Here is a 96,677-nt window from a genome sequence, read left to right on the forward strand (position 1 = left end):
TCTGGAAGCCCAGATTGAAAGGTTCGTCGATTACTATAATCACCACCGCTATCACGAGAGCCTTGGGAACGTAACCCCGGCTGATGCCTATTGGGGACGCCATAAGCAGGTCCTGGAGCACAGGCAGGTGATTAAACGGAAAACTCTTCAAAACCGTCGCTTGTGCTACCACGCGCAAGCCGCTTAAAATCAAAACGTAAACCGGGCCAAACACCCCGCTACTCAGAAGCTAATTCTGTCTAACTTCACTCGACGACGGACAAGGCCTACACCTCAGACAAGCGCGCAGAGCAAGACGAGATCCGGGGCAAGAAAAGTAGACAACGAAAGACTCCAGGGTCTTGGGAATGGATTGATAAGTTCAGGGAGTATGCGAACCCATACGCGGGGGCGCTGGCTCTTTTCATGTTCACCACAGGCTCAAGAATTACTCAGGCAGTTGAAATGGTGCCGGATGATCTGGACTTAATGAGCCATAGAGTATTTTTGCCATCAGCCAAAGGACATGATGCGCAGTGGGTAAACATCACGACAGAGATGGTTGTTACACTCGCCAATCTACCACCAAGAAACGGGAGAGTATTCGGCTACGCCAGCCATCACAGCGTTTACAAGCACTGGCAGACAGTCTGCAAGGAAGCTGGAATTAAGTACATCGCACCACATGCTGCCGGTCACCATGGCTTTGGAACTGAGACAGTAGTGAGGCAGGGTATCAACGTAGTTGACGCGGCTGAGGCAAGGCGCTGGTCAAGTTCCAGAGTGCTACTCGACAGCTATGCACACTCTGAAGATGGTTCAAGAAAAGTTCTCGATGCGTTCTCTCGTGACAATGCAACCAAATCCGCAAAAGCAAAACAACAGCAACGCAGAATATTACATAACTAATTGAAATTATTGACAAATAAAATCCAAATCTCACCCCCAATTTCCCATCAATACGAATTTCTGGATGCACACTTTACAAAATTCTAAAACAGGCGTAGATTTTCAATCAAACGATTGATTGAAAAAATAGGTGTCGTCATGACAAACTCCCCCACCCCAAATGAACTGCGTGAAGTTCTGGCATCTGACACCCCATCGGCCAAAACAAAACGCGACCTTATTGAATCTGCTCTCTACCACTTTGGTCATGAGGGATATGCCGGCACATCCACGCGCTCTATCGCGCAAACAGCAAAGGCCAACATTGCCTCCATTGCCTATCACTTCGATGGCAAGGCCGGGTTGAAGCGGGCATGCATCAACTTCATTGCCATGTCGATTGGCGATGTGATGTCTGTTGTGCTGAACCGAAAGCTCTCTGACATCGAGCATCTGTCACCTGAAGACGCGCGCACTAAGATTCTGGAGATGATCGACCGCATGATCACCTTCACCCAAACAAACAAGCGCGCTGAACTGGTGATTGGCTTTATGCTCAAGGAGGTGTTGCACTCACCAGAGGAAGTGGACACGCTTTACCACTTGATCTTTGAGCCGCTGATGGACCGTGTCACCGTGCTCTTCAGCCGCGCAACTGGCCAGCCTGTCGCCTCTGATGAACTGAAGCTCGCAATCTTCGCCATGATCGGCCAGCTGCTTTACATCCGTCTGGCCCGTCCGCTGGTGCTCAAGCGCATGGGCTGGCAAGCCGTCGGCCCGGATGAGCTGGCACAGATCAAATCCATCCTCCATCGCTCAATCAACGCCTTGCTGGATGATCTGTCGAAAGGCTCGAACCATGCTTAATGTCTGCGCCCTTCCTGTTGTGGCAAGTTGGCTTGCCTTTTGCGCGCCGGAACCAAACCTGACCGCTGGTTATGTTGAAGGCGAGTACCTCAAGCTGGCGCCAGTGGAGCTCTCCGAAATTACTGATGTGCAGGTCGAAGAAGGAGAACGGGTCAAGAAAGGCCAGCTCATTGCCATATTGGAATCCTCCGATGCCAATATGAAGCTGGCTGAAGCCAAGGCTCAACTGCAACAGACACTTGCCTCACTCAATGACCTTAAGCTTGGCAAGCGCCCTGAGGAGATCGACGTTTTAAACGCCACCCTGCGCTCAGCACAGGCACAGGCCAAACATTCGCAAAACGTCTACGACAGATATCAGGGTCTACTCGGGCGTAAAGTCATCTCTCAGGCACAGTTTGATGAAGCAGAGACCGCCCTGCTCGTTGCGCAAGCCCGCATAACAGAGCTGCAAGCCCAGCTCTCCGTTGCCAAACTGCCAGCACGTGAAGATCAGATCGCTGCCGCCGAGAGCCAATATGAGATGGCAAAGGCGAAAGTTGATCTGGCCGAGTGGTTGCTGGAGAAGCGAAAGATCTATGCACCTGAAGATGCCAAGGTCACAGACGTGTTCCTACACTCTGGTGAAATGGCAGGCCCAACAGCGCCAGTTGCCAGCCTGTTGCCCGTCAATTCCATCAAGCTTCATTTCTTCGTGCCCGAAGAGCAATACACCCAGCTGGAAGTTGGTACCCGGTTCAACGCCAGATGCTCCGGCTGCGCCACCCTGCAAGCCTTGCATATCACCCACATTGCAGAAGGCCCGGAATTCACCCCACCAGTCATCTACTCTTTAGAGACACGCGAGAAACTGGTTTATGAGGTGCAGGCAAAGCCAATCACGAAGCATTCTCCGTTGAGACCCGGTCAGATTTTTGACGTTGATCTGGACAGCTTGCAATGAACGCAATTGAAGTCAAAGGCCTGACCAAACGCTTTGGCGACAAGCTGGTCGTCAACAATGTCTCGCTCAAAGTCAAACCGGGTGAGATTGTCGGCTTCCTTGGTCCCAATGGTTCGGGCAAAACCACCAGCATCCGGATGATGTGTGGGCTCCTGAAGCCAGACGAAGGCAACGGACAGGTGCTTGGGTATGATCTGATCAAGGACCGTCTGCTGATCAAAAGCCAGGTCGGCTACATGACGCAGAAGTTCTCGTTCTACGAAGATCTGACCATCGAGGAAAACCTGAGCTTTGTCGCGCGGCTTTACAACCTCAAACCAGTGAAGCAGCACACAACCGCAACACTGGAAAAGCTCGGCCTGCTCTCCCGCCGCAACCAGTTGGCAGGCGAACTCTCTGGCGGATGGAAACAGCGCCTCGCTCTGGCGGCCTGTACAATGCACAAACCGAAGCTCCTGCTGTTGGATGAACCCACCGCAGGTGTAGACCCAAAGGCCCGTCGCGATTTTTGGGAGGAGATCCACCGCCTTGCAGCTGATGGCATGACTGTTCTTGTCTCCACCCACTACATGGACGAGGCCGAGCGCTGCCATCGCATCACCTACATCTCATATGGCGAACTTTTAGCCGACGGCTCCCTGCATGATGTCATCGCAGATGCAGGACTGTACACATACACACTCACCGGCCCCAACCTTGAACGTTTCATTCCTCGGCTTCAGGAAAACAAAGGCGTGCAGCAGGTCGCACCGTTCGGCAACTCATTGCACGTGACAGGAACAGACCTTCAGGTATTGAAACGCGCGCTCAAACCACTGGAGCAACACGAAGACATCCAGATCGAACAATCAGAAACCAATCTGGAGGATGTCTTCATCAAGTTCATGAGTGACAGCACGGACAATATTCAATGAGCAGAGTATTCTCCCTTCAGCGGCTCTTTGCCATGCTCATCAAAGAGTTCATCCAGATGCGCCGCGACCGTATCACCTTTGCCATGATGCTCGGCATTCCCCTGCTTCAGCTCGTGCTGTTTGGATACGCCATCAACAATGACCCGCGCGGCCTCCCCACGGCTCTGGTCTCAATGGCAAATGATCCATACTCCCGTGCCGCCGTCACAGCCCTTGAAAACTCTCAGTACTTCAAGTTCACTGATGTGAATGTCTCACCGTCAGAAGCCCGCAGCCTGCTCCGGCGTGGTAAAGTCACGTTTGTGGTGACGTTCCCAAGCAACTTCGCCAAGCAGGCAGAAGCGGGGACACCCAACGCGCTGATTGAAGCAGACGCCACAGACCCGGCAGCATCCGGCGCTGCGGTCGCTTCTGCCCCGGCAATCATCGAAAAAGCGGTTGCATCCATCAAACAGAAGAATCCAAGTCTGAAGCAGGATCTTTTGAAGTCCAGCACCATCATTCATCGCAAATACAATCCGGAAGGCATCACTCAGTACAACATCGTCCCCGGCCTGCTGGGCGTCATTCTTCAACTGACACTGGTGATGATGACAAGCATCGCACTGACGCGAGAAACAGAACGTGGCACCATGGAAAACCTTCTGGCCATGCCCGCATCTCCTTTTGAGATCATGTGCGGCAAAGTCCTGCCCTATCTGGGCGTGGGGGCGGTTCAGGTCGCCGTAGTGTTGAGTGCAGGCCGCCTGCTCTTCAACATCCCGTTTGAAGGCGGGTTGCTGTTGCTTATCGGCGCCATACTGGTTTTTGTGCTGACATTGGTTCTGCTGGGCTACTTCATCTCAACAATCGCCCGCACGCAAATGCAGGCCATGCAGATGACGTTCTTCTTCTTCCTGCCGTCCTTGCTGCTCTCCGGCTTCATGTTCCCCTACGCGGGCATGCCGGAATGGGCGCAAATGCTGGGCGAGACCTTCCCGCTCACTCACTTTCTGCGCGTTGTTCGCGCGATCTTGCTGAAAGGCGCGGAATGGAGCGAGGTATCTGCAAGCGTTTACACCCTCTTCCTGTTCGTCGGCCTGCTCCTGATGTTGGCTCTCAAGAGGTTCAAGAGGACACTGGACTAACAACTGCCCGCAAGAAAAGAGGCACTGTTTTGCAGCGCCTCAATCAGATCAACTAGCTGGCCTCAAAAGCCTCAGCACTTTGAGAGGCGCCCGCCTCTTCAGTTCCACTTGAGACCAGATTGGCCATCAGGCGAAAAGCCCCCGGCACCAGCTTTTCCATCTGGTGATGCAGGATAAGCGAGGTGTGAATGTGCTGCCCCTGCCCAAAGTCACCCGCAAGCAAAATGCCTTGGTGAGGTGCTTCATCAGGGTCCGCCATCTCCAGCAGCGGCTCATAGGCAGCATTCCAGCTCTTCGCAAAATAGAGCCCACGCTCCTTGTGCCAGTTCGCCCAATCGCTCTTGCCAATCTCGTTAGGCTGGTTGAGCAAGGCATGCTGCGGGTTCAGATAACGCACCTCGGCATTTTCATCCGTCACCCGCCAACGCAGGCTCGGTGATCCAATTTCAAGCGGTTGAAGGGGAAGTTTCTCTGCATCCCAGCGATCCCATGGACGGTGATAGAGCGTGATCAGGCGCCCACCAGCTTTCACCCACGCATGAATATCCGCAATCAAATCATGCAGGTCCTGTCGGCTACGGAACGCAAAGATGCCGACGACGAGGCAATCCAGCCCTTGCAGCCGCTTGGCACTCAACTCACCAACAGGCAAATCGACCAGTTCAACGCCAATGTCACCAAGCCATTTGGCGACGCGATCATTACCGCTCCCAACATAGCCAACGCGCCTCGCATCAAGGCGAGCATCAACCACGCAGACCCGAACCGTTGCCGGAGTAACTCGAACGCGCTGACTCACATGCGGATAAGACACAACATGGACTGTGTAAGCCTGCTCGCCCCCTTGCAGGATCGGCAGCTCATAAAGCCCATTGGCGACATCATCCGGCAGAGCAATCTGGAAAACACCATCGTCAAACTGTGCCGTCCATCCTTCTGGCACATCAAGGCTCAAGCCCTCGGCATTCCCCCCCACCGGAATGCTCAAGGACCGGTTTTCCAGCGTGTTGTTGAGCACGAAGCCCGTGTCATCCAATGTAACCACATGAGAAGGAAGCACAATTGGCTCCGCCTCAAACGGCAGCCGCGTTTCAACCGCCACACCATGAGAAGTAAACTGAAGCTTTGCACAGGGCGCCTGAACCGCATCAGGGCGGTAAACAGCAGGATACGGATCACTGGTGTCAGCCTCACCCCCAACTTGGACGCAGCCGTCTTGCTGCACCCAGCCCTTCGGCAAATCCAGCTCAAAGCTCACGGCTTCACGATTGCATTCAAACGCAACCTCAGCGCTCTCACCACGCTTCAACTGGTCTTGAGACAACCGCACAGAGGCAACAATGCCCTCTGCCAGCTCAAGCACCTTCGCAAGCTGCAGCTCCTTGCGCTCCAAACGGTGCAGAACTTCATCACGGGCTGTCTCAGGGCAATCATCCATCGCCTTCCGCAACAACTTCAGAGCCTGCGCTGCAGCCGCCCCAATCATCGCACGGTTCGGGAAGGCCTCAATCGCATCCAGGCAATGATCATGCGCCTTGTCCAGCAATGCTGAAAGTGCTGGCGCTCCTGCAAACGCAGCAAGCTCGGAAAGGTCTTTCGGAAGATTATCAGATAAAGACAGCTCGTCTGTTCCAACCGTGCTTTCCGCCAGATGCAGCGGCCAGACATTGCTTTTGTCGTAAGCCTGCCAGCGCCCCATACCTTGTGTTTTATGGAATGCACGAGACTGTTCCCCAATCTGCGCCCAGCTCCAGCCGGTGACTTCCTCTTCACCGTTGCCATCAAACTCCAGCGTCGCAGGTGGTGGTGGAACCTCATCATCATACGCCCCGCCCGCACCAGACCATGCTGGCAGGTAGAGCTTCTTGACGGTCCAGCACGGCAGATCAACATCAGGAAACTCAGGATCAGCCGCCGCTTTCATCACCTCAAACGCAGCCTGCGTCATGGCGCGGTGGTGACCATGCTGGCCGGGAATATTCAAAAAAGTCGGGCTGATGATGTCTGGCCGCTCTTGCCGGATGATTTCAACAAACCGCTTCAGCGTGCGTTGATGCCCCCACTTGCTAAGTGTCTCAACACCGCTCTTTGAAAACCCGAAGTCAAAAACACTGTCCTCAGCATTTTCCGAGAGCCAGTACATGCGCATGTTCAACACATCACAGGCTTTTTCCATTTCAGCGGAGCGCAATACACCAAGGTTCTCGGTCGCCTCGGTGCCAATATCATTTTGCCCGCCCTCACCGCGATTGGCGCAGGCATAAGACAAGGCAATGCCATCGCGAAGACCGATCGCTGCCAGCATCTCAGAAATCTCATCATCCGGATGAGCTCCCGTATTCATAAAGGAAACCGTTGACTTGAGTGGCTGCAGCGCCCGCCAAAGGTTCACCATCCGCACACTTTGCTTGTGCTCGGCAATACGTTCTTGTTCTGAAAGTGGCATCGTGTCCCCTCAGGCTACCTTCGAAATACTTGGAATATAGGTGTCGTGTATAATCAGCGCCGCTGCTCCAAGAGCCGCAGTCATCCAACCAGACGCTCCACGCACCACACGCGGCAACGTCCGGTCAGCACGAACGGAAACCGTCGCATCAATCAGGTTCAGTTTAGCAATCAGCCGTTCCAGCAACTCCGGCGGCATGGCGCCACCCAGAATAACGGCCTCCGGATCAAACAGGTTCTCAAGCGTTCCAATGGCCTGCGCCAATGGGTCAGCCGCTTCACAGATCCACTCATCCAGATCAGGATCATTCACGGCCAGCAGATCAGAAAGGTCCTTCTGGCTCTCGGCCGACTTGCCGCGCTTTTGCAAAAACTCACTGGCCGCCATACGGCTGGTGTAGGTTTCAAGGCACCCACGATTGCCGCAGGAGCAAAGCCGCCCGCCCCGCTCCACAACAACGTGCCCCAGCTCACCCGCGTTGCCAAACGCACCGCGCAGGATCTCGCCATTGGAGATCACCCCAAGCCCCAGACCTGTACCAAAATAAACAAAACAGAAGGATTGCAGATCCGTAGCAGAGCCAGTTGTCTGCTCTGCAATCGCCGCCGCCGTCGCATCATTTTCCACGCGCACAGGCACCTGAAGCACATCTTCAAACAGCACCTGCGGGTCTTTATCGTCCCAGCCAACCAGCTCGGCCTTCCCCGCTCCGGTCAATCCCACACGGCCAAACGGACCTGGCATAACGATTCCCGCACCCAAAACAGGCGGTGCGTTCTTGCCAATGGATGAAAGAGCCTCATCGCAGGCCGCCTTAACGGTTGGCAAAACCACAGCGGGCTCACTGCTCTCGATATGTATGCGCTTGGTGTAAAGCGTATCGCCAAGAAAATTCACCAGCGCGCATAAGATCGCGTTAGGGCGAACTTCCACCCCCAGCGCAACAGCACCCGCCGGATTTAAAGTGTACTGCACCGCAGGCAAACCACGCCCTTTTGTTTGCCGCTCACCTGCAAGAATCAGAGCCTCGCTCTCCAATTCAGCTATGATGTTACTCATTGCCTGTGTGGACAAACCGGTCAGGCGCGCAAGTTCTGCTCGCCCCAGTTTGCCATGAGAACGTAAGTGCCCGAGAACGACTTTCCTATTGTGAAGTCGAGTTCTTTCGGCGTTGGAGCCAATGATTTTAAGTGGTGTTTTTCGATGCATATCTATCCATTAAATCAAAACACTTGAATGCTCAACTCAATTGAATTAAATCTGTTCAGCATTGTGAAATATTAAGAGAAGAACATTTCTTTTCGCAATTTATCAAAAGAAGCCGGGGCGAGGAATAGAGGGCAGCTCCGACTTTAGGACTTAGGAGAGGGTCTTATGAAGCAGTTGAAAAAGTGGATGCTGGGGGCAACCACCGCGGCTTGCGCAATGTATGCAGCAGGTAGCGCACAAGCAGTTGAAATTGAGTACTGGCAATATTTCTTTGAGCCACGTGTGAAAGCAATGGAAACCCTGATCGAGAACTTCGAGAAGGCAAATCCGGACATCACCGTGAAAATGACCCACTTCCCGTATGCGGATTACCGTACGAAAGTGGCAGCAGCGATCCCTGCGGGTCAGGGCCCGGATGTGGTGCAGCTGTTTTACGGCTGGTTGAACGACTACGTGAACGCACAACTCATTCAGCCACTTCCAAACGATGTTTTCCCGCCAGCTGAAATTGAGGCTGAGTTCTTCCCAATGGTTCAGGCCATGAAGCGCGGCGATCAGTACATGGCCCTGCCAACCGCAGTGCGATCACTGGCTCTGTTCTACAACAAGCGTCTGTTCGACAAAGCTGGCATCGACGGCCCGCCAAAGACACTGGACGAACTGGTTGAAACCGCAAAGAAACTCACCCAGAAAGACGGCGCAGGCAACCTGTCCACCGTGGGCATCACCACAGGCATGAACGCACAGGACCACCACTGGTTCCGCGAAGTGCTTATCCGCCAGTTCGGCGGCGATCCATACATGGATAACTACAAGAAAGTGAACTACGACACAGATGCCGGTAAAGCCGCTCTGAAGTACTACTCCGATCTTGAGTTCACCCACAAAGTGACCGCAGCAGGCTTCATGGATGAGCCACAGGCCGCCTTTAAAGCAGGCCGGGCAGGCATGCACATCGACGGCTCCTTCCGCATCGGCGCACTCAACAAGGTCCGCGGCCTCAAGTGGGGCGTTGCAGAGCTGCCAGCCGCAGCTGATGGCACCCATTCCAACTACTCGTCTTATTGGGTGAACGGCATCACGTCCAAAGCCACCGATGAGAAGTACGATGCAGCCGTCAAGTTCATGAAGTACGTCACCTCCGATGAGGCCATGCAAGTCTGGCTCGACACCGTTGGCGAACTTCCTGCAAAACCATCTGCAGCGATGACAGAAGCCAATGCCAACCACGAAGTCTACGGCCCATTCATCAAAGGCCTCGGCTATGCGAAGACAACAATCTTCGCCAACGAAAGTGGTCAACGTCAGGCTCTGATGGACATGGTTGGACGCATGCGTCTTCAAGATCAGTCTGTAGATGACTCTCTTGCTCAGGCAGCAGGCGAAGAGCAGAAGATCCTCGACGACTACTACAACTAAGCATCACGCGACAGTCTATCAAAACGTATGTGTGTGGGGGCTCCACCTTGCCCCCACACCATCAAGACAGCATGTAGGGCAAAGGCTCCTTTAGCAGAGCCATAAAACACCTTAAAACAAATAGTTAAAGCAGTCTCATGACTCATACTCTGAGAAAACTGCTGCAATTCCGGCTATAACCAGGGGGCGGTTTTGGGGATTTATAAGAGGCTCTCGATCTCGCAAAAGCAGATCGTCTGGGCGTGGGGGCTACTTGCCATCCCAATCGTTTTTTATGTAGTCGTGCGCTTCTATCCAACAGCGAACGCTATTCTGCTCTCTTTTCAGGAATGGAACCTGCTCGGCTCCCGCAATTGGACCGGGTTCGACAATTATGTAAAGCTGTTCAGTGATCCCACATTCTGGAAAGTGTTCGGCAACACCTTCCTCTATTTGATTTTGGGAACACCAAGCTCCCTGCTCCTTGCCTTCGTAATCGCGTTCCATCTCGACAAACTACGCTTCATGCATGGCACGATCCGGGCATTGTACTTCCTGCCATTCATGACCAGCGCGGTCGCAATGGCGTGGGTCTGGCGCTGGTTCTATCAGCCGGTTCCAATCGGCGTCTTCAACAACACGCTGGCCACCTTCGGTATCCCGCAAATCCCGTTCCTGAACTCAACCACCTTTGCACTGCCATCCATTCTGGCACCGGCCATCTGGGCAGGACTGGGCTTTCAGGTCATCATCTTCATGGCTGGTCTGCGCGCTATTCCGCAAACCTATTATGAGGCCGCCCGCATTGATGGCATCTCTGCGTGGGAAACGCTGACCGAGATCACCATTCCGCTTCTCAAGCCAACCATCGTCTTTCTGGTTGTCTTCTCCTCCATTGGCTTCCTGCGCATCTTCGATCAGGTCTTCAACATGACCACGAATGATCCCGGCGGCCCGCTCAACTCCACCAAGCCGTTGGTTCTGATGATCTATGACACGGCCTTCAACTCTTTTGACATGGGGTACGCGGCGGCACAAACAGTTGTTCTGTTCACCGTTTTGCTTGTCGTCAGCCTGCTGCAATTGCGCGTCATGAGGGATAAGTAATATGGCTTTCTCAGATACTCTGGACACAAGCAAAAAGGCCACGGCCCTGCGCAATTCTGCCCGCAGAAAACGCAGTCAGGCGCAGTTCATCCGTTGGCTCCTGCTGTTTGCAGGTGGCATCGCTATGATCATGCCAATCGTCTTCATGCTGTCCACCTCCTTCAAATACCCGTTTGAGGTCTACAACCTGAACCTCATCCCGGAAGAACCAACCATCGAGAACTACACCTACGTTCTTGAAGACGGGCGCTTCTTCGGCTGGTTCACTAACTCTTTGTTCATCGCAACCATCACAACCATCTGTAACGTGCTGTTTGACAGCCTCGTCGGTTACGTCCTATGCAAGTACACCTTCCCGGGCCGTTACATCATCTTCATCGCCATCCTGTCGACCCTGATGATCCCAACCGAAATGCTGGTTATTCCGTGGTACCTGATGAGCTCTGCGTTCGGTTGGCTCGACACCTATTGGGGCATCATGTTCCCGGGTCTCATGACAGCCTTTGGCACCTTCCTCATGAAGCAGTTCTTTGAAACTGTACCAGACGACTTCCTCGAAGCCGCGCGCATTGATGGCCTGAACGAACTGCAGATCTGGTGGACCGTGGCCATGCCGCTGGTGCGCCCTGCTCTGGCAGCGCTGGCAATCTTCGTCTTCCTTGGCAACTGGACAGCCTTTATCTGGCCGCTCATCGTCACCAACAGTCAGGAAATGTACACCCTGCCCGTTGGCCTCACCACCTTCTCCGTAGAAGCGCAGGTGGAGTGGGAACTGATCATGACAGGTGCAGCAATTTCAACCATCCCGACCCTGATCGTATTCCTGGTGTTCCAGCGCTACATCATTCGCGGCGTAGTAATGGCAGGGCTTAAAGGATGATCGACAGTTCCAAATTCCCCCATCCTGTCTACAAAGACACAGTGCTTGCACCGCTTTTTGAAGGCGTAAAAGCACACCATGTCGCCTCAATCACCCAGATCAATCAGGCCCATCTGGTGATGCTGTGCGAGACTGGCATTGTCTCAGTTGAAACCGGCAAGCAAATCGCCAAGGCACTCCTTGATATCGAGAAGGATCTGGCAGACGCTGATCCGGAATACACGGGCGAATACGAGGACTACTTCTTCCTCGTTGAAGCCGAGCTGAAAAAGCGGCTCGGCCCAGACATCGCTGGCATGCTGCACACAGCGCGCTCGCGCAATGACATGGACCACACCGTCTTCAAGCTGGCGCTGGCAAAACGCTGTGATGCTCTCACCCAGCAAGCTCTGCATCTGTGTGATGTGCTCATCAAAAAAGCCGAGATCGAAAAAGAAACGCTGATTGTTGCCTACACCCACGGGCAACCGGCACAACCATCCACCTTTGGCCATTACCTGTCCGCCGCACTGGAAGTTCTGTTGCGTGATCTGGAACGGATGAATCTGGCAAGAGCTGGCATTGACCACTGCCCGATGGGGGCTGCAGCCATCACCACCTCTGGCTTTCCGATCAATCGGGAGCATATGGCGCAGCTGCTTGGCTTCAGCGAACCGCTGCTCAACTCCTATGGCTGTATTGCCTCCGTAGATTACGTGACTGGCCTCTACTCGGCCATGAAGCTCATGTTCCTGCATCTGGGCCGCGTCATTCAGGACATGCAGTTCTGGAGCGCGTTCGAAGTTGGACAGCTCTACGTGCCAAACAGCCTGGTGCAGATCTCTTCCATCATGCCGCAAAAACGCAATCCGGTGCCAATCGAACACCTGCGCCATCTGGCATCCATCACCGTTGGCCGCTGCGATGCAATCGTCGGCACCATGCACAACACCCCGTTCACCGATATGAACGACAGTGAGGGTGAAGTGCAGCAGGCAGGGTATGCAGCCTTTGAAAGCGGCAGCCGCGTGCTGGATCTTTTTGCAGCACTCATCGCCGCAAGCTCAATCAACGAAGCGCGCGTCGCAAAGAACACGGACGCCTCCTGCATCACCATCACAGAGCTGGCAGATACGCTGGTGCGTGAAGAAGGTCTCTCCTTCCGTCAGGCCCATGAGATTGCAGCAGACACAGCCAAAGCAGTGATCGCAGAGCAAAGACCACTCCGTGACGGCTTTGACCCATTTGGCAAGGCCTTTGAGGCACACGCCCAAAAGGTATCCAGCATGAGCGAAGACCAGTTCATCCATGCTGTCAGTGCCGAAAATTTCGTTGCTATTCGCACCCGTCCCGGCGGGCCAGCTCCAAGTGCCTTGGACGCTGCTTTGGAAACTTACAAACAGTCCGCCAAAGCCTTGAGAGCCAAAAACAAATCATTTGCAGATCAAAGCGTGCAAGCCACTTTAGTGCGCAGCGCTGCTTTTGCAAAACTAGTGCAGGAGTGATCGATTGACCACCGTATCCCTAAACAATCTCGTTAAGTCCTACGGGGACACTCAGGTCCTGCATGGCATCAATTTGGACATCCAGTCCGGTGAGTTCGTTGTTCTGGTTGGCCCGTCCGGCTGTGGCAAGTCCACCACCCTGCGCATGATCGCAGGATTGGAGGAAATTTCTGCAGGCGACATCCGCATCGGCGGTGATGTGGTCAACGACATGGAGCCCAAAGAGCGCAACATCGCTATGGTCTTCCAGAACTATGCGATCTACCCTCATATGACGGTGCGCAAAAACATCGGCTTTGGACTGCGCACCTCCAAGCTCTCCAAGGATGAGAAAGACGCGCGCATCGATGAAGTCTCCGGTATTCTGGAACTGACAGACCTGCTCGACAGAAAGCCGAACCAGCTTTCCGGCGGTCAGCGCCAGCGCGTCGCCATTGGCCGCGCCATGGTGCGTGATCCAGCTGCCTTCCTGTTTGACGAACCTCTGTCCAATCTGGACGCGCAGCTGCGCACTCAGATGCGACTGGAGATCAAAAAACTCCACCAGCGCGTTGGCAACACCATCATCTTCGTAACCCACGATCAGGTCGAGGCCATGACAATGGCGGACCGTATCGTGATCATGAAAGACGGTCACATCCAGCAGGTCGGCACACCATTCGAAGTGTTCTACGAGCCAGCAAACATCTTTGTGGCTCAATTCATCGGCGCCCCTTCCATGAACATGCTGAATGGCATTGTGAAGGGAGAAACGATCGCTCTGGACAATGGTACCTCAGTTCCAGTGCCAACCACCAAGCTCAATGAAAATCAGAAGGTCGCCGTTGGTCTGCGCCCGGATGCCCTGCTGGTTCAGGAAGGCGAAGGCCTCTTTTCCGGCGAAGTGTCCGTGATCGAACCACTCGGCACAGACACTCTCGCCTACGTGAAAGTGGGCGAAAAGGAAGTCATCGCTAAAGCCTCTGGCAGAACACCGCCTGCCATTGGCGACACAGTCAACCTGCATGCAGCACCTGAAGCCATTCACTTGTTTGATGCGCACACCGGGGAGGCTATCCGGTGATCTCAAAACAAACCGATGGGGCAATCGTCTGTGCGGGACGAGTTTATTGCGACCTCATCTTTACTGGGCTCACCGAACTACCAAGACTAGGCGAAGAAACCTACGCCGAAGAACTGGCAGTTGAACCTGGAGGCGGCGGTTTCATCACCGCTGCCAACCTTTCCGCATTGGGCCACAAAACGACCCTTCTGGCATCCATGCCCGGCGGCCCGTTTGGCTCTGCGATTTTAGACAAGATGCAGCGCAGCGGCGTTGACCTGAGCCTGTCGCCCTTCAATACCGCAAACGGTGCTCAGGTAACAGCCGTCATCGGCTGTCAGGAAGACCGCGCCTTCCTGACAAAGCGCAATGGCACCGCAGTCCCAAGAGACATGCTGGAGGCGTTCAGCACGTCAAAAGCCAGACACCTGCACATCGGTGAACTGGCAACACTGCAGGAACTTCCGGAACTGCTGGAGATCGCCAAGGCCGCAGGCATGACGGTTTCTCTGGATTGTTCTTGGGATCAGAACTGCCTCCTCAATGGAGAGGTTCAGGACCTCATCGCACAGGTGGACCTGTTCCTGCCCAACGAGATGGAAGCTGAGCATCTTGGCTACCTGAAAGAGACAGCCAACTGCCCGACACTCACAGTTGTGAAAAAAGGCAAGGCAGGTGCAACCGCCATCACTAAGGACGGCGAGATCACCGTAGCCGCAGACCCCGTCCCTGTTGTCGACACAACTGGCGCCGGAGATGCCTTCAACGCTGGCTTCCTGAGCTCATGGCTCCGCGGAGCAGACATCGAGACTTGCCTGCAAGATGGCAACAAGTGCGGTGCAGCAGCCGTTATGCGCGTCGGCGGCGCACCTTAAATCAAACAAAAAGGGCACACACGCTGTGGCCCTTATCCCCCTTAGCTCCCCCTTTTATCCCCGCTTTCACCTTCCCTCAGCATCACTTGCAGTCGCAGCACATATGTTCTGTCCCATCTGAAGCAAGCAGCCAGAGCGACTGAAGATGGAGTACCGCTAAAAGGGTACTTCTGCTGGACACTCATGGACAACTTCGAATGGACAGAAGGGTATTTCCCGAGCTTTGGCCTGATCCACGTTGATTTTAAAACCCATAAACGCACCATCAAGCAAAGCGGCAGGCTTTACTCCATGGTCGCCAGCCAACTGCAGAGTGAGATGCAAGAAGCCTCAGAGTAATCTGTCCTTCAACTCAAACCAGGTGTAACTGAGAGCAAGAAGGTGGCGCCGCATAGTCCGGAAAGGAAACTCTGTCGGCGCTACCTTCATAAAGTTCGGACATGGCAGTTTTATCGCCTCCCCCAATATCTCAGCTGCCACCAACTGCCCGGCATAAGTGGCCATAGCAACGCCATTGCCATGATAGCCAAAAGCGGCGTAAAGCCCCTGCGCATTGGGAACCGCACCTGCAAATGGCACGAGCTTATGGGTCAAACAAGCAAGGCCAGACCAGAAATCTGGCGTTTCAACTTTCGCCCATTCAGGAAACATCCGCTCAAAGTCACGCCGTGTAGCTGCGCGCATACGCTCTCGCGCATGTGGCGTAGCACTTACGCTTCCCCGCATACCAAAGAGCATTCGCCTGTCCAGGAGCAGACGGAAGTAATGCAGCAAAGTCCGGGTATCATAGGCCATCTGACTAGAAAACCACCCCTGACGCTTCAGCTCTTCATCAGAAAGAACGCGCGACATCAAAATGTTAGATTGCACCGGAAGATATTTTCCAGCCATCCACTCCGGCATATTTTCAGAGGAATAGCCATTGGTCGCCAGAAGCACTTTTTGCGCACGCAACTGGCCCGCTCTTGCCTTTAGAACATACTGCGCATCAGCAGCAGGAGTAATGCCAAGCACAGTGGTCTGTTCATAAAACCGACCGCCTTGCGCCTTCACAACCTCAGCAAGACCACGCGCATATTTGTAAGGATGCAGCGCAAACCCGATTGGAATTGTCAGCCCAGATGAAAGGCCTGAGGCCGTCATCCCAAGCTCTGCAAGTTCATCTTTGTCATGAAAGCTGCAGCTGATCCCATAGCGCTTTTGTATGTCCGCAGCCGTATCTTTCAGCTGATCAACACGCTGAGCTTTGTGTGCAAGAACCGTTTCGCCTTTGGAAACAACATCGGCATCAATCGAGTTCTGTTCCAACAGCTCTGCAACCAGATCAATGGCTGCACGCTCTGCATAAAAGTACCGCCGTCCATCCGCTTCCCCATAGCGATCAATCAAGTCAGCATCATCTGCAATCGTCCCGCCCAGACAGCAGAAACCACCATTGCGACCAGAAGCCCCCCATCCAATATGTTGAGCATCCAGCACCGCAACATCGACACCCTGCTGCGCAAGTTTCAACGCTGCAGACAGCCCTGTGTATCCACCTCCAACAACAGCAACTTCACAGGACTGTTCATCGGAAAGCGGCGCACCAAGCGCCTGAGGAGAGAGCGAACGATGCCAGAAATTCCCGGCAACCGGTTGCTCTCCATATGCATCCTCTTGAAATATGCGGTGCAAACTCAATCGAGCCTGAGCCTCCTCAAAACTTATTTGATGCTTTGGGCAGTAACATCAGCAGCCGTCAGATCCAACGCACGATGCACTTTCTGAATCAACTCATCCACCTCACTGCGCGAAATCACAAGTGGCGGCGAGATGATCATACTGTCGCCAACATGGCGCATCACCAAGCCACTCTCAAAGCAATGATCTCGGCAGATCGTCCCAACAGTGCCTTTTTCAGCTTCAAACCGAGCACGACGCGCCTTATCCGGTGAAAGTTCCAAAGCACCAACCAGGCCACAAATACGCGCCTCGCCGACCAGCGGATGCTCGCCGAGAGCTTTCCACTTTTCAGCCAGATACGGCCCTGTATCATTCGCAACCTTTTCAGGCAGTCGCTCATTTTCAATGATATCAAGGTTCGCAAGTGCTGCTGCGCAAGCTGCAGGATGCGCAGAGTAAGTAAATCCGTGATAGAACTCGCCGCCATGCTCAATAAAGCCCTTGGCAACCTTCTCACTCACCACAACCGCACCAATCGGCAGATAACCAGAGGAAAGCCCCTTGGCAATCGGCATCAGATCCGGCTTGAAGTTGAAAGTCTGTGAGCCAAACCAGTTCCCCGTACGCCCAAACCCGCAAATCACCTCATCAGCAATCAGCAGGATGTTGCGTTCACGGCAGATACGCTGAATCTCTGGCCAATAGGTCTCCGGCGGAATAACAACACCGCCTGCCCCCTGAATAGGCTCCCCGATAAAGGCCGCCACATTGTCTTCGCCAAGACGATCAATCTCAGCCTCAAGCTCACGGGCACGCATCAGGCCAAACTCGGCAGGGTCCATGTCCCCGCCTTCACCATACCAGTAAGGCTGGTTGATGTGAGTGATGTCAGGAATAGGCAACCCACCTTGCGCGTGCATCGCACTCATACCGCCCAAGCTCGCACCGGCCATGGTAGAACCGTGATACGCATTATGACGGGAGATGATCGTCTTCTTGGTCGGTTTGCCTTCACTGGCCCAGTAATGGCGCACCATACGAACAACGGTGTCATTGGCTTCAGAGCCTGAGCCCGCAAAGAATACATGGTCCAGATGATCCGGCGCCAGATTAGAGATCCTTTCGGCAAGGGCAATCGCAGGCGGATGTGAACTCTGGAAAAACGTATTGTAATAAGGCAGTTGTTGCATCTGCCGGTGAACCGCCTCGATAATTTCTTTGCGGCCATACCCCACATTCACGCACCAAAGCCCTGCCATTCCATCCAGGATCTTGTTGCCCTCAGAATCCCAAAGATAAACACCATCAGCCCGCGTAATCACACGCGTCCCCTTGGCGTTGAGGGACTTAGTATCTGTAAACGGATGCAGATGGTGGGCAGCATCCTTTTCTTGCAGAACACGAGTGGGCGGAAGATTAGCAATATAGTCCATGGGGTCAGTCCTTCCGAAAAGAGGCACGCCCTGCAAACCGGGCAATAGAAGTAAACTCCCCATTATTTTGTGATCACAAATGCAGGAGAGTCAATCTTTACTTCAATAAAGACGCTACCTGCCTATGTCTCCAGTCTAACCCATCAAAGCCTGCGGCTCTATGAACTCGGCCAGAGAAAACAGCAGATCATCAAACCTTCTCAGCAAGACTGAGAGACTCTCTGATAAACCCCATGCCCTGTGCAATATCCTCTTCCAAGGCAACCTTTAAAGCAGTCTGATCATGCATTTTCAGTGCTTCCAATGCCTGTTTATGCTGGTCATCCAGATTCGCGGTACCAGATCGCCCATAGACCAGGCGCATAAATGGACCAAACTGAACCCATAGATTTTTGACAAGTTTGATAAGAATTTCAGATCGGCTTTTTGAGTAAAGATAAAAGTGAAACTCGTAGTTTCCGCGCATGTACCCTTCCACATCGCCAGTTTCCAGAGCGACATCAATCTGATCATCAATGCCTTGGAGAACCTGAATATCTTCTTCTTTCAAATTCACCAGAGCTTTTGATGCCAGTTCAACTTCCAACAACCGCCGAGCTGACCAGATTTCATCGATTATATCTTCGCAAACATCTGGGATAGAAACACGCCTATTGCCGTGTAATTCCAACGCGTTTTCTGCAATGAGACGTCGCACAGCCTCACGAACAGGCATCGCACTCACACCCAGTTCCTCAGCTAGCCCGCGCAGGGTCACAGCCTTGCCCGGCAGAAAGCCACCAAACAGGATCCGCTCTCTCAATTGCCGGTAAACCTGCTCATGAACAGGGATCCCCACATCAGGAACAACAGCGCTTTGTAAAGTCATCTTACTCATGAATGAACTATAGAAGCACCCGAACCAGCTGCAAAGATAATTTGATCACAAACTATTGCCTAGCTGAGAATTCTGTGGTCATCTTTCAAAACAGACACACAATTAAGAACAACGGAGACGGCCGGATCCAGACACGCCTGCACCAACGCTGTGCAAAAATTTGAGGGGGGAAGATGAAATGAGTTCAAACTTCAAGTCCAGACTGACGGGCACAATGGCGACCGCAATAATGGTTGCATGTGCAGCCAGTGCAGCGCACGCAGAAGGCACCATCAACGTTTACAATTGGTCTGATTACATCGACGAAAGCGTTCTGAAAGATTTCGAAGCTGAAACCGGTATCAAGGTCAATTACGACGTTTTCGATTCAAACGAGGTTTTGGAAACCAAACTGCTCGCAGGCACCACAGGGTACGATATAGTCGTTCCAACCGGCAGCTTCCTCTCCCGTCAAATTCAAGCCGGCGTCTTCCAAAAGCTGGACAAAGACGCCCTCCCAAACCTGAAGAACATGTGGTCGCTCGTCTCCGAAAGAACCTCCATCTATGACCCGGGCAATGCGTATTCCATCAACTACATGTGGGGCACCACTGGCATCGGCTACAATGTAGAAGCCGCAACTAAACGTCTGGACGGCAAACCGGTCGACAGTTGGGAAATCATCTTCAATCCGGAAATACTCGCCAAGTTTCAGGATTGCGGCATTCATATGCTGGACGCGCCAACAGAGCTCATCCCCGCAGCGCTTAACCACCTCGGGCTAGACCCTGACAGCCACAACAAGGCTGATATTGAAAAAGCTGCTGCACTCCTCAAAACCATCCGTCCATACGTCCAGAAATTTCACAGTTCCGAATACATCAACGCCCTCGCAAACGGCGATATCTGCTTAGCTATCGGTTGGTCTGGTGACGTCTTTCAGGCCCGCGACAGAGCAGCAGAAGCCGACAACGGCGTCACCATCAACTACATCATTCCAAAGGAAGGTGCGTTGATGTGGTTTGATCAAATGGCAATCCCGACAGATGCAACCAACTCTAAGGAAGCGCATATGTTCCTCGATTACATCATGCGCCCGGATGTCATCGCAAAAGCTTCCAACTACGTGGTCTATGCCAACGGCAACAAAGCCTCTCACGAACATCTGGATCAGGAGGTTCTGGAAGATTCCGCTGTGTATCCAGATGAAGCAACCATGGAAAAACTTTACGTCACAACGCCTTACGCACCTAAAATTCAGCGTATTGTGACCCGTGCCTGGACCGCAGTGAAGTCGGGCCAGTAATCATCGGCAGCAGTGGGCAACTCAAGTTGTCCGCGCGCCTTCCATGTTTCTTTGGAAGCAGGACAACAACAGAGGGTGGAGCGGGCCACGATGGAAACTCTGGTAAACACTCAGCCAGTCTGCAAATTCGCACCTTGGGAGGATCCAACTCAGGAACCTTTGGTGCGCTTTGAAAACGTCACGAAGAAGTTTGGCGACTTCACTGCCATTGAGGACTTAACGCTCAACATCTATGAGCGCGAGTTCTTCGCCCTTCTCGGCCCGTCCGGCTGCGGTAAGACAACTATGATGCGCATGCTGGCAGGGTTTGAATATCCCACCGCTGGCAACATCATGCTCGGTCAGAACAATCTGCAAAAGGCACCGCCACACAAACGGCCCGTCAACATGATGTTCCAGTCCTACGCCCTCTTCCCGCATATGACAGTGGAACAGAACATCGGTTTCGGCCTCAAACAGGAAAAGACTGCAAAGGTCGAGATCAAGCGACGTGTTGAAGAAATGCTATCTCTGGTTCAGCTGGAACCATTTGCCAAGCGCAAACCACACCAGCTTTCTGGCGGTCAAAAGCAGCGCGTTGCTCTTGCTCGTTCCCTCGCCAAGAAACCCAAGCTCCTGTTACTGGATGAACCGCTCGGGGCATTAGACAGGAAACTACGCGAGCAAACTCAGTTTGAGTTGATGAACATTCAGGAGCAGCTTGGCCTCACCTTCGTCATCGTCACACACGATCAGGAAGAGGCCATGACAGTCGCAAGCCGCATCGCCGTGATGGACCACGGCAAAATCGTTCAGGTCGCGACACCAGCTGAAATCTACGAGTATCCCAATTCCCGCTATTCTGCTGATTTCCTTGGCGATGTTAACATCATTGAAGGCCAGATAGATGTCACCACTGGCGAAACTGCAAGCCTGGCGTGGGCTGAAGGTGAAACACCTTTGGCACTCTCAACCAAACTTCGCCCTCAAGTAGGAACAACCGTCTGGCTCGCAGTTCGCCCTGAAAAACTCCGCATCTCTAAAGACAAGCCAGCAAACGCTGACAACTGCATTAAGGGCGAAGTCTGGGACATCGGCTACACTGGCAACATCTCAACCTACCACGTCAAAGCCTCAAATGGCTCCATTTTGAAAGCACAGGTCTCCAACAGAGAACATCTCGCCGACCGCCCAATCACATGGGAGGACACCGTCTATGTCTATTGGGAGAAAGGCGCTGGCGTCTTTCTGGAAACGTGAGGTGAGCGATGGCAGTTGCAGATATCACCTCCCCCTCAGAAGAAATACAGGAGACATCCAGTCCGAGTTCAGGCTGGGGACGCAGACTGCTCATAGCGATCCCGTATATCTGGTTGTTGATCTTCTTCCTCGCACCTTTCGTCATTGTACTGAAGATCTCCTTGTCCGATGTCGTACTGGCCCGCCCGCCATACTTTCCAAACTTCGACATATCAGAGGGCTGGCAAGGTCTGCTCGCCATGCTTCAGGCGTTTGACCTGGAAAACTATGTCTGGCTAACGGAAGATACACTCTACCTGAACTCATACCTGAGCAGTCTCAGAATCGCATTCATCTCAACGCTGCTCACTTTGGCAATTGGATACCCCATCGCCTATGCCATGGCCAAAGCCCCGAAAGAGTGGCGTGCAACCCTCCTGATGCTGGTGATCCTGCCCTTCTGGACCAGCTTCCTCATCCGCGTTTATGCATGGATCGGCATTCTCAAAAAAGAAGGCTTCCTCAACTACTTCCTGCTCTGGACAGGCATCATTGACGAACCCTTAATGACCCTCAACACCGACACTGCCATCTACATTGGCATCGTTTATTCCTACCTGCCTTTCATGGTCTTGCCACTCTATGCAGTTCTGGAAAAACTCGATATCTCACTGCTCGAAGCTGCAACAGATTTGGGGTGTTCGCCTCTCAAAGCCTTTTGGGTCATTACTCTACCCCTGTCATTATCAGGAGTTTGGGCAGGCTGTTTCCTCGTCTTTATCCCTGCTGTCGGTGAGTTTGTCATTCCAGACATTCTGGGTGGGTCCAGTACTATTATGATCGGCAAAACGCTCTGGGTGGAGTTCTTCTCCAACAGAGACTGGCCAGTCGCATCCGCCGTCGCAATTCTGCTGCTGCTTATGTTGATCCTACCCATCATCCTGTTCCAGAAACAGCAGGAAAAACAAGCGGAGGCCAGCCAATGACCCGCTTCAACTGGTTCAACACAACAACGCTCACACTCGGCTTTGCATTCCTCTACCTGCCGATCATCCTGCTGATGATCTACTCTTTCAACGAATCCAGATTGGTCACCGTTTGGGCTGGCTTCTCCACCAAGTGGTATCAATCAGTCTTCTTCAATGAAAGTTTCATCAATGCCGCATGGGTCACACTCCGTGTTGGCTTCATCTCTGCATCTGTCGCGACTGTGCTCGGCACCATGGCCGCACTTGTTCTCAATCGCGCCGGACCATTCCACGGCAAAACGCTCTTCACAGGTATGATCTACGCGCCAATGGTCATGCCAGAGGTCATCACGGGCCTGTCATTGCTCCTGCTGTTCGTCTCACTGGATTTCACCCGAGGCTTCTGGACAGTCACACTGGCACATATAACCTTCTCCATGTGCTACGCCGCCGTTGTCGTCTCGGCCAGACTGGTGACATTCGAACGTAGTCTGGAAGAAGCTGCCCTTGATCTGGGATGTACCCGTTTTTCCGCCTTCATGCAGGTAACACTGCCCATCATCTTTCCGGCAATTCTAGCAGCATGGTTGCTGGCCTTCACGCTTTCTCTGGATGATCTGGTCATCGCCTCCTTTGCTTCAGGTCCAGGCGCAACCACCTTGCCGATGAAGATCTATTCGCAGGTGCGCATTGGCGTTTCACCTGAAATCAATGCCCTGTCATCCATTCTCATTGCTGTTGTTGCTGTTGGTGTGGTCACCGCTTCGCTGGTCACAAAACAAGCACAGGTCAAGCGCATGAAAGAAGAACGGCTGGCGATAAGCTCAATTTGATCGAGGAAGTACACGTGTCTGATACAAAACACCCATCCTCGCTGGATGAATACTCAAAAGGCGATCTGGCCTACACCCGCTCCACCCCTTATGGGACCATAGCCGAATCCAGCTATGCCGGAGCGCTCAGTTTCATGCGACGCAGATTCACCAAGGACCTTAAGGGGATAGATGTCGCTGTCTGTGGCATCCCCTTTGACACGTCCGTCAGCAACAGGCCGGGGTGTCGCTTCGGCCCAAGAGCAATCAGGCAAGCTTCCTCCATATTGGCCTGGGATCACGCATGGGGCTGGTCCTTTGACCCGTTCGACCGCCTTGCTGTTGTCGACTACGGCGATTTCATCTTCGATCCCGGCTACCCCATGAGCGTACCGGAAGAACTGGAACAGCAGGCCTCAGCCATTCTGGACGCAGGTACGGCAACACTCATGCTGGGTGGAGATCATTTCTGCACCTATCCCATGCTCAAAGCGCACGCAAAAAAACACGGACCACTCTCCCTCATCCAGTTTGATGCACACAGCGACACATGGACTGACAACTCCAGCCGTATTGACCATGGCACCATGTTCTACAGAGCGGTAAAAGATGGTCTCATCAACCCGCAGACATCGATACAAGTTGGTATCAGAACCAACAATGAGAACACACAGGGCCTGACCACAATTACGGCGGACTGGGTCCGTAATAACGGCGCACAGGCCACGATTGAACGCATCCATAAGGTGACAGGCAAAAGTGCCAGCTACATCAGCTTCGACATCGATTGCCTCGATCCAGCCTTTGCACCAGGAACAGGAACACCGGTTGTTGGCGGTCTGAACACCGGAGAGACACGAGAGATCCTGCGTGGGCTTGCTGGAATAAACCTAAAAGGCATGGACCTTGTAGAAGTCGCACCAGTCTACGACCATGCAGAGATCACAGCACTGGCCGGTGCTACTTTAGCCTTGGATTTACTTTGCATCTATGCCAGCCAGTTCAATCAGAACACTCGATAAAACAACACATCAGATCACGACCAGAAGAGTTCGCATGCCAACCCTGACAGCAGTACAGCCGCAATTGGAACAGTTTCGACTTGAAGCAGATGCCTTTTTGAAACAACATCCCGACCTCGAAAAGATCGAGGTCCTTTATGCTGGCTTTTGTGGCCCGCTCAGAGGCAAATGGTTGCCAGCAGAAATGCTGCACAAACTGGCCGAAGGCGGTGTTCGGTTGCCCTTGTCCACCGTCGCACTGGACGTGTGGGGCGTTGATGTGCCGGCAACAGGCCTTGCCATTGAGCGCGGAGACCCGGATGGCATATGCATCCCAGCTCCAGGAACGCTGAAGCGCGTGCCATGGGCCAAAGTGCCGACCGCGCAAGTGCTCGTCACTCTTTTCGAGATTAAGGACCAGAAACCAACCCCACTGGATCCAAGATATGTTCTTGAAACCGTTGAGAAGAAATTCCAGAACAAGGGCCTGACACCTGTTGTCGCCACGGAGCTGGAGTTCTACTTCGTCGATATGGAATCCGGTCCAACTGGCTTACCACTCCCTCCCTACATTCCCGGCACCAACCAGCGTCTCGAAGCCTCACAGATCTATGATCTGGACATCATGGCTCAATTCGAACCGATCCTCATGGAGATCAACCAAGCCTGTAAAATTCAGGATATCCCTGCAGACACCACCACCTCCGAGTTTGGTCACGGGCAGTTTGAGATCAACCTGCTTCACGTGCCAAGTGCAGTGGAAGCTGCGGATCACTGCCTGCTGTTCAAGCGCGTTGTCCGCCATATTGCCCGCAAGCACGGCATGGATGTCACGTTCATGTCAAAACCCTACGCAGAAGAGACTGGCAGCGGCTTCCATGTCCACACCAGCCTGCTGGATACTGAAGGCACCAACATCTTCAGCGGCAGCACAGAGGAAGCAAACCCGGCCTTGCACAACGCCGTAGGGGGCCTGCTGGACACTATGCTGGACATGCAAATCCTGTTTGCTCCACACGCCAACTCCTACCGCCGCTTGCAGCCGGGTTCTTATGCCCCAATCACCTGTTGCTGGGGGTATGACCACCGCGCTGCAGCTATCCGCGTGCCAGCCACACATGGCAAAGGCGCTAGGCTGGAGCACCGAGTCTCTGGCGCTGATGCCAACCCATATCTGGTTGTCTCAGCGATCCTTGAAGGCATTCATCACGGTCTTGAAAACCGAAGCGATCCCGGTACTCCAATCACCCTGGAAGCGGACCTCACCCAATATGATCACCTGACAGGAAACTGGGAGACAGCAATCCAAACATGGGCGCAAAGCAAAACGGCTGAGCAGATGAGCACAGCAGAGTTTCATCGCATGTACTGCATCAGCCGGAAAGCTGAGTACGACGTGTTTGCAACCACCGTTACTGGATTTGAGTGCCAGACCTACGCCAGGAAGGTCTGACATTTCGTCAAGACTAGGAAGGCTCCTTGATGTTGCGCTCCATCAGCAATTGATAGGCTTTGGGTGACAACCGGTTAAGCCACCACGCCAAACTGGCAACGCGGCCAACCGGTTTCATCTCTGTCTTGCGCACATACGCCTTGTAGATGATGTCCGCCGCCCGCTCCGCGCTCATATAATCAACGCCATCTGTTGACGAGCCCGGACGCGCCAGACCGTTCTCTTGCGTCTCCGACCGTCCAACATTGGTTGCCACAAACGAAGGCGCTGCAATCAATGTATGAACGCCATAAGACTTCTCTTCAGACCGCAACGACCCAAAAAAACCCTCCAGCGCATGCTTGCTGGCCGCATAAGCTGTCCGTTTAATCAGTGGCGAGAAGCCGGCAACAGACGAGATCGCCAGATGGCATCCACTGGAGGCCCGCACCGCTTTCAAAAATGCCCGCGCCGTATGCACCGCTCCGAAGTAATTCACATCCAGCACTTTGCGATGCGCTGTCAGGTCCATGTCCGCAAACAATCCGATATGCGTAATACCTGCATTATAAACCACCAGATCAATGCTGTTGTGCCGAGTTAAAACCTGCTGAGCAACCTGCTCAACCGCACCCCCATCCGTTAAATCGCAGGCATAAATGCTCTGTCGCTCATTTTGTGGCAGCTCCTCCAGTACCGGACCGGGCAAATCCAGAAGAACCGTATGCCAGCTCTCGCGCTGCAACCGAGTTGCAAGTGCCTGCCCTAAGCCACCAGCACCGCCTGTAATAACCGCTGTTTTCATCAAAGCCCCACAGATGCTCGCCAGTGTTCAAACACTTCTGCACTTGTCTTTTCCGGAGTATAGCCAAACACTGATTTCAACCGCTCATTGGCCAGCACAGGCCGGTATTGCAAAAACCGAACCTGCTCCGGTCCATACCGGGAAAGCCGCAGCGGCTTCGCCACACCTAAAACGAATTTCAACAACCAGGACGGCAACTTGAGAACAGGCTTATTGAGTATTTGCCCCAACCGCTGCATCGACAACGCTCCATCACCCGCCACGTTGTAAATCCCCTCAGGAGCCTCTGTCACGGCAAGGAACAGAATGCGCGCAAGATCTTCTGTCCAGATAAACACGAACGCACTGTCCGATCCCGCGACCCCAAGCAGCCTCGGCTTATGGAACAACGCGGTAATCTGATTGTTCATGCCCGTTCCAAGAACCGTCCCAACCCGCAACACAACCTGCTCCAGTTGCGGTGCCTCCGCACGTGCATGAGCCAAAGCAGCTTCAACCAGACGCTTATGGTAGGAGTACGCGAACTCTTCGTTGCCGCGAATATGATCATCCTCATGCAATGGAACAGGATTGTCTGCATGATACCCATAAGCTGCCCCGGATGAGGTGACGACAAGACGCTTCACACCTGCTTTGATCGCAGCATCAATCACCGACTGAGTGCCAACAACATCAACCAGATACTCAATATCCCGTGTAGAACCCACAGAGGGTGTGACGATGGAAGCCAGATGCACAATCACATCAGGCCGCTCTTCCTCAATCAGCGCTGACACCCTGTCTGTAGTCACATCCAGCGTTTTGAACCGGGCATTTGCTGGGAGGCCACTCGGCTCACGAATATCAGTCGCAACAACCTCCTGCTCCGTGCCCGCCAATTGCCTCAGAAATGCTTGTCCGACACCTCCGGCAGCACCGGTAATAAGAAGCTTGGTCATGACGTCGCCTCCGCGGGAAGCTTGACTGCTTTGCGCGCCATAAAACTGGCAAGCACCAGTCCGCTGATCGCATGCCAAATCCCCCAGGCAGCCGCCACAACAGACATGCCGCCAAGCCCACCAAAAAAGCCGAAGATCAACACCAGCCCCAGACCGGAATTTTGGATGCCAGTTTCAATCGTAATGGCCCGCCGGTCATAAGCAGACACACCAGCAACGCTCGCCAGAGTATATCCCGCCGCTAAAGCCAGCCCATTATGGACAATTACGAGAGAGGCAACAGCACCCACATAGGCAAGAAAAAACGACCAGTTGGCAAACAGCGCGATGAAGATGAAGCCGATGAAAATCCCCATGGACGCCATGCGCAGTGGCTGCCGGATTTTGGCAGCCAGCTGTGGTTTGATGCGGTTGAGCATGATGCCAAGGAACAATGGCAACACCAACATAAAGCAAACAGTAATTGCAACTGACAGCTTATCGATATGCGTCTCTTGCAATATCGCGCGCGTGGGGCCGTAAAGACTACCCCAAAATGCGATATTAAAGGGTGTCGCAACAATTGCTCCCACCGTAGCAAAAGCCGTCATGGAAACCGACAGCGCTGCATTACCTCCTGCACGATGAGTGATGAAGTTTGAGATGTTCCCACCCGGACACGCCGCCACCAGAATAAGCCCCAAAGCAATCGAAGGCCGGGGCTGAACGATCAGAACAAGCAGAAATGTGAGGCTCGGCAAAACCAGAAATTGAGAGCACAGCCCAATCACCACAGGCTTTGGCGAGAGCGTCAGTCGTTTAAAATCCGCAGGACACAGGTCCAGCGCGATTGAGAACATCACAACAGCCAGAATACCATTGAGCAGGGTCAGCGAACCGGAACTGAAGTTGAGAACAACAAGGTCAATGTCACTCATGCCATCTCCCTCTTCAACGCTTGTGTGCGCTTGTTCAGTGCGGAGCGATAACTCTGTTTGTCCACGTAGTAAGCCATCCGCGCCAGCTTGAGGTAGTTCATCCCCCCAGTCTCACGCTCAAATCCCTTGGCTTTCTCAGCTTTGATTACCTCAGCTGTCGTACTTCCATCCCTGAGGCCTCTCAGATAACGTGCAACCAGTTCCGCCTGATCGTGACGCCCCTGCCAACCAAGACCGGTTGCCTCAATCATACCCATCACAAACAGATCGTTTCGATTTGGATGCATACAGTTCAAAAACAAATGTGGAGCATCGCCCTGCCAGTTCAAAAGCGCTTTGTCGATAAAGGGGTAATGCAGTTTATAGCCAGTCGCCGTAACAATGAGATCATACTCAGCCTCTTCTCCATCACGAAATCGGACTGTATTTCCATCCAGTTCCTTGATGTCAGCACGAATATCAATATCCCCGTGGCCTGCATGATAAAGGATAAGCGAGTTCACCACGGGATGGCTCTCATAAAGCTCATAATCTGGTTTGGGAAACCCATAGGCCTGCGGATCACCAACAAACCATTTCAGCAATATCTGATCCACTCGCCGCTTCAACCAGAGCGGCAACTTCACCGCCCCACCCAGCGTGTCTGCCGGTTTCCCAAAAACATACTTGGGAACAAAGTAATAGCCACGACGCATGGATATATCGCACTGGACACCATGATGGATCGCATCCACCGCTATGTCACAACCTGAATTGCCCGCCCCAACAATCAGCACCCGCTTGCCAGCAAACTGCTGTGCACTCTTGTATTGGCACGAATGAATGAGATCGCCAGAAAACTCTCCAGCAAACTTTGGCATATTGGGTTCAGAAAGCGTGCCATTGGCGATCAGCACCCCGGCAAATTCAGCTGAATGATCTCCGTCCTGATCTCTCCAGCTGACCGTCCACCCCTCACCATCACCTCCCAACGGCGCGATGCGGGTCACTTCTGCTCCAAAATGATAGTGCCGCTTCAAATCAAACTTTTCGGCAAACTCCTGAAAATAAGTCTTTAGTTCGCGGTGACCGGGATACTCAGCAATGTGATCATCCATCGGAAAATCTGTAAACTCAGTCATTTTCTTGGATGAAATCAGATGCGCAGACTCGTACATGGTCGACTTCGGCCCATCAATGTCCCACAGCCCACCGACATCGCTGTGCAGCTCAAAACCCTGAAAATCTATTCCCTGCTCAATAAGTGTCTTGGCCGTGGCGAGCCCCATCGGCCCTGCCCCAATTAAGGCATAGCTCTCCTTTGAAATATTCACTGTTCGTCCCCCCTCAGAACTACAATTAGATTGAACAGTCGTACAAAATAAGGCAAGCTCTTTTTATGATTAAGAAGATTTCGCAGGAAAAACAAAGACAAAGAGCTCCTTCAAAAAGCTCTTTGGAGACGCGCCAGAAGATTCTCGACGCCGCAGAACACCTGTTTGCCTTTCGCAGTTATGACGCTGCGTCCATCAGGGACATTGCCCAAAAAGCAGGGGTAAAACTGGGCCTCGTAAACCACCACTTCGGCACGAAGGAAGACCTGTTCTTTAAAACAGTCGAACGCCGCGCCGAAGAACTCGCCCGTCTCCGCCTTGATGCACTGGAACAGCTAAAGGCTTCAGAAGAAGTCATGATACTGAAAGGCATTCTGGAGAGTTTCTTCTACCCTTATCTGGACAAGGCAGAAAACAGCGGTCCCGGCTGGCTCGCCTACGCACGTCTGGTTGACATGGTCTCTGCAGAAGAACGCTGGAGCGCAATCTCACAAGCTTGTTTTGACCCAACAGCAAAAGTATTTCTTTCAGAAATCGCCAAGCTCTATCCCACTGCCAACCTTAGAAAAGTCTCCGCAACTTTCGTCTTTTCCATCTCTTCACAAATCGCTCTTTGCACCTCAGCCTGGCGTGTTGATGCAATGGCAGAAGAAGATCACACCTCCGGCATTGCTGAAATGAAAACATTGCTCGTAGCCTATGCCACAGCCGGCATCCATAGCGCCCTGTCTGGACCTTAATGGAATCCGTTCAAGGCTCCTTCAAAGCAGATCAATCAGCCTGTGCAACTCGGGCCTTCAGTTCTTTCTTGTCTTCAGCTGAAAGATCCCGCCAGTCACAATCCTGCAGGCACGCCTCCATCGCATAAAGCGCGAGGATGGAGACACCCCGACCAAACCGAAATTTCAGCCGTTGATAAGCTTGCACAGCTCCAAGCTCATGCAGATCATCTTCACTGCAAACATCAACCTCAGACAGCATATATTCGGTCTTCGGGCCCAGGTTTCTCAATTGACTGATCGACTTGCTCAAAATGCACCATTCCAGACGTTTAACTCGGGCTTCACCTGCTCAAAGCACTGCATCTAAGCATAATTCGGAGATCGCCGTTCCAGAAACGCATTAATCCCTTCCTGCGCTTCATCATGTCCCAGCGCCTCTGCCATTGTATCCAGCTCCAGATCCATCTGCTCCTCAAAGCTGTTGTGATCAGCAGCAGATACCAACCGCTTGATCGCCCCCTGTACCCTTGTTGGACCTTGCGCTATACGATCCGCGATCAGATGCGCTTCTGCCAAAGCAGGCTTATCGCTAAGCACATTGACCACCCCTAACTGATAGAGCCGTTCAGCCGAAACAGGTTGTCCCAGCAAACACATCTCCAAGACCAGCTGACGGGGAATAAGCCGGGACAATGAAGCGGTAGCCCCGCCATCCGGCACCAGTCCAACCTTAACATAAGCCAGCGTAAACTGAGACTGCCGCTCTGCCACCAGGAAGTCACAAGCCAGAGCCAAAGACACACCGGCCCCGGCAGCCCCTCCATCAACCGCCGCAATCACCGGTTTTGCGCAGTCCTTTACTTTTCGAACCAGATTATGGAGTTTTTCAATATTATTTTTTCGTTCAGAAACCGTCATCTCGCGGCGCTTAACCAACGTGTTCAGATCGCCGCCCGCACAGAAATAACCGCCTTCTCCCATCAGGATAACGCTACGGATCTCTGTGTTCTGATTGGCGAGATCCAACGCCTGCGAAAGCCCGTCGTAGTATTCCGGCGAAAGCGCATTGCGACGAGAAGAGTTACAGTTCATGACGATCAGACGATCCGCCTTGCGCTCAACGCTGACAAGAGAAGCACGCTTCATGACATTGCCTCTCGCGCAGATTCCCTCTGCATAGCTCCAACAAAGCGCTCCAGATGGTAGTCGACATCGCCAAGTTGATGATCGATCATCATCAAACGCTTGGCATAATGTCCCAGAGCATACTCCTCGGTCATGCCAATACCGCCATGCAACTGAATGGTTTCTTCGCAAACCAGTTGCGCCACACGGCCAATCAAATTCTTAGCTGCACTCACATGCTTATCTCGCTGGAAAGGTTCAGCAGAGAGGTGCCCCGCTACATTGATCAGTGCAGAGCGAGCCTGTTCGATCTCAATCAGGACCGTCGACATCCGGTGCTGAAGTGCCAGGAACTTGCCCAGCGCACGGCCAAACTGCGTCCGCACGCGCAGATACTCAACCGTCAAATCCTTCGCCGCTTCCATCGCCCCAACGGCCTCGGCACACAGCGCAGTCACACCTGCAGCGCGTGCTGCCTCCAGACCAGAAAGGACAGCCTCCGAAGCCCCCAAACACGCTGAAGCAGGCAAGGCTACATTCACCAGAGCAATATCGCTGGCGTGGTAGCCGTCCAGATTGGGATAGGAGTACCGCTCCACGCCCGAAGCATCGGCATCTATCATGAACAGTTGCAGCCCGTCGGCACCACGAGCGCTCACAATCAGCTTGTCCGCACTTGGTCCGCCAATCACCACCGACTTTGTACCGTTGAGCCGATAGCCATCCTCTACCCGCTCTGCAGTTGTCTCTACAACATCCAGATCATAACGCGACTGAGGCTCTTCCAATGCGGGAACGATCTTGAGCTTCCCGTCAATCACATCCCCGATCAGCGCCTTCTGCTCCTCAGTCCCAAGCTCGCTCAACAACCGCCCAGCCATAACGCCAGAGGCCATCAAAGGCTCCACGCAGGCAAACCGGCCCAACTCCTCAAACACGACCGCAATATCAAAACCGCTGCCTCCAAAGCCCCCATGCTCTTCTGCAAACAGCACCCTAATCACACCCAGCTCAGCAAAATCATTCCAGATTTCCTCCGAAAAACCCTGCGCGTGCCCAACAGAGTTAGCTCGTTGCGAGGCATCGTAGTTATCTGAAAGGTAGCGATGCAGAGTGTCCTGAAGCATCCGTCGTTCGTCACTATGATTGAAATCCATGGAACGCTCCTAAAGGCCGAGAATAGCTTTACTGATGATGTTGCGCTGGATCTCGTTAGACCCGCCAAAGATGGAAAGTTTGCGGTTGTTGAAGTAGCTCGGGCTCGCAGCAGCAGCATAATCCGGTCCAACACCCTGAGCATTCGCACCGCTGTCCAACGCCTCAGACACAAACGGCATGGCATAGCGCCCAACCGCTCGCCGCGTCAGATCATTGATCGCCTGCCGGATCTCCGTCCCCTTAATCTTCAGCATGGAACTTTCCGCTCCCGGAGCCTGCCCCGCAGCCGCTTTGGCAATCATGCGCAGGTTCGTTGTTGCCATAGCCATCAGATCAATCTCAATCTGCGCAACCCTTGCAGCAAAATAAGGATTGTCCAGCAAAGGTTTGCCGCCAGACATCTGCTTGGCACAAACATCCTTCAAATGAACAAGAGCTGCCGTCGAAAAGCCCACACCTGCAATGTTGGTACGCTCATGGGTCAACAGATACTTGGCGTAGGTCCAGCCCTTGTTCTCTTCCCCAACAAGGTTGGCGACCGACACCCGCACATCCTCAAAAAACACCTCATTCACTTCCTGCCCACCATCAATCAACGTAATGGGCCGAACTGTGACACCCGGTGTCTTCATATCAATCAGCAAAAACGAAATGCCTTCCTGCGCCTTGACCTCCGGATCCGTACGCACAAGGCAGAAGATCCAATCCGCATGCTGACCCAGTGTAGTCCAGGTTTTCTGGCCGTTGACAACATAGTGCTCACCATCACGCACAGCACGAGTTTTCAGGGAAGCAAGATCGGACCCCGCCTGCGGTTCGGAATACCCCTGACACCACCAGTCTGTACCATCCAGAATACGTGGCAAAAAGTGATCCTTTTGCACCTTGCTTCCAAACTTCAAAAGCACGGGTGCCAACATGAAAAGCCCGAAAGGCATCGTACGCGGCGCATGGGCAAGGCAAAGCTCTTCCTCAAAGATATGCCGATAAACTGCATTCCAGCCAGTTCCGCCATACTCTTCCGGCCAGTTGATCGCCAGCCACCCTTGCCTGTTCAGCGTGGCATGCCACTCCTCATGGTCCGCCTTGGAAAGCCGCTTTCCCAATCTGACTTTTTCTGAGAGCGTCTGCGAAAGATTCTCTTTCAAAAACGACCGCACCTCGTCGCGAAACGCCAACTCATCAGCTGAATAGTTCAAGTCCATATGCCGCCCTCCCTGCTTCATTGGACATAACTGTCGGGAGGACATGGAACGCATGCCCCCACCTCATCTCCATCATGAGATCAGAGTATCGCGCACCCAAATTATTTCAATATGTAATTTATAATTCCATTATGCAGAATTTATAGTAAGCAACTACCTCGTCCCAAGCCATTTCCTCGTGCTGCAAGTTCTTGAAATACGTTAGCCGCGGTTGATCAGAACCGAGGGCAAGCCCAGCGCGCGTTCCAGCTCTTTCACTCGGTCCCGCAGTTTAGGCCCAACCTCATTCTGCATGCGCTCATAGCTCAGCATGTCTGGCGTCGCCCCACAGCTGATCGCAACCGGCTCACCAAAATCATGAGAACGAAACCCTGTCGAAACAGCATTGATGTTTTCCGCATAACGCTTGTCTTCATCAACAATGACAAAACCTTGCGCCAACAACTGCGAGTAACCCGCATTTCTCGCAGCCTGCAAAGCCTCCGCACCGATGCTGTCATCCCGCCCGTGCACACGCTCACAAACCTGAGCAAACTCATGGTCTGTTACGCTTGCCAGATAAGCATGACCAGAGGACGAGCCTGTGATCGGAATGCGATGTCCCACTTCCAACCAGATGGCAGGTGCTCCCTGTGGTCGCCACGTCTTAGTCAGCAACATCTTGTTTTCATCAAGCACTGCCAGCAAAGCCAATGTACCTGTCTCATCAGCAAGCTGCTGCATCATCGGGTTCGCCGCTTCAATGAAGGAAACAGAGGCACTGGCAATATTGCCCAGCGCCAGAGCAGCAGGGCCAAACCGATACCGGTCATGACGACGCGCATGGCTGAGATAGCCAAGCTGCTGAAGAGTGAAAGTTAAGCGGGAAACCGTGGACTTGGGAATGCCGGTACGCTGAGAGATTTCCTGGTTGCCCAGCCCGTCATCAGAAGCCCGGAATGCCCGTAAAACCTGCAGCCCTCGCGCCAGCGTTGTCGCAAACCGCCGGTCTTTTTCTTCATGTCCGCTCAACGCTAAAACCCCACCCCAATCATTTACATCCCTTGCCTAACACACATCATCCACCTCAAAGAACACCAGCACGGCATCCAGCAGCAATTCTCCAAGACAAATGCCGCTCAGACCTCCAGCCATTCTCTTCGGATGTCATCGCGCTCACGGAAGTCCTCCGGTGTCCCATGATAAACAATCTCCCCATGCCCCATCACATAAACCTGCTGGGCGATCTTCAGAGCAATGGAAAGTTTCTGTTCCACCAGCAAGATGGAAACACCGGCTCGCGCAATCTCCGCAATCAGTTCCCCAACCTGCGTCACAATCTTAGGTGCAAGCCCTTCGGTCGGTTCATCAATGATGATCAGATCAGGATCTCCCATCAGCGTCCGACAAATAGTGAGCATCTGCTTTTCCCCGCCAGAAAGCACACCAGCTGCCGTATCAGCGCGAGATTTGAGATTGGGGAACATGTCAAGCATTTGCTCAATGCTCCACCTACCCGGTTTCCGCATGTCCTTGATACCAAGCAGAAGATTGTCCCGCACACTCATCAGAGGGAAGACATCCCGGTTCTCCGGCACATACCCAAGCCCCTTACACGCAATGCTATGGCTCGGCAGACCAGAGATAGTCTCACCCTTGAACCAGATATCTCCCTTTGGTGCCACCTCACCCATAATCGCCTTGGCCGTGGTGGACCGCCCGACACCGTTGCGCCCTAACAGCGCCGTCACACTGCCCTTGGGCACATCCATGTTCACACCGCGCAGCACATGACTTTTGCCATAAAACGCATGCAGATCTCGGACCTTCAGCATTTCACCTCCAGCAGTTCCACTCATGCACTCATCTCCGCAAAATCTGTCTCATCCCCAAGATAAGCCTCTCGCACCCGTGCATTGCCGCGAATTTCCTCTGGCGTCCCTGTTGCAATGATCTCGCCATAAACAAGCACTGAAATTCGGTCAGAAAGCCCAAACACAACCCCCATGTCATGCTCTACGATCAAGAGCGTCTTGCCTTCCGTTGCCATCTCGATGAGTTTGATCGCCCTGTCAGTTTCAGAGTGACTCATGCCAGCCGTCGGCTCATCCAGCAAAATCACATCTGCCCCACCTGCAATGGTGATAGCAATCTCCAGCGTGCGTTGATCCGCATAGGTCAGCAGCACAGCAGGCACATCGGCTTTATCCGTCAGCCCCACCTTCTCCAACACCTCGGCAGTCTTGCGCTGCACCTCCTTCAGGTTACCAATGTTCCGCCAGAAACTGTGCCCATACCCAAGCGACCACAACACCCCGCAACGTACATTCTCACGCACTGACATATTGGCGAAGATGTTGGAGACTTGAAAACTACGCGACAATCCAAGCCGGTTAATCTGGTGAGGTTTCAGGCCCGAGATCTGCCGCCCAGCCAAACTTATTGTTCCCGAACTTGGCGGAAACAGACCGGAGATAAGATTGAACAGCGTGGACTTGCCAGCTCCGTTGGGACCAATAATCGCATGTCGTTCACCTCGGGCAATGTCCAGCGAAACCCCTTCAATGATCTTCGCCGGACCAAAGTTTTTGCGCAGGTCCGTCAGCTGTAAAGCAGGAGCACTCATGAGCCCATACCTCCCTGTTTGGAGAGCACTTTGAGCGAGCCCATGCCAACACCTGCAAGCACCAAACCAACTGTCCATGGCATCATCTGGTCAGGAGCAAGATGGAAACCAAACGGTTCAAAAGCCTCTCCAAACCCATTGGAATGCCGAACAGCCAACTCAACCAGCACAATGACACCAGCTGCAGACAGCAGGGCCGAAATAGCAAACGCCCCAGCTCGCACAAGCCCCTTGCCGCTCAGTGATTGCCTTAAGGCAGTCGTCCCGCTCAAAAGCAAACCAGCAAGCCCGCCCGGCGCAAACAAGATCATCCCGATAAACAAAAGACCCAGATAAAGCAGCCATGCTTCCGAATAATCTGAGAGATTGGACTGCATGTAAGTCAACACCACAGCCCCAAGAATAGGGCCTGCAAAGTAGCGAGCACCACCAATGAACGCCATTAACAACACCAGACCCGACGGGATCACGCTCAGGCTTTCTGGCGTAAAGATCTCATAGCTCACCGCAGACATTCCGCCTGCCAATCCGGCGAAACCGCCAGCAGCAATAAACACCAGATAGCGCACACGGTTTGGGTTGTAGCCCACAAACTGCACACGCTCCGGATTATCCCGCACCGCTTGCGCCAACTTGCCAAGTGGCGTGCGGGTGAACGCATACATCAGCGCAACCCCAAGAAAGGTCCAGAACGCGATAAACCAGTACACTTCGCCCAAAGGCCCAAGAGACAACCCGAACAGCTCAACACCATTCATGCGATCGCCAGTGATGCCTTCCTCGCCACCGAAGACGCTGATGAACATGAAACCGGCAGCAGCAACAAGCTCGGCAATGCCAAGCGAAATCATGGCAAACGGCACACCCGCCCTCCGGCAGGACGGCCAACCAATCACAGCTCCCGCCAGCGCTCCTCCAGCAAAGCCCACCAAAGGCAAGGCAAACATGGGAAAGGCAGCCCATATACCACCATCATAACTGGCATTCTCAATCGCATTCATCCCATGCATGGCTGCATACCCACCAAGGCCAAAATAGACAGCATGACCAAAGGAAAGCATGCCCGCCTGCCCTAGCAACATGTTGTAGGACAGAGCAAAAACCATATTGATGCCGATAGCATTGAACAGCGACAGCCATGTTCTGGATGGCTCAAACAGTGGAATACTTAGCAGGATTAAGGCAAGCAGCAAAAGCGGCAGAACCCGTGTTGCAAACTTGTAGCGTGCACTCGGTGCCAGATCAGGCACCCGGTCAAGACTGTAGTCGGTCAAAACTCACGCTCCCCCATCAGGCCACGCGGACGCAGCATCAACATCAGCACCAGAAGAAGGAACGGCAACATGGGAGCCAAGGACGCAATCGTAATGCGCCCGATATCGCCATCTGCGCTCAATCCGGCAAACGAAAAGATCTCTGCAAAGTTGCTATCAATTGAAATGGCAAAGGTCTGAAGAAAGCCAATCAGCAAACTGGCAATAAACGCCCCTTCCAAACTGCCCATACCGCCAACCACAACAACCACAAAAACAATCGGTCCGATTGAAAACGCCATGGACGGCTCGGTTACCAGATAGTTGCCGCCAATCACCCCGGCCAAACCCGCCAGCGCACAGCCTGCCGCAAACACCAGCATAAAGATCCGCGGCACGTTATGTCCCAGGTGAGACACCATATGCGGATGTGTCAGCGACGCCTGAATGATCAGCCCGACCCGCGTTCGCTTCAACAGGTACCAAAGCCCCGCCAGCATCGCGATGGACACAGCCAACATGAAAATGCGATATGCCGGATACTGAGAACCGAACAGTTCAAAGAGCGAATAATTGAGCTCCGGCGGAATCTCATAGGCAACTGCAAACTTGCCCCAGATGATCTTCACCAGCTCCTCAATCACATAAGCCAGCCCGAATGTGAAAAGCAGCTCAGCCACATGCCCCCTGGCATGCACTTTGCGCAGGCCCCACTTTTCAACGCAGGCTCCAGCTGCTCCAACGCAAATCGGCGCCAGAAATAACGCAAACCAGAAGCCGGTGTGCTGGCCAAGGGTAAATGCAAAATAGGCACCCAGCATGTAAAAGCTGGCATGAGCCATATTGAGAACGCCCATCATACTGAAAATCAACGTCAATCCGCTGGACAGCATGAACAGCAACAAGCCATAGATCAGCCCGTTAAGCAGAGCAAAAACAACCGTCTCCATAACATCCCTCAAGAGAAAAGAGCACGCTCAAGCCCAATTGCCCGAGCATGCCATTGTTCAAGTAAGATCGTTAGGAAGGACGACGCATCCTGCACGTCGTCGGAGTTTCAGTCGCCACTGCCGGAATGGTGATATCTGTCTTAAACCCGTAACCGGTATTCTCAACATCACGGGCAACACCCTCAGAAAACGTAGAGATATAAAGCGGCTGCATCAGCTGGTGGTCATCCGCCCGCATAGTCACCTCTCCATACGGCGTCTCATAAGTCATCCCTTCCAGCTCAGCTGCAACCTTGGGCACATCCACTGACCCAACCGCATCAACGGCCTTGTCAAGCATGTTCATCAAGGTGAAAACCCGCTCATAATAGTAATCAAGACTATTGGTTTTCTCAAAATCATCCACCCGTGCCATCTGCTTTTCAGAGGCCTCGATGTTCTCGTGGAACTCGGTGATCTGCTTCACCAACCCAACAGCGCTCTGCCCCATCGCGGTCGGAGCCCCAAGGCCGCCGCCATAGAACGTCAGATACGGCACTGTATGACCGGACGCATTAGCCGCTTTCACCAGCAGCGTCATGTCTGTTCCCCAGTTTCCCGTAAACACGACATCTGCCTTCGCGCTCATCATTTTCTGCACGTAGGGTGTGAAATCCTTAACCTTGCCAATAGGATGAAGCTCTGCACCAACAATCTTGATGTCCGGACGTTTCTCCTCAATCATGGATTTTGCAGCTGCTGTAAACGCTCGCCCGTAAGAGTAATCCTGCGCCAGAATGTAAGCAGACTTGATGTCTTTCTGATCCCGCAGCCAATCAGTCAGACCCGCCATTTTCATGTCAACATGCGCATCAAACCGGAAATGCCAGTAGTTGCATTTCTTGTTGGTCAATGCCGGATCAACCGCCGCATAGTTGAGGAAAAGGACCTCTTCTCCCGGATTACGCTTATTGTGCTTGGCTATCGCATCGGTCAAAGCATTTGCAACGCTCGACCCGTTCCCCTGCGCGATAAAGCGGACGCCCTGATCAATCGCTTTCTGCAACTGAACAAGGCTCTCTTTCGGATTGATTTTATTATCAAAAGCAACCACTTCCACCTGCATACCGCCCATACCACCAGCAGCATTGATTTCATCAGCCGCATAGCGGAAGTGCTTCACCCCAGCATCACCCGTACTCCCAAACGGACCTGATAGCGGATCAATATATCCGATCTTGATAACTTCAGCTTCCGCAGAGAGAACACCGCCGGAAAGCAGAAGTGCAGCCAGACTAGATTTCAATAAAATACCTTTAGACAAAACAACCCCTCCCCAAAAATATTTTTCATTATAATTTTATTAAGGCAATGAGATATTCATCAGACTATATTGTCAAGCAATAAGTAAAAACCAATTCCGCATAGTGACTTAAGCAATTTTACAGCTCAAAGCAGAGCCGAGTCATCTGTTTGAAAACTTCATCATAAGCCACTGCCAATAAACATTGCATGCAGCCTGCAAATTTCTTCTTCAAATGATTGTAGCTTGTATCAAACAGCACAACACACTCTCGAGACCGGCCCTACAGAATATCCCAGATAAATCAGTAGCGTTAGGGACAGCTGAATGGGCAACTTCAAAATCATTCACGACTTGATGGTTGAAGTCGGACCGCTTCTGGAAGCCTTGGAGATATCAGAGTACGCAGAAGCCAAAACCTGGACTGTTCTACTGGAAGATTTCCTGATCATCCTGGAAAGTGATGAAGACAATAATATCCTTCATATCTCCACCATTTTAGGGAGCCCTGCGCCAGAAGCCCGAAGGGATACTTATCTTAACACCCTACGCTACTCAGGGGAACAACAGGTGGAAAACAATTACCGTGTTGGCCTTGTTGAGAAGGACGGTGATCTCGCATTGATCAAAACCGAGTGCACCAACAATCTGGATAGAAACAAACTCTACACCACGCTCAAAGACTTCTTGAGTGAAGCTGGCAAACTCAATCTCATGATTGAAACCACACCCGGACCGCAGATCTCCCTGACCGAAAACGCAGGCGAAATCATTTTACCCGCCTGATAAGCGTTTACGAGCAAGGATAACTCCAAATCTTCTTTTAAATTTTTACTCAAGTGTTTGCTGCGGCACACCTGTGGCTTTTTCCAATTGTTAGAAGCGAAAGGTGAATTGGCCTGAAAGCAAGAGCAGGCTGAAATCAGGAGCAGGACGTGCAAAAAATCTTTCAAATGTTGTCAGGGAGAAATGATGTTCTCCTGGCATTTCTTTTGATCGCAATCGTATTCATGATGATCCTTCCGTTGCCGACGGTTCTCGTGGATACGCTCATTGCAATCAACCTGAGCCTTGCGGCGATCCTGCTGATGGCCGCGCTCTACCTGAAAGATGTTGTAGCCCTCTCAGCCTTTCCGTCTATCTTGCTTCTGACGACTCTCTTTCGCTTGTCTTTGTCCATCACGACGACCCGTCTGATCCTGCTTAAAGCCGATGCCGGTGAAATCATCGACACCTTCGGCAACTTTGTGGTTCAGGGCAATCTGGTCGTCGGTATCGTTATCTTCCTGATCCTGACCATCGTAAACTTTCTGGTGATCACCAAGGGATCTGAACGCGTGGCTGAAGTCTCTGCCCGTTTCTCCCTTGATGCGATGCCCGGCAAGCAGATGTCGATCGATTCCGACATGCGTGCTGGCCAGATCGAACTGGATGAAGCCAAGCGCCGCCGCACCAAGCTGGAAAAAGAAAGCCAGCTTTACGGTTCCATGGACGGCGCCATGAAGTTCGTAAAGGGCGATGCAATTGCAGGCCTGATCATCACCGCGGTTAACATCATTGGCGGCGTCATCATCGGCACCTCCCAGCATGGCATGAGCGCTGTTGATGCTTTGGATCGTTACACCATTTTGACCATTGGTGATGGTCTGGTTGCTCAGATCCCGGCTCTGTTCATCTCCATCACAGCTGGTTTCATGGTCACCCGTGTAAGCACAGAAGATTCCAGCGACCTTGGATCTGACATTGCCAAACAGTTGAACAGTGAACCAAGGGCCCTCATGATTGCAGCGACAATCATGGTCGGCTTCGCGCTTATTCCTGGCTTCCCAACTTTCATCTTCTTGCTCCTTGCAGCAATCTTTGGTTCTGTCTCTTTCTTCTCCATGCGAAAGACAAAGTCTCAGTCCGCGAGAAAGGACTCGCAGCAGCTCTCAGCCTTTGCGCCCGCCATAGCGCCTGAAGGCGAAGCTATGATGATGCCCGACGAGGACATGGCGACCGAGGTGGAAGCCGCCCAGGATCTGGCCATTACAATCACGGTTCCACTCATTGTCGATATCTCGTCCTCAGTCAGGTCCACACTCAACCCGAAGAAGCTCGACAGAGAAGTCGCAAAGGTGCGCAAAGCGCTCTATTTCGATCTCGGCGTCCCCTTCCCCGGCATCAAACTGCGCCTCAACGAAAGCCTGCCGGAAGGCGAGTACCGTATCCTCGTCAACGAAGTCCCTGTTGCCCGTGGCGCAGCACGTTCCGGCTATTTCATTGCCCGCGAAACACCACCAAACCTCGCAATGTTCAACATTCCTTACGAGGAAGGCGACAGTTTCCTGCCAAACACCCCGTCCTTCTGGGTGAACAACCGGCACTTTGAGCAAGCCACCCGCGCTGGTATTCAAACCCTGACACTGACCGGCATGCTCAGTCTGCATTTGGCTCATGTGCTTAAACAGCACGCCGCAGAGTTCCTCGGCATTCAGGAATGCATGTTCCTGCTCAAGCACATGGAAGGCGACTTTGACGAGCTGGTCCGCGAAGTAAACCGCGCCGTCCCTCTCATCTCATTAGCCGATGTGCTCAAGCGTCTGGTCCGTGAGGACATCTCCATCCGTGATATGCGCACGATCCTGCAGGCTATCGTGGAATGGGGTCAGAAGGAAAAAGATCCGCTTATGTTGACGGAGCATATCCGCATGGCATTGAGCCGCTACATCACGCACAAATACTCTGCAGGTCAGCACATCATTCCGGCATACCTCATCGATAAGGACATCGAAGATGAAGTGCGCGGTGCCATCAGGCAGACCAGCGGTGCCTCCTATCTGGCGCTTTCGCCGGATACACACCGCCAGCTCATCACAGTTATGCGCAGCGCCATTGGCGATAATCTGGCACACAACGGCATCGCTCCGGTCATTCTGGTCCCAATGGATATCCGCCGTTTCTTCAGAAAAGTAATCGAGCGCGACTATGCCGATCTGGCTGTGCTGTCCTTCCAGGAACTGGCGCCAAACGCCAACATCCAGCCATTAGAGAAAATCAGTTTACGCGGCAAGGTTGGCACCCTACCAGCCTGATCCCCGAATACCGCGTAAAATCTGCCCTTTGCCCGGGCAGTAAGGTGGAACCCGAATAACCATAATCAGAAGCCCCAACTTCGGGTCATCGGGTTCCACCTGTTCTTAAAATGTTGGGAAGAAATCATCATCCTCGTTGATCTCAGCACCGTACTCCCCATCATCAAACTGAAAATCCTTATAACCATCCTTTTCGGTCGCTCCAGCTTTTAGTCCCTCCTCCAGAACCTTAAAGGCATCGGCAACCTGATTTGCAGGATTTTTCCAGAATACGATCTGACCAAAAATCATTGCTTCTGAGTAGGTCCCTAAAGACGTAAGCACTTTTGCTGCATCATCTTTGTTGAATGGATTTCCGTCTGGTTTAATCAGTGCAAGGTGCACGCCTTTTACCTTGGTGCCGTCTCGCACGGTAACACCGATGCAAGAACTGAAGCCGGTGAATTTGATTTCCCCTTCCCCGCATCCAACTTCTCGCTCAGCTATAGCCATGATATCCGCAGCCTCTTTCAAACTTCCATCTTCCGGCAGTATCAGATCTGGTTTGGAGACATCACCATGAACGGCAGGAACGTCTTCAGGCTTAGACGGCTCCTGAACTTCTGCTTCCACTTTTTCTTGAGCAGCTGTTTTCTCAGGCTCCGTGACGTCATCTTTAACCTGCTCATGGACGTCATCTGTCCCTTTTTCCTCGGCCTTTTCCTCGCTCTTAACGTGGTCCTGACCGACAGCTTCCACTTGGTCCTGAGAACCGACTTTCAGCTCCGGCTGGTCATCTCCCTCAGGCTGATCACCAGTCCCATCCGGCTCCTCATCAATAACCTGAGCAGGGGTTTCCGGGTTAACACCAATGTGTTTCAAAACATCAGTCGCCCATTTTTCATGCTCAACACCCATGCTCGTTCTCCGAAAAGTTGCTCAAGCAATTCTCGCGGGCACACTTTAAATTCGCATGAAGGTGGAGCATCCATTTTTGTACTAATCCAACCCAAGTCTCAGCATCCCCACACACAAGCACCAAAAGCACCGCATGACCTCTCATGCAGTGGTGAAGCTAAAATCCCGAGAAACGGGAGAGGCAAGGCGAGCAGGCAATACCTGCGCTACGTGTTAAATTAGTTTCTTCGGCATTGGCTGCTCGCCTCACCCGGGCGTTTTTGTATGAAACAAGGTCTCCACCGAAAGGCATTGGGAGCAGATGCCTACCCTTCAACGTGAGGCCTTACAAAACACAAGGCTTTGCTTCGAATCTCACAGTCAGGGCAGTTGCTGTAAAGGACACTTTGACTTGTCCCTGACAGCAGCAGCTGCCAGTGTAGACGCCCATCGGGTGACCAGCTTCCGCTTGGTCCCTGCACTAAAGACTTTCAAGGGGTGTTTCAACGGACCCGCCGGAGGATGCGTTATGTCTTCCGGTAGCCCCGCCCAGCCCACGTCACACTGACGGTCGCTCCGCCAGCTGCCCGTGTACGTGGACACGAGATAATCTTAGGGCTGGCGGAACCAAGGGGAATAAGTTTTTTTGATGCAAACGCGATAAACTAAGGCATCAACCGCTCAAGAAACGGAGCAACAACCGGGCCCCAGATTTTAGGACCCTCATCCCTCAGGAAGAGATCATGACCGTTCTCGCCCTCAAGCGGCAAAATGGCAAGCTCTTGCTTTGCATCACTTTCTGATGTGTAGGCCTCAAAAAATGACCTGGCCAACATCGGGCTATAGTACTCTTCGTTCTCCGCATAAACCCAGAGTGTTGGTAGCGTTGTCCCAGCCCCAAACATCCTGAAACCTTGTTCTGCCTGTTCTAAATCCCGCGCACTATAATCATCTATTGCCACTGCCCCCGGTGCGAAAGCGATGACACCGCGAACACCATTTGGAGCCTTCCGAGACGTGGCTAATACGCTGTTCCCACCTGCAGAAAATCCGAGAAGGACAACATGATCAGCAACCACAAACGGCTGATCCTGAAAGTAACGCACTGAACTATTGATATCATGAACGCGCTCCTCAAGGACCTTTATGAAACCGTCTGAATCCCCATCCTCAACAACAGAACGCTGCCCCTCGGAACGTCCGTAGCCTCTGCGAATAACAACAGCAACAGCGTATCCTCGCGCAAGAAACCACCTGATTGCAGCGTCAGGACGGAAATCATAAGGACCATCACGAGGAGCATTCCGAGCCGCCCCATGAGTAAAGACCGCCAGCGGAAAAGGCCCTTCCCCATCAGGTTGGAAGGTGGTCGCATCCAAAGTGATCGTCCTACTGCCGTCTTCCAACTCAACTGGAACCCGCCAAATCTGCATATTCAGTTCACCAAGTGGCTCACTGATGGGACCACCCTTTTGATGAGGCGATTGCGCCAAAGAGGCTTGCGCGAAAAACAAGAAAACCAAAACGAACAAACTGGTGATGAAACCCGAGACCACGTCCCGCTTATTGAGCCTATAAAACATCTTGCCCTCATTTGAATTACAATTGCATTACAATACAATTACAAATGAAGCACGATTCCCACACAACTGCAAGCTGGATTATTGAAGACATAAAAACGAGGAAATGTAGGACTTGGGGCGCTTCTCGGAACATTGATGAAACGACAGCGTATCTCCGAAAAGTGGAAACCGGTTTTCGGATAAAGATACGCAAAAACAAAGACTAAAACAGTTCATGTGTTTCAGCTTAAATGCGAACTGCTTTAGTTCAGCGGCTCATCGCCGTTCTTCTTCTCGTGTTCCAGATCAATCACACCGCGTTCAAGCGGGCCGTTGTAAAGGATGTCTTTGTTTTTATCGATCCAGACGAGAATTTCGGCAACAGCCGCAAACATGTCTTGCGGAACGAGCTCTTCAATCTCCACTTCCGCATGCAGCATACGAGCAAGCTTTACATTGGCAAAAATTGGCACGCCTGCCGCCTCAGCTTCTGTACGCATCTTAAGCGCAGTCAGATCAAGCCCTTTTGCCACCACCAATGGTACAGCAACCTCGTCGGGGCGATAGGATATGGCAACCGCGTAGTGCGTCGGATTAACCACAACAGCACTGGCTTTACGGGTGTTCTCAAGATTGTCGCTCATGAGAATTTCCTGAGAAATCCGCTTACGTTGCCCTTTAATTTCAGGACTGCCCTCGGACTCTTTATGTTCCCGTTTCACCTCTTCCTTCGTCATCTTCAGGCTCTTGATGTGAGTGTGCTTCTGGAACATGAAATCAAGGATCGCCACGCCAACAAAGGCCAGAAACGATATCCCGAGGATCAGTTTCATAATCGCACCACTGATATTAGCGATGCAGGGAATGCCGCAGGAGAGCGAGTTGATGTAAGCACCAATCGCGTACTTCACGGTGAAGTAGAGCATGGTGCTGAGCAGGGCGATCTTCAGGATGGATTTGAGAACCTGCACCACCTGCTTCATGGAAAAGATGCGCTTAAACCCTTCGCCTGGACTGATCTTGCTCAGCTTGGGCATGATACTGTCAACGGCCCAGAGAAAGCCAAACTGTACAAAATTCCCAAAGATCCCTGCCGCAATAGCAACACCAATCAGCGGCAGCACAATGTCCATGAAGGTCGAAAAAACACCAAATACCCCCTCTCCGGCGGAAGAAGAAAAGTCTCGCCGTGCCGCCAGACTGGCCATGTCATCCATCAGGCCAACCAACTTGGAGAAATTTCGGTCCCACGCAAACCAGAGATAAGCAATCACCGCGAACAGCGAGATGGTGGTTGTGACCTCAGTACTCTTGGCCACCTGCCCTTTTTCACGAGATTCACGTTCTCGTTTGGGGGTGGGAAGTTCGGTTTTTTCACCAGAAGTCTCCCCACTCATGGACGGACCTCAAGCTTTTGATCCTGATAGATGTCCTTGCCTTTTTCAAAGATCCCGAAGATCTCATCCGTAAACAGCTTCAGCTCAATCTGGTGCTCGGCAGCTTCTGGCAGCAGGAATGACAGATAGAACGTCAGCAGAATGACGGCCACACCACTCTTGATCGGCATAGCAAGAATGAACACCTGAATTTGCGGATCAAACCGGCTGATAATCGCCAGCGCAAATTCTGCGAGGAACATCAGGATCACCAATGGTGCAGCCATGACAAACATCAGGCGCATCGCATTGTCGAAGATCGACAGGATCAACTCCGGAAAATCCTCTGACAGAACCGGAATAAACTCTGTCACCGGAAAGATCATGTAGGAGTTATAAACCAGTGTCAGGATGAAGAAGAACCCTGGCGTCAGGAAGAGATAGAGAATGAACGCACGGGAGAACAAATCCCCGACGGGCGAGCTCTCGTTCCCCAGCATCGGATCAATACTGGAGGCAACCGCAGCACCGCGCTGGTTGTCAATCAACGTCCCGGCGGACTGCACAGCCCAAAGCAGACAAGAGATCGTATAGCCAATCAGAAACCCGATGGCATACTCCTTGAAGAAGTAGACAACAAACATCGATCCGGTTGGCGAAAACCCGTCCACGTACTGCAGGTTATAAGGGTACAGCGGGATCGCAATCACCATCACAACCACATTACGCGCCATGCGCGACATCAACGTGGCATTGAAGATCTGTGATGTTGCAAACACCGCAAAAATGCGCGGAAACGTCAGCAACAAAACAAGAAATGCATCACGATGGACTGTGGTGATCTCCGCAAGCAGGTTCATTGGCGTTACCTGACCAATGTCGGGAAATCATCAAACAAAGCCTGCGTAAAGCCAATGGTCTCCGAGCCAAGAAAGCTGGACATCATGAACAGCGTCAGCGCCACGGCGATCAGCTTGACCCCAAACTGGATTGTCTGCTCCTGCATCTGCGTCAAAGCCTGCAACAGCGACACAGCAAGGCCGACAAGCGAGGCAACAATGATTGGCGGCAAAGACAGCATCATCACAAGGATCATCGCCTCGGAAATGCGGTAGACGGCGTCTTCAGGGGACATAAGCTACTCCTCTCACATTTCCGGCTAAACGTAGGTCTTGATGAGACCGAGGATCAGACGCGACCACCCATCCACCGCCACAAACAAGAACAGTTTAAACGGCAGGGAAATCGTCAGCGGCGACACCATCATCATGCCCATGGCAAGCAGGATGTTGGAAACAACAAGGTCAATAGCAAGGAACGGCAGATACAGCAGGAACCCGATCTCAAAGGCCTCACGCAACTGCGAAACGGTATAGGCCGGCAGCAGAATTGCGATGCTGTCCTCTGTCATACTTGCGGAAATATCAGCAGGCCACAACTGACGGGACGCTTCAAGGAAGAACGCCTTTTCCTTGCTGTCCGCATGTTTGGCCAGAAAATCTTCAAGCGGCCCCTTGGCAGCAACAAAGGTACTCTTCATCTCCTCCACCGTGGTGATGGAGAGGTTTCCTTGCTCTACAATCTCAAATGTCTGCAAAAAAACCGGCAGCATGATGTAGCCGGACAAAATGATAGCCAGCGCATTCAACGCCATATTAGGCGGAATTTGCTGCACGCCAAGCGCGTTTCGCACCAGCAGCAGCACCACCGAAAGCTTGATAAAGGATGTGGCGACAATGGCCAGAAACGGAACAAGGGCCACAACCACAAGCACTAATATGAGCGAGAATGGATCAGACGTCATCAGCAAATCTCAGATTGGGCACCTTTGGGCACCTCTGGTTATGTTAGGCTTTGGCGTGACCGAAAGCAGTTTTAAAGGCCGGTGCCCTGGTCCGTTTTGGAAATGCGCAGTGCGACCCGCTCATCAATCTGCACCAGATGCCCCTTGGCAATGCGCTTGCCCGCAGCTCGCACATAAACCGGTGTCTCTTCATTGAGTGCAGGCACATCAATGTTCACCAGCGATCCCGCCGCCCAGCTTTCCAGCTCGGCAATAGAGATCTCGCGCTCATCAACTTCAAACCGCACCGGCACTGTCATCTGCGACAGATCAATGGAGCCGATTTCCTCAGCACCACTCGCCTGCTCTGCATTCGCTTCTTCGGTTAGCTCACTCATACCGTTCACACTCTCAATTCGTTCGCAGCCCCATCCCTGCTCAACCAGCACCAGATGATGGCGGCTCAGCGGCCCGTCCACAGTGATCCGTTGCCCTAGCGCGGGCGCATCCAACACCACCAGATCCCCAATGCACAGACTGGAAACCTCAGCGGTTGGCAACGGCGCTTCACACAGCGTCAGGCAGATGGAGGTATTCAACTGTTCACGCACGGCACGCCATGCAGGCTGCGCGGTCAGTGGCAAATCTCCAAGAAAACCGGAGAGCGCGTCAGGCCGCACGCCAACTTTGGCCAGCACAGGAGCACCGCCAATTTCGCCATACCGGACAGCAAACCAGCTCAGTTGCTCCAGGTCACGCGCTGGCAACAAGACAGATACAGCCTGCAACGGCAGCTCACTCTGGATCTTCGCAAAATCAGCAGGCAATTCATTGCGCAAGTTAGAAACAATGCCTTCAACCAGAGCATTGCGAAGTCCGTCTTCCAGCTCAAGAACATCCGCATAAGCGAGCGGCACATTCAGCTGTGCAGCAAACGGAAAGTCCTCAAGCACCAGCAGAGCCGTCGCACCAGAAACACTGCGCAGAATACAGCCCTGCGCAAAAGCGGAAGGCGCTTCACTCACCTGAAAATTCAGCGTGTGCGTGCTCTCAACCGTAATGTCCTGCTCCGCGTAGCTCAAAGCTGCGTTCCAGTAGGCCAACGGGTCTGTTTTGGATTGATAATTCAAGGATGTCATGAGCTCGTGCTGTTCCCCGCAAAGATGGAGGACAGACCTCCCATTGAAGACGAACCAGCATCAACACTTTCAATCTCCTGCTGTTCTAGTCGATCAAGAATGCGGATTTTCCGGTCAGGAAACCGCTGCTGCAAAGTGCTCATGAGCCCCTGCGCTGCGGCCTGCACTTCACCAGCAACCCGATCACCACTCACGCGCTCCAGCACAACAGCCAGACCGCCTTGTGTTGTCATAACTTTCAGTCCGGCAAGGCCAAACCGGTTGGCATCAAGGGTCAGGCTCAAGACGCGCCCATCACTTTTGTCTGCCATGGCCTCTGTGCGCATGGCCTGTTCAATCTGGTTTGCAATCGCGCTCATCGCCTTATCGACACGTGCTTCAGTACTCGCCTGACGCACGGAGCTGAACAGCTCGGACGGATTGGAAACGGAAATACTGCGGGCTTCAGCGGGATCAGACGCGGCCAGCAACCGGGCATGGCTCAAGTCAAGCGGGTCAGTCTGTCCCTGCTCGGAACCTTCGCCCTCCTCCAGAAAAGCACCCTTTCCATGAACCGGAACAGACTTGCCTTCAGCGCTGCGCAACTGTTCCTGAAACAAGCTGACATCCTGCCGGTTCAACCCCTCGGAAAATTTGTTGCCCTGCTGCTTGCCAGACGTTTTGCCATGCTCACGAGGTTGCTTACCACGTATATTTTCAAGATTTTGCTGCTGCTCAAGTGGCTGCGAACCCTGAGAAACTTTCATAATTCCACTTGCCTTCGCCCGGAAAACTGCTCCTCGATCTCCTGCTCCTCCGCAGCCTCCATTAAGGCATTGGTCTCAACCCGAAGATCATCCGCAACCTTTCCATACTTATCTTTGATGCGAAGTGCTTTTTGATACTCAAGGCGGGCAGCATCCGCATTTTTAAGCGCACGATCATAAACATAGGCCGCGCGTTCCGCTGCGTCCTCCAGCTTTTTGACCGCACTTTCAAGGATCTGTGCCTGCTCTTTCACTTTATCGAGATCATCCGTTGAAATGACCTTCTTAATGATCTCCAGATAAAGCGCATCCTGCTTGGCTGGCAGCGCGGCACGTTCATCTGCCGCAACTTGCCGCTTGTGCTCCAGCTGCTCTTTGGCACGCCGAACTTTCTCCAGCTCAGCGTTGAGCGTCCGTTGAGCTTTCTGCTCCTTAAGTGTTTTGACGAGATGAAGTTTTTTGATTTGGTTGATCACGCAACAGTGCTCTTCAATTTGCTCAAGGCCTCATCAAAGCCATTGAACTCATCAGTACGCTGCTGCAGAAATTCTTTGATCGGCTTGTTCTTAGCAATCGCCAGATCAGCCTCAGCATCAGCCCCCTTCTGGTACTCACCAATCTGCACCAGAAGCTCAACCTCTTCATATTTCGCCAGCAACGAGTTCACCTTGCCAGACATCTCTCGATGTTCAGGCGTGGTAACCGCTGTCATCACGCGGCTCTTGGAATTCAGAATATCAATAGCAGGATAATGGTTGCCCGCTGCCAGCTTTCGCGACAGCACAATATGCCCATCCAGAATGGAGCGGGTCTCATCCGAAACCGGCTCGTTCATATCATCGCCCTCCATCAGCACCGTATAGAACGCAGTGATCGAGCCCTTATCATTCATCCCTGCACGCTCCATCAGGCGCGGCAGCGTGGCAAAAACAGAAGGCGGGAAACCACGACGGGTCGGCGGCTCACCAACAGCAAGACCAATCTCACGCTGTGCACGCGCAAAACGGGTCACGGAATCCATCAGCAACAGCACGCGCTTCCCCTGATCGCGGAAGTACTCTGCAATCGAGGTTGCAACAAACGCCGCTTTCGAACGTTCCAGGGAACTCTTGTCAGAAGTGGCAACAACCACAACGGATTTCTTCATCCCCTCAGGCCCAAGATCATGCTCGATGAACTCGCGTACCTCTCGGCCACGTTCACCAATCAGCGCCAGCACGGTCACATCAACAGCAGCGCCCTTCACCAGCATCGCCATCAACGTAGACTTACCACCACCAGCAGAAGCGAAAATGCCCATGCGCTGGCCTTCGCCGGTGGTCAGCATGCCATCAATGGCACGCACCCCCATTGGCAGAGGCTTGTCAATAATCCGGCGCTGCATAGGATCCGGCGGTTCCTGATTGACCGGATAATGCGTTGCAGGCGTAAACTCCCGGTCCAGCCCATCAATAAAGTTGCCCATGCCATCCAGAACCCGGCCAAGCAACCCGTCACCCACAGGAACAGATTGCACATGCCCGGTCGGACGAACTTCGGTGTCCGGCCCTACGCCATAAAGCTCGCCAATGGGAGACAGCAGTGCTTCATCATCATGAAACCCAACCACTTCTGCCATGAGTTTGCGACCTGTTGAGCGCGTGTAAAGCTCGGCAATTTCGCCAATCTCCACCTTTGGCACCACGGCATGGATGAGTGTACCCACCACTTTGCGGACACGGCCCGTCAGCGGATAAGGATCAACATCAGTTGCAGCTTTGACAAGGGCACGACCAAGCCCTGACACTCCAGACCCAATTTGATTACGACGATCTTCAACGTGTTCGGCAGGTTCAATGAGAGATGTCATGACACCTCCAAAGACCGCTTGGAAGGTGCCTGAGCAGACGAAGTACGACGCAGGATCTCTTCAATTTCTTCCAACCGAACCTGCAAGTTGCCATCAACGCGGCCAACAGGTGCGTCCAGTACAATGTGAGCCCCCTGCAAGTCACCATCCTCGACAATCTCAAGAAACTCGACCTGCTTGAAACCATCAGTGATCGCACCACTCATGGCCATCGCTTGGGAATACATTTCCGGAGCAACATGCAACCGCACACGCTTTTCAGCGCGTAGTGATTTCAGCATACTGCGAGCCATCAGGCGAACGCGCTCAGCATCATCAAACTCATCCAGCAAACGACGCAACAGCGTGATGGTCACCGTGACAACATCATGCTCCACGTCACGCAAGCGCGTGTCGAGCAGTTCTTGCTCACCAAGGATGCGTTCACAGGCTTCAGATTGCGCTTTACGCACACCATCTTCATAGCCCTGCTTTTGCTGTTCTTCATAAACGCGCGTCGCATCCTGCAGAATTTCCTCTGCCTTGCGCTGCGCATTTGCAATGATCTGGTCAGCCGTTTCAACGGAAGCAAATTCAGCTTCCTTAATGATGTGCGTGCCTGGCGTCAGGTTTGCGCCCAGCTCTTTCAGTCTATAAATGCTCGCCATTGTGGCAATCTCCGACGCAAATACTGGACAAAATGCTCTTGCTGCTCTGCTCGCATCACCTGCAAACGAGCGCTAAGTTTTTCGTTGAGTTCATTGGAAAAGCGAAGACGAACAAGCGGCTCAAGTTTCGCATCAACAGCACTGACGAAAGCCAAAATGCCCTCGGCACCAACAAGTGTCAGCGCCTGCAAAGCCTCTTCATCACTTCCACTGCATAGATGATGGAATGCTTCATCATTCTCGCTTTCATAGCCAAGTGAGCTGAAGAAGAACGCCACATCGCGAATGGCAATATCAAAGACCTCTTCACCAAACAGGGCTTCCATACGCTGGCAATCATTCTTCAGCACAAGGCGCCCGATCATCTCATGAAGTCTGGCAATCGCAATGATGCGCATGACGCCGCCAAAATCTTCAGCACCCAAACTGCACAACATCAACGCGAGCCGGGCCAGTTCTGAGACTGCCAGAGTTGGCGTGACCGCCACATCAACAGCAAGCGCAGTAAGCCCAAGCTTATGCGAGACATGCGTGTTCAAAGGCCTCTGAAAATCTTCCTGCCCAGCCAGACCACGCAGCACGTTCAACTCAAGGCCAGCAGCGGTCAGGTGGTCATCATGCGCAAAGGAAAGAGGGTTCAGTAAAGACGCAGCAAGTCTGGCCTGAAGCGGCCAGACCGCGGAGTGATGTGGAGTGCCTGTCATCATGCCAGTCCCCTGCTACTAAGCAAGTTCTTCAGGCAGAAGCTCGTCGTCGTCTCCACCCTTGGCTTTTTTTCCGCCGGAGCTGATCTGCTTGAACAGCAAATAGCCAACGCCACCAATCAACAGCAGCAGCACGACGCCCACAGCGCCAAGGATCTGCCAGAACATACCGGCGTCATCACGCGCAATGCGCAAGCCCGGGAACACGGCCTCATACTCTTGCGCTGAGCGCTGTGAGATTGGCTTCAGCTCACGTGCTGGAACAAGCGCAACAGAAACGCTGGCATATTCAACACCCTCAATCGCATTACTGACCAAGCGCTTGATCTGAGGGATCAGAAATTCAATATCAAACTCTGGGCGATGCTTGATGAAGATCGCGGCAGAAGAAGGCTTCACCTCTTCGCCAAGATCCGCTTTTTCCGGCAAAACGATGTGAACGCGGGCAGAAACAATACCATCGATTTCGGTAATGGTCTCAGCCACTTCCTCACTCAACGCGTAGATAAAGCGAATACGCTCCTCAAATGGTGAGGAGATAATGCCGGATTTCTGGAAGACCTGACCGAGCGTGTCACGCGTACGTTTCGGCAAACCATTCGCATTCAAAATTGTGACGGCACGCTGAATATCGTCGTCATCCACCTGCAAGGTGACAAGACCATCGCCCAGACCAACTTTCTGAGCAGACACACCATTTTCCAGCAGCAGGCTGAGCATGGTGTTTGCCTCCTGCTCAGAAAGGTTGGTGTAAAGATCTGTGTTGCAGGCGGCCAAACCAATCACCATGCCCACAATTGTAATAAAACGCCGAATATTCATTTAGACTTTCACTATACCTACTGAATGCGCAGTCTTAATCAACGCATCAAAGCGTCCAAACCTTGCGTGGTTTTGCCTGCAATCTTCGAGCTCACATCAACCAGCAAAGAGTAGTTCGCCACTTCGATCTGCATGTTGATCAGTTTGTCAAAATGACTAAGTTGGCCACCTTCAGAAATTGCATTGATGTTGGAACTGGTCTCAGAAAAAACACCCCTGACCTTGGCCAACCCGTCAATAACGAAGTTGCTGCCCGTCGGATTGACGGAAGCGATTTGTGTGGGTGCTGATACCGCTGCCACATTCTGGGCAGCATTAACTTGCTCCACTCCGCCAATGACCACATTGCCATTCACGATTTGCCCGGTCACTGGCGGCTGTACACCTCCAGCTGCGCTAAGCGCTGTTTGGAACTGATCCTCGAGCCCGGTAACATCGCCTGTAGAACCACCGGCTGATGGAGCTCCGCCCTGCAGCGCCTGCTGCAGTTGGGAGGTGAGTGCGCTGTCCAATACTGTTGCCATGAATGCTCCTCACGTACTGCTGAAACTAAGGTAACCTGAGCTAAACGTCCTTAACGGGACATCATCGCGCTCACTGGATTAGCAAGGTCATCTCTGGAAGACAAAGCCTGCGCAGCAATCTCGGCACACGGCGTACCAGCTGCCATCTCACAAACTTCACTCAGGATTTCGCAGGCCGTATCAACCTCACCCTTACGAAGTAGCGCCAGTCCGCGATACGTCTGGATGGTATCTGTCGGCGGCGCATTCTCCAGACAGAGCAAGGCCTCATCCACATTGCCGCGCGTCATCGCAGCAAGGCTCCGCCCCAGAGGTCCAGCCTCCTGGTCCGGACGCATCACCTGAAACGCTTTGAAAATGGAGTCAGCATGCTCTGCAAGACCATAAGAGACAGCAATAAAGCCGAGCTCCGCGATCACCTTTACGGTTTCGCTATCAAAATCTTCTGCGTTCATTACACCCTCATTCCAAAGCCTGCATGCGACCCGCTACCTTCAAAGAGCAAGCCGCATACGTATTCTTGTTGTCAGTCGATCGAATAGATTTCGCTACTCAAACCTAACGACCTTCCCAGCGAGTCCCCTGATGAGGTGGAACTGGTGGAGGAGTGTTACCGCCCTTCAAATTGCTCGGTTTAGGCAATGGGACTGGCTTTCCATCCGTCGTAAAGTTTTCGTAAATCGCCTGATCATCACCAAGAAGCACATCAGAATAGTCACTGCTGTTCTCTACAGCACTCTCTACCCCTGAATTTACGTAGAGTGGCTCATTGTTCACAGCGCCGACCATCTCCCCCCACTGAGAATTCACCTGAGACTGATCGATAGTCGCGTAAGTCTCATCAAGCAGGAAGCTGCCCGACTCTTCCAACGGTCCGCCATTAAAGTTCAGCTTGTTGTAAGGGTTCTCATTATCGATGACCTGACGGTCGATGTCAGCCAACACGCGAGCAGATTCCTTAAGCTGATTAGCGGTAAAACGCTCAACAACTGGTGCCCCCTCTTTCGTGCCAGCACCCTTATTGATTGCAGTATAGAGCTGATTGCCAAGAGCTTGTTTTCGCTGCCCTACTTCGTAACGAGGACCGGTCTGCACTTCAGCATATAGCTCTTCTTCAACCACCCCATCAGCGCCAGACAGACTGCCGCCCACACCCGACACATCGGCATAAGGAGCTCCATAGAACGAATTCGGCAAAACAAGCGAACCAACAGTATCAATAAAATGACCAGACCCACTGTTCACGGAGATCTGTTCATAGGCACTCGCATCCGACAAAGCCTCGCTAACCAGCGTATTGATCGTCGTGCTCAATTCTTTCAGAGCACTAAAACGCACGTCATTGCTGTGATATGTCGGATTGCTTTGAACCTTGTCAAAGGCCGCGGTCAGAATATCACCTGTCTTCGCCTGATGGTTTTGAAGCCCACCTTTTTCCAAACCCGCAGAGATCTCATTCTTTGCCAACTGTGTAAAGACATGCCAGTTGTTCAGCTTTTTGTCGTGGGTTTGCAAAGCATTCCCAAACAGTTTGCCACCAGTCAGTTTGGCCAAACTCGCCTTGGAAACCTTACTACTTCCATCCTTTGTGTCTGCGCTGTAGATGGTGTCACCATCTTTGATATCACCGCCAGTAACGCGAACCTGCGCATTCTCTTTAACGAACTCCTTGTTCGCCGGGTGATCGATCTGCGCCAAAACATCAGATAATTGGCTACTACTGGAAAAGTTAACTCCGGTCATTATTGCCTCCGCATTCCATAAGCCTCTAACGGCTCGTTACCTGTAAATTCTTGAGTTTAGAATGCACTTTTGAGACACGCAGCTGAGTGCCGTTGGTCACAGCCAACGGTATTTCCTGCAGAAAAAGCACTAAAACACGACTTGGTTATTCCTCGTTATCTCAATAACTTAGCGTTAAGTGCCAAACAGCACAAAGGCCGATCCATTCGGAACCAGCCTCTCAGAACTAGACAGCATGTAAGGAGCAGGAGTTAAGCAACTACCATCTGGCGGGCAATTGCTCTCTTCTCAAGCTCTTCCCAGACCCGTATTTGCTCATTAAAGTTGCGCATCTGATCGTTAGAGGCCGAAATACTCTCCCTATCTGCAGATCCAAACGCTTTGATCATGATTTCAGCCAGAACCTCATCAGAGATTTCTTCCTGAATGCAGCCACTTGTCCGCACGAGATACGCCAGATCAAGCTCGATCTTCTCCTCCGCTTCATCAAATATTTTCGCTGCAATGGAAAAGACCGGAGCCGATGGAAGTACGTCCATAAAGATCCTATTAATGCGCGTGAGTTCACCAAAACTCAAAGCAGCTTCTGAAAGGCCCTCTATCACCAAACGCCTGCTGAATGATCGCCATCATATACTCAAACACATCGCAATCATGCGCTTTGATCTGGTTTTCAATCAGGACTTCAAAGTCATACCAGGTCCCGGCATCTTCAACATCATGCACTTGCTGCTCAAATGCCTCTGCTTTTGCAGTCAAAACCTGCCTCTGATGCCAAGCTTTCCTACCACCTTCCAGAGAGGCTGAGAGAGACTGAAAGCACGCGGCTTCACCAGCTTGGTTTGAAAGACGAGTTCATCTTCAGTTCGCCCCCGCACCTTTTTCAGCGGAGGAATAACAAGATCAGACTTTCGGATTTTCAGATCATGTTCACTACTGAGAAGCGCATTCAGCAGGTCGTTAAGTGTTGGCCTTGAAGGAAGAACAAGGTCAATCATAAAGCATCATTCCAGGTTTGTTGTTATTGTGTTGGTGCAGTTGAAGCACTGCGAACCGTGCGAATTGCATGTGAGTTTTTCGTCTGGTAATCCCGATCAAAGGACAGCACTTTAATCCGGCGCTCTGCGACTTTGGCTTCCTGCACTTCGCGTTCAACGGCATCATCTTCAGCACCAGCAAACACATCCTCAACACGAATTTCGTGTCCGCCTTCATCCGCAATGTCACTTTCTTCACCAACCGGTGTAATCTTGGCGGCCTTCGTCTTCAGCTTGTCGCGGCTATAGGCTTTCTCGCGCACAGCTTCATCCTCATCAGGTCCACCCGTCTCCACTTCCCCCTTCTCATCAAGCAACTCACGCGATTGCTGGAGGGATAGTTCAGTGGCTGAAGCCTCATTCATGCTGTTGAAGCTGGACTCAAACGCAGGCTGATCATCATGCGGCACCTCTGCAGGCGGCTGAACATCTTCCGTTGGACAAACACCTTCTCCGTGATGAGGAAAGTCGCCATGCGGGCCGTCGTTACTATTCGTCGGCGATGAAGGCTGTTGCTCCAGATAATCGTCCAGATTACGCCGCCCTAAACCGGCATAAGAAAACCGGAAGTCATCATCACTGACATATCGCATCTGATTAACCGCCAGTTGAAAGCCCAAAGACGACATCAGCAACGCGCTGGAAACACCAACAGCCGCCTTTGGTTCTTCCTTGAAGTTCTCGGGCAGAACAGTCACAGCGCCCTGGTTCTTCAAATAGGAACTCAGCGTCTTGAGGGAGGAGAACTTCAGCCCCTTTGGGTTATTCTTCTCTTCCTCATAAACAAACTGGGAAATATAGCTGACGGCCTCGTCAAACAGGTCCTGACGTTGATCCGCGGAATCTTCATAGAGGCTCTGCGCTGCCTCATTCCACAACAACTGATAAAACACATTCCAGTTGGAGACCTTTTGCTCTGGCCGGTCTGCTTTATTCTGAAGAAAGCGAGTATGGCGCGTCACAGCGCGGCACAGTCCAAGCACTTTATCACTTAGCCCGTCCTCGTTTTCACGAGAGACTGTGGCCTTGTAAAGCACCTCACCATTTTTGCTCGCGCTTCGGGTCAGGCTCACGCGGGCATCTTGAACCGACTTGCCCGAAATAGCAGCCTCAAGGCGTGCGACTACATTGGTGTAACGATCATTTTGAGAAAAGAGGATTTCAGTCATTGTGGCCCGCCAGATACCGACAGCCGCCAAACCACCCTCCTCAGGATCAGTCACAGAATACTGTCTTAAATTTTTGGAGAAAGAAACGTTTAAGCCCCATGGAAGGAGCTAGGATTTTTAGAGGCTTATCAGGGAAGCTGGTTCAAACAGGTCATGTGCATCATCGTCATCTGCACTTTCAGCCAACCCGCCCATTTCGCGAACAATCTTCAGCCAGCCAGCAGAAACATCAGCGAATGCCAACACAAATTTGGCAAGTTTTTCAGCATCCCAGGCAACAGCACGAAGGTCGTTATGCATGACCAGCGCATCGTTTTCGATCAGCACCAAACGCATACCGCCAGACTGAAAACTTTGCGTGTTATAAACGAGAACCAGCTCCAGGATTCGGTCTCTCTGCACCGCCGTCAGCTCACACAAACGAGCCGAAACACAGATACGATCGCTGTCTGTAACCAACTTGAACTTCAAAGAAAATGCATCCAGATCGACAACACGAATAGATGGATCCTGTTCATCTTCTTGTGGTTTCACGCCTAATATCTGGCATGCATCATTGAGCAATTTATCGAGCATTGGGGTACTCCGCTTCCTTACTTTCTTGCAGACAACACTGCCAGAAAACAAAGAAACCCAAAGTGCTAAACGATACAGTTTGAATAAGATGCAATCTCAATCTGCATTATTTTTCATTTATTATTCAAAAGCCCAGCAGATATAAGAAGAATGAATTTCTCTCACCACCCTACAACTTTAAAAAGCCCCCCCCAGAACACCAAAGCGTTCCAGGGGATATATCTGTCAGTTCAAAGCAGTTTAGAAAGAAGACAGCTCACGGCGCAGTTTTTGCGTAATGTTCTGCAGTTCAGACTGCTTGCGAACAACACGCGGTGTAATCATCACCAACAGCTCAGTCCGCTTTGTGTCATTCGTGGTGTTGTCCTTAAAGAGTTCACCAAACACTGGGATCTTGCGAAGGATCGGCACACCAGACTCACCCTTTTCTTTGCGCTCCTGAATAAGGCCACCCAGCAAAATGGTCCGTCCGGATTCAACAACGATATCCGAGTTGATGGTTCTCGTTGCAATGGTCGGTGTCAGCGATGATTCAGTCTTGTTTTGCACCACATTACTCACCTCCTGCTGGATCTGCAGCAGAACGGAGTTGTTGGAACGAATATTCGGCTCAACCTGCAAAACAATACCGGTATCTTTGACATCCACTTCGTTGGTCACAGTCACGTTACCATCATTGCTGGAAGACTGACTGCGAGACGCAAACGGCACCTGATCACCAATCACAAGACGCGCTTTACGACCGTCCAGAACGGTAAGATAAGGGGACGAAATCACCTTCACCTTGGTGATGTTCTGAAGTGCCTTCAACACCACATCAACGCCAACAGTATTGAGGGAGAGCGCACCACCAGTGGCCTTAGAAGGACGAGAGGCACCTTCAGCAACAGCCCCAACACCACCCGCAAAGTTACCTTTACTCAGGTACCACTGAACACCATAGGAAAGGTTGTCATTGATGCTCACTTCAGCGATCGTCGCCTCAATCACCACCTGCGAAAGTGGCAGATCCAACGCCTGCACCACGTCGCGGATATGCTTGAACTCTTTATAGGTTGAGTTCACCAGCAGCGCATTGTTCCGAGTATCAGCAACAATGCCGACTTTCTTGGGAACAGCAACTTTGGCACCACGCGTCTCGGCAATATCGTCAAACAACTTGTTCGCGTTGTTAAATCGGTTATTGATTGAATCTCCACCTGGATTTACGGAAACTCCAGTAGCAGAAACCGGGAACTTGCGCGCAGAAGAGCCATTGTTTTGAGAAGCCTGCTTCTGTTCATTAACTGGCGGAGCAACAGAGCCACTCCCCCCTGCACCCTCGAGGATTTGCGTGAGCTGCGTTGCAATTTCATTTGCAGGCAAATACTTCAGCGAGATGATCCGCACCTTAGGCGTATCAAGAAGATTATAATCCACTTCCTTCGTAATCCGGCGCACACGCTGCAACATCTCGTGGCTCTGCACAGCCACAAGCAAAGACTGCTGTGTTTCAAGCGGAATAACGGTCAGGGGCGAATTAACCTGATTGGGATAGAGCTGCTGGAACAGTGTTGTGATCTGCTTGGCAACCTGACTTGCTGAACTTTGCTGCAAGCGCAACACAGACACAATCGTCTTGTCATTGTCGCGATTGTAAAGGCTGTTCACCAACTCTTCAGCCGCACCAATATCTTCTGGTCGCGCCCGGACCGCAATCTTGTTCGATCCCTCAACTGCAACAGCAGAAGCACCAGCTGGCAGGATAGCCTGCAAAACCTTCGCCGCATCATTGGGGGAAGCTGAGCGAACAGGCAGAATCCGAAGCTTCAGATCGCCCGCAGACCCAACACCAGAAAACTGCTCGATCGCCTGAATGGTTTCAGGACGGCCAATGTGGAAGATCTGGTCAATGAGCTTCAGAATATAACCATTGCGACCCAAAAGCACACGAACCAATGACAGCATCTGGTCTTTGGCAATTGGTTTTTCCGTCTGGAACGTGACAGCACCTTCCAACGGCTCGTCAATCACATAGTTGACCTGTAAAATCCCACCCAGCGTTTGCTGAATGAAATACTCCAAAGTTTCACCACGGAAGTTCAAGCGCACCACATCAGAGGTTGCCTTGGCATCACTGGCTTGCGCAACGCTGATTTCCTGGCGGTTGGTTCTGTTCAGTCGTGTGTCCGCCAGCAGAACCTTTGCTTCTTCATCATTGAAGTAGAAGGCCGCGCCAGGTCTGCCTTTTTCCGCATTTTCACTGTTCACCCAACGGGTGTTGATTGCACGACCCAATACGCCACGCGTATTGGATGCCAATCTTGGTTGACCTGAAAGGGCAAGATGATTTTCGCGCTGGTTTTCTTCTGAAAAGAACCGCTGAAGCTGGTCAGACAATCCCGCTGGCGGGGCTGTATTATCCCATTCCTGATCAGCTGGCTGGGTTGTAGTACACCCCAACAGGATCAAAGAAATAGAAAGCACCCCTGCTGTCTTGCGCAGCATTGAACTTAGTTTAGCACCAATCATTTCAAACCTATGCGTTCAGCACAAGCGCCCAACACGATCCCCAGAGCTAAACGAACCCGGGGCTATCGCACTTGTGCTGCCCGAACTATATTCGATTACGTTAAACGCGGCCGTTATCTAAAAGCAGCTGAAGTCTGCCGGTCGTATCCGAAGTGTCCTGACCAGTAACGGACTGCTCCGCCACAGAAAGCGATTTGGAGATAGAGCTGGACACATAACCAACCAAGCGTAGGGCGTACTCAGCTTCGAGAAGCGTCATCAAAGCCTTCTCATCCTTCACACGATCCTCAGCAAACACACGCACTTCCTCGCGCAGTTCTTCAATAATGGTGTGACGCTCATCAAACTCAGGCTTGGTCCCGTTCAGCTTGCTGGCAGCATCCGTCAGAGCACCTTCCAGCGTAGACTGACCGTGTTCGTCCATCTCACCAGTCTTCGGAGCACCAGCCATTTCCTCAAGCACAGTACGCAGCAAAGATTGCACCGCATCACTTTCACTCAGGTCTGCAAGCTTGGTGTCCAGCTGCTGGACGGTATCAGCAAGCGCAGTCTCCACCTCACCGATGGAGCTATTGATCTGGGCAATCTCACCATTCAGGCGGGCAACTTCTTTAGGATCCTGAAGGAGCTCGCTATCTGGGTCATCCGGATCACTTGGAACAGTTGCTGGAAGATTTGCCAGCTCATCTTGCTTGGACGCAAGGCTGGTCTGCAGATCAGACAACTGGTCTTCCTGTTCCTGCTGCTGCAAGTCCAAAGCCTCAATGTCAGCTGCAATATCTTCTTGCAAAGCAAGCGCCTGTAGCAGCTCAGAGCGTGCAGAACGCACCTTCTCAGATTGCCCGATAAGATTTTGCTCTTTCAGCGAGGTCTGGATTTCCTCAAACCGGGCAACAACCTGCCCGACCAGCACTTCCAGATTTCCGCTGTCTGGCGGTGGCTGCAGACCGAACGCTGCCGACACCCCGACTGAGAGGAGCTGACTGGCAGACGGAATAGACTCAACACTCTTGTTCGCGGCCGGGCGAACAATCTGTGCACTGTTATCAATGGCATTGGATACAGATGAAGAACCAATTGGCGAAACTGCAGTCATCTCAGACTCCTTGAATTATCTCTCCCTATATCTCGCAGATAACCCAGAGGTCGTGTTGTGCCTTAAAACACAGAACCCGCCCTCTTATGGACATTATTGGGACAATTACGGAGTGAAAAAAACGTTACTTACATATGTGTGCTGAACGTACAACACCTGCAGCATCCTTCTGATCAAACACGAAGAATGAGATCAGCACCCAAGCAAGCTGCAGGATTGACACCTAAAGACCGCCTTAGGAGGAATTGTCGTCACCAGAGCCAGCAGTCTTCTTCGCAAGGGCCGCCTTGAGGGCAGACAGAACGCCATCTGTGAGAAGCATGAAAGCATAAGCGTAGCCAGGCCGCCGCTTATCCTCATTCAACCGAGGAAGCTGCGTATAAAGACGTTGCAGCAAATGATACCGATTCTCGATTTTCGCAATCAACTCATGCAAATCGACAGGCGAGTAAGAGACCACCTCAAAGGTTGTTAGCCCGATGCGGTTCTCGTCAGAAAACGTCAGGCTCGGCTTCTCATATGCAAACCAGCGAGACAGATCAAACTGCGCACTGTATTTGAGATACAGATGATCATCTTCCTTCAAGCGATTGACCGTCCGGGTCGCCCGTTGTTCAGACTCAAACCTATGGTCTTGAGAGAGCACTCTGGTCCGCGCCAGTTCGTTCCCATACTGCAACGCAACCTGGCGATCCACTGACATCCTACCGGCACCAAGCGGTTTGACACTCTCTATCTTTCGTGCAGATGTCAGCAAGCCAGCCGTAAACGACAGCTCCCGATACAAAATCCCTATATCACCGGAAATTTTGGCGATTTTCTCCGCCTGCGTTGGACCGGCAAGCTCAACAACTCCGTTCTCATCCTCACCCAGATCATAGGGCAGATGTAGATAACCAGAAGTCGCAATCATGACACATCACTGTCTCGTGCAGCAGATTTTTTCTGCGCCTCCAATGCGAACGCAAGCCGCTTGGAATACTCGATGAGTTCAGGAACAGGCCGCACCTTCATCAGTTGATAAAAGCGCACCAGTTCCACAGTCGCCTCATCCAGCTCTCGTGACCACAAACAATGCTCAGCAAGCCTGAGGGCAACTGCCGGATGTGCCTCATCAAGCAGCTTTGCTTTGCGGAGCGATCTCTTGACATCCTCCCCGCCAAGTGGCCAGTCTGCATAGCTCAACGCCAACCCAAGCCAATACTCAACATTGTTTGGATTAAGCAGACAGAGAACCTCAAACTGCTCCTTTGCAGATGCTTTTTGCTGCAAGTGCAGAGCCTGATAGGCAAACTGATAAAGAACCTTCTCCAGCTTGCCATCAGCCTTCAAAACGCCAGAGAGCCCCTGCCGGGATTTAATAGCCTCCAGAACGCCCTGAGCACTTACATCACCGCCGCCGAGGGCTTGAAAAACAGCATCAAGATTGACATCTGTCTCCACTGACTGATCTGCAGAGGCGGCAAAAGCCGGAGTATTTTCTGTAACAGGTGCGAGTGGCATCGTTTATCCCCGGCCTCAAAACTCGATAAGTGCAGTAAGTTGAACTCAGGCGTTGCTCAGCCCGGTCAATAGCTTTTGAGCCGCTTGATGGACCTCAGCATCCTTGCGGTCCTTGGCATATTTCAAAGTATCTTCAAGGTCTTCCTTAGCCTCAGTGATGTGGCCCAAAGCAAGACAAGCAACGCCAGAGAAGTAGTATGGACGCGGGTTGGTCGGGTCGAGCACCATTGCAGCAGAGGCTGCCTGCATAGCAAGTGTGTACTGCTGCAACTGCACTGCACAGTTCGCCAACCCAAGCTGAACATCCACATTGATCGGCTCAAGCAGAACAAGCCCAGTGTAGATCTCCAGCGCCTTCTCAGTCCGCCCTGTATCCATCAAGCCTTTGGCCATCACCAGACCCGGATTGATGTCATCTTTCGTAAGCCCCAGACTACGGCCAATTGCACCTTTTGCGATTGCCTTGATGTCTTGTTCTGGAGAGTTGCCCAGTTCTGAAACGAGCTCAGTCATATCGTGCCTCTTTGCGGCTTAAGAATATAAGAATGTTTGAGGGCGGCAGCGCGGCATTAAAGGTGAAACACCATGGCGCCATCCAGCTCATCAGAAAGAGAGGTTTGCGCAGCACCCAGCAACGGATTGCCCTGAAAACCACTTGGGTCCGCTGACACCAGCGGCTGATAAAGGCTAACAACAGACAAGAGCTCCTCAACCAGTCCGGTCAGCTTCTCCAGCGCTGTGTACCCACGAAAGCTCACCGAAAGCACAAGCTCTTCTGCGCCATCATGAGCCTTGCGTAAAACCGCCAGTGTTCTGAACTGCGACAGGCAGGCCAGATTTAAATGCAGGATATCTTCAATCTGTTCGCCTCGGGTTCCCACCGTTTCACTCAGTGAGCCAATAACCGTCGTAACTTCAATACCGCCACCATCAAGGGCATCGGAAAACACGAGTTGGACACCGTCAACATTCATCGAAGCGGTGTTCTGCTCGGAAAAAATCGGAGCACCTAATCCCAGCTTTCGCCAGAGTTTATCCAAGCACCCTGAAAAGTTTAAGGAGAACAAGAGAAATCCTCTCTGAGATGCGCAAGAACAGCAATCAATCGCCAAACGCGAAAAACAGGAGTGCGTTGAGGGTAATAAACGCACGCCTGCTTTTGTGGCTTAACCGCGAGTAATCGCAGCCGCCCGTTCGTTTTGGATTTCGCGAGACTCTTTCTGGAACTGAATGATCGCACGGATGATATCGTCCAGAGCTTTCTGGATGGATTCAGCCTGATCATTTTCCTTACGAACCTCTTCAGCAGCTGCTGCCAGCTCCTGAGAAATCGCTTCATCTTCTTTTGCATTTGCCTGAGTGAACGCACTCGCAGCCTGAGAGGTCGTGTTACCCAAAGTGTTGGCAACACCACCAATCGTCGCGATGGACTGCGCACGAGATCCGGATGCACTTGCGACAGCATCAAAACCTTTCGCTTGCGCGCGGTAGTCACCAGCACGCTGCGAATAGAAGTCATTCAACTTACCGCCCTTGCCAGACGCAACATCAGCCGCCCTCGCATCCATCTTGCCAGCCTGTGAGTTGGCATTTGCGGAGTTCTTCGCCGCACCCAGGCCTTTTGCAGCAGTACCAATTGCAACTGCGGACGTCACAATGGAGACAGCAGAAGAAACAACAGTCACAACAAGACTGATAATCGCACCTGTACGGGTCTCTTCAGCAGCATCGCGGCTCTTCCCAGCCTGAGCGTGCATCAGAGTCTTCACAGTCTCACGTGCGATCAAACGGGACTCGAGCTCGTTATTGCGCTGATTGACTGCTGACTTATAAAGAGCCTGCGCAATCAGACGAGACAGGTTGCCTGTGGTGTCGACTTCGTCGACAGAACCGATTGCAACAGCTGCCTCTTCCAGACGACCCAGCGCCTCATCCGTTATCGCCTTGTCAAAATCCACGCTTGCAGAAAACTGCGGCAAAGACACGAGTGACAGGAATGTTCCGTGATGTTCTGGTGGCAACGTTGCCAGACGCGCTTCTACGCTTTGCTGGAATTCTGTTGCCCGCCCTTCAGAAACGGCAAGTTTGCCGTCCTGAAAGAAACTGGGCGGCAGATAATCACGATTGTAATTGGCACCTAAGGTTGCTGACATAAATACCTCCTTTTAACCTGCAAACTTTGTTCTACTCAGCGTATCAGCACGCTCATTCATGGAACTCACGGTTCCGTCCAATGCATCTGCGAACTGTTCGCCTGCCTTGGTCAGAATGGAGAGTAGCTGATCAATGATCTGACTGAGCAACTGGATAAACGCATCAAGATCTCCAGCATCTGCCTGCAATTCTTTGGACTGCGCTATATCCTGACTTGCGGTATAAGAAACAACACCAGCCACTACCGAACCTACACTAGTACCAACCTGGATAATCGCAGAGGTAATAGAAGAAAGTGACTGTATCAACGCAGCAATACCGCTTGCCTGACCACCAGGTACGAAGAAACTTGCAATACCAATAACGATACCAACAACAGCAGCAACCACCTTAAAGGCAATATCCAATTTACTAATAGTTTCTTCAGAAGCACCAGCAGCCGTTGCGATGTGCGCAGCAATACTTTGGCCGGTCGCAGCTTGCACCGTCGCATCAACAGCCATAATAACCTGTATCACCCCGGCAGCAATCATTAGCCCGCCAAGAGCCTGCAAACCAGGAACCGCAGAGAGTATAGATCCTACCACAAGAGTAAGAACGGCGGCAAGCCACTGGAAAGCTAGAGCTATTTTCTGCCAGATACTAAGGCTCTTCTGTTTTTCTTCAGCCTCTTCCTGCTTACGAACGGCTTCTTCCTGCTTAATCGCCTTATCCTGCAAAGCACCCTTTTGCTTTGCCTGTGTTAGGTTCACCTTATTTTTCTCAACCGCTTCCTGAGTACCTTGCATTTTGTCCAAAACGGACGCAACAAGCACTTCAATATCCTGAAAGCTGGAAGTGGTCAGCGGAGTATCCGGGCCGACTTTGGAAAGGCTACCTGAAAGACGTGTAATGTGCTGCGCAAACGCAATCGTTGCAATCAATGGCGTACCACCAACAGATGCCAGAGTGCCTGAACCAACCGAATTCACACCCTTCACATCACCAGCTTTGCCAGTCATTTCAGAGGTCGTATCAAAAATATCACCCAGACTGTTGCTATTCAGGCCAAGGCCCAGACCTTTAGGAAGATCCATATCTATTCTCCATGCTCAAAAAATTGGGATCAAAGCTATTGTCAGACCAGTTTCTGGCGTGCACTTTTCATCATGGTTTGCGCATACTTCTTGTCGTCATAATTTTTAACGGGGTCATCAAACATGCGCAGCGCGGCTTCAAACGCGTCACCAGCTTCCTGGTATTCCTTTGCAGCCAGCAGACATTCACCAAGACGCAAATACCCCTGCGGGTTGGTCGCATCCATACTGATGAAATGCAGATAGAGCTTCACTGCCATGCGAACGTCACCCTGAATCTGATAGGTCATCGCGAGGCCATAGGTGTACTGCTCTTCCATCGGAGCAATCTGCACCAACATGATAAAGAGCGACTTCGCCTTCTCGACCTGACCGACAGAAATGTTCCGGCGAGCCATTTCATAGACGGCTGCGAGCTCTTCCTTTGACAAACCCAGCATCTCAGATATGGAGACACCCTGCTTCAACAACTGGTAGAATGTTTCATCTTTGAAACCCAGTGAATCAACGTGCTCCATTAGAGGCTCAGCGATCTCTTTAATCGTCTCAGCAAAGAGCTCTGGTGTTTGTTTAGGCATATCGAGAAGTGACATGGCGCTCTTTCTTTATCTCTGACTAATTCAGCATTTAAAAAAATAATAAAGCGCAATCAGAAGGTGTTCTGTGCCAAACAGAACACAAGAATAGGCAATACGCATTGTGCAGTGATTTTTTATGCATCACTAACATGTGAGCACAACCAACAGATCGATCTGCCACCAACAAAAGGCAGTTCAGTCTGCATAAGAGGAAGAAGAAAACCTTCCCCTTCGATCACAATCTGGAGTTATTGGGAGAGTTTTTGCCGGCGATTACCAAGATAGATATCAATCGCATCCTTAGCCTTATCGGCATCATGGAGCGTATAAAGGCAACGCGCACGAATGTAATGGCGCATGGACTGCTCATCACTGCGCGTATATTTGCCAAACTGCTCAAGTGGATCCAGCAGATCCAGCTCTCGCAGACTTTCGAGTGCCACGTCAAAACGGTTGAGAAGGAAAAGCAGAACCGTGCGGGCCAGAAGCACGTCTTTAGAATGATCCTCCATCACCATCATACCCTGCACCATAGTGAGCGCTTCTGCATACTTGCAGTTTTGCGTCATGATGTAGACACTGAGAAGAAGAAAGTCCCGCTGCCGACTGTTAAGCGCTGTCATCAAATTTACCCTTGCAACAACATGGCAAGTGCGGCCTGCAGGTCTTCATCAAGCAAAACATCACCCATCAACAGATCTGCAACACCTTTTAGAACACGCTGCCGCTCACCCTGCTCTCGTAAAGCTGCCGCAGCGAACAAACGCTGAAGTTCCTTGCGCATTTCGCTCAGCTCAGTCGGCAAAAGAATATCTGTTTCAGATAAATCCGGCAACAAGAGAGAAGGCAGACGCTCATCCAGCGTCGGACGGTGCAAAACTTCATTTAAGGGCCGTACTTCTGGCAAAAACACAGGAGCAAGCTTTTTGCCCTCTGGCAATTGAATCTGGTCTTCAACCTTCCAGTTGGAAACCTCATTCACGCCAATTATAATTGATGCAACCCGCATTCCGAAACCCATACCCAGTCAAAACAAAATGCATCCTTGACTTACATGCCAAGGCCGCCATCACAAAAAGCAGTTTTATGAGAAACCACGCGCAATCTGAATGTTCAGATCAAAACTACGACGCACAGTACCAGTCGCCTGTTCGTACGAACGGTTCTGTTCACGGTTGTCCTGATTGATATCGTTGGTCAGCAACTGAGGATTCAGCAGTGTCACCGCATCACTCAACTGCGTTGAGAAGCGCTCCCATTGTGTACGTTTGAACTTATTCAGACTTCCGCTACCGCTTGGACCATTACTCAAGATATCATGACTTGGCCGCGTAATACTGAATTCCTTCTCAACAGGATGAGGACGAGCCGCAGCCCAATCGTCAAACATTAAGACTACCGCTGTAGAGTAACTGCTAGATAAGCCAAGGCTTTGTTGTAGATCCTTAGTTTCTTGGTCAGCATCTTTGCCCGTTTTCTCAAACTTCTTGAGTGTCTCATTCACAATTCGCTGCATCTCCGCATAAGCCTGAGACAGCTGGTTCAACTGAGTTAACTGCTCAGTTCTCATCGTAATGATTGCCTGCTGTTTTAAGCTAGCCTGATTCTGAATAAGCGCCACCAGCGTCGGCAAATCCAATCGAGAGATTGTGCCATCTGAATTTGTAATTCCACCCGCCGACAACATCTGTTGCTCTGCTTGTTTTAGCGCCAGGATACGCTGCTCCTGCTTGATAAAGACAGCATACCCACGCTTAATCGATTTGTTATTGTCTGGGGTCACAAAGTCATCTGCCAATTTCAGCGTACCATGTCGATTTGGTGTTTTCACATCAAAGTAGGCATGAGCTCGCTCAAAACGCTTCACTATTTCCTGCATTTCGGTGGCCAAATCCGAACGAGAATAAATTCCGGCGTTAGGAACATTGTCTCTCAGCATTATCAACTGATCTTCATAGACCTTTCGATCAGCTTTGAATTTCCTTACATCTTCATCGTCAGCTCTATTTTCCAGTGTCTTGCTTTTTATATCATTGATCTCTTTAGAGATCTGGATCGTGATCTCAGCACGGCTGGCCGCCAGATCTGTTCCATTTTGTGGCAACAAATCTAACAGCGGCGCAATCTTGTTCAAAAAGACGGGATTGCCTGCCAACCGCTCCTGTTCTGTTTTTGAGAGCTGGAATATACGCGACTTTGTCAGCTCGTTTACAATAGTCACACTGCGCTTATCATCAGAGCGAATAACACCAACCTGATTGGATCCCGAACCAATAACAGTCCGGCCTGCCTGAATATCTGCATCTGAAAAGTTATCACGCAAATAACGCAGCTGAACAGCCGGATGCCAGGACACAAATTGCTGCGGTGATGGACTGCTATAATTCGCTGGCAGATCCTCATCAGCAACAGTATCAGCCGGATCCACCAAAACACTCGCTACATAAGCGTTGTACTTACTCGGGTCCGTCGCATAGTCCCGCGTCCCCGGAATAAACAATAACGGATTCTCAAAATCAGGATCTGCTTCCGGTAAGTTGGATAAGAAACTATCCCAAACACTGGTCTGCGTTTCTGCAGCCTGCAGCGCAGGGCCTTGCCCCGCCGCCCTTTCCTGAGCACCATCACCAGCACCACCGGAGGTGGCTTTAGCCGTGTCGTCATCTTTTGGAGGAGCAAGAGTATCTGGGTCCACAGTGGTAGATGAGCCGGAGCCAACACCATTAATCATTTTCATCTCCTCACATCACAAAACAAGGCGAGTACGACCCGCATTCTTTTGGGGCTTCGCAAACTGAGACCGCTCAGCACCGCTATTGTTTTCGTTGTCTTTCAATCGCTTCGTGAAATGCTCAGCAATCGCGTCATACCCCTGCAAAAAGCCATCAAAGCTCTTCGAAGCAAGCAGTCCGTTAATCAAACTCAGCGCGACCGGATCTTTCTGAACGGCAGGAAGATCAACCAGCTCCTGCAAGCTCGCAACCATCTGATAAGACACATCTTGCCATTCATTTTCTGAAGGCCAGCTCTTCTCAGCATTACAAAGGCTTAATGCATCATCCAAATAGGCACTCAACGCACCTGCATCACCACTTACAGTGAACTGGGGAAGCAACTCTTCCTTGCTGGATCCGGTCTTCGCCATACAACATTCCCATCAAAACACTATACGCCCTCTATAAACGGGTAGACCGGGGCACCGCTGTTTCGAACGACACACCTTCAAAATCGAAATTTAGCAATGACAGAATTAGCAAAATGGGTGAGCCCACTTGTGTCGCCCGACACAAAGCAATTTCACTAAAAGAAGTATGAAAATGACATATTCTTATTCGTAGTATCAGCGGAGGACTTTTCAATGAGCTTAGAGGTCTTAAGATCAACGATTGCCACTCACAACGCTGAGTCGCCGGTTGGCGCTCCACTGGTTGCAGAAGCCACAGGACAGCGCCGCGCTGAGCGCGTCATGCAGCTCAATACTCCATCTAAACTGAAGGACGCTGCTGAAGAGATTGGCCAGGCTGTATCCTCACGCCTCGACAAAAGATCACTGGAAAGCCGTTCAATAAGGCAAGGGCAAGGCGCTAACATAGAAGCAATCACGCGGATTGCCGACTATTACGACAAGCTGCCTGACATGCCCTCTCAGGATAAACTGCAAGGTTTAGTTCAACGGCTACAGGATTATCAGCACAATCAGAGCACCAATGGTGAAGGTTCTGGACAACTCAGCCCTCAGGACGTGTTCGCTTTTCTGCAGCAGTTTGATGGTGACGTAACTCACCAGTATGCCGCCTTGCAGATCGCCATTGAGCATTTTGAGACCACAGGAGCAAATGATGCTCTTCTGGGCGCTCTGCTCAATGCCCGCGAGTACATGGAAAGCGGTGAGACTGGTCGAGACGTGCGCGCAGGCTTTGCAGTCGCGGAACTTGCCCACGACAAAGCCGAGGATTTGGGAACCGATCCTGCAGTCATCCGTGAGCACTACCGCGACATGCTGCGCAGTGAAGCAAACTTCGGAATCATCTTCGATAAGTTCAATGATTTGATCGCACGCACGCATTCAATGCATCACGACGTAAACGGCAATGAAAGCTCGCCCCTCACCTCTTTTGATGATGTTGTGGATCTGTTTACAACCGCGGCAAGTCAGGGTCTGGAAATTGCTGACACACATGATGAACCTGCTCATCTGGAAGCGGTCCTGACCGAGCTGGGCAAATTGAAGAGCCTGCGAACCGTCTATGAGGGCGTGCATGTCGCGACCAAACTGACGGGGCGCAGCTTCTCAGAGTTCACACGTGTAGTAGAAGAGCTCGGCACAGAGAAGCTGGTAAGCTCACTGTTCCATTATCTGGGCAAAGCAGTGACATCACCTACTGACGCACAAAGCCTTGTTGCGCCACTCGCCCCTGCTGGGGCCAGCGCATCGTTGAACTACACTAACAACCTGCTTGCATTGCACCGTGAGGTTCCTGACACCATCCTCACCAATGAGAACATCCGCAATCAACAACTCGAGACATTACTGGTGCTGTCAGAGCAGCTGACAATTCTGGAAGAAGAGCAATATCAAACAGCAACCGACGCTACGCCGGTTGATAACTTCGCCCAGGTCAGCGCCGCGTCAGCTACTGTTCACTGACCCGTCATCGCTATTACAATAGCTGCTGCAACATGAAACCAAGGAAGAACAAAGGAGAGGATTGAATGCAGTTTTCAAGTGCCATCCAGTCAAGCCTGGAAGCGTTCGCAAACAATATGAAGATCCCCTTTTCTCCGCAGATGGATGGAAGTCTGTCTTACCTCCTTTCACAATCAGGTGAACTGACGTTTACCCCTGTCGAAGGTGGCAACAGCATCGTTGTCAGCCTTGGTCGAACCACAACAGGTGACCAAAATTCAGCAAATGAAGCTCTTTTGAGTCGAGCTGGCTTCAAACCTGAAATTGGAACCAATCTGCATACAGGGAAATCTAAAGATGGAACGTTACATCTGGCGGTTTTTTACGAATCAGGACAACTTAGCCCTGCAAAACTCGAGCAAACGGTCGATTATCTAATAGGTGAATTGAGTTCACTATAAAAACTACAATCAGTGCATGCAGGTATACACCAGTTTCAATCTTATAATGTCTCACACTTGTTCACATTACGGAGGGAAATCGTGACTTTTTCGCACTTAAAATCACAATCCCGAGGGATACAGTCAATATCCATTAAAATATAAGTTAGATGATGACAGCCAGACTTGACTCGCTTATTAGCTGTCTTAATTATAGTTTTGTCCGTGTTCTGAAGCACAATTCTTCGCAATTGTGTACGAGTGAGATTGGGGTGGAATATTGGTAGGGTATAATAAAAAAAAGACGAAGTATATTTGCTCTGCGGAGACCAGTATATCTTCATCCTCTAAAATAGCTGCACTTATTTAAGTAAGAGGACACGGTACATTTCTATGGAAAAGGCAGTATATGATGCAAGCCTGGGTAGAGGCGCATCAAGAGCTCATAATACTGGCACCTCATCCTCAGGTGAAAGCAGCTGGAAAGAAAACGCAGCATTGTTTCAAGAGCTGAATGATGAATTATGTGCATCTTTAGAGCAATCAGCAATTCGCCAAACCTATTCAAATGGCGAAAACATCTATCTTCAGGAAGATGATGCTGAATTTCTTTACATCATTGAGAGCGGACATGTTCGCTTAAGTCACTTGCGCGAAGATGGATCTACCTTCCTTTATGCCATCATCACAGCAGGCCAAAGCTTCGGCGAATTAGGTGTCTTTCAGCGATCTGTTCATGCAGATACAGCTTGTGCGTTAGGAAACGTAGTCGTTCACAAAATCAGACGCTCTGCATTTCATGTCATCAACGAGCAGAGTGCCGAGATCTGTCGCGCGCTGGCTGTAGTTGTAGCGAAACACTATCGCTCCTACATCGAATCGACACGCTGCTTGTCACTGCCAAGCCTCTCAGCTCGCCTGGCACATTCGTTGTTAAGCTTGCTTGAGTCGATCGGCACACCTGCGGGCGATAACCCAAAGGACAAGTCAGTGATCTCTGGCGCAATCGTTACCCAGAGTGACCTGGGTGCAATGGCGCGCGGAACACGCAGCAATATCAACCGCCGCCTGAAAGAGTGGGAGCGCGCTGGCATCATAAAAATTAAGGATCGTTCTATCACTGTGCTGAATAGGACAATGCTGGAGCGGAACTTGCTCAATAATGAATCAAACTTTTAAGAAGCTGGTAAGCGTTGCAACAAAGGACTAACGCGTGCAAGACGAAACCCCCAATAACGAGATGTATGTCACCGATCTGGAAGAGACTTTAAAAAGTCAGCAAGGTTCAGAACATGCCCAAAAACTCGAAAAGAAATTGGACGCTCTTTCCTCTTGGATACGTGAAAAGTCCAATGAGCCTCAAACTGAGGTTGACTACCAACGTATTCAAACAGTGATAAACGGCATCACAGCAGCACAGGACGTCCTGCGCAAATTTCCAGTCCAGAATTAGAGCCGCGTAAAAGCAGGAGTTTCAAATGGTCAGTTTTGTCACAGGTATAGATACCCCGTATACTTCAACCGTTGAGAAAGCATTAGAAAACAAAGCTGGTATGAACGCGCTCGACATCAGCGTGCGCTTTCAGTCAGAGATGGACAAGATCAATGCCAAGATCATTCAAGCTCAAGACTCTAACTTAGCAGAAACAGAGAAGATGTTCACGCTGCAGCTGCTCGTGAACACCTACACCACCATGGGTCAGACACGAACCAGCATGGTGAAGGCGCACGCCGATATGGTCAAAGCCTGCGCACGTAACATTGCCTAAATCATTTTAAAAGGCTCTCTTCCGGTGGCCAAAGCGAGTGTGGAAGAGAGCCTTTGTATATTCAGGTCCATGAGACAGGTTCGGTCTTCCCGAACGTTGACATTCCATGGCATTTTCCAGTTCGCTTTTGGCAAATAGTCAATCTGGCGAACTCCAGCGCTTGTTTAGGTGGGACGGCGAATGGGTAAACTCATCCTCAAAATTCTTGTAGGCCAACAGGCTGGCGCGGAAGTCATGCTCGAGCCGGGTGAGTATACACTTGGTTCGGACAGAAACGACGATTTGCAACTGGCAGATCTGAGCGTTGCCGCAAGCCATATGCAGCTACGCCTGCAAGACAACAAAATCGAAATCTCTGCAAAGGCAGGAGATGTCCGGACAGAAAACGGTGTCTCTCTAAGTAGTGGCAATGACGAATGGGTCGAGATTGAGCCTCTTGATGTCATCAGCATTGGTGTCATCAAAATTGCACTTGGCGCCAAAAACGCTCAATGGGCAACACTAAGCAAAGCATTGAATGCTCCCCATGAAGATGACGAGCAAACAGCAGAGAACTCTGCAGCAAACTCAATCCTTGGCGAGAATGCAAAGCACGTTGACGCGATATTTGCTCCAATTGCAAAACACCGCAAACGCATAGCTTTTGCAACAGTTGCAAGCGCCGTCGTTCTTGGTGGTTTTTACCTCGTTGGTTCGGGCAAAATATCTCCTCGCACAGCAAGTGCCCTCCCTAATGGCGGCATTGATGCAGTGCGTATCGCTCTGGCAGATCTCCCCTTTGCAGAAAGACTGAGCCTGCGTCAGGACGTGGATGATCAGATCTATCTGACAGGCTATGTCAGCGAACCTGTTCAGCGCCGGGCAATCACAGAGGCAGTAGAACGCACTGAAGTACCTGTCCGCTTGCGCGTGCGCGTCATCGAAACACTGAAAAAAGATATTGCCGGGTATCTGCAATCTCGTGGATCCAACGTAAGCTTCGCACTTGCAGATGACGGAGAGTTAACCCTGAGCGGTTCTGTTCTCGATAAAACAAGTGCTGACCAGCTAATCGCGGACCTACGCGGGTTGAATGGCATCTCCGGCGTAACATCAAACATCAAAACTGCAGATGATTATCTTCTGGATGTGCGCAAGCTGGCCAAGCGTGCTTTGATTGATGACACCATCATCTTCCGTCTCGATGATGAAACTCTTGAAGTCAGCGGTATCATAGCAAGCCAGGATATTGATCGCTGGTCTGGCTTCTTACGCTCATACTCCAGGCAGTACGCTACGTTTATTCCACTGCGTTCTCTCGTCAAGTTGGTACAAGAAAACGGGCAGGTCGTAGATCTCAAAGCCAACTTTGATAGTGGTATTGAGCCTCTGCTTGCTGCTGTTGATCCACTCACGAATGAACCGGTAGAAGAACGCCAAACCAAAGTATTGGAACTGGCGCGGGCAATCAAACAGCAAGACGGTTTTGTACCTAGCCAACCAAATCAAAAATCTTCCAGCCGCCTCGCCAAGAGCAATGCGGCAGGACAACGCAAAACGGGCCCTGAAGCACCTGCAACGCCGCTTCAAAAAGCAACTGAACGTTTGCTAAGCAGCATCGGCATTGCATCCGCTCAAGCATCAACGTCACCAACCAGTCAGCCGACAGTGTTAGAAGAAACAGATGCAGGCCAGCAGACGACAAACGGAAAGTTGGAAGCTAAAAGCGAAAAGCAACAGGGCGTAATCTCTCAAAGTAAAGCAGATGTCCGGTTCCAAAACGTCGCTCTGGACGATCCTGAGCTTAACGAAGCAGCTGAAGTCGTGTTCCTTGCTTGGATGGAATCCGCTAAGGCCAAAGGCGTGATACCTGAAGAGCTAAAAAAGAACTTCCTGCCCTTGCTTGTAACGCCGCCCTCTGAGGGACCTCTCTGCTCTGAAAATCTTTCAGTACCAGTCTCACAGATCCCTGTGACTGTACTGTGGCTCGATATCCTGAGCAGCAGCGAAAGCCTCGCTCTCACAACGTTTCCTGAGGAACGCCAGCGCTACATTCTGGAAGCTGCAGTCAATCCAGCTGCAACACGCGACTGCCTGATCAGATCAGAAAAAAGCAACAACATTGATTTGATCCCCTACTCCAACTTCATCAGAGAGAGCTTGCGAAACCCTGGTTTCATCCGCTTCCTGACGCGGGACCTCTCATCTCCGTCTCTGACTGTCACCGGAGCGAGCCTGATCGGCGAGCGTTATGTTTTGAACAGCGAAAACAAACGCTACAAAATCGGCCAGTCCATCGACCAAAGCAGCCGCCTCCTTGCCGTTGGCGAGCTGGGTGCTTTGATCCGCGAGTATGAAGGATATTCTGTTGCGTTATATGGCGATCAGACAGCCTGGGTCGTCCGCGAAGCAAACGCGAGGCAGTAAACCATCCCTCAACAAACAGTAGAGTATTTACTGTACAAACATAAAAAAAAGCCGGATCTCATATGAGACCTGGCTTTTTCTTAGGCCACAACGTCTACTTGACTATAAGAGCCATCATCATCCAGCACCACCTTAACTAAGTGGTTCAATCTGGAAACCCGCAGCTTGAGGGAAGATCGATGTGTTCCCGCGGCGGTCCGCTCTTGATTCTGCTGGTGGAGTGATGTTGAACATCGCCAGCAGGTTACCGGTGGTACCTTGCAGCTGATAGGTAGAGAACTTCAGAATATATTCTGCAGAGATCAGATCAATGCGGCTGTTAAACAACGCGTTTTCAGCGTTCAATACATCCAGCAATGAGCGCTGACCAATGTTGTATTCCTGACGGTAGCCGCTCACAACACGCTGGTTGGCAGAAACTATCTGACGCAGAGCGGAGATGCGCTCGCGTGTTGTTTGCACAGACGCCCATGCCTGCTCAACAGCTTCATCAGTTTCGCGGCGCATACGATCAACACGTGCCTGTGCTTCTGCATGCTGCTCAACCGCACGACCACGCATCGCACTGTCATAGCCGCCATTATAAAGGCTCCATTTCAGGCGAACCATGATGCGGTAGTCATCGCTACGACCTTCATAACCATTCAGGTCATCTCCGAAATTGGCAGACCCATTCAGAGTAACCCGTGGCATAAAGGAGGAGTTGCTCTGCTCAACAGCAAAACCAGCAGCATCCGTATCAGCCTCTGCAGACAAGATCAGTGGATTGCTCTGACGAGACATTGCCAGCGCAGAAGACAAGCTCTTTGCAGCAGCTGAGTTTGCAGCAGAAACAGCACCCAGATTGCTTGGAGCAACACCAACGACGCGGCGATACTTCGCCATTGCATCCAGCAATGACTTACGCACGCTTGCTGTAATCATGCGAGTGGCGGCAACGCGTTCTTGCACCTGAGCAAGATCAGCGGCACCAGTTTCACCGCCATCGTAACGTTCTTTTACTTCACGTGCGAGACGCTGGTGAAGTGCAGTGTTCTCTTTGGATTTGTTCAGAATCTTCTGATGACGCACAACATCGACATAGGCTTCAACAGCATCAAGTGCAATCGCTTCAGAGCGTTCCAGAACACGCAGAGCAGCACCATCAACACGGGCGCTCTGGCGATAGATCTCATTCACTGAGCCAAAGCCGTCAAACAACAGCTGCTCTGCTTCAACACTCACCTGCTTGGCTCCACGCCATTGCTCAGTGGTGTTGGATTGTGCCCTGCGCAAGCGCTCCGCACCAAAAGAAGCATTCACACTCAACTTCGGCATGAACGCACTTTGAGAAGCACGCAATTCCTGATCACGTACCCTTCTGTTTGCAGCGGACTCTACAATGTCTGGATTAGTGAGAACGGCGGTTTCAACTGTATCACGTAAAGACGCAGAATGAGCAGACGTCACCCCCAACGCGCACATGAACAGTGCAACAGAAGTACCTCGAAAATGCATTGCCTACACCCCAATGACTTTTCCACTTTGGCGACACTTCTGTAGCGGCCAAAGACAGCATCTCACTCACAAAACGAGGATTATTGGCTGAACTGGAAAGTAAATATTATTATGTAAATTAAACTAGAATATTTCATCTAGTACCTTTCCAGACAAAGTAAGTCACACCCTCAAAACGTGTAGTTGAACTTGTAGAAATCGCTTTTGAACAGACAATAAACTTTTATTGCAGCCACTTAAGACAGTTAAGGATTAGTTTAAATTTCAGTTGTTAGGACTGGTTCTATATTAGTCCACGTCTATCCCCCCTCAATTTTCATAAAGTCTCCCTCACAAAAAAAGAGGCAGATGCCTCAACATCCGCCTCTTTAAAATCTGCATCATTTGCAAAGCGCTTAGTTCAGCAGCAGGTTTGGAATGTACAGGGCCAGCTGCGGAATGAACGTGGTCAGCACCAGTGTTGGCAACCATGCAAAGAAGATGAACATCAACGTCGGCTTCAGCATCTTGTCAACTGAGGTATCCGTCACCTTGGATCCCAGATACAGCAGCGGAGCAGTCGGCGGCGTAATGTTCGCCATGCCCAGATTCACACCCAAAACAGCCGCAAAATGGATCGGGTCCATACCAACGCCCTGCACGATTGGAAGCAGCAGCGGAGTTGAGAGCAGGATACCAGAGATATCATCCATCAACATACCGATGATGATCATCACCAGATTCACCATCAGCAAGATCATGATTGGATCTTCAGAGACGGAGTAAACAAACTCCTCTGCAATCGCTGGGATGTCTTCAAAGATCAGGAAGCGACTGACGATCAACACCATGAAGATCATCGCCATAACAACACCAATGGTGATGCCTGAGTTCAAAATGGTTTCACGGAACGTTTTCCAGGTCAGACCACGGTAAACGTAGATCGCAACAGGGATCGCATAAACAACAGCAACACCTGCAGCTTCTGTTGGTGTCATGATGCCACCATAGATCCCACCGAGGATGATAACGGGCATCATCAATGCAGGAAACGCCTTCAGGCCTCGACGCTTAAATTCGTAATTGAAGTCATCTGGACGCTTTTCCAGATTGATGTCTTTATGCTTGCGCAGCATCACCTGGTTTACAATGATCAAAAGCGTAATGAGGATCAAACCAGGAATGACGGTGGAGAGGAATGCGCGTAACACGGACTGCTGTGCGACCCAGGCATACAAGATGTGTGAAGCACTTGGTGGGATCAACAATCCAAGGGGTGCAGCGCTGACGATCAGCGCAGCAGACTGTCCTTCAGGATAGTTAGCTTTGCGCAGATGCGGCATCATGATGCCACCAATGCAAGTCAGTGTCGCGTTTGCACTTCCGGAAATTGAACCGAATACACCGGACGCAAGCACTGTCGCAGCAGACAAACCACCTTTGATGTGCCCGACAAACAGCTCTGCCATGCTGACAAGAGGCGCAGCAATACGTCCCTTTTCCATAATGCCACCAGCAATGATGAACAACGGAATAGCCAGCAGAACCACATTGTTCATTTTCCAATGGCCGGTTGGTAGATAACCGGCAACATCATGGCCGCCCATATAGGCAAGGAAAATAAGAATTGCGCCAAATGCTAGGTGTACGCTTACACCAAGCAGCAAAAGGCCGCATAGAATGGCAATTGACCCAACAATAATCATTGCGCTGCCCCTTGAGCTTTTATTGGTTCTTCTTCAGGGTGTACGTTTTCCGCAATTTCGCGGGGTTCCCGTTCCGGCCATTTGGGACCGTTTCGCAGCAGCAGATAAAAATGCAGCACGGCGAACATGGTCATGAACAGGAAGCCCAGGAAAATAGCTAATCGAGGCGCAAAGAATGGAATCTTCAGCGCAACGGTCGTCTGCCACATTGGGTAGGAGGCAAGTTCTTCCTCAAGCATGAGCCAGCCCCAATACGTGACCGCACTCAAAACGCCAATTTCAATGATTTCTACAGTCACCTCACGCCACCATATGACGCGCGGGTTTTTGATCAGAAAGCCAAGCACGTCTGCGTTGACATGCTCTTTGCGTGCTGAGGCGACAGCAGCAGCCATGAAGAACATCCAGAAGCTGACAGTCATCAGCCATTCTTCATAGGCAAAAAGGTTGCCACCAAAACCATAACGGACAATCACAACCATAAAAAATGTGAGCGCCATGATTACACCGCCGGCTGTAATCATGAAGTTCATCAGTTTAATGACGCCGTTCAGCGGTTTAGCCACTGGCCTTGGAAGTTCGCTCGTCAGAATACTCATCTGATATTTGCCCTTCGTTTCTTGAAACCAAATAAGTCATAGAAAAGGCCGGCGCAGGGTATGCGCCGGCCTTGAAGAGAAGGGCTTATTGGAAGTCTTTCTTCAGACGGTCAATGGTGTCCTGACCAACAACTTCAGCCATTGCAGGCCAAACTTTTTCACGTACACGCTCAGCAAGAACTTTTTCCTGCTCAGGGGTGAAGCTCAGGACTTCGTAACCGGACTCTACGAGTTTCTGCTTGAAGTTCGCATCGTTCTCTTTGTTGAACTGGAAGTACTGCTTGGAAGCTTTATCAAACGCAGCTTTCACAACAGCTTTCTGCTCATCATTCATCTTGTTCCAGGTTTTCAGAGAACCATAGAAAGAGTTGATTTCAGAGATCGCGTTGTACTCTACGAAGTACTTACCAACATTGGACTTTGCGAAGATGGTGTAAGCAGCCTGCTTGGTGCAGCACAAGGTGCCGTCAACAATACCGGACTGCATTGCAGGGAACATATCACCCCAAGCCATCGTGGTGGTGTTGTAGCCCAGAGTTTCTGCCATGTCTTTAACAACAGCAGAAGACCAGACACGGATGTTCATGCCTTTGTCGCCAAAGCCTGCATAGTCTTCAGGCTTTTTATTCGCAACAACACCAACAAAACCTTCAGGGTTGTGGTTGAACAGCTTCAGACCGAGGTTCTCAAGACGCTCGTTGATGATCTTGTTGTACTCAGAATCTGGGTTCAACATCACGTTTTCCAGATCATCCCAGCTGGTGAACAGGTATGGCATGGACATGATGTCGAGCACTGGATCTTTGTGGGAGTAGATGAACGCCATCACAAAGTCCACGTTACCGCGGATGGTGTCTTCAACCAGAGACTCACCGGAACCGAGCTGGCTTGCAGGGAAGACAGAAACTTTCAGGCCAACATCAGCAGCCTCAATTTCCTTTTCGATCTGCTTCAGCATTTTGGTGCCTTCGTGATCGACAGGTACCGTACCAGCGATTTTCAGACGCAGATCAGCAGCGTATACGGAGGACGCCAGTGTCAAAGCAATTGCACTTGCTGCACCTACGCTCAATACGCGACGGAAACCCTTTGATACAGTTTTAAGGCTAGGTTTGTTCATTCTTGTCTCCCTAATAACCATCCAGATACGCATCTATTGCTTATCATTGGCTCCCGGATGGCCGATTATGCCTCTCGCAACACATGTGACTTGCGTCAAATCGTGTCACTCAAGATTTTTAGATTGCTACAGCTCAGGGGCCGCGATCAGAAACATCTTTCATTGCTCTTGATGAGTGATGTCCCTGTAAGTGCTTATCCCCTTGTGCCGAATAGATGCGAAGAACTGGCAATAAAGCGCAGTGCGTTTCACATGCATACTTTTACTAACTCGGGAAACATACTAGATATAATTCAAATGATCCATATTTTTTTCACTATTGACCATTTGTCACCTTATGAACTAGTCATATCTACTGAATTTGAAGAAATTTTGGGCGGAAAGCTCTTCAAATTACAGGGTTTTAGGCAAACCAAATGGCAGCAGCAATTTTCTGCATCAAAAAAAGACACTGATATATCAATATAATATCGGTCGAAAATCGAGAGGAACATCGAAGATGCAGAAACGCTACACGCAAAAATCGAGAATTTTGAGTGGCTGATACATTTGATCCATTTGCACCAAAAAATTTAAAACAATGATTCGTTTGGGAGGGGAAACTATGACGAAAAGCTACCAGGAGACGGTTGATCAACTCACGAAAGCCTATCCAAATCTAAGCAAGCAGCTCAAAAAGAGCGCGGCTTATGTCTTGGAATATCCAAGTGATGTTGCCACCTTGTCCATGCGTCAGGTTGCAGCCCGTGCAGACGTCCCTCCTCCCACCATGAACAGACTTGCAAAATCTCTTGAGTTTGGAACCTACAATGCCCTGCGTGATGTCTATCGCGGCGGGTTCGAGGATTTCTCCTCCAACTACCCATCCCGAGCCGGAGAGCTACAGGCCACACATGGAACCTCGGATATTGAAGCCTCTTTGCAAAGTTTCAAAAGCGCAGCTCTTGGCAATCTGAAGCATTTGTTCGACACTGTCGACCGGGATCATCTCCAACAAATCGTCTCGTCTCTGGCCACCGCCCGGAACGTGGTTGTTGTTGGTATGCATGCATCTCACTCACTCGCAAATTACCTACACTATGTTGCCTCCATGTGTTTTCGCAATTGGCGGCTCATCAATCGCAAGAATGGCGAAATCGCAGATCAGGTTGAGTACATCAACGCCGATGACGTTGTCGTCGCAATCTCCCTGAACCCATGCGCTGCAGACACTGTACTCGTTGCAAAACGGGCCTATGAAGTGGGTGCAACGGTCGTCGGCATCACCGATACCAGAACATCTCCTCTTGCCACTTATTCAACCGACCTCCTGCTCACACCTGTTCAAAGCCCGCATTTCTTTGAAAGTTACGTCGCCACTGCGGCCCTTCTGGAAATGATCCTTGGCTTATTGGTGGCAGATAGCGGGCAGGTCGTCATCGACAACATCACAAGGCTGGAACGCTGCCGCAATGAACTCGGCGAATACTGGCCAGACCAATAAACCAATAAGAACTCGGAATACCCTATGACAAAGCTCAGTCTCCTTGCCGGTCAGATCAACATTCCTGCGATGACCACAGCAGACCAGCGAGACGCACACGTGCGATCCGTGACCGCCAAGTTGCATCAGCAACTCACTGCAAAGCCACATGATCTGGTTGTTCTACCTGAGCTTTCGACCGTTGATTACTCCAGAGCTGCCTTTGCTGAACTCAGCGTGCTGGCAGAAGACCTGAACGGCCCCTCCGTCAAAGCATTTGGCGCTTTGGCAAAACAGCACAACACCACAATCGTCTTCGGCATGCCACGCAAAGCAGAGGATCACTATAAGATCTCTCAGGTCGCTGTCGGGCCGGACGGAGCTGTCATTGGCTGCTACGATAAGCTCCACATTTGTCAGTATGGCGCGTCCATGGAGAAGGAATACTTCGAAAAAGGCGACCACCTTTTCTCATTTCCCGTAAAGGGCATAAAGGTTGCACCAATCATCTGCTACGATATCCGCATCCCTGAACTCAGCCGCACACTGGCCCTGCAACACGGCGTTGACCTGATCCTGCACAGCGGCGCGTATGCCCGGGATGAAAGCTTCTTCAGCTGGCACGACTTCGTGGTCACCCGCGCTCTGGAAAGCCAGATCTTCTTCCTCAGCCTCAATCGCGCTGGCGAGAACTTCGGTAATTCCACGTTCTGTCCTCCCTGGACAGATGAGAACACACCGCGCACAATCTTCCCTCAAACCAACGAGCATTTTGAGAGCTTTGAGCTGGATACGGCTGTAATTGATCAAGTGCGCAAAGACTACACATTCCGCAAAGATTTGCTGGAAGACTACTCCCAGCTCAAGCATCAGGAACCTGAGCTGCTCAACCAATAGCTAGCTCTATTCCCATCAGTTTTCCCTCTAGTATCGGTTGCAACAAAGCAACTTTCTGGAGGGGAAACACGCCATGACAGATCTGCCAAAGCTCACGGATGCAACGCTTACGCTTGAAAACCGCGTTGCCACACTCACCATGAACCGTCATGACCTGCGCAACGCCCTCACTGGCTCTGCGCTGATTGACGACATTGTGACAACGGCGGAATGGGTCAACATCTGCCCTGATGTCTCAGTTCTACTTCTGACAGGCGCAGGCTCAGCCTTCTCCTCAGGTGGAAACATCAAAGACATGGCAGAACGTGGCGGCGACTTTGCTGGCAATGTGGCTGAGGTGGAGAACCACTACAGACGCGGCATCCAGCGCATTCCTCTCGCCCTGCAAAATGTGGAAGTGCCGATCATTGCAGCCGTCAATGGTCCTGCCATCGGAGCGGGCTTTGACCTTGCCAACATGTGCGACATCCGCCTGGCCTCCACCAAAGCCAAGTTTGGTGAGACCTTCCTGAACCTTGGCATCATCCCCGGCGATGGCGGCGCATGGTTCATGCAGCGCTTGATCGGCTACCAGCGCGCAGCAGAGCTTACCCTGTCGGGATGTGTTATCAACGCCCAGCAAGCCAAGGAATACGGCCTTGTGTTGGATGTGTACGAGCCAGACGAGCTTATGGCAGAAGCCAGCAAGATGGCTCAGCAGTTCGCTTCTCAGCCCCCAAAGGCCACGCGCCTCACCAAACGCTTGCTGAAGATGGCCCAGCGTACTGAGCTAAAAGACTTCCTCGACCTGTCCGCGTGCTTTCAGGGCATTAGCCACAATGAGCCGGAACATCTGGAAGCTGTGCTCGCCTTCATGGAAAAGATGAAATAGGCACTAAAACAAGAAGAGCGCTGCATGCTGGCGGATACCCGGCAGCGTACAGCGCTCATTCAAGAAACAAGAAATGCGTTACTTCGCAGGCCTGCGAATGGATGGTTCTGCTTCCAAAACCAGCGGATTAAGCCCCTCTCCGCCATCCTTCACAATGTCAAACAGTTGCAGCCGCATGCGCGGCTCCCAAAAATCGTTGATGTGATCGGCAATACCTGCAACCGCCTCTTCATGCGGCTTATGCTTGAAGAAACCGGCAATCTGGTTTGCCATGTAGGTGAGCTTTTCTGGTGCCATACCCGAGCTCTCCTCCCTTTTGAATTCTCAGTTCCAGTGAACCAGACAGCACAAGCCTCTCTCAAGTCAGAAAAGCTCATGCCGCCCAGCGTCAATGCACTTATTCCGCAGCTTCAATCCGGCGCGACCGAGCAGCATGTTCCTGATACTCTTCCTGCCAGTCTGTCTGACCGTTGGAAAGAGAAACCTGAACCGCAGTCACCTTGTATTCCGGGCAGTTCGTCGCCCAATCAGAATAGTCGGTCGTCACCACGTTTGCCTGTGTCGCTGGGTGGTGGAACGTGGTGTAAACAACACCCGTTGAAACACGATCCGTCACATTTGCCCGCAAGCTGGTTTCGCCAGAACGGCTCATAAGCTTGAGCCAGTCACCATCTTTAATGCCGCGCACTTCTGCATCGTGCGGATGGATCTCCAGCACATCTTCCTCATGCCAAACCACATTGTCTGTACGCCGTGTCTGGGCACCAACATTGTATTGGCTCAGAATACGGCCAGTGGTCAAAAGCAGCGGGAAGCGTGGTCCGGTCTTCTCATCCGTCGCAACATAATCGGTACGAATGAAACGGCCCTTACCACGAACGAACCCGTCCAAATGCATGGTTGGCGTGCCTTCCGGCATTTCCTCATTACATGGCCACTGAACAGAACCCTGCTCTTCCAGAAGGTCGTAGGTCACATTGGCAAAGCTTGGAGTGGTTGCCGCAATCTCCTCCATAATCTGAGAAGGATGCGTATAGGTCCAGTTCGCACCCATGGCATTTGCAAGCAACTGGGTCACTTCCCAATCCGCATAGCCATTGCGCGGCGCCATCACTTTGCGCACGCGGTTGATACGCCGCTCAGCATTGGTGAAGGTGCCATCCTTTTCAAGGAAGGTAGAACCAGGCAAAAACACATGTGCATAGTTCGCGGTCTCATTCAAAAACAGGTCATGAACGATCACACATTCCATGGCAGCAAGACCAGCAGCAACGTGCTTCGTATCAGGATCAGACTGCAAGATGTCCTCACCTTGCACGTAGATGCCTTTGAACGTTCCCTCAACAGCTGCATCCAGCATGTTCGGAATACGCAAACCCGGCTCGTCGGAGATGGTCACACCCCAGATCTGCTCATAAATATCACGCGCATCAGCGTTCTTCACATGGCGATAGCCCGGCAGCTCATGCGGGAATGACCCCATATCACAGGAGCCCTGCACATTGTTCTGACCACGCAGTGGGTTAACACCAACGCCTTTCTTGCCGATGTTACCAGTCAGCATGGCAAGGTTGGCGATGCCGATAACAGTCGTGGACCCCTGACTGTGTTCCGTCACGCCAAGTCCATAGTAGATCGCACCATTACCACCACGCGCATAAAGCCGTGCCGCCCCGCGCACTTCCTCAGCAGGAACACCTGTCAGCAACTCAGCAGCTTCTGGGCTGTTGGCCGGATCAGAGACGAACTCAACGTAATCCTGAAACTCATCCATATCACAGCGTTCACGAATGAAAGCCTCATCGAACAAGCCCTCAGTCACGATCACATGCGCCATCGCAGTCACAATGGCAACGTTCGTTCCCGGACGCAGCGCCAGATGATGCGAGGCCTTGATATGCGGAGACTTCACCAGATCAGTCCGGCGCGGATCAATCACGATCAGCTTCGCACCCTGACGCAACCGCTTCTTCAGACGAGAACCAAACACCGGATGCCCGTCTGTCGGGTTCGCCCCGATGACCAGCACCACATCAGAATGCTCAACACTGTCAAAGTCCTGCGTCCCCGCAGAGGTGCCAAACGTCTGACCAAGGCCATAACCGGTTGGTGAATGACATACGCGTGCGCAGGTATCCGTGTTGTTGTTCTCAAACACGGCTCGTGTCAGCTTCTGAACGAGGAAAGTCTCTTCATTGGTACAGCGAGAGGACGTGATCACACCAACAGACTCTTTGCCGTACTGCTGCTGAATGCCCTTCATCTTGTTCGCCGCAAAGCTCAGGGCTTCATCCCAGGACACTTCACGCCATGGCAGATCAACGCTCTCACGAACCATCGGGTTGAGGATACGATCCTGATGCGCAGCATATCCGTATGCAAAGCGGCCTTTCACGCAGGAATGACCACGGTTCGCTTTGCCGTCTTTATACGGCACCATACGCACCAGCTCATCACCGCGCATCTCAGCCTTGAAGGAACAACCAACACCGCAATAAGCGCAGGTCGTAACAACAGAACGTTCCGGCTGTCCGATATCAATCACAGATTTTTCCTGAAGCGTCCCTGTCGGACATGCCTGAACACAGGCTCCGCAGGACACACACTCAGAATCGAGGAAACTCTCAGACATCCCGGCAGTCACGCGAGAGTCAAAGCCGCGCCCGGTAATGGTCAGCGCAAAAGTACCTTGCACTTCCTCACAGGCCCGCACACAGCGCGAGCAGACAATGCATTTGGCTGGATCATAGGTGAAGTATGGATTGCTCTCATCCTTTGGCTTCCAGCAGGCATTCACCTCACCGCCGCCATCACGCATTTTAAAGTGGTTCTGCGCATCAGCGCCATAACGCACATCGCGCAGACCAACCGCTCCGGCCATGTCCTGCAGCTCACAGTCACCATTGGCAGCGCAGGTTAAACAGTCCAGCGGGTGATCAGAGATGTAAAGCTCCATCACACCACGACGAAGGCCTTTAAGACGATCTGTCTGGGTGCGAACCTGCATCCCCTCTTCCACCAGCGTGGTACAGGAGGCAGGCGTTCCGCGGCGTCCTTCAATTTCCACCAAACACAGACGGCAGGAGCCAAAGGCATCAACCATATCCGTCGCGCACAATTTGGGAACCTGAATACCAGCTTCCATGGAAGCCCGCATCACAGAGGTGCCCTCTGGTACGCTCACATCAAAACCATCAACGGTGATAGTGACAGTTTTTTCAGCGGTCGATTGAGGAGTACCAAAGTCTGTTTCTTTAATCAGGGTCATGGGTTCACTCCGCCGCGTCTGTTAATGGCTTTACATGAAAATCCTGCGGAAAATGCGTCAGAGAACTCATCACAGGATAAGGTGCAAACCCGCCAAGAGCACACAGCGAGCCCATTTTCATCGTATCGCAAAGGTCAGTGAGCAACTCCACTTGCTGCTCTGGCTGATCCCCTTCGGCAATCCGGTCCAGCACTTCCACACCGCGCACAGACCCAATACGGCACGGCGTACACTTGCCACAGCTCTCAATGGCGCAGAACTCCATGGCAAAGCGTGCCTGCTTGAGCATATCGACCGTATCGTCAAACACCACGATCCCCGCATGACCAATCATGCCATTACGCTCAATAAACGCCTCATAATCAAAGATCGTGTCAAACAAAGATGGCGGGAAATATGCACCCAGCGGTCCACCAACCTGAACAGCCTTCACCGGACGACCACTCAAGGTGCCGCCGCCGATATCGTAAATCAGCTCGTTGAGTGTCAGACCGAACGCCGTCTCAAACAACCCGCTGTTCTTGATATTGCCAGTCAGCTGGATCGGAATAGTCCCGTGGGAGTAGCCAACACCATAATCTCGGTAAAACCGCGCACCGCGATCCATGATGATCGGCACAGACGCCAGCGACATCACATTGTTGACCACAGTCGGGCAGCCAAACAGGCCCTCAATCGCAGGAAGCGGAGGTTTGGCCCGCACAATACCGCGTTTGCCTTCAAGGCTGTTGAGCAGTGAGGTTTCCTCACCACATACATAAGCCCCAGCCCCTTCTCGCACTTCCATATCGAATGCGTGATCAGAACCCATCACGGAAGTTCCAAGAATACCGGCTTTGCGTGCAATCTTGATCGCGTCTTGCATAATCGCAACCGCATGCGGGTATTCAGAGCGGCTGTAGATGTACCCCTTGGTCGCGCCCACCGCGATACCCGCAATGGTCATGCCTTCGATGAGAACGAAGGGGTCGCCCTCCATAATCATCCGGTCAGAGAACGTACCACTGTCCCCTTCATCGGCATTACAAACGATATACTTCTGCGCACCTTGCGCCTTCAGCACAGTGTTCCATTTGATACCCGTCGGAAAACCAGCGCCACCGCGGCCACGTAGACCACTGTCGGTCACATCCTGCACAATTTCCGCGGGCGTCATTTCAAGCACACGCTTCAGGCCAAGAAAACCGTGATGCATCTCGTAATGTTCAAGGGAAAGCGGGTCAGTGATGCCACAGCGGGAGAACGTCAAACGCGTCTGTCGCTTTAGATAAGGTATCTCTTCAGTCAAGCCATGACACAAAGGATGGTCACCACCATCCAGCAGGCCCGCATCCAGCAGTCCTGCCACATCAGATGGCTTCACCGGACCATAGGCTATCCGGCCCTGCTCGGTTTCAATCTCAACCAGCGGCTCCAGCCAGTGCATCCCGCGAGATCCGTTGCGGACAATTGTCGCCTCAACATCACGAGCGCGCAATTCGTCAACAAGTGTCTCAGCTACGCGGTCAGCGCCAACCGCCAAAGCAGCAGCATCGCAAGAAACATAAAGGACAGCACCCATCACTTCACCTCCTCAACAAGCTTCAGTACAGCATCTTCATCAAGGCGACCATGCAGGTTGCCATCCATCATGGCAGCTGGTGCACACGAGCACAGGCCAAGGCAATAGACCGGCTCCAGCGTCACCTTCCCGTCAGGGGTAGTTTCATGCCACTTGATCCCAAGATCTCTTTGAATGTCGTCCGCAAGCTTTTCACCACCCATCGACTGGCAGGCTTCTGCACGACAAACCTTCAACACGTGGCGTCCGGCAGGTTCTGTACGAAAGTCGGGGTAAAAACTCATAGTGCCATGCACTTCAGCACGGCTCAGGTTCAACCGATCTGCGATCTTTAAAAGCGCATCCTCGGGAACGTAACCAAACTTCCCCTGCACATCGTGCAGGATTGGCAGGAGCGGCCCTTCCTGATGTTCGTGGACATCAATAATCGCGGCCGTTTCTTTTTCTATATCCTGCGATTGCGTCTGCAAGGCCATAAAATCCTCCCTCCTCGCACGTCAATGCATCGAATTGGCACAATATGTCGCAGGCAATCAATATGATATATCCGTTGGGCGATTGCACATCCCTATCAAGGAATTCACGTAGAGAGCTCTTTGCCCTGCGAAATTCTAGTAATTCTCTTCAAAAAAATGTCCAAAAGCGGCGCACGAGGTTCCCGCTGCGTCGCAATCAATCCAACCATAATACTGGCATAAGGATCAGAGATCGGGATGATCTCCAGATGATCGGAGGCAATTGTCTGCGCCACGGCCTGCGGGATAATCGTCCCCCACCGCCCGGTACGCACATGCGCCAGCAGGCACATGATGGAATCTGACTGCAGTACAGGCTTTGCCACCACATCAACATCATGCAGGATATTGTTGATGATACGCCGGCATTGCATGTCGCTGGTCAGCAAGCACAGCGGAACCCTGCTCACATCTTCCAGTGTCGCATGCTCGCGGCCAGAAAGCGGTCCACCTTCAGCCACAACAAAGCAATAGCGCTCCCGATAAAGAGGTATTTGCAAAACCCGCCCCAAAGGCTCGTTGTCCAGATAGGTCAGCCCCACATCAATTTCCAGATTTTCCAGCTGCGCCAGTATCTCAGAGGACGGACGCGAGAACACCGCAAAATCAACGCCCGGGTTTTCCTCGCTAAAGCATGTGGTGAGTTCTGGAACATACGTCAGAGCTGTGGGGATGGAGGCAATCCGCAACGTACCCGATTGACCATCACTGACCGCCTTCAGCTCCTGCTTCATGGTCCGCGTATCAGCCACAAGCTTGCGGGCCCATTCCAGCACCCGCTCCCCTTCAGGGGTCAGTCCCTGAAAACGCGAGCCACGCAGAACCAGCAGAGCGCCAAGCTGTTCTTCAAGATGCTTGATGTTGGCCGAAAGCGTCGGTTGCGTCACACCACACTCGTCCGCCGCCTTCCCAAAATGCTTCTCACGCGCCAACGCAATAAACATCTCCAGCTTATCGATCATGGGTTATCCTCGCAAACGTTCCCGCAACATCATCCATCAGCAGGCACCAGCCTTGTCAGGCCAATACCACGCGGGATCGCTCATATCCTCCTACAAGCAATCCCTTAGATGTTTTTTCTTAGCTCTGAAATGAACTAGCATATTCAGAACAAGAACGATAACGCGGAACGTCAAGAACACGGCGCTGTTTGGATAAACTCTGCAATCAGACGTTCATACCAATGAAGCTTACACCAGCGACCATGAATATGGCGGCCAGCATGCGGCGCGCCCAGTTGCCCTCACCCAGGACAATAAAACCGATTAAGGCGGCAAAGATGACGGAGGTTTCGCGCAAGGCTGAGACAGCGCCCAGCGGTGCAAAGTTTTTGGCGTAAAGCACCAAACCATAAGCAATCATGGAAACCAGACCGCCGGTCAGGCCCAGTGCCCATGTTCTCTTGGAAAGACCTGGTAAAACAGACCACCGTCGCACACCAATGAAAGCCGCAATAAAGACCTGCAAAAACGCACCCCACGCCCAGTAACTCAGCGTGTTGCCAGAAAGCCGGACACCAACACCGTCAACCAGCGAGTAAGCGGAGATACAAACACCCGTGGCAACCGCAAACCCAAGCGCCGCGCCGCCAACACCTTGCCGCAAGGCAGACCAGCTGGACATCTGAATACCAAACCCGATCAAGCCAATGCCAAACCACGCCCAAAACGGCAGCACTTCGCCCACAAACAGCATGGCCCACAAGGAAACCAGAGCCGGGACAATACCGCGTGCGATGGGATAGACCACGCTCAGGTCCCCATGACGGTACGCCTGCCCCAGCGTGTAGTAGTAGACAAAGTGAATGCAGGTGGAGAGCGCCACGTAGCCAAAACTCTCAGGTGCGGGCAAAGGCAGGATCATGATCATGACCCCCGCCGGGATCACATGACCAAACGCCACAAGTCCGAGGGTGAGTGTGCGGTCACCTGCTGTTTTAACAATCGCATTCCAGATCGCATGCAGCAGTGCTGCTGCAAGGATTATCATTATGATGGATAGGCTCATCAATCAAAACCATTCGTAGTGTGGAAGCCCGCCCGGCAGCTTTTGTAAAGCTCCATCATCCAATCTGCGACTGACCTCGCAACACCAGAAAACCGGCTTCCATCTTGTTTTATCTATCTTTTAAAATGCTGTAATTTCGAAGGTTTTCGATTTCTGCATCTGGTTGCCTGTGCAGCTTTAAGCAGATCACAGGCGGGTAGTCTTGTTTCAACTCAGCTTTTTCGGGAGGCTATGAAGCTTTGAATGCTCCAATCTGCAAAGGCAGTCACAAACGGTTCTTCAAGTGGGCTGTCGGTCACCACATAATCCACCTGTCGTGGGTCCGGTCCTACATACGGCGCTGTCTCACTCAGCTTGCCATGATCAAACGCAACCAGCACCCGATCCGCTTTTTCTGCAATGGCAGCACTCAGTTGGGATTCAACACTACTTTGATAGAGAAACCCCTTGCTGGCAGAGACCGCATCAAGGCTGAAGATGGCCATATCAAGCGCGAACCGCTGTACCTGACAATAGGTGTCGTGACCAAAGGTTCCCCGGTCATTGACCTGCATTTCACCACCAAGCAAATGCACGCGGTTGCCATTCACATTCACCAGTGTCTGCGCAACACCAATGGAGTTTGTGACCACCGTCAGGTTCCTACGCAATCTCAGATCTTCCGCCACATATGCCGTGGTTGAGCCGACATCCAGATAAACGGTCATGCCATCTTCAACCACATCACACACAACAGCGGCGATCAGCCGTTTCTCATTGGTCCGCTGTGAAATACGGCGAAAGAAGCTTGGATCGTTTTGCGAGCTCGCCAGATAGGCCCCGCCGCGCACTCGCTCAAGGCCTGAAGTAATCGACAAAGACTTCACCGTCCGGCGCACAGTTTCTTCAGAAACATCCAATGCCTTAGCCAGATCAGCATTGCGTGCCGATCCGCCAAGTCGTTTCAAAACTTCCAGCAGTTCCAGTTCGCGGTGGCTATGAGACATCTGCCCCTCACGTTTGCGCGGATTATCACGTTCTGTGACTGCCTTACTCCACAATTACAGTCAAATTCCAACACATATGTCGATTTATGTTGGAATTTGTGTGTAGCTGTGGATTATTTGCTGGCAAACGACCACAGTTACATCTCTCTTTCATATTGCCGGAGTAGCGGTCTGTCGGACTGCGCCACACCTGTGGCTTTGGGGGATCAGGAACATGCAAAACAAACGCAATGTGCTTTTTATCATCATCGACCAGCTGCGCGCGGATTGTGTGTTCGGTGAACTTGGCAAACACGTAAACCTGCCAAACCTGCGCGCGTTCATGGAAGACAGCGTCACCTTTACACGCCACTTCTCCGTCACCAATCCCTGCGGCCCGTCCAGAGCGTCACTGCTGACAGGGCAATACGCCATGAACCATCGCTCCGTGCGCAACGGCACACCGCTGCGGCACGACACGCCCAACATCGCAACGCAAATGCGCAAAGCGGGCTATCTGCCCATGCTGTTTGGATACACGGACACCTCACAGGATCCCCGTGCATTCCACCCGAATGATCCGGCAGTCAGAACCTACGAATACCCAATGAATGGCTTCCATGAGATAACGGAGATGCGCATGGATATGTCCTATCCATGGCAGTCTCATCTCATGAACCAGGGATATAAATTTGAGAAGTACTGGGACGTTTACAAGCCCGTCTCACCGGAAGGCAAAGCCCCACGCCTCAACGATCCCGCGCTTTATGCAGCTGAAGACAGCGACACGGCATTTTTGACAGACGCCTTCCTGAAGACCATGCCAGCCTACAGCCAGCAAAACTGGTTCGCCCACCTCACTTACATTCGTCCTCACCCTCCGCTCGTCGCCCCTGCCCCATATAACGACATGTACGACCCGCAAAGCCTGCCGCTCCCAGAGCGACTGCAAAGCATGGAAGACGAGCAAGCCCAACATCCGTTTTTCGCTCCAGTGATGCAGAACAACAGCGCAGCCAGCTTTGTTGAAGGCTTCCCGGATCTGGAACCAACCGACGAAAACATCCGCACCCTGCGCGCTATCTATTTGGGGCTGGCTACAGAAGTCGATCACCATGTAGGCCGTGTTGTGCAGTTTCTGAAAGACACAGGACAGTACGATGATACCATGGTGGTGATCACAGCTGACCATGGCGAGATGCTCGGCGACTGTCACAGTTGGGGGAAAATGACCGTTTATGATGCGGCCTACCACACCCCTCTCATCATCCGCATGCCAGAGGGAGAGTGCGGAACGCAGGTCTCACAGGTCACAGAGTCCATCGATATTATGCCAACCATTCTGGAATGGGTCGGGCAGGAAGTCCCAAGCTCTGTGGACGGCAAGTCCCTCCTCCCGTTCCTTAAAGGCGAAACACCTGAGGACTGGCGCACTGTCTCCATGTCTGAGCTGGACTTCGCAGATCCACTGCAGCCAACACTCTGGCAGCAACAGCTTGGAACGAAACTAGACAACTCCTGTCTAAGCATCTTACGCGATGAGCGTTTCACACTTGTGGAATTTGCAGCTGATCTGCCCCCCATGCTGTTTGACGCACAAGACCAAGGTGAAATGGAAAATCTCGCTCAAAAGCCAGAGCATGCTCAAACACTGGCCCGTATGACCCGTGAACTCCTCCGCCACCGTATGAAGAACATGGACAAGACCCTGTCCAACTGGATGATCACAACAGACGGCCCGAAGCACTGACCCCAAAACGGGGCATCACCAAATGCCCCGTTTCTCACCACATACAGACAAACAGCTCATCAGCGCTGTTTGATCTCCTCAATTATCGCCTTACCAATCTCAGCGATCACCGCATTGCGCTGCCTAAAACTCGCATCACTACCCATCATATAAACCGCGGCAAGATAAGGCGCGCCAGTGTCCGGCCAAATAACACTGATAATCCCGCGCGAACCATTCTGACCTCCACCGCTCTTGTCTGCAATGCGCCAGCCCTTCGGCAAGTGCTTTCGGATCAACTCATCCGCAACCTTGTCATCCACCATCCACTGCTGCAGCTGTGCGCGGGAAGACGGAAGCAACACATCCTCAAACAGCAACCTGTCCAATGTCTTGAGCACAGCAGAAGGCGAAGTAGTATCACGGGGATCTCCGCGCTTGGCTTCGTTCATAGCTGGCTCATTCCGTGAGCCTCCCCCTTTGAAGTGGTCCACGCCTATAGTTAGGAAACCGGAGGACCATAGATGGCTATCAAGCGCCCCAAACCTGAAGATATTGTTGTGAAGTTACGGCAGGTTGAAGTTCTGATGGGGC

General features: G+C 51.9%; 97 protein-coding genes. 32 read left to right on the top strand and 65 right to left on the bottom strand.

All coding sequences use genetic code 11. The annotated features are described in order from the left end of the window. The 6 genes from PsAD37_RS27780 to PsAD37_RS19980 form a co-directional block, all read left to right on the top strand. A partial coding sequence (locus PsAD37_RS27780) for an integrase core domain-containing protein (protein ID WP_193778309.1) occupies window positions 1-187 on the top strand: 187 nt, incomplete at its 5' end. Window positions 188-405: 218 nt separating this feature from the next. Then, window positions 406-888: a hypothetical protein gene (locus PsAD37_RS19960; protein WP_153039816.1), complete on the top strand. Its 483-nt coding sequence runs from the start codon at window positions 406-408 to the stop codon at window positions 886-888. A gap of 138 nt (window positions 889-1,026) precedes the next feature. After that, window positions 1,027-1,734, top strand: coding sequence for a CerR family C-terminal domain-containing protein (locus tag PsAD37_RS19965; RefSeq protein ID WP_063297629.1), 708 nt, complete (start codon window positions 1,027-1,029; stop codon window positions 1,732-1,734). After that, complete coding sequence (locus PsAD37_RS19970) at window positions 1,727-2,677, top strand: HlyD family secretion protein (protein ID WP_063297630.1); 951 nt, start codon at window positions 1,727-1,729, stop codon at window positions 2,675-2,677. The genes PsAD37_RS19965 and PsAD37_RS19970 overlap by 8 nt, the downstream gene beginning before the upstream one ends. Further along, window positions 2,674-3,591 (top strand): ABC transporter ATP-binding protein, encoded by a 918-nt coding sequence (locus PsAD37_RS19975; RefSeq protein ID WP_063297631.1) that lies wholly within the window; start codon window positions 2,674-2,676, stop codon window positions 3,589-3,591. Before PsAD37_RS19970 ends, PsAD37_RS19975 begins: the two co-directional genes overlap by 4 nt. Continuing rightward, window positions 3,588-4,718 carry an ABC transporter permease gene (locus PsAD37_RS19980; protein ID WP_063297632.1) on the top strand — a complete coding sequence of 377 codons (1,131 nt, stop codon included), beginning with the start codon at window positions 3,588-3,590 and terminating at the stop codon, window positions 4,716-4,718. The genes PsAD37_RS19975 and PsAD37_RS19980 overlap by 4 nt, the downstream gene beginning before the upstream one ends. A 52-nt stretch (window positions 4,719-4,770) precedes the next feature. Here PsAD37_RS19980 and PsAD37_RS19985 read toward each other — a convergent pair whose 3' ends face one another. Together PsAD37_RS19985 and PsAD37_RS19990 are read right to left on the bottom strand one after the other, a co-directional pair. Continuing rightward, window positions 4,771-7,164: a PIG-L family deacetylase gene (locus tag PsAD37_RS19985; RefSeq protein ID WP_063297633.1), complete on the bottom strand. Its 2,394-nt coding sequence runs from the start codon at window positions 7,162-7,164 to the stop codon at window positions 4,771-4,773. Window positions 7,165-7,173: 9 nt separating this feature from the next. Beyond that, window positions 7,174-8,373 (bottom strand): ROK family transcriptional regulator, encoded by a 1,200-nt coding sequence (locus tag PsAD37_RS19990; protein ID WP_208991990.1) that lies wholly within the window; start codon window positions 8,371-8,373, stop codon window positions 7,174-7,176. Window positions 8,374-8,538: 165 nt separating this feature from the next. Here PsAD37_RS19990 and PsAD37_RS19995 point away from each other — a divergent pair, with 165 nt between their 5' ends. The 7 genes from PsAD37_RS19995 (at window position 8,539) to PsAD37_RS27785 (ending at window position 15,498) form a co-directional block, all read left to right on the top strand. Further along, window positions 8,539-9,792 (top strand): extracellular solute-binding protein, encoded by a 1,254-nt coding sequence (locus PsAD37_RS19995; protein WP_063289272.1) that lies wholly within the window; start codon window positions 8,539-8,541, stop codon window positions 9,790-9,792. Window positions 9,793-9,984: 192 nt separating this feature from the next. Continuing rightward, window positions 9,985-10,878 (top strand): carbohydrate ABC transporter permease, encoded by an 894-nt coding sequence (locus tag PsAD37_RS20000; protein ID WP_063289273.1) that lies wholly within the window; start codon window positions 9,985-9,987, stop codon window positions 10,876-10,878. Window position 10,879: 1 nt separating this feature from the next. Next, a complete protein-coding gene (locus PsAD37_RS20005) occupies window positions 10,880-11,758 on the top strand; it encodes a carbohydrate ABC transporter permease (protein ID WP_063297634.1) in 879 nt (292 codons plus the stop codon). Then, window positions 11,755-13,242, top strand: coding sequence for an argininosuccinate lyase (gene argH, locus PsAD37_RS20010; RefSeq protein ID WP_063297635.1), 1,488 nt, complete (start codon window positions 11,755-11,757; stop codon window positions 13,240-13,242). Before PsAD37_RS20005 ends, argH begins: the two co-directional genes overlap by 4 nt. Window positions 13,243-13,246: 4 nt before the next feature. Further along, a complete protein-coding gene (locus PsAD37_RS20015) occupies window positions 13,247-14,305 on the top strand; it encodes an ABC transporter ATP-binding protein (protein ID WP_063297636.1) in 1,059 nt (352 codons plus the stop codon). Continuing rightward, the gene (locus PsAD37_RS20020; protein ID WP_063297637.1) at window positions 14,302-15,159 is read left to right on the top strand and encodes a carbohydrate kinase family protein; all 858 of its coding nucleotides are present in this window, start codon (window positions 14,302-14,304) and stop codon (window positions 15,157-15,159) included. Before PsAD37_RS20015 ends, PsAD37_RS20020 begins: the two co-directional genes overlap by 4 nt. A gap of 81 nt (window positions 15,160-15,240) precedes the next feature. Next, entirely contained in the window at window positions 15,241-15,498 is a 258-nt protein-coding gene (locus PsAD37_RS27785; RefSeq protein ID WP_084407988.1) for a family 1 glycosylhydrolase, read from the top strand. Here PsAD37_RS27785 and PsAD37_RS20025 read toward each other — a convergent pair. The 3 genes from PsAD37_RS20025 to PsAD37_RS20035 all read right to left on the bottom strand — a co-directional run bounded on the left by PsAD37_RS20025 (window position 15,490) and on the right by PsAD37_RS20035 (window position 19,131). Then, window positions 15,490-16,839: an FAD-binding oxidoreductase gene (locus PsAD37_RS20025; protein WP_063297638.1), complete on the bottom strand. Its 1,350-nt coding sequence runs from the start codon at window positions 16,837-16,839 to the stop codon at window positions 15,490-15,492. The genes PsAD37_RS27785 and PsAD37_RS20025 overlap by 9 nt on opposite strands. A 23-nt stretch (window positions 16,840-16,862) precedes the next feature. Then, complete coding sequence (locus PsAD37_RS20030) at window positions 16,863-18,254, bottom strand: aspartate aminotransferase family protein (RefSeq protein ID WP_063297639.1); 1,392 nt, start codon at window positions 18,252-18,254, stop codon at window positions 16,863-16,865. 190 nt (window positions 18,255-18,444) lie between these two features. Next, window positions 18,445-19,131 carry a GntR family transcriptional regulator gene (locus PsAD37_RS20035; protein WP_208991991.1) on the bottom strand — a complete coding sequence of 229 codons (687 nt, stop codon included), beginning with the start codon at window positions 19,129-19,131 and terminating at the stop codon, window positions 18,445-18,447. A gap of 178 nt (window positions 19,132-19,309) precedes the next feature. Here PsAD37_RS20035 and PsAD37_RS20040 point away from each other — a divergent pair, with 178 nt between their 5' ends. From PsAD37_RS20040 to PsAD37_RS20065, 6 genes are all read left to right on the top strand, one after another. Then, the gene (locus tag PsAD37_RS20040) at window positions 19,310-20,416 is read left to right on the top strand and encodes a polyamine ABC transporter substrate-binding protein (protein ID WP_063297641.1); all 1,107 of its coding nucleotides are present in this window, start codon (window positions 19,310-19,312) and stop codon (window positions 20,414-20,416) included. Window positions 20,417-20,506: 90 nt separating this feature from the next. After that, window positions 20,507-21,655: an ABC transporter ATP-binding protein gene (locus PsAD37_RS20045; RefSeq protein ID WP_063297642.1), complete on the top strand. Its 1,149-nt coding sequence runs from the start codon at window positions 20,507-20,509 to the stop codon at window positions 21,653-21,655. A gap of 8 nt (window positions 21,656-21,663) precedes the next feature. Beyond that, on the top strand, window positions 21,664-22,620 hold the full coding sequence (locus tag PsAD37_RS20050) for an ABC transporter permease subunit (RefSeq protein WP_208991992.1): 957 nt from the start codon (window positions 21,664-21,666) through the stop codon (window positions 22,618-22,620). Continuing rightward, complete coding sequence (locus PsAD37_RS20055) at window positions 22,617-23,435, top strand: ABC transporter permease (protein ID WP_063297643.1); 819 nt, start codon at window positions 22,617-22,619, stop codon at window positions 23,433-23,435. Before PsAD37_RS20050 ends, PsAD37_RS20055 begins: the two co-directional genes overlap by 4 nt. Before the next feature lie 14 nt (window positions 23,436-23,449). After that, the gene (gene speB / locus PsAD37_RS20060; protein WP_063297706.1) at window positions 23,450-24,436 is read left to right on the top strand and encodes an agmatinase; all 987 of its coding nucleotides are present in this window, start codon (window positions 23,450-23,452) and stop codon (window positions 24,434-24,436) included. Between the two features lie 34 nt (window positions 24,437-24,470). After that, complete coding sequence (locus tag PsAD37_RS20065) at window positions 24,471-25,868, top strand: glutamine synthetase family protein (protein WP_063297644.1); 1,398 nt, start codon at window positions 24,471-24,473, stop codon at window positions 25,866-25,868. Between the two features lie 13 nt (window positions 25,869-25,881). Here PsAD37_RS20065 and PsAD37_RS20070 read toward each other — a convergent pair whose 3' ends face one another. Genes PsAD37_RS20070 through PsAD37_RS20085 form a run of 4 tightly spaced genes read right to left on the bottom strand, consistent with a single transcriptional unit; the run spans window position 25,882 to window position 29,820 of the window. Next, the gene (locus tag PsAD37_RS20070) at window positions 25,882-26,652 is read right to left on the bottom strand and encodes an SDR family oxidoreductase (RefSeq protein WP_063297645.1); all 771 of its coding nucleotides are present in this window, start codon (window positions 26,650-26,652) and stop codon (window positions 25,882-25,884) included. Then, window positions 26,652-27,590: an SDR family oxidoreductase gene (locus PsAD37_RS20075; protein ID WP_063297646.1), complete on the bottom strand. Its 939-nt coding sequence runs from the start codon at window positions 27,588-27,590 to the stop codon at window positions 26,652-26,654. Before PsAD37_RS20075 ends, PsAD37_RS20070 begins: the two co-directional genes overlap by 1 nt. Next, complete coding sequence (locus tag PsAD37_RS20080; RefSeq protein ID WP_063297647.1) at window positions 27,587-28,507, bottom strand: bile acid:sodium symporter family protein; 921 nt, start codon at window positions 28,505-28,507, stop codon at window positions 27,587-27,589. Before PsAD37_RS20080 ends, PsAD37_RS20075 begins: the two co-directional genes overlap by 4 nt. Beyond that, entirely contained in the window at window positions 28,504-29,820 is a 1,317-nt protein-coding gene (locus PsAD37_RS20085) for an NAD(P)/FAD-dependent oxidoreductase (protein ID WP_063297648.1), read from the bottom strand. The genes PsAD37_RS20080 and PsAD37_RS20085 overlap by 4 nt, the downstream gene beginning before the upstream one ends. Before the next feature lie 65 nt (window positions 29,821-29,885). Here PsAD37_RS20085 and PsAD37_RS20090 point away from each other — a divergent pair, with 65 nt between their 5' ends. Then, entirely contained in the window at window positions 29,886-30,560 is a 675-nt protein-coding gene (locus PsAD37_RS20090; protein ID WP_063297649.1) for a TetR/AcrR family transcriptional regulator, read from the top strand. Between the two features lie 31 nt (window positions 30,561-30,591). On the opposite strand, the gene PsAD37_RS20095 is transcribed toward PsAD37_RS20090, so the two are convergent. The 10 genes from PsAD37_RS20095 to PsAD37_RS20140 all read right to left on the bottom strand — a co-directional run bounded on the left by PsAD37_RS20095 (window position 30,592) and on the right by PsAD37_RS20140 (window position 40,141). After that, window positions 30,592-30,852, bottom strand: a complete 261-nt coding sequence (locus tag PsAD37_RS20095) for a TfoX/Sxy family protein (RefSeq protein WP_153039817.1) — start codon at window positions 30,850-30,852, stop codon at window positions 30,592-30,594. A gap of 53 nt (window positions 30,853-30,905) precedes the next feature. Next, a complete protein-coding gene (locus PsAD37_RS20100; protein ID WP_063297651.1) occupies window positions 30,906-31,688 on the bottom strand; it encodes an oxepin-CoA hydrolase, alternative type in 783 nt (260 codons plus the stop codon). Continuing rightward, window positions 31,685-32,824 carry an acyl-CoA dehydrogenase family protein gene (locus PsAD37_RS20105; protein ID WP_063297652.1) on the bottom strand — a complete coding sequence of 380 codons (1,140 nt, stop codon included), beginning with the start codon at window positions 32,822-32,824 and terminating at the stop codon, window positions 31,685-31,687. Before PsAD37_RS20105 ends, PsAD37_RS20100 begins: the two co-directional genes overlap by 4 nt. Window positions 32,825-32,833: 9 nt before the next feature. After that, window positions 32,834-34,030, bottom strand: coding sequence for an acyl-CoA dehydrogenase family protein (locus PsAD37_RS20110; protein WP_063297653.1), 1,197 nt, complete (start codon window positions 34,028-34,030; stop codon window positions 32,834-32,836). Window positions 34,031-34,231: 201 nt separating this feature from the next. Continuing rightward, window positions 34,232-35,041 carry an IclR family transcriptional regulator gene (locus PsAD37_RS20115; protein WP_063297654.1) on the bottom strand — a complete coding sequence of 270 codons (810 nt, stop codon included), beginning with the start codon at window positions 35,039-35,041 and terminating at the stop codon, window positions 34,232-34,234. A gap of 107 nt (window positions 35,042-35,148) precedes the next feature. Then, the gene (locus tag PsAD37_RS20120; RefSeq protein WP_063297707.1) at window positions 35,149-35,844 is read right to left on the bottom strand and encodes an ABC transporter ATP-binding protein; all 696 of its coding nucleotides are present in this window, start codon (window positions 35,842-35,844) and stop codon (window positions 35,149-35,151) included. Between the two features lie 20 nt (window positions 35,845-35,864). After that, window positions 35,865-36,635 (bottom strand): ABC transporter ATP-binding protein, encoded by a 771-nt coding sequence (locus tag PsAD37_RS20125; protein ID WP_063297655.1) that lies wholly within the window; start codon window positions 36,633-36,635, stop codon window positions 35,865-35,867. Then, window positions 36,632-37,909, bottom strand: coding sequence for a branched-chain amino acid ABC transporter permease (locus PsAD37_RS20130; RefSeq protein WP_063297656.1), 1,278 nt, complete (start codon window positions 37,907-37,909; stop codon window positions 36,632-36,634). Before PsAD37_RS20130 ends, PsAD37_RS20125 begins: the two co-directional genes overlap by 4 nt. Next, a complete protein-coding gene (locus PsAD37_RS20135) occupies window positions 37,906-38,838 on the bottom strand; it encodes a branched-chain amino acid ABC transporter permease (RefSeq protein ID WP_063297657.1) in 933 nt (310 codons plus the stop codon). Before PsAD37_RS20135 ends, PsAD37_RS20130 begins: the two co-directional genes overlap by 4 nt. Window positions 38,839-38,908: 70 nt before the next feature. Further along, on the bottom strand, window positions 38,909-40,141 hold the full coding sequence (locus PsAD37_RS20140; RefSeq protein WP_063297658.1) for a branched-chain amino acid ABC transporter substrate-binding protein: 1,233 nt from the start codon (window positions 40,139-40,141) through the stop codon (window positions 38,909-38,911). A 306-nt stretch (window positions 40,142-40,447) separates the two neighbouring features. Between PsAD37_RS20140 and PsAD37_RS20145 the strand changes: the two genes are divergently transcribed. Both PsAD37_RS20145 and sctV read left to right on the top strand, forming a co-directional pair. Continuing rightward, on the top strand, window positions 40,448-40,906 hold the full coding sequence (locus tag PsAD37_RS20145; protein ID WP_063297659.1) for a type III secretion system chaperone: 459 nt from the start codon (window positions 40,448-40,450) through the stop codon (window positions 40,904-40,906). A 206-nt stretch (window positions 40,907-41,112) separates the two neighbouring features. Further along, window positions 41,113-43,194, top strand: a complete 2,082-nt coding sequence (sctV, locus tag PsAD37_RS20150; protein ID WP_370446620.1) for a type III secretion system export apparatus subunit SctV — start codon at window positions 41,113-41,115, stop codon at window positions 43,192-43,194. A gap of 105 nt (window positions 43,195-43,299) precedes the next feature. Here the strand turns inward: sctV and PsAD37_RS20155 are convergent, their stop codons facing one another. From PsAD37_RS20155 to PsAD37_RS20310, 34 genes are all read right to left on the bottom strand, one after another. Then, complete coding sequence (locus tag PsAD37_RS20155) at window positions 43,300-44,091, bottom strand: hypothetical protein (RefSeq protein WP_063297660.1); 792 nt, start codon at window positions 44,089-44,091, stop codon at window positions 43,300-43,302. A gap of 644 nt (window positions 44,092-44,735) precedes the next feature. Continuing rightward, complete coding sequence (locus tag PsAD37_RS20160; RefSeq protein WP_063297661.1) at window positions 44,736-45,653, bottom strand: S9 family peptidase; 918 nt, start codon at window positions 45,651-45,653, stop codon at window positions 44,736-44,738. Window positions 45,654-45,895: 242 nt separating this feature from the next. Further along, window positions 45,896-47,029, bottom strand: coding sequence for a type III secretion system export apparatus subunit SctU (gene sctU / locus PsAD37_RS20165; protein WP_063297662.1), 1,134 nt, complete (start codon window positions 47,027-47,029; stop codon window positions 45,896-45,898). Further along, window positions 47,026-47,868, bottom strand: coding sequence for a type III secretion system export apparatus subunit SctT (gene sctT / locus PsAD37_RS20170; RefSeq protein ID WP_063297663.1), 843 nt, complete (start codon window positions 47,866-47,868; stop codon window positions 47,026-47,028). The genes sctU and sctT overlap by 4 nt, the downstream gene beginning before the upstream one ends. 5 nt (window positions 47,869-47,873) lie before the next feature. After that, window positions 47,874-48,143: a type III secretion system export apparatus subunit SctS gene (gene sctS / locus PsAD37_RS20175; protein WP_008546860.1), complete on the bottom strand. Its 270-nt coding sequence runs from the start codon at window positions 48,141-48,143 to the stop codon at window positions 47,874-47,876. A gap of 24 nt (window positions 48,144-48,167) precedes the next feature. Next, window positions 48,168-48,812 (bottom strand): type III secretion system export apparatus subunit SctR, encoded by a 645-nt coding sequence (gene sctR / locus PsAD37_RS20180; RefSeq protein ID WP_063297664.1) that lies wholly within the window; start codon window positions 48,810-48,812, stop codon window positions 48,168-48,170. 71 nt (window positions 48,813-48,883) lie between these two features. Next, window positions 48,884-49,930 (bottom strand): FliM/FliN family flagellar motor switch protein, encoded by a 1,047-nt coding sequence (locus tag PsAD37_RS20185; protein WP_063297665.1) that lies wholly within the window; start codon window positions 49,928-49,930, stop codon window positions 48,884-48,886. Beyond that, the gene (locus PsAD37_RS20190; protein ID WP_063297666.1) at window positions 49,927-50,676 is read right to left on the bottom strand and encodes a hypothetical protein; all 750 of its coding nucleotides are present in this window, start codon (window positions 50,674-50,676) and stop codon (window positions 49,927-49,929) included. Before PsAD37_RS20190 ends, PsAD37_RS20185 begins: the two co-directional genes overlap by 4 nt. Beyond that, a complete protein-coding gene (locus PsAD37_RS20195) occupies window positions 50,673-51,152 on the bottom strand; it encodes a YscO family type III secretion system apparatus protein (protein ID WP_063289307.1) in 480 nt (159 codons plus the stop codon). Before PsAD37_RS20195 ends, PsAD37_RS20190 begins: the two co-directional genes overlap by 4 nt. After that, a complete protein-coding gene (gene sctN / locus PsAD37_RS20200; RefSeq protein WP_063297667.1) occupies window positions 51,149-52,525 on the bottom strand; it encodes a type III secretion system ATPase SctN in 1,377 nt (458 codons plus the stop codon). The genes PsAD37_RS20195 and sctN overlap by 4 nt, the downstream gene beginning before the upstream one ends. Continuing rightward, window positions 52,522-53,172, bottom strand: coding sequence for a type III secretion system stator protein SctL (gene sctL / locus PsAD37_RS20205; protein WP_063297668.1), 651 nt, complete (start codon window positions 53,170-53,172; stop codon window positions 52,522-52,524). The genes sctN and sctL overlap by 4 nt, the downstream gene beginning before the upstream one ends. Beyond that, entirely contained in the window at window positions 53,151-53,879 is a 729-nt protein-coding gene (locus PsAD37_RS20210; RefSeq protein ID WP_063297669.1) for a hypothetical protein, read from the bottom strand. Before PsAD37_RS20210 ends, sctL begins: the two co-directional genes overlap by 22 nt. 15 nt (window positions 53,880-53,894) lie before the next feature. Beyond that, the gene (sctJ, locus tag PsAD37_RS20215) at window positions 53,895-54,698 is read right to left on the bottom strand and encodes a type III secretion system inner membrane ring lipoprotein SctJ (RefSeq protein WP_063297670.1); all 804 of its coding nucleotides are present in this window, start codon (window positions 54,696-54,698) and stop codon (window positions 53,895-53,897) included. 38 nt (window positions 54,699-54,736) lie between these two features. Further along, window positions 54,737-55,222: a hypothetical protein gene (locus tag PsAD37_RS20220; protein WP_063297671.1), complete on the bottom strand. Its 486-nt coding sequence runs from the start codon at window positions 55,220-55,222 to the stop codon at window positions 54,737-54,739. Between the two features lie 50 nt (window positions 55,223-55,272). Then, entirely contained in the window at window positions 55,273-55,677 is a 405-nt protein-coding gene (locus PsAD37_RS20225) for a hypothetical protein (RefSeq protein WP_063297672.1), read from the bottom strand. 103 nt (window positions 55,678-55,780) lie between these two features. Further along, window positions 55,781-56,965, bottom strand: a complete 1,185-nt coding sequence (locus tag PsAD37_RS20230) for a hypothetical protein (protein ID WP_063297673.1) — start codon at window positions 56,963-56,965, stop codon at window positions 55,781-55,783. Window positions 56,966-57,216: 251 nt separating this feature from the next. Further along, a complete protein-coding gene (locus PsAD37_RS28915) occupies window positions 57,217-57,504 on the bottom strand; it encodes a hypothetical protein (protein ID WP_208991993.1) in 288 nt (95 codons plus the stop codon). 25 nt (window positions 57,505-57,529) lie between these two features. Next, window positions 57,530-57,724 (bottom strand): hypothetical protein, encoded by a 195-nt coding sequence (locus tag PsAD37_RS28920; protein WP_208991994.1) that lies wholly within the window; start codon window positions 57,722-57,724, stop codon window positions 57,530-57,532. After that, entirely contained in the window at window positions 57,721-57,963 is a 243-nt protein-coding gene (locus tag PsAD37_RS28925; protein ID WP_208991995.1) for a hypothetical protein, read from the bottom strand. Before PsAD37_RS28925 ends, PsAD37_RS28920 begins: the two co-directional genes overlap by 4 nt. Window positions 57,964-57,986: 23 nt before the next feature. After that, window positions 57,987-59,225 (bottom strand): hypothetical protein, encoded by a 1,239-nt coding sequence (locus tag PsAD37_RS20240; RefSeq protein ID WP_208991996.1) that lies wholly within the window; start codon window positions 59,223-59,225, stop codon window positions 57,987-57,989. A 63-nt stretch (window positions 59,226-59,288) separates the two neighbouring features. Next, window positions 59,289-59,747: a type III secretion system chaperone gene (locus PsAD37_RS20245; RefSeq protein ID WP_063297674.1), complete on the bottom strand. Its 459-nt coding sequence runs from the start codon at window positions 59,745-59,747 to the stop codon at window positions 59,289-59,291. 240 nt (window positions 59,748-59,987) lie between these two features. Further along, the gene (gspD, locus tag PsAD37_RS20250) at window positions 59,988-62,258 is read right to left on the bottom strand and encodes a type II secretion system secretin GspD (RefSeq protein ID WP_208991997.1); all 2,271 of its coding nucleotides are present in this window, start codon (window positions 62,256-62,258) and stop codon (window positions 59,988-59,990) included. A 100-nt stretch (window positions 62,259-62,358) separates the two neighbouring features. Then, entirely contained in the window at window positions 62,359-63,354 is a 996-nt protein-coding gene (locus PsAD37_RS20255; protein ID WP_063297676.1) for a hypothetical protein, read from the bottom strand. 235 nt (window positions 63,355-63,589) lie between these two features. After that, window positions 63,590-64,267, bottom strand: a complete 678-nt coding sequence (locus PsAD37_RS20260) for a hypothetical protein (RefSeq protein WP_063297677.1) — start codon at window positions 64,265-64,267, stop codon at window positions 63,590-63,592. After that, window positions 64,264-64,857, bottom strand: coding sequence for a hypothetical protein (locus tag PsAD37_RS20265; protein WP_063297678.1), 594 nt, complete (start codon window positions 64,855-64,857; stop codon window positions 64,264-64,266). Before PsAD37_RS20265 ends, PsAD37_RS20260 begins: the two co-directional genes overlap by 4 nt. A gap of 45 nt (window positions 64,858-64,902) precedes the next feature. Next, the gene (locus tag PsAD37_RS20270; RefSeq protein WP_063297679.1) at window positions 64,903-65,370 is read right to left on the bottom strand and encodes a tetratricopeptide repeat protein; all 468 of its coding nucleotides are present in this window, start codon (window positions 65,368-65,370) and stop codon (window positions 64,903-64,905) included. Window positions 65,371-65,426: 56 nt separating this feature from the next. Further along, window positions 65,427-65,897, bottom strand: coding sequence for a hypothetical protein (locus tag PsAD37_RS20275; RefSeq protein ID WP_063297680.1), 471 nt, complete (start codon window positions 65,895-65,897; stop codon window positions 65,427-65,429). A 126-nt stretch (window positions 65,898-66,023) separates the two neighbouring features. Beyond that, window positions 66,024-67,010 (bottom strand): hypothetical protein, encoded by a 987-nt coding sequence (locus tag PsAD37_RS20280; RefSeq protein ID WP_063297681.1) that lies wholly within the window; start codon window positions 67,008-67,010, stop codon window positions 66,024-66,026. Window positions 67,011-67,022: 12 nt separating this feature from the next. Beyond that, the gene (locus PsAD37_RS20285) at window positions 67,023-68,087 is read right to left on the bottom strand and encodes a type III secretion system translocon subunit SctE (RefSeq protein WP_063297682.1); all 1,065 of its coding nucleotides are present in this window, start codon (window positions 68,085-68,087) and stop codon (window positions 67,023-67,025) included. A 41-nt stretch (window positions 68,088-68,128) separates the two neighbouring features. After that, the gene (locus PsAD37_RS20290) at window positions 68,129-68,680 is read right to left on the bottom strand and encodes a hypothetical protein (RefSeq protein ID WP_063297683.1); all 552 of its coding nucleotides are present in this window, start codon (window positions 68,678-68,680) and stop codon (window positions 68,129-68,131) included. Between the two features lie 233 nt (window positions 68,681-68,913). Continuing rightward, complete coding sequence (locus tag PsAD37_RS20295; RefSeq protein WP_063297684.1) at window positions 68,914-69,288, bottom strand: hypothetical protein; 375 nt, start codon at window positions 69,286-69,288, stop codon at window positions 68,914-68,916. 5 nt (window positions 69,289-69,293) lie between these two features. After that, window positions 69,294-69,674 carry a hypothetical protein gene (locus tag PsAD37_RS20300; RefSeq protein WP_063297709.1) on the bottom strand — a complete coding sequence of 127 codons (381 nt, stop codon included), beginning with the start codon at window positions 69,672-69,674 and terminating at the stop codon, window positions 69,294-69,296. A gap of 75 nt (window positions 69,675-69,749) precedes the next feature. Further along, window positions 69,750-71,396 (bottom strand): hypothetical protein, encoded by a 1,647-nt coding sequence (locus PsAD37_RS20305; RefSeq protein WP_208991998.1) that lies wholly within the window; start codon window positions 71,394-71,396, stop codon window positions 69,750-69,752. A 15-nt stretch (window positions 71,397-71,411) separates the two neighbouring features. Then, window positions 71,412-71,810 carry a hypothetical protein gene (locus PsAD37_RS20310; RefSeq protein WP_063297686.1) on the bottom strand — a complete coding sequence of 133 codons (399 nt, stop codon included), beginning with the start codon at window positions 71,808-71,810 and terminating at the stop codon, window positions 71,412-71,414. Window positions 71,811-72,023: 213 nt separating this feature from the next. Between PsAD37_RS20310 and PsAD37_RS20315 the strand changes: the two genes are divergently transcribed. From PsAD37_RS20315 to PsAD37_RS20340, 6 genes are all read left to right on the top strand, one after another. Beyond that, window positions 72,024-73,313: an HrpJ domain-containing protein gene (locus PsAD37_RS20315; protein ID WP_063297687.1), complete on the top strand. Its 1,290-nt coding sequence runs from the start codon at window positions 72,024-72,026 to the stop codon at window positions 73,311-73,313. Between the two features lie 65 nt (window positions 73,314-73,378). After that, on the top strand, window positions 73,379-73,753 hold the full coding sequence (locus PsAD37_RS20320; RefSeq protein WP_063297688.1) for a hypothetical protein: 375 nt from the start codon (window positions 73,379-73,381) through the stop codon (window positions 73,751-73,753). 477 nt (window positions 73,754-74,230) lie between these two features. After that, window positions 74,231-74,911: a Crp/Fnr family transcriptional regulator gene (locus PsAD37_RS20325; protein WP_244272549.1), complete on the top strand. Its 681-nt coding sequence runs from the start codon at window positions 74,231-74,233 to the stop codon at window positions 74,909-74,911. 34 nt (window positions 74,912-74,945) lie between these two features. Beyond that, on the top strand, window positions 74,946-75,185 hold the full coding sequence (locus PsAD37_RS20330; protein WP_063297690.1) for an EscE/YscE/SsaE family type III secretion system needle protein co-chaperone: 240 nt from the start codon (window positions 74,946-74,948) through the stop codon (window positions 75,183-75,185). 25 nt (window positions 75,186-75,210) lie between these two features. Next, window positions 75,211-75,501, top strand: coding sequence for a hypothetical protein (locus tag PsAD37_RS20335; protein ID WP_063297691.1), 291 nt, complete (start codon window positions 75,211-75,213; stop codon window positions 75,499-75,501). 180 nt (window positions 75,502-75,681) lie between these two features. Then, window positions 75,682-77,907 (top strand): FHA domain-containing protein, encoded by a 2,226-nt coding sequence (locus tag PsAD37_RS20340; RefSeq protein WP_063297692.1) that lies wholly within the window; start codon window positions 75,682-75,684, stop codon window positions 77,905-77,907. Between the two features lie 132 nt (window positions 77,908-78,039). On the opposite strand, the gene PsAD37_RS20345 is transcribed toward PsAD37_RS20340, so the two are convergent. The 4 genes from PsAD37_RS20345 to dctP all read right to left on the bottom strand — a co-directional run bounded on the left by PsAD37_RS20345 (window position 78,040) and on the right by dctP (window position 82,808). Then, the gene (locus PsAD37_RS20345) at window positions 78,040-79,404 is read right to left on the bottom strand and encodes a TolC family outer membrane protein (RefSeq protein WP_063297693.1); all 1,365 of its coding nucleotides are present in this window, start codon (window positions 79,402-79,404) and stop codon (window positions 78,040-78,042) included. Between the two features lie 395 nt (window positions 79,405-79,799). Then, the gene (locus tag PsAD37_RS20350; protein WP_063297694.1) at window positions 79,800-81,089 is read right to left on the bottom strand and encodes a TRAP transporter large permease; all 1,290 of its coding nucleotides are present in this window, start codon (window positions 81,087-81,089) and stop codon (window positions 79,800-79,802) included. Then, window positions 81,086-81,688, bottom strand: coding sequence for a TRAP transporter small permease (locus PsAD37_RS20355; RefSeq protein ID WP_063297695.1), 603 nt, complete (start codon window positions 81,686-81,688; stop codon window positions 81,086-81,088). Before PsAD37_RS20355 ends, PsAD37_RS20350 begins: the two co-directional genes overlap by 4 nt. A gap of 85 nt (window positions 81,689-81,773) precedes the next feature. Beyond that, the gene (gene dctP / locus PsAD37_RS20360) at window positions 81,774-82,808 is read right to left on the bottom strand and encodes a TRAP transporter substrate-binding protein DctP (RefSeq protein ID WP_063289337.1); all 1,035 of its coding nucleotides are present in this window, start codon (window positions 82,806-82,808) and stop codon (window positions 81,774-81,776) included. A 604-nt stretch (window positions 82,809-83,412) separates the two neighbouring features. Between dctP and PsAD37_RS20370 the strand changes: the two genes are divergently transcribed. The 3 genes from PsAD37_RS20370 to PsAD37_RS20380 all read left to right on the top strand — a co-directional run bounded on the left by PsAD37_RS20370 (window position 83,413) and on the right by PsAD37_RS20380 (window position 86,038). Next, complete coding sequence (locus PsAD37_RS20370; protein WP_057463690.1) at window positions 83,413-84,291, top strand: MurR/RpiR family transcriptional regulator; 879 nt, start codon at window positions 83,413-83,415, stop codon at window positions 84,289-84,291. Between the two features lie 24 nt (window positions 84,292-84,315). Beyond that, window positions 84,316-85,167: a carbon-nitrogen hydrolase family protein gene (locus tag PsAD37_RS20375; protein WP_063297697.1), complete on the top strand. Its 852-nt coding sequence runs from the start codon at window positions 84,316-84,318 to the stop codon at window positions 85,165-85,167. Window positions 85,168-85,240: 73 nt separating this feature from the next. Continuing rightward, a complete protein-coding gene (locus tag PsAD37_RS20380; RefSeq protein ID WP_063297698.1) occupies window positions 85,241-86,038 on the top strand; it encodes an enoyl-CoA hydratase-related protein in 798 nt (265 codons plus the stop codon). Window positions 86,039-86,116: 78 nt separating this feature from the next. On the opposite strand, the gene PsAD37_RS20385 is transcribed toward PsAD37_RS20380, so the two are convergent. The 7 genes from PsAD37_RS20385 to PsAD37_RS20415 all read right to left on the bottom strand — a co-directional run bounded on the left by PsAD37_RS20385 (window position 86,117) and on the right by PsAD37_RS20415 (window position 94,375). Next, the gene (locus PsAD37_RS20385; RefSeq protein ID WP_057463687.1) at window positions 86,117-86,335 is read right to left on the bottom strand and encodes a formate dehydrogenase subunit delta; all 219 of its coding nucleotides are present in this window, start codon (window positions 86,333-86,335) and stop codon (window positions 86,117-86,119) included. A 100-nt stretch (window positions 86,336-86,435) separates the two neighbouring features. Next, on the bottom strand, window positions 86,436-89,306 hold the full coding sequence (fdhF, locus tag PsAD37_RS20390; protein WP_063289341.1) for a formate dehydrogenase subunit alpha: 2,871 nt from the start codon (window positions 89,304-89,306) through the stop codon (window positions 86,436-86,438). Between the two features lie 4 nt (window positions 89,307-89,310). Further along, entirely contained in the window at window positions 89,311-90,867 is a 1,557-nt protein-coding gene (locus PsAD37_RS20395) for an NADH-quinone oxidoreductase subunit NuoF (RefSeq protein ID WP_063297699.1), read from the bottom strand. Continuing rightward, entirely contained in the window at window positions 90,867-91,343 is a 477-nt protein-coding gene (locus PsAD37_RS20400; RefSeq protein WP_063297700.1) for a formate dehydrogenase subunit gamma, read from the bottom strand. Before PsAD37_RS20400 ends, PsAD37_RS20395 begins: the two co-directional genes overlap by 1 nt. Window positions 91,344-91,447: 104 nt before the next feature. Continuing rightward, the gene (locus PsAD37_RS20405) at window positions 91,448-92,344 is read right to left on the bottom strand and encodes a LysR family transcriptional regulator (RefSeq protein ID WP_057463682.1); all 897 of its coding nucleotides are present in this window, start codon (window positions 92,342-92,344) and stop codon (window positions 91,448-91,450) included. 205 nt (window positions 92,345-92,549) lie between these two features. Then, window positions 92,550-93,371 carry an EamA family transporter gene (locus PsAD37_RS20410; protein ID WP_063297701.1) on the bottom strand — a complete coding sequence of 274 codons (822 nt, stop codon included), beginning with the start codon at window positions 93,369-93,371 and terminating at the stop codon, window positions 92,550-92,552. Between the two features lie 230 nt (window positions 93,372-93,601). Further along, on the bottom strand, window positions 93,602-94,375 hold the full coding sequence (locus tag PsAD37_RS20415) for a DeoR/GlpR family DNA-binding transcription regulator (RefSeq protein WP_063297702.1): 774 nt from the start codon (window positions 94,373-94,375) through the stop codon (window positions 93,602-93,604). 214 nt (window positions 94,376-94,589) lie between these two features. On the opposite strand from PsAD37_RS20415, the gene PsAD37_RS20420 reads away from it, so the two are divergent. Next, entirely contained in the window at window positions 94,590-96,104 is a 1,515-nt protein-coding gene (locus PsAD37_RS20420; protein WP_063297703.1) for an alkaline phosphatase family protein, read from the top strand. 59 nt (window positions 96,105-96,163) lie between these two features. Here the strand turns inward: PsAD37_RS20420 and PsAD37_RS20425 are convergent, their stop codons facing one another. After that, window positions 96,164-96,577 (bottom strand): serine hydrolase, encoded by a 414-nt coding sequence (locus PsAD37_RS20425; protein WP_275078340.1) that lies wholly within the window; start codon window positions 96,575-96,577, stop codon window positions 96,164-96,166. Between the last annotated feature and the right edge of the window lie 100 nt (window positions 96,578-96,677).

This window comes from Pseudovibrio sp. Ad37 (assembly GCF_001623075.1).
Taxonomy (GTDB): domain Bacteria; phylum Pseudomonadota; class Alphaproteobacteria; order Rhizobiales; family Stappiaceae; genus Pseudovibrio.

Coding starts and splice junctions, on each gene's coding strand:
- PsAD37_RS19960 (WP_153039816.1), top strand. CDS start 406: ATGTTCACCACAGGCTCAAGAATTACTCAGGCAGTTGAAATGGTGCCG.
- PsAD37_RS19965 (WP_063297629.1), top strand. CDS start 1,027: ATGACAAACTCCCCCACCCCAAATGAACTGCGTGAAGTTCTGGCATCT.
- PsAD37_RS19970 (WP_063297630.1), top strand. CDS start 1,727: ATGCTTAATGTCTGCGCCCTTCCTGTTGTGGCAAGTTGGCTTGCCTTT.
- PsAD37_RS19975 (WP_063297631.1), top strand. CDS start 2,674: ATGAACGCAATTGAAGTCAAAGGCCTGACCAAACGCTTTGGCGACAAG.
- PsAD37_RS19980 (WP_063297632.1), top strand. CDS start 3,588: ATGAGCAGAGTATTCTCCCTTCAGCGGCTCTTTGCCATGCTCATCAAA.
- PsAD37_RS19985 (WP_063297633.1), bottom strand. CDS start 7,164: ATGCCACTTTCAGAACAAGAACGTATTGCCGAGCACAAGCAAAGTGTG.
- PsAD37_RS19990 (WP_208991990.1), bottom strand. CDS start 8,373: ATGCATCGAAAAACACCACTTAAAATCATTGGCTCCAACGCCGAAAGA.
- PsAD37_RS19995 (WP_063289272.1), top strand. CDS start 8,539: ATGAAGCAGTTGAAAAAGTGGATGCTGGGGGCAACCACCGCGGCTTGC.
- PsAD37_RS20005 (WP_063297634.1), top strand. CDS start 10,880: ATGGCTTTCTCAGATACTCTGGACACAAGCAAAAAGGCCACGGCCCTG.
- argH (WP_063297635.1), top strand. CDS start 11,755: ATGATCGACAGTTCCAAATTCCCCCATCCTGTCTACAAAGACACAGTG.
- PsAD37_RS20030 (WP_063297639.1), bottom strand. CDS start 18,254: ATGGACTATATTGCTAATCTTCCGCCCACTCGTGTTCTGCAAGAAAAG.
- PsAD37_RS20035 (WP_208991991.1), bottom strand. CDS start 19,131: ATGAGTAAGATGACTTTACAAAGCGCTGTTGTTCCTGATGTGGGGATC.
- PsAD37_RS20040 (WP_063297641.1), top strand. CDS start 19,310: ATGAGTTCAAACTTCAAGTCCAGACTGACGGGCACAATGGCGACCGCA.
- PsAD37_RS20045 (WP_063297642.1), top strand. CDS start 20,507: ATGGAAACTCTGGTAAACACTCAGCCAGTCTGCAAATTCGCACCTTGG.
- PsAD37_RS20050 (WP_208991992.1), top strand. CDS start 21,664: ATGGCAGTTGCAGATATCACCTCCCCCTCAGAAGAAATACAGGAGACA.
- PsAD37_RS20055 (WP_063297643.1), top strand. CDS start 22,617: ATGACCCGCTTCAACTGGTTCAACACAACAACGCTCACACTCGGCTTT.
- PsAD37_RS20065 (WP_063297644.1), top strand. CDS start 24,471: ATGCCAACCCTGACAGCAGTACAGCCGCAATTGGAACAGTTTCGACTT.
- PsAD37_RS20070 (WP_063297645.1), bottom strand. CDS start 26,652: ATGAAAACAGCGGTTATTACAGGCGGTGCTGGTGGCTTAGGGCAGGCA.
- PsAD37_RS20075 (WP_063297646.1), bottom strand. CDS start 27,590: ATGACCAAGCTTCTTATTACCGGTGCTGCCGGAGGTGTCGGACAAGCA.
- PsAD37_RS20080 (WP_063297647.1), bottom strand. CDS start 28,507: ATGAGTGACATTGACCTTGTTGTTCTCAACTTCAGTTCCGGTTCGCTG.
- PsAD37_RS20090 (WP_063297649.1), top strand. CDS start 29,886: ATGATTAAGAAGATTTCGCAGGAAAAACAAAGACAAAGAGCTCCTTCA.
- PsAD37_RS20100 (WP_063297651.1), bottom strand. CDS start 31,688: ATGAAGCGTGCTTCTCTTGTCAGCGTTGAGCGCAAGGCGGATCGTCTG.
- PsAD37_RS20105 (WP_063297652.1), bottom strand. CDS start 32,824: ATGGATTTCAATCATAGTGACGAACGACGGATGCTTCAGGACACTCTG.
- PsAD37_RS20110 (WP_063297653.1), bottom strand. CDS start 34,030: ATGGACTTGAACTATTCAGCTGATGAGTTGGCGTTTCGCGACGAGGTG.
- PsAD37_RS20120 (WP_063297707.1), bottom strand. CDS start 35,844: ATGCTGAAGGTCCGAGATCTGCATGCGTTTTATGGCAAAAGTCATGTG.
- PsAD37_RS20125 (WP_063297655.1), bottom strand. CDS start 36,635: ATGAGTGCTCCTGCTTTACAGCTGACGGACCTGCGCAAAAACTTTGGT.
- PsAD37_RS20135 (WP_063297657.1), bottom strand. CDS start 38,838: ATGGAGACGGTTGTTTTTGCTCTGCTTAACGGGCTGATCTATGGCTTG.
- PsAD37_RS20145 (WP_063297659.1), top strand. CDS start 40,448: ATGGGCAACTTCAAAATCATTCACGACTTGATGGTTGAAGTCGGACCG.
- PsAD37_RS20155 (WP_063297660.1), bottom strand. CDS start 44,091: ATGGGTGTTGAGCATGAAAAATGGGCGACTGATGTTTTGAAACACATT.
- PsAD37_RS20160 (WP_063297661.1), bottom strand. CDS start 45,653: ATGTTTTATAGGCTCAATAAGCGGGACGTGGTCTCGGGTTTCATCACC.
- sctU (WP_063297662.1), bottom strand. CDS start 47,029: ATGAGTGGGGAGACTTCTGGTGAAAAAACCGAACTTCCCACCCCCAAA.
- sctT (WP_063297663.1), bottom strand. CDS start 47,868: ATGAACCTGCTTGCGGAGATCACCACAGTCCATCGTGATGCATTTCTT.
- sctS (WP_008546860.1), bottom strand. CDS start 48,143: ATGTCCCCTGAAGACGCCGTCTACCGCATTTCCGAGGCGATGATCCTT.
- sctR (WP_063297664.1), bottom strand. CDS start 48,812: ATGACGTCTGATCCATTCTCGCTCATATTAGTGCTTGTGGTTGTGGCC.
- PsAD37_RS20185 (WP_063297665.1), bottom strand. CDS start 49,930: ATGACATCCTTGAATTATCAATCCAAAACAGACCCGTTGGCCTACTGG.
- PsAD37_RS20190 (WP_063297666.1), bottom strand. CDS start 50,676: ATGAAAGTTTCTCAGGGTTCGCAGCCACTTGAGCAGCAGCAAAATCTT.
- sctN (WP_063297667.1), bottom strand. CDS start 52,525: ATGACATCTCTCATTGAACCTGCCGAACACGTTGAAGATCGTCGTAAT.
- sctL (WP_063297668.1), bottom strand. CDS start 53,172: ATGGCGAGCATTTATAGACTGAAAGAGCTGGGCGCAAACCTGACGCCA.
- PsAD37_RS20210 (WP_063297669.1), bottom strand. CDS start 53,879: ATGATGACAGGCACTCCACATCACTCCGCGGTCTGGCCGCTTCAGGCC.
- sctJ (WP_063297670.1), bottom strand. CDS start 54,698: ATGAATATTCGGCGTTTTATTACAATTGTGGGCATGGTGATTGGTTTG.
- PsAD37_RS20220 (WP_063297671.1), bottom strand. CDS start 55,222: ATGGCAACAGTATTGGACAGCGCACTCACCTCCCAACTGCAGCAGGCG.
- PsAD37_RS20225 (WP_063297672.1), bottom strand. CDS start 55,677: ATGAACGCAGAAGATTTTGATAGCGAAACCGTAAAGGTGATCGCGGAG.
- PsAD37_RS20230 (WP_063297673.1), bottom strand. CDS start 56,965: ATGACCGGAGTTAACTTTTCCAGTAGTAGCCAATTATCTGATGTTTTG.
- PsAD37_RS28915 (WP_208991993.1), bottom strand. CDS start 57,504: ATGGACGTACTTCCATCGGCTCCGGTCTTTTCCATTGCAGCGAAAATA.
- PsAD37_RS28925 (WP_208991995.1), bottom strand. CDS start 57,963: ATGATTGACCTTGTTCTTCCTTCAAGGCCAACACTTAACGACCTGCTG.
- PsAD37_RS20245 (WP_063297674.1), bottom strand. CDS start 59,747: ATGCTCGATAAATTGCTCAATGATGCATGCCAGATATTAGGCGTGAAA.
- gspD (WP_208991997.1), bottom strand. CDS start 62,258: ATGATTGGTGCTAAACTAAGTTCAATGCTGCGCAAGACAGCAGGGGTG.
- PsAD37_RS20255 (WP_063297676.1), bottom strand. CDS start 63,354: ATGACTGCAGTTTCGCCAATTGGTTCTTCATCTGTATCCAATGCCATT.
- PsAD37_RS20260 (WP_063297677.1), bottom strand. CDS start 64,267: ATGATTGCGACTTCTGGTTATCTACATCTGCCCTATGATCTGGGTGAG.
- PsAD37_RS20265 (WP_063297678.1), bottom strand. CDS start 64,857: ATGCCACTCGCACCTGTTACAGAAAATACTCCGGCTTTTGCCGCCTCT.
- PsAD37_RS20270 (WP_063297679.1), bottom strand. CDS start 65,370: ATGACTGAGCTCGTTTCAGAACTGGGCAACTCTCCAGAACAAGACATC.
- PsAD37_RS20280 (WP_063297681.1), bottom strand. CDS start 67,010: ATGTCAGCAACCTTAGGTGCCAATTACAATCGTGATTATCTGCCGCCC.
- PsAD37_RS20285 (WP_063297682.1), bottom strand. CDS start 68,087: ATGGATCTTCCTAAAGGTCTGGGCCTTGGCCTGAATAGCAACAGTCTG.
- PsAD37_RS20290 (WP_063297683.1), bottom strand. CDS start 68,680: ATGTCACTTCTCGATATGCCTAAACAAACACCAGAGCTCTTTGCTGAG.
- PsAD37_RS20295 (WP_063297684.1), bottom strand. CDS start 69,288: ATGACAGCGCTTAACAGTCGGCAGCGGGACTTTCTTCTTCTCAGTGTC.
- PsAD37_RS20300 (WP_063297709.1), bottom strand. CDS start 69,674: ATGCGGGTTGCATCAATTATAATTGGCGTGAATGAGGTTTCCAACTGG.
- PsAD37_RS20305 (WP_208991998.1), bottom strand. CDS start 71,396: ATGATTAATGGTGTTGGCTCCGGCTCATCTACCACTGTGGACCCAGAT.
- PsAD37_RS20310 (WP_063297686.1), bottom strand. CDS start 71,810: ATGGCGAAGACCGGATCCAGCAAGGAAGAGTTGCTTCCCCAGTTCACT.
- PsAD37_RS20315 (WP_063297687.1), top strand. CDS start 72,024: ATGAGCTTAGAGGTCTTAAGATCAACGATTGCCACTCACAACGCTGAG.
- PsAD37_RS20320 (WP_063297688.1), top strand. CDS start 73,379: ATGCAGTTTTCAAGTGCCATCCAGTCAAGCCTGGAAGCGTTCGCAAAC.
- PsAD37_RS20335 (WP_063297691.1), top strand. CDS start 75,211: ATGGTCAGTTTTGTCACAGGTATAGATACCCCGTATACTTCAACCGTT.
- PsAD37_RS20340 (WP_063297692.1), top strand. CDS start 75,682: ATGGGTAAACTCATCCTCAAAATTCTTGTAGGCCAACAGGCTGGCGCG.
- PsAD37_RS20345 (WP_063297693.1), bottom strand. CDS start 79,404: ATGCATTTTCGAGGTACTTCTGTTGCACTGTTCATGTGCGCGTTGGGG.
- PsAD37_RS20350 (WP_063297694.1), bottom strand. CDS start 81,089: ATGATTATTGTTGGGTCAATTGCCATTCTATGCGGCCTTTTGCTGCTT.
- PsAD37_RS20355 (WP_063297695.1), bottom strand. CDS start 81,688: ATGAGTATTCTGACGAGCGAACTTCCAAGGCCAGTGGCTAAACCGCTG.
- dctP (WP_063289337.1), bottom strand. CDS start 82,808: ATGAACAAACCTAGCCTTAAAACTGTATCAAAGGGTTTCCGTCGCGTA.
- PsAD37_RS20370 (WP_057463690.1), top strand. CDS start 83,413: ATGACGAAAAGCTACCAGGAGACGGTTGATCAACTCACGAAAGCCTAT.
- PsAD37_RS20375 (WP_063297697.1), top strand. CDS start 84,316: ATGACAAAGCTCAGTCTCCTTGCCGGTCAGATCAACATTCCTGCGATG.
- PsAD37_RS20380 (WP_063297698.1), top strand. CDS start 85,241: ATGACAGATCTGCCAAAGCTCACGGATGCAACGCTTACGCTTGAAAAC.
- PsAD37_RS20385 (WP_057463687.1), bottom strand. CDS start 86,335: ATGGCACCAGAAAAGCTCACCTACATGGCAAACCAGATTGCCGGTTTC.
- fdhF (WP_063289341.1), bottom strand. CDS start 89,306: ATGACCCTGATTAAAGAAACAGACTTTGGTACTCCTCAATCGACCGCT.
- PsAD37_RS20395 (WP_063297699.1), bottom strand. CDS start 90,867: ATGGGTGCTGTCCTTTATGTTTCTTGCGATGCTGCTGCTTTGGCGGTT.
- PsAD37_RS20400 (WP_063297700.1), bottom strand. CDS start 91,343: ATGGCCTTGCAGACGCAATCGCAGGATATAGAAAAAGAAACGGCCGCG.
- PsAD37_RS20405 (WP_057463682.1), bottom strand. CDS start 92,344: ATGATCGATAAGCTGGAGATGTTTATTGCGTTGGCGCGTGAGAAGCAT.
- PsAD37_RS20410 (WP_063297701.1), bottom strand. CDS start 93,371: ATGATAATCCTTGCAGCAGCACTGCTGCATGCGATCTGGAATGCGATT.
- PsAD37_RS20415 (WP_063297702.1), bottom strand. CDS start 94,375: ATGTCTCATAGCCACCGCGAACTGGAACTGCTGGAAGTTTTGAAACGA.
- PsAD37_RS20420 (WP_063297703.1), top strand. CDS start 94,590: ATGCAAAACAAACGCAATGTGCTTTTTATCATCATCGACCAGCTGCGC.